The sequence below is a fragment of the Marinovum sp. E3 genome (genome assembly GCF_055755275.1).
Window position 1 is genome coordinate 285539 of record NZ_CM146908.1, and the last position, 110215, is coordinate 395753.

General features: G+C 66.2%; 110 protein-coding genes and 1 tRNA gene (2 of these 111 cut by a window edge). 59 read left to right on the forward strand and 52 right to left on the reverse strand.

What is annotated here, in order from left to right:
• Both AC0J5K_RS01380 and AC0J5K_RS01385 read right to left on the reverse strand, forming a co-directional pair.
• Positions 1 to 391: the beginning of a PRC-barrel domain-containing protein gene (locus AC0J5K_RS01380; protein WP_274565863.1), read on the reverse strand. The gene continues 632 nt to the left of window position 1, outside the view; only the first 391 of its 1023 coding nucleotides appear in the window; its start codon is at positions 389 to 391; its stop codon lies off the left edge, out of view.
• Between the two features lie 246 nt (positions 392 to 637).
• Positions 638 to 1222 carry an exopolysaccharide biosynthesis protein gene (locus AC0J5K_RS01385; RefSeq protein ID WP_170850545.1) on the reverse strand — a complete coding sequence of 195 codons (585 nt, stop codon included), beginning with the start codon at positions 1220 to 1222 and terminating at the stop codon, positions 638 to 640.
• Between the two features lie 174 nt (positions 1223 to 1396).
• Here AC0J5K_RS01385 and AC0J5K_RS01390 point away from each other — a divergent pair, with 174 nt between their 5' ends.
• Together AC0J5K_RS01390 and AC0J5K_RS01395 are read left to right on the forward strand one after the other, a co-directional pair.
• The gene (locus tag AC0J5K_RS01390) at positions 1397 to 1552 is read left to right on the forward strand and encodes a NepR family anti-sigma factor (RefSeq protein WP_148562802.1); all 156 of its coding nucleotides are present in this window, start codon (positions 1397 to 1399) and stop codon (positions 1550 to 1552) included.
• Between the two features lie 216 nt (positions 1553 to 1768).
• Complete coding sequence (locus tag AC0J5K_RS01395; RefSeq protein ID WP_048529304.1) at positions 1769 to 1939, forward strand: DUF1328 domain-containing protein; 171 nt, start codon at positions 1769 to 1771, stop codon at positions 1937 to 1939.
• 85 nt (positions 1940 to 2024) lie between these two features.
• Here the strand turns inward: AC0J5K_RS01395 and AC0J5K_RS01400 are convergent, their stop codons facing one another.
• Positions 2025 to 2843: a response regulator gene (locus AC0J5K_RS01400; RefSeq protein ID WP_274565862.1), complete on the reverse strand. Its 819-nt coding sequence runs from the start codon at positions 2841 to 2843 to the stop codon at positions 2025 to 2027.
• Positions 2844 to 2910: 67 nt separating this feature from the next.
• Between AC0J5K_RS01400 and AC0J5K_RS01405 the strand changes: the two genes are divergently transcribed.
• The 9 genes from AC0J5K_RS01405 to AC0J5K_RS01445 all read left to right on the forward strand — a co-directional run bounded on the left by AC0J5K_RS01405 (position 2911) and on the right by AC0J5K_RS01445 (position 14613).
• Positions 2911 to 3132, forward strand: coding sequence for a NepR family anti-sigma factor (locus AC0J5K_RS01405; RefSeq protein WP_244526496.1), 222 nt, complete (start codon positions 2911 to 2913; stop codon positions 3130 to 3132).
• 47 nt (positions 3133 to 3179) lie between these two features.
• Entirely contained in the window at positions 3180 to 3683 is a 504-nt protein-coding gene (locus AC0J5K_RS01410; RefSeq protein WP_048529308.1) for an RNA polymerase sigma factor, read from the forward strand.
• On the forward strand, positions 3680 to 5431 hold the full coding sequence (locus AC0J5K_RS01415) for a sensor histidine kinase (protein ID WP_274565861.1): 1752 nt from the start codon (positions 3680 to 3682) through the stop codon (positions 5429 to 5431). Before AC0J5K_RS01410 ends, AC0J5K_RS01415 begins: the two co-directional genes overlap by 4 nt.
• 85 nt (positions 5432 to 5516) lie before the next feature.
• The gene (locus AC0J5K_RS01420) at positions 5517 to 5702 is read left to right on the forward strand and encodes a PLDc N-terminal domain-containing protein (RefSeq protein WP_048529312.1); all 186 of its coding nucleotides are present in this window, start codon (positions 5517 to 5519) and stop codon (positions 5700 to 5702) included.
• 47 nt (positions 5703 to 5749) lie between these two features.
• On the forward strand, positions 5750 to 7156 hold the full coding sequence (locus AC0J5K_RS01425; RefSeq protein WP_274565860.1) for a dihydrolipoyl dehydrogenase: 1407 nt from the start codon (positions 5750 to 5752) through the stop codon (positions 7154 to 7156).
• A gap of 56 nt (positions 7157 to 7212) precedes the next feature.
• A complete protein-coding gene (locus AC0J5K_RS01430; protein WP_274565859.1) occupies positions 7213 to 9462 on the forward strand; it encodes an acyl-CoA dehydrogenase in 2250 nt (749 codons plus the stop codon).
• A complete protein-coding gene (locus AC0J5K_RS01435; RefSeq protein WP_274565858.1) occupies positions 9459 to 10742 on the forward strand; it encodes an acetyl-CoA C-acetyltransferase in 1284 nt (427 codons plus the stop codon). Before AC0J5K_RS01430 ends, AC0J5K_RS01435 begins: the two co-directional genes overlap by 4 nt.
• Positions 10742 to 12805 (forward strand): 3-hydroxyacyl-CoA dehydrogenase NAD-binding domain-containing protein, encoded by a 2064-nt coding sequence (locus tag AC0J5K_RS01440; RefSeq protein WP_274565857.1) that lies wholly within the window; start codon positions 10742 to 10744, stop codon positions 12803 to 12805. Before AC0J5K_RS01435 ends, AC0J5K_RS01440 begins: the two co-directional genes overlap by 1 nt.
• Positions 12805 to 14613, forward strand: a complete 1809-nt coding sequence (locus tag AC0J5K_RS01445; protein WP_274565856.1) for an acetyl-CoA hydrolase/transferase C-terminal domain-containing protein — start codon at positions 12805 to 12807, stop codon at positions 14611 to 14613. The genes AC0J5K_RS01440 and AC0J5K_RS01445 overlap by 1 nt, the downstream gene beginning before the upstream one ends.
• On the opposite strand, the gene AC0J5K_RS01450 is transcribed toward AC0J5K_RS01445, so the two are convergent.
• On the reverse strand, positions 14606 to 17083 hold the full coding sequence (locus tag AC0J5K_RS01450) for a vitamin K epoxide reductase family protein (RefSeq protein ID WP_274565855.1): 2478 nt from the start codon (positions 17081 to 17083) through the stop codon (positions 14606 to 14608). The two genes, AC0J5K_RS01445 and AC0J5K_RS01450, sit on opposite strands and share 8 nt — an antisense overlap.
• Positions 17084 to 17479: 396 nt before the next feature.
• Between AC0J5K_RS01450 and AC0J5K_RS01455 the strand changes: the two genes are divergently transcribed.
• The 3 genes from AC0J5K_RS01455 (at position 17480) to AC0J5K_RS01465 (ending at position 19615) form a co-directional block, all read left to right on the forward strand.
• Positions 17480 to 18379 (forward strand): MBL fold metallo-hydrolase, encoded by a 900-nt coding sequence (locus AC0J5K_RS01455; protein WP_074836916.1) that lies wholly within the window; start codon positions 17480 to 17482, stop codon positions 18377 to 18379.
• 16 nt (positions 18380 to 18395) lie between these two features.
• On the forward strand, positions 18396 to 18755 hold the full coding sequence (locus AC0J5K_RS01460) for a rhodanese-like domain-containing protein (RefSeq protein ID WP_048529324.1): 360 nt from the start codon (positions 18396 to 18398) through the stop codon (positions 18753 to 18755).
• Positions 18756 to 19108: 353 nt separating this feature from the next.
• Entirely contained in the window at positions 19109 to 19615 is a 507-nt protein-coding gene (locus AC0J5K_RS01465; RefSeq protein WP_274565854.1) for a sigma-70 family RNA polymerase sigma factor, read from the forward strand.
• Positions 19616 to 19620: 5 nt separating this feature from the next.
• On the opposite strand, the gene AC0J5K_RS01470 is transcribed toward AC0J5K_RS01465, so the two are convergent.
• From AC0J5K_RS01470 to AC0J5K_RS01485, 4 genes are all read right to left on the reverse strand, one after another.
• Positions 19621 to 19785, reverse strand: a complete 165-nt coding sequence (locus AC0J5K_RS01470) for a hypothetical protein (RefSeq protein WP_158499002.1) — start codon at positions 19783 to 19785, stop codon at positions 19621 to 19623.
• An 84-nt stretch (positions 19786 to 19869) separates the two neighbouring features.
• Positions 19870 to 20475 (reverse strand): superoxide dismutase family protein, encoded by a 606-nt coding sequence (locus AC0J5K_RS01475; RefSeq protein ID WP_274565853.1) that lies wholly within the window; start codon positions 20473 to 20475, stop codon positions 19870 to 19872.
• Entirely contained in the window at positions 20465 to 21016 is a 552-nt protein-coding gene (locus tag AC0J5K_RS01480) for a BON domain-containing protein (RefSeq protein ID WP_074836918.1), read from the reverse strand. Before AC0J5K_RS01480 ends, AC0J5K_RS01475 begins: the two co-directional genes overlap by 11 nt.
• A gap of 125 nt (positions 21017 to 21141) precedes the next feature.
• Complete coding sequence (locus tag AC0J5K_RS01485; RefSeq protein WP_274565852.1) at positions 21142 to 21489, reverse strand: hypothetical protein; 348 nt, start codon at positions 21487 to 21489, stop codon at positions 21142 to 21144.
• Between the two features lie 188 nt (positions 21490 to 21677).
• On the opposite strand from AC0J5K_RS01485, the gene AC0J5K_RS01490 reads away from it, so the two are divergent.
• Positions 21678 to 22727: an AI-2E family transporter gene (locus tag AC0J5K_RS01490; RefSeq protein ID WP_274565851.1), complete on the forward strand. Its 1050-nt coding sequence runs from the start codon at positions 21678 to 21680 to the stop codon at positions 22725 to 22727.
• Positions 22728 to 22730: 3 nt separating this feature from the next.
• Here AC0J5K_RS01490 and ligD read toward each other — a convergent pair whose 3' ends face one another.
• Positions 22731 to 25175 carry a DNA ligase D gene (gene ligD, locus AC0J5K_RS01495; protein ID WP_274565850.1) on the reverse strand — a complete coding sequence of 815 codons (2445 nt, stop codon included), beginning with the start codon at positions 25173 to 25175 and terminating at the stop codon, positions 22731 to 22733.
• On the reverse strand, positions 25176 to 26000 hold the full coding sequence (ku, locus tag AC0J5K_RS01500) for a non-homologous end joining protein Ku (protein ID WP_274565849.1): 825 nt from the start codon (positions 25998 to 26000) through the stop codon (positions 25176 to 25178).
• Positions 26001 to 26207: 207 nt separating this feature from the next.
• On the opposite strand from ku, the gene AC0J5K_RS01505 reads away from it, so the two are divergent.
• From AC0J5K_RS01505 to AC0J5K_RS01530, 6 genes are all read left to right on the forward strand, one after another.
• The gene (locus AC0J5K_RS01505; RefSeq protein WP_048529333.1) at positions 26208 to 27383 is read left to right on the forward strand and encodes a substrate-binding domain-containing protein; all 1176 of its coding nucleotides are present in this window, start codon (positions 26208 to 26210) and stop codon (positions 27381 to 27383) included.
• Positions 27384 to 27458: 75 nt separating this feature from the next.
• The gene (locus tag AC0J5K_RS01510; RefSeq protein ID WP_074836924.1) at positions 27459 to 28223 is read left to right on the forward strand and encodes an ABC transporter ATP-binding protein; all 765 of its coding nucleotides are present in this window, start codon (positions 27459 to 27461) and stop codon (positions 28221 to 28223) included.
• On the forward strand, positions 28216 to 28941 hold the full coding sequence (locus AC0J5K_RS01515) for an ABC transporter ATP-binding protein (protein ID WP_074836926.1): 726 nt from the start codon (positions 28216 to 28218) through the stop codon (positions 28939 to 28941). The genes AC0J5K_RS01510 and AC0J5K_RS01515 overlap by 8 nt, the downstream gene beginning before the upstream one ends.
• Positions 28938 to 29969 (forward strand): branched-chain amino acid ABC transporter permease, encoded by a 1032-nt coding sequence (locus AC0J5K_RS01520; protein ID WP_048529339.1) that lies wholly within the window; start codon positions 28938 to 28940, stop codon positions 29967 to 29969. Before AC0J5K_RS01515 ends, AC0J5K_RS01520 begins: the two co-directional genes overlap by 4 nt.
• Positions 29969 to 31021, forward strand: a complete 1053-nt coding sequence (locus AC0J5K_RS01525; RefSeq protein WP_074836928.1) for a branched-chain amino acid ABC transporter permease — start codon at positions 29969 to 29971, stop codon at positions 31019 to 31021. Before AC0J5K_RS01520 ends, AC0J5K_RS01525 begins: the two co-directional genes overlap by 1 nt.
• A complete protein-coding gene (locus tag AC0J5K_RS01530; RefSeq protein ID WP_274565848.1) occupies positions 31018 to 31782 on the forward strand; it encodes an alpha/beta fold hydrolase in 765 nt (254 codons plus the stop codon). Before AC0J5K_RS01525 ends, AC0J5K_RS01530 begins: the two co-directional genes overlap by 4 nt.
• Here the strand turns inward: AC0J5K_RS01530 and AC0J5K_RS01535 are convergent.
• The 4 genes from AC0J5K_RS01535 to AC0J5K_RS01550 are packed head-to-tail and all read right to left on the reverse strand — an operon-like array spanning position 31760 to position 34536.
• Positions 31760 to 32128, reverse strand: a complete 369-nt coding sequence (locus AC0J5K_RS01535; protein ID WP_274565847.1) for a hotdog family protein — start codon at positions 32126 to 32128, stop codon at positions 31760 to 31762. The genes AC0J5K_RS01530 and AC0J5K_RS01535 overlap by 23 nt on opposite strands.
• Positions 32125 to 32487 carry a MaoC/PaaZ C-terminal domain-containing protein gene (locus tag AC0J5K_RS01540; RefSeq protein WP_074836929.1) on the reverse strand — a complete coding sequence of 121 codons (363 nt, stop codon included), beginning with the start codon at positions 32485 to 32487 and terminating at the stop codon, positions 32125 to 32127. Before AC0J5K_RS01540 ends, AC0J5K_RS01535 begins: the two co-directional genes overlap by 4 nt.
• Positions 32474 to 33964 carry an AMP-binding protein gene (locus AC0J5K_RS01545; protein WP_244526498.1) on the reverse strand — a complete coding sequence of 497 codons (1491 nt, stop codon included), beginning with the start codon at positions 33962 to 33964 and terminating at the stop codon, positions 32474 to 32476. Before AC0J5K_RS01545 ends, AC0J5K_RS01540 begins: the two co-directional genes overlap by 14 nt.
• Positions 33961 to 34536, reverse strand: coding sequence for a TetR/AcrR family transcriptional regulator (locus tag AC0J5K_RS01550; protein ID WP_274565846.1), 576 nt, complete (start codon positions 34534 to 34536; stop codon positions 33961 to 33963). The genes AC0J5K_RS01545 and AC0J5K_RS01550 overlap by 4 nt, the downstream gene beginning before the upstream one ends.
• Before the next feature lie 124 nt (positions 34537 to 34660).
• Here AC0J5K_RS01550 and AC0J5K_RS01555 point away from each other — a divergent pair, with 124 nt between their 5' ends.
• Complete coding sequence (locus tag AC0J5K_RS01555) at positions 34661 to 34972, forward strand: ArsR/SmtB family transcription factor (RefSeq protein WP_074836933.1); 312 nt, start codon at positions 34661 to 34663, stop codon at positions 34970 to 34972.
• Positions 34965 to 35993 (forward strand): permease, encoded by a 1029-nt coding sequence (locus tag AC0J5K_RS01560; protein ID WP_074837030.1) that lies wholly within the window; start codon positions 34965 to 34967, stop codon positions 35991 to 35993. The genes AC0J5K_RS01555 and AC0J5K_RS01560 overlap by 8 nt, the downstream gene beginning before the upstream one ends.
• Before the next feature lie 26 nt (positions 35994 to 36019).
• Here AC0J5K_RS01560 and AC0J5K_RS01565 read toward each other — a convergent pair whose 3' ends face one another.
• The 6 genes from AC0J5K_RS01565 to AC0J5K_RS01590 form a co-directional block, all read right to left on the reverse strand.
• Positions 36020 to 37492 (reverse strand): phospholipase D-like domain-containing protein, encoded by a 1473-nt coding sequence (locus tag AC0J5K_RS01565; RefSeq protein WP_074836935.1) that lies wholly within the window; start codon positions 37490 to 37492, stop codon positions 36020 to 36022.
• A gap of 2 nt (positions 37493 to 37494) precedes the next feature.
• Entirely contained in the window at positions 37495 to 39042 is a 1548-nt protein-coding gene (murJ, locus tag AC0J5K_RS01570) for a murein biosynthesis integral membrane protein MurJ (protein WP_274565845.1), read from the reverse strand.
• Between the two features lie 216 nt (positions 39043 to 39258).
• Positions 39259 to 40374 (reverse strand): site-specific DNA-methyltransferase, encoded by a 1116-nt coding sequence (locus tag AC0J5K_RS01575; RefSeq protein ID WP_048529357.1) that lies wholly within the window; start codon positions 40372 to 40374, stop codon positions 39259 to 39261.
• Between the two features lie 89 nt (positions 40375 to 40463).
• Positions 40464 to 41096, reverse strand: coding sequence for a ribonuclease HII (locus tag AC0J5K_RS01580; protein WP_048529359.1), 633 nt, complete (start codon positions 41094 to 41096; stop codon positions 40464 to 40466).
• Between the two features lie 70 nt (positions 41097 to 41166).
• Positions 41167 to 42306, reverse strand: coding sequence for a Hint domain-containing protein (locus tag AC0J5K_RS01585; protein WP_274565844.1), 1140 nt, complete (start codon positions 42304 to 42306; stop codon positions 41167 to 41169).
• Positions 42307 to 42496: 190 nt separating this feature from the next.
• A complete protein-coding gene (locus tag AC0J5K_RS01590; protein ID WP_048529363.1) occupies positions 42497 to 42979 on the reverse strand; it encodes a hypothetical protein in 483 nt (160 codons plus the stop codon).
• A 196-nt stretch (positions 42980 to 43175) separates the two neighbouring features.
• Between AC0J5K_RS01590 and AC0J5K_RS01595 the strand changes: the two genes are divergently transcribed.
• The 6 genes from AC0J5K_RS01595 (at position 43176) to AC0J5K_RS01620 (ending at position 46897) form a co-directional block, all read left to right on the forward strand.
• Positions 43176 to 43415 carry a hypothetical protein gene (locus AC0J5K_RS01595; protein ID WP_274565843.1) on the forward strand — a complete coding sequence of 80 codons (240 nt, stop codon included), beginning with the start codon at positions 43176 to 43178 and terminating at the stop codon, positions 43413 to 43415.
• A gap of 61 nt (positions 43416 to 43476) precedes the next feature.
• Complete coding sequence (locus AC0J5K_RS01600; RefSeq protein ID WP_048529367.1) at positions 43477 to 44181, forward strand: histidine kinase; 705 nt, start codon at positions 43477 to 43479, stop codon at positions 44179 to 44181.
• Between the two features lie 147 nt (positions 44182 to 44328).
• On the forward strand, positions 44329 to 44613 hold the full coding sequence (locus AC0J5K_RS01605; protein ID WP_048529369.1) for a DUF2218 domain-containing protein: 285 nt from the start codon (positions 44329 to 44331) through the stop codon (positions 44611 to 44613).
• A 61-nt stretch (positions 44614 to 44674) separates the two neighbouring features.
• Positions 44675 to 45976, forward strand: a complete 1302-nt coding sequence (hisD, locus tag AC0J5K_RS01610) for a histidinol dehydrogenase (RefSeq protein ID WP_274565841.1) — start codon at positions 44675 to 44677, stop codon at positions 45974 to 45976.
• 3 nt (positions 45977 to 45979) lie between these two features.
• Positions 45980 to 46327, forward strand: a complete 348-nt coding sequence (gene arsC, locus AC0J5K_RS01615; RefSeq protein WP_473009735.1) for an arsenate reductase (glutaredoxin) — start codon at positions 45980 to 45982, stop codon at positions 46325 to 46327.
• A gap of 66 nt (positions 46328 to 46393) precedes the next feature.
• Complete coding sequence (locus tag AC0J5K_RS01620; protein WP_048529374.1) at positions 46394 to 46897, forward strand: DUF2937 family protein; 504 nt, start codon at positions 46394 to 46396, stop codon at positions 46895 to 46897.
• Here the strand turns inward: AC0J5K_RS01620 and AC0J5K_RS01625 are convergent.
• The 6 genes from AC0J5K_RS01625 to proS form a co-directional block, all read right to left on the reverse strand.
• Positions 46894 to 47262 (reverse strand): hypothetical protein, encoded by a 369-nt coding sequence (locus AC0J5K_RS01625; protein WP_274565840.1) that lies wholly within the window; start codon positions 47260 to 47262, stop codon positions 46894 to 46896. The two genes, AC0J5K_RS01620 and AC0J5K_RS01625, sit on opposite strands and share 4 nt — an antisense overlap.
• Before the next feature lie 43 nt (positions 47263 to 47305).
• The gene (locus tag AC0J5K_RS01630) at positions 47306 to 47890 is read right to left on the reverse strand and encodes a GNAT family N-acetyltransferase (protein ID WP_274565839.1); all 585 of its coding nucleotides are present in this window, start codon (positions 47888 to 47890) and stop codon (positions 47306 to 47308) included.
• Entirely contained in the window at positions 47887 to 48279 is a 393-nt protein-coding gene (locus tag AC0J5K_RS01635) for an arsenate-mycothiol transferase ArsC (protein WP_473009874.1), read from the reverse strand. The genes AC0J5K_RS01630 and AC0J5K_RS01635 overlap by 4 nt, the downstream gene beginning before the upstream one ends.
• Before the next feature lie 67 nt (positions 48280 to 48346).
• Positions 48347 to 48826, reverse strand: a complete 480-nt coding sequence (locus tag AC0J5K_RS01640) for a UPF0262 family protein (protein ID WP_048529377.1) — start codon at positions 48824 to 48826, stop codon at positions 48347 to 48349.
• A gap of 134 nt (positions 48827 to 48960) precedes the next feature.
• Positions 48961 to 49908, reverse strand: coding sequence for an AEC family transporter (locus AC0J5K_RS01645; RefSeq protein ID WP_048529379.1), 948 nt, complete (start codon positions 49906 to 49908; stop codon positions 48961 to 48963).
• Positions 49909 to 50009: 101 nt separating this feature from the next.
• A complete protein-coding gene (proS, locus tag AC0J5K_RS01650) occupies positions 50010 to 51350 on the reverse strand; it encodes a proline--tRNA ligase (RefSeq protein ID WP_074836952.1) in 1341 nt (446 codons plus the stop codon).
• A gap of 211 nt (positions 51351 to 51561) precedes the next feature.
• Between proS and AC0J5K_RS01655 the strand changes: the two genes are divergently transcribed.
• The 3 genes from AC0J5K_RS01655 (at position 51562) to AC0J5K_RS01665 (ending at position 55571) form a co-directional block, all read left to right on the forward strand.
• Positions 51562 to 52620 carry an AI-2E family transporter gene (locus tag AC0J5K_RS01655; protein WP_048529381.1) on the forward strand — a complete coding sequence of 353 codons (1059 nt, stop codon included), beginning with the start codon at positions 51562 to 51564 and terminating at the stop codon, positions 52618 to 52620.
• A 25-nt stretch (positions 52621 to 52645) separates the two neighbouring features.
• Positions 52646 to 53329: a P-loop NTPase family protein gene (locus AC0J5K_RS01660; RefSeq protein WP_048533645.1), complete on the forward strand. Its 684-nt coding sequence runs from the start codon at positions 52646 to 52648 to the stop codon at positions 53327 to 53329.
• A gap of 67 nt (positions 53330 to 53396) precedes the next feature.
• A complete protein-coding gene (locus tag AC0J5K_RS01665) occupies positions 53397 to 55571 on the forward strand; it encodes an RNA degradosome polyphosphate kinase (protein ID WP_274565837.1) in 2175 nt (724 codons plus the stop codon).
• A gap of 27 nt (positions 55572 to 55598) precedes the next feature.
• On the opposite strand, the gene arsB is transcribed toward AC0J5K_RS01665, so the two are convergent.
• Together arsB and AC0J5K_RS01675 are read right to left on the reverse strand one after the other, a co-directional pair.
• A complete protein-coding gene (gene arsB / locus AC0J5K_RS01670; protein WP_048529385.1) occupies positions 55599 to 56654 on the reverse strand; it encodes an ACR3 family arsenite efflux transporter in 1056 nt (351 codons plus the stop codon).
• A 149-nt stretch (positions 56655 to 56803) separates the two neighbouring features.
• On the reverse strand, positions 56804 to 58273 hold the full coding sequence (locus tag AC0J5K_RS01675; RefSeq protein ID WP_274565836.1) for an alanine/glycine:cation symporter family protein: 1470 nt from the start codon (positions 58271 to 58273) through the stop codon (positions 56804 to 56806).
• Between the two features lie 451 nt (positions 58274 to 58724).
• Between AC0J5K_RS01675 and AC0J5K_RS01680 the strand changes: the two genes are divergently transcribed.
• From AC0J5K_RS01680 to AC0J5K_RS01690, 3 genes are read left to right on the forward strand one after another with little or no spacing between them, the layout of a single operon-like run.
• Positions 58725 to 59021: an ElaB/YgaM/YqjD family protein gene (locus tag AC0J5K_RS01680; protein ID WP_048529388.1), complete on the forward strand. Its 297-nt coding sequence runs from the start codon at positions 58725 to 58727 to the stop codon at positions 59019 to 59021.
• A 17-nt stretch (positions 59022 to 59038) separates the two neighbouring features.
• The gene (locus AC0J5K_RS01685) at positions 59039 to 59476 is read left to right on the forward strand and encodes a hypothetical protein (protein WP_274565835.1); all 438 of its coding nucleotides are present in this window, start codon (positions 59039 to 59041) and stop codon (positions 59474 to 59476) included.
• A 47-nt stretch (positions 59477 to 59523) separates the two neighbouring features.
• Positions 59524 to 61068, forward strand: a complete 1545-nt coding sequence (locus AC0J5K_RS01690) for a Ppx/GppA family phosphatase (RefSeq protein ID WP_074837032.1) — start codon at positions 59524 to 59526, stop codon at positions 61066 to 61068.
• Between the two features lie 130 nt (positions 61069 to 61198).
• Here AC0J5K_RS01690 and AC0J5K_RS01695 read toward each other — a convergent pair whose 3' ends face one another.
• The 4 genes from AC0J5K_RS01695 to AC0J5K_RS01710 form a co-directional block, all read right to left on the reverse strand.
• The gene (locus tag AC0J5K_RS01695; RefSeq protein WP_274565834.1) at positions 61199 to 64225 is read right to left on the reverse strand and encodes a valine--tRNA ligase; all 3027 of its coding nucleotides are present in this window, start codon (positions 64223 to 64225) and stop codon (positions 61199 to 61201) included.
• Between the two features lie 72 nt (positions 64226 to 64297).
• Positions 64298 to 65023: a gamma-glutamyl-gamma-aminobutyrate hydrolase family protein gene (locus AC0J5K_RS01700; RefSeq protein WP_274565833.1), complete on the reverse strand. Its 726-nt coding sequence runs from the start codon at positions 65021 to 65023 to the stop codon at positions 64298 to 64300.
• Positions 65020 to 65994 (reverse strand): amidoligase family protein, encoded by a 975-nt coding sequence (locus AC0J5K_RS01705; protein ID WP_274565832.1) that lies wholly within the window; start codon positions 65992 to 65994, stop codon positions 65020 to 65022. The genes AC0J5K_RS01700 and AC0J5K_RS01705 overlap by 4 nt, the downstream gene beginning before the upstream one ends.
• A 55-nt stretch (positions 65995 to 66049) precedes the next feature.
• Positions 66050 to 67060, reverse strand: a complete 1011-nt coding sequence (locus AC0J5K_RS01710) for a ribose-phosphate pyrophosphokinase (protein ID WP_048529401.1) — start codon at positions 67058 to 67060, stop codon at positions 66050 to 66052.
• A 103-nt stretch (positions 67061 to 67163) separates the two neighbouring features.
• Here AC0J5K_RS01710 and AC0J5K_RS01715 point away from each other — a divergent pair, with 103 nt between their 5' ends.
• Positions 67164 to 67760: a 2-hydroxychromene-2-carboxylate isomerase gene (locus tag AC0J5K_RS01715; protein WP_074836964.1), complete on the forward strand. Its 597-nt coding sequence runs from the start codon at positions 67164 to 67166 to the stop codon at positions 67758 to 67760.
• 49 nt (positions 67761 to 67809) lie between these two features.
• On the opposite strand, the gene AC0J5K_RS01720 is transcribed toward AC0J5K_RS01715, so the two are convergent.
• Positions 67810 to 68280 (reverse strand): hypothetical protein, encoded by a 471-nt coding sequence (locus AC0J5K_RS01720; protein ID WP_274565831.1) that lies wholly within the window; start codon positions 68278 to 68280, stop codon positions 67810 to 67812.
• A 206-nt stretch (positions 68281 to 68486) separates the two neighbouring features.
• Positions 68487 to 69239: a DUF1013 domain-containing protein gene (locus AC0J5K_RS01725; protein ID WP_048529406.1), complete on the reverse strand. Its 753-nt coding sequence runs from the start codon at positions 69237 to 69239 to the stop codon at positions 68487 to 68489.
• 131 nt (positions 69240 to 69370) lie between these two features.
• Between AC0J5K_RS01725 and AC0J5K_RS01730 the strand changes: the two genes are divergently transcribed.
• The gene (locus AC0J5K_RS01730) at positions 69371 to 70006 is read left to right on the forward strand and encodes a ribonuclease T2 family protein (RefSeq protein ID WP_048529408.1); all 636 of its coding nucleotides are present in this window, start codon (positions 69371 to 69373) and stop codon (positions 70004 to 70006) included.
• A gap of 134 nt (positions 70007 to 70140) precedes the next feature.
• Here AC0J5K_RS01730 and rlmN read toward each other — a convergent pair whose 3' ends face one another.
• Both rlmN and AC0J5K_RS01740 read right to left on the reverse strand, forming a co-directional pair.
• Entirely contained in the window at positions 70141 to 71313 is a 1173-nt protein-coding gene (gene rlmN / locus AC0J5K_RS01735) for a dual-specificity RNA methyltransferase RlmN (protein WP_074836966.1), read from the reverse strand.
• Between the two features lie 122 nt (positions 71314 to 71435).
• Positions 71436 to 71969: an invasion associated locus B family protein gene (locus tag AC0J5K_RS01740; protein ID WP_048529411.1), complete on the reverse strand. Its 534-nt coding sequence runs from the start codon at positions 71967 to 71969 to the stop codon at positions 71436 to 71438.
• 178 nt (positions 71970 to 72147) lie between these two features.
• On the opposite strand from AC0J5K_RS01740, the gene AC0J5K_RS01745 reads away from it, so the two are divergent.
• From AC0J5K_RS01745 to AC0J5K_RS01755, 3 genes are read left to right on the forward strand one after another with little or no spacing between them, the layout of a single operon-like run.
• Positions 72148 to 73146: an asparaginase gene (locus AC0J5K_RS01745; protein ID WP_074836967.1), complete on the forward strand. Its 999-nt coding sequence runs from the start codon at positions 72148 to 72150 to the stop codon at positions 73144 to 73146.
• Positions 73146 to 73766 (forward strand): HAD family hydrolase, encoded by a 621-nt coding sequence (locus AC0J5K_RS01750; protein ID WP_074836968.1) that lies wholly within the window; start codon positions 73146 to 73148, stop codon positions 73764 to 73766. The genes AC0J5K_RS01745 and AC0J5K_RS01750 overlap by 1 nt, the downstream gene beginning before the upstream one ends.
• The gene (locus tag AC0J5K_RS01755) at positions 73763 to 74677 is read left to right on the forward strand and encodes an ornithine cyclodeaminase family protein (protein WP_274565830.1); all 915 of its coding nucleotides are present in this window, start codon (positions 73763 to 73765) and stop codon (positions 74675 to 74677) included. The genes AC0J5K_RS01750 and AC0J5K_RS01755 overlap by 4 nt, the downstream gene beginning before the upstream one ends.
• Before the next feature lie 22 nt (positions 74678 to 74699).
• Here AC0J5K_RS01755 and AC0J5K_RS01760 read toward each other — a convergent pair whose 3' ends face one another.
• Entirely contained in the window at positions 74700 to 75938 is a 1239-nt protein-coding gene (locus AC0J5K_RS01760) for an MFS transporter (RefSeq protein WP_274565829.1), read from the reverse strand.
• A 241-nt stretch (positions 75939 to 76179) separates the two neighbouring features.
• Here AC0J5K_RS01760 and zapE point away from each other — a divergent pair, with 241 nt between their 5' ends.
• Positions 76180 to 77250 (forward strand): cell division protein ZapE, encoded by a 1071-nt coding sequence (gene zapE, locus AC0J5K_RS01765; RefSeq protein WP_074837033.1) that lies wholly within the window; start codon positions 76180 to 76182, stop codon positions 77248 to 77250.
• A gap of 162 nt (positions 77251 to 77412) precedes the next feature.
• Here zapE and AC0J5K_RS01770 read toward each other — a convergent pair whose 3' ends face one another.
• Entirely contained in the window at positions 77413 to 78639 is a 1227-nt protein-coding gene (locus AC0J5K_RS01770) for an FAD-dependent monooxygenase (RefSeq protein ID WP_274565828.1), read from the reverse strand.
• Between the two features lie 77 nt (positions 78640 to 78716).
• On the opposite strand from AC0J5K_RS01770, the gene AC0J5K_RS01775 reads away from it, so the two are divergent.
• The 4 genes from AC0J5K_RS01775 to AC0J5K_RS01790 all read left to right on the forward strand — a co-directional run bounded on the left by AC0J5K_RS01775 (position 78717) and on the right by AC0J5K_RS01790 (position 85408).
• Complete coding sequence (locus tag AC0J5K_RS01775; protein ID WP_074836972.1) at positions 78717 to 80045, forward strand: amidase; 1329 nt, start codon at positions 78717 to 78719, stop codon at positions 80043 to 80045.
• Positions 80046 to 80286: 241 nt separating this feature from the next.
• Positions 80287 to 81483, forward strand: coding sequence for an aminotransferase class I/II-fold pyridoxal phosphate-dependent enzyme (locus AC0J5K_RS01780; protein ID WP_274565827.1), 1197 nt, complete (start codon positions 80287 to 80289; stop codon positions 81481 to 81483).
• 2 nt (positions 81484 to 81485) lie between these two features.
• Positions 81486 to 84650, forward strand: coding sequence for a DNA translocase FtsK (locus AC0J5K_RS01785; protein WP_074836974.1), 3165 nt, complete (start codon positions 81486 to 81488; stop codon positions 84648 to 84650).
• Positions 84651 to 84808: 158 nt separating this feature from the next.
• Positions 84809 to 85408: a LolA family protein gene (locus AC0J5K_RS01790; RefSeq protein ID WP_048529429.1), complete on the forward strand. Its 600-nt coding sequence runs from the start codon at positions 84809 to 84811 to the stop codon at positions 85406 to 85408.
• Between the two features lie 76 nt (positions 85409 to 85484).
• On the opposite strand, the gene AC0J5K_RS01795 is transcribed toward AC0J5K_RS01790, so the two are convergent.
• Positions 85485 to 86225: an N-formylglutamate amidohydrolase gene (locus tag AC0J5K_RS01795; protein ID WP_048529432.1), complete on the reverse strand. Its 741-nt coding sequence runs from the start codon at positions 86223 to 86225 to the stop codon at positions 85485 to 85487.
• A gap of 154 nt (positions 86226 to 86379) precedes the next feature.
• On the opposite strand from AC0J5K_RS01795, the gene pyk reads away from it, so the two are divergent.
• From pyk to pheS, 5 genes are all read left to right on the forward strand, one after another.
• On the forward strand, positions 86380 to 87825 hold the full coding sequence (pyk, locus tag AC0J5K_RS01800; RefSeq protein WP_048529434.1) for a pyruvate kinase: 1446 nt from the start codon (positions 86380 to 86382) through the stop codon (positions 87823 to 87825).
• Positions 87826 to 87855: 30 nt separating this feature from the next.
• Positions 87856 to 88077 carry a hypothetical protein gene (locus AC0J5K_RS01805; protein WP_048529436.1) on the forward strand — a complete coding sequence of 74 codons (222 nt, stop codon included), beginning with the start codon at positions 87856 to 87858 and terminating at the stop codon, positions 88075 to 88077.
• Positions 88078 to 88204: 127 nt separating this feature from the next.
• The gene (gene rpmI / locus AC0J5K_RS01810) at positions 88205 to 88405 is read left to right on the forward strand and encodes a 50S ribosomal protein L35 (protein WP_048529438.1); all 201 of its coding nucleotides are present in this window, start codon (positions 88205 to 88207) and stop codon (positions 88403 to 88405) included.
• 13 nt (positions 88406 to 88418) lie between these two features.
• Complete coding sequence (gene rplT, locus AC0J5K_RS01815; RefSeq protein ID WP_048529439.1) at positions 88419 to 88784, forward strand: 50S ribosomal protein L20; 366 nt, start codon at positions 88419 to 88421, stop codon at positions 88782 to 88784.
• Positions 88785 to 89086: 302 nt separating this feature from the next.
• A complete protein-coding gene (gene pheS, locus AC0J5K_RS01820; protein WP_074836978.1) occupies positions 89087 to 90160 on the forward strand; it encodes a phenylalanine--tRNA ligase subunit alpha in 1074 nt (357 codons plus the stop codon).
• Positions 90161 to 90213: 53 nt separating this feature from the next.
• Here the strand turns inward: pheS and AC0J5K_RS01825 are convergent, their stop codons facing one another.
• From AC0J5K_RS01825 to mbfA, 4 genes are all read right to left on the reverse strand, one after another.
• Entirely contained in the window at positions 90214 to 90663 is a 450-nt protein-coding gene (locus AC0J5K_RS01825; protein WP_274565826.1) for a YaiI/YqxD family protein, read from the reverse strand.
• 3 nt (positions 90664 to 90666) lie between these two features.
• Complete coding sequence (gene fghA, locus AC0J5K_RS01830; RefSeq protein ID WP_274565825.1) at positions 90667 to 91494, reverse strand: S-formylglutathione hydrolase; 828 nt, start codon at positions 91492 to 91494, stop codon at positions 90667 to 90669.
• A 73-nt stretch (positions 91495 to 91567) separates the two neighbouring features.
• Complete coding sequence (locus AC0J5K_RS01835) at positions 91568 to 92497, reverse strand: AEC family transporter (RefSeq protein ID WP_274565824.1); 930 nt, start codon at positions 92495 to 92497, stop codon at positions 91568 to 91570.
• Positions 92498 to 92642: 145 nt separating this feature from the next.
• The gene (mbfA, locus tag AC0J5K_RS01840) at positions 92643 to 93617 is read right to left on the reverse strand and encodes an iron exporter MbfA (RefSeq protein ID WP_074836982.1); all 975 of its coding nucleotides are present in this window, start codon (positions 93615 to 93617) and stop codon (positions 92643 to 92645) included.
• Between the two features lie 153 nt (positions 93618 to 93770).
• On the opposite strand from mbfA, the gene AC0J5K_RS01845 reads away from it, so the two are divergent.
• Positions 93771 to 94415: a TetR/AcrR family transcriptional regulator gene (locus AC0J5K_RS01845; protein WP_048529450.1), complete on the forward strand. Its 645-nt coding sequence runs from the start codon at positions 93771 to 93773 to the stop codon at positions 94413 to 94415.
• Positions 94416 to 94494: 79 nt separating this feature from the next.
• Here AC0J5K_RS01845 and AC0J5K_RS01850 read toward each other — a convergent pair whose 3' ends face one another.
• The gene (locus AC0J5K_RS01850; RefSeq protein ID WP_074836983.1) at positions 94495 to 95757 is read right to left on the reverse strand and encodes a glycosyltransferase; all 1263 of its coding nucleotides are present in this window, start codon (positions 95755 to 95757) and stop codon (positions 94495 to 94497) included.
• A 129-nt stretch (positions 95758 to 95886) separates the two neighbouring features.
• Between AC0J5K_RS01850 and AC0J5K_RS01855 the strand changes: the two genes are divergently transcribed.
• A complete protein-coding gene (locus AC0J5K_RS01855) occupies positions 95887 to 96174 on the forward strand; it encodes a DUF1330 domain-containing protein (RefSeq protein ID WP_048529454.1) in 288 nt (95 codons plus the stop codon).
• Positions 96175 to 96253: 79 nt separating this feature from the next.
• Here AC0J5K_RS01855 and ykgO read toward each other — a convergent pair whose 3' ends face one another.
• Positions 96254 to 96379 carry a type B 50S ribosomal protein L36 gene (gene ykgO, locus AC0J5K_RS01860; RefSeq protein ID WP_008562923.1) on the reverse strand — a complete coding sequence of 42 codons (126 nt, stop codon included), beginning with the start codon at positions 96377 to 96379 and terminating at the stop codon, positions 96254 to 96256.
• A 79-nt stretch (positions 96380 to 96458) separates the two neighbouring features.
• Positions 96459 to 96533, reverse strand: a tRNA-Val gene (locus AC0J5K_RS01865).
• 153 nt (positions 96534 to 96686) lie between these two features.
• Here AC0J5K_RS01865 and AC0J5K_RS01870 point away from each other — a divergent pair.
• A complete protein-coding gene (locus tag AC0J5K_RS01870) occupies positions 96687 to 97547 on the forward strand; it encodes an N-formylglutamate amidohydrolase (protein ID WP_074837034.1) in 861 nt (286 codons plus the stop codon).
• A gap of 63 nt (positions 97548 to 97610) precedes the next feature.
• Here AC0J5K_RS01870 and AC0J5K_RS01875 read toward each other — a convergent pair whose 3' ends face one another.
• On the reverse strand, positions 97611 to 98864 hold the full coding sequence (locus AC0J5K_RS01875; RefSeq protein WP_274565823.1) for a DNA polymerase IV: 1254 nt from the start codon (positions 98862 to 98864) through the stop codon (positions 97611 to 97613).
• 65 nt (positions 98865 to 98929) lie between these two features.
• Between AC0J5K_RS01875 and AC0J5K_RS01880 the strand changes: the two genes are divergently transcribed.
• The gene (locus AC0J5K_RS01880; protein ID WP_048529457.1) at positions 98930 to 99340 is read left to right on the forward strand and encodes an NUDIX hydrolase; all 411 of its coding nucleotides are present in this window, start codon (positions 98930 to 98932) and stop codon (positions 99338 to 99340) included.
• A gap of 46 nt (positions 99341 to 99386) precedes the next feature.
• Positions 99387 to 101045 (forward strand): FAD/NAD(P)-binding protein, encoded by a 1659-nt coding sequence (locus AC0J5K_RS01885; RefSeq protein WP_274565822.1) that lies wholly within the window; start codon positions 99387 to 99389, stop codon positions 101043 to 101045.
• 297 nt (positions 101046 to 101342) lie between these two features.
• On the opposite strand, the gene AC0J5K_RS01890 is transcribed toward AC0J5K_RS01885, so the two are convergent.
• The 5 genes from AC0J5K_RS01890 to hemC all read right to left on the reverse strand — a co-directional run bounded on the left by AC0J5K_RS01890 (position 101343) and on the right by hemC (position 106887).
• The gene (locus tag AC0J5K_RS01890; protein ID WP_274565821.1) at positions 101343 to 102932 is read right to left on the reverse strand and encodes an ATP-dependent DNA ligase; all 1590 of its coding nucleotides are present in this window, start codon (positions 102930 to 102932) and stop codon (positions 101343 to 101345) included.
• Positions 102929 to 103933, reverse strand: a complete 1005-nt coding sequence (locus tag AC0J5K_RS01895; protein WP_074836987.1) for a ligase-associated DNA damage response exonuclease — start codon at positions 103931 to 103933, stop codon at positions 102929 to 102931. Before AC0J5K_RS01895 ends, AC0J5K_RS01890 begins: the two co-directional genes overlap by 4 nt.
• A 151-nt stretch (positions 103934 to 104084) precedes the next feature.
• Positions 104085 to 105011, reverse strand: coding sequence for an electron transfer flavoprotein subunit alpha/FixB family protein (locus AC0J5K_RS01900; protein WP_074836988.1), 927 nt, complete (start codon positions 105009 to 105011; stop codon positions 104085 to 104087).
• Entirely contained in the window at positions 105012 to 105770 is a 759-nt protein-coding gene (locus AC0J5K_RS01905) for an electron transfer flavoprotein subunit beta/FixA family protein (RefSeq protein WP_048529466.1), read from the reverse strand. It abuts the gene before it with no gap.
• Between the two features lie 151 nt (positions 105771 to 105921).
• Entirely contained in the window at positions 105922 to 106887 is a 966-nt protein-coding gene (hemC, locus tag AC0J5K_RS01910) for a hydroxymethylbilane synthase (RefSeq protein WP_074836989.1), read from the reverse strand.
• A 99-nt stretch (positions 106888 to 106986) separates the two neighbouring features.
• On the opposite strand from hemC, the gene hemE reads away from it, so the two are divergent.
• The 4 genes from hemE to AC0J5K_RS01930 form a co-directional block, all read left to right on the forward strand.
• A complete protein-coding gene (hemE, locus tag AC0J5K_RS01915; protein ID WP_274565820.1) occupies positions 106987 to 108024 on the forward strand; it encodes a uroporphyrinogen decarboxylase in 1038 nt (345 codons plus the stop codon).
• 210 nt (positions 108025 to 108234) lie between these two features.
• Positions 108235 to 109176, forward strand: a complete 942-nt coding sequence (locus tag AC0J5K_RS01920; protein WP_074836991.1) for an ABC transporter ATP-binding protein — start codon at positions 108235 to 108237, stop codon at positions 109174 to 109176.
• Complete coding sequence (locus tag AC0J5K_RS01925; protein ID WP_048529474.1) at positions 109173 to 109934, forward strand: ABC transporter permease; 762 nt, start codon at positions 109173 to 109175, stop codon at positions 109932 to 109934. The genes AC0J5K_RS01920 and AC0J5K_RS01925 overlap by 4 nt, the downstream gene beginning before the upstream one ends.
• Before the next feature lie 152 nt (positions 109935 to 110086).
• Positions 110087 to 110215: the 5' end (the start) of a S49 family peptidase gene (locus tag AC0J5K_RS01930; protein WP_048529476.1), read on the forward strand. 669 nt of this gene lie beyond the right edge of the window; only the first 129 of its 798 coding nucleotides appear in the window; its start codon is at positions 110087 to 110089; the stop codon falls past the right edge of the window.

The window sequence follows — 110215 nt, forward strand, 5'->3', positions numbered from 1 at the left end:
GCGCGGCGACCGGGGCGTTCAGCACCAGGAAGAAGTCGGTTTCGTCCTCGGCCGTGGCATCATCCGAGACGAAGCGGACGGACCCCATGTCGACGGCGACACGGTTTTCGCCAATGCCAAGAAAACCGCCGATGTCGACGAGCACGGAGTCGATCTGGCCATCGCGGGTCAGCACGATGTCGTGGATTTCGCCGATGTCGTCCCAATCATCCTGAAGGCCGTCGACCGCGTCGGTGTCGGTCTCTGCGCGATACACGCGCATGCCGATGAAGTCGGAGGCATGGATTGCGTTCGGGTCTGCTTCGGTACGGAACATGCCGTCAGCATCCTGCGCCATGACCGCGCCGCTGGTCGCTGCAACAAGCGCAGTGGAAATCAAAAGCCGTTTCATGTCTAGGTCTCCTTGTTAACCCACAAATAGCGCTCATGCGCGCCTGTTGAGACAACGTGCGTCCAGCCTCCGGGTTCCCGCAGGCGCCTAAATCTTGCCGGAAATTTCGGCGGAAAAATGCCGAGACCCACGCACAACGGCTCCAGTTTTTATTGATTTTGTCCAGGCACTTGCCCTCGGGGCGCCGCAGGTTGCGGCATCGAGGTCCGGGGCAGGAATGTCTGCCCGGCTTCGGCCAGAGCACGCTCAGAGCAGCCGGCCACCGATCAGCCAGCCCAACCCGGCATAAGGCAGCAGGGCAAGCAGAAAAAACAGGCCGTCGCGGGTCAGCAGTGACAGTGCGAGAAAGCTCACCCCGATGGCGGCGACAGAGGAGGAAAACGGAATGAACTCGAGGAAGGGCATCATCATGCCGGACAGCAGGCTCAGTATCACGGGCAGGTAAATCAACGGCCGGTGAAACAGCACCGACAGTCGGTTGTGGCTGTGCCGGTCGATCCAGGAAATCACCGGCCGCGCCGACCGCAGGGCCTTGTCCAGGGATTTGCCGTCAACTGTCTGGCGCAACAGCCGACGTGGCAGCCAGACCTCCTCGACGCTCATGAGAAGCTGAAAGGAAATGATCGCAATCGCCACGCCGGCGACCATCGAAACGCCCGGAATACCCGACAGCGGCGTCGCGCAGAGCAGGGCGGGCACGAGCAGCAGGGGCACAAGGCTGCGATGGCCCACCGCATCGACGATTTCATCCACCGACACCTTGTCGCGATCGCTGACCGAGGAAATGCTGTCGGCCAATTCGCCGAGCGTTCTGGGCTGTTGTGATGTCAAGGACAGGTACCTCCTGCCTCGCCAACCGGATGTCTGTGGCATTGTTCCCGCTGTGGCAGGAAAGCCGCATCGGGGCAGCGCCCGGACCTGTGTCTATCCGCGATGGAACCGCAGGGCACCACCGATGGTTAAGCCCCCGAACCAGAATAGGAACAATGACCCGGACGTCCGAATATGCCTGAGAATGACAACAACACAGAGGATTGGGTGCAGAACCAGATCGACAGCAATCTCAAGCGGATCTATCGCCAACCCTCTGAGGGCAAATTGCCCGACCGCATGGCCCAGCTTCTGGACCAATTGCGGGAAAAAGAGGCCGCCCGAAGCTAAAGCGGCCGGCCCTGACAGGCCTTATCCGGTCAAGAACGCCCCGACCTTCCCGGCCTTGCCGGGGAGATGATGCCGCTTGGCCGCGCGCGGCGTTCATCCCCAAGAGCACATTTCAATCTGCCCACAGTCACTTAACTGTGCGGAATGTCCCGGAACCTACCGACTGGTTTGGTGGTTGATTATCCACTTGGTAAAGAGTGATGAAAGGAGGCGTCCATGTTGTATTGGGCACTCATCTTCCTGATCGTGGCGCTTGTTGCCGGTCTGCTGGGGTTTGGCGGCATCGCATCGGCCTCGGCCGGGATTGCGCAGATACTGTTTTTTGTTTTCCTCGTTCTCTTTCTCGTGGCGGTCGTGCTGCGCATCATGCGGGGGCGCGCACCCTGAGACGTGACGGCCAGAAGATCAACGAGATGCAAGATGTGAAAAAGGCGTCCCGATGGAAATCGGGGCGCCTTTGAAGTGCGAGGTATTATGCTTTCAACGTCTGGGTACTGGAGAAGAACATCGCCTGGCTGACGGCCGATTGCACCTGCTCCTCGGTATAGGGCTTGGCAATAAGGAAGGCGGGTTCTGGCCGTTCGCCCGTCAGAAGTCGCTCGGGGAAGGCGGTGATGAAGACCACCGGCACCTCGCCCAGCTCTGACAGGATGTGATTGACGGCATCGATCCCCGAGGAATTGTCGGCCAGCTGAATATCGGCCAGCACCATGTCGGGCCGGTCACGATGCGCCAGGGCGACGGCTTCGTCACGGGTGCGGGCATTGCCGGTCACCACATGGCCCATGCTTTCGACGATGGCCGAGATATCCATCGCGATGATCGCCTCATCCTCGATCACCAGGATGCGGCCGCGGATCGCGCCCGACATTTCCCTGCGCGCGATGACCACCAGATCGCCGGCTTCCTGTTCCGGCACGTCAAGGATGGCGGAGATTTCGGGGATGGTGAATCCCTCGATCGAATTCAGCAGCAGCGCCTCGCGGGTGTTGGCCGTCAGCCCTGACAGCCGCCACTGGGCGCGCGCCTCGGGCGAGCTTTCTTCGTCCAGCTCTTCCACCGGAGAGCCGGAGGAGGCCCAGATGCCATGAAAGGCCCTGAACAAAGCCACCTTGGGGTGTTGCGTGTCGCTCAGAACGCTGTCATCAGTCAGAAGCGCCTCGAGTGTCGCAGCGGCATAATGATCGCCCGTCTGCTGATTGCCGGTCAGCGCCCGTGCATAGCGGCGCAGGTAGGGCAACTCGGTCGCGATCTGTCCGGTCACATCAGTCTGTGTGTGGCTTTCAGTCATGTGGTCCTCGAAAAATTTGATGAGCTGGGAACAAAAACGCATAACTCGGTGTTAAGTTCCAGCCTAGGTGCGAAGAAGCATCCACGCGGCGTTGATTAACCTGAAGGGCATGATGGCAAACAACAGTAAGACAACCAAGCTTGATCGGCAAATCGATGAAAATCTTCGGCGGGTCTATTCCGATCTGTCCGAAGAGCCGCTGCCCGATCGTTTCTCACAGCTTCTTGAAAAACTGCGCCAGCAGGAAGAGGCGAAAACCGGCTCGCAGCAGCCCAAGGATGACGCGTGACCCAACCGAAAGACCCGAGAGACGAGCTCGTAGAGCATCTGCCTGCCATGCGGGCCTTTGCCATGAGTCTGACGCGCAACAGCGCGGCGGCGGACGATCTGGTGCAGGATGCCGTGGTCAAGGCCTGGTCGAATTTTGACAAGTTCAAGACCGGCACCAACCTGCGTGCCTGGCTGTTTACCATCCTGCGCAACACCTATTACTCGCTGTATCGCAAGCGCAAGCGCGAGGTCGAGGATCCCGATGGCATCATGGCCGGAAAGCTATCGGAAAAGCCCGCCCATGACGGTCATCTTGCGATGGCGGATTTCCGCGCCGCCTTTGCCAAGCTCAGCGATGAACAGCGCGAGGTGCTGGTGTTGGTGGGCGCCGAGGGCTTTTCCTACGAAGACGCCGCCGAAATGTGCGGCTGTGCCGTCGGCACCATCAAAAGCCGGACAAACCGCGCCCGCAAGCGGCTGGCCGAGCTGATGGAACTCGACGATGAGGAAGATTTCGAGATTACCGATGCGGCCACTCTGGCCGTCGTGACCGGGAAACCGGCTGCATGAGCGAAACCACCTCGGCGACCCGGCGCCGTTTGCACAGGCCGGGACTGGCGCTTCAGCTCGCGTTTGTTCTGAGCCTGGCAATCCTGCCGCTCGGGTTGATCTCGGTGTATCAGACCTACAAGCTCATCGAAGAGCGCCAGAGCCTGTCCGGCTCGGCGCTTCTGGAAGAGACCCAGCAGGCCGTCGCCGTGGCGCGCAACGTGATCAGCGCCGCCGCCAGCACAGCCGAGACCCTCAGCATCACCATCCCGGCGGTGCGCGACACCCAGGAAACCTGCGATGCGGTGCTGGCGCGGGTCGTGGCGCAGAACCGCGATTTCGTCTTCGCCGGCTATGTCGACAGCGAGCTTGGCCTCGTGTGCAATTCGGACAACAGTCTCGATGTCACCGGTCTCGACGCGCTCGAGGACGAGATCCTGCGCCCCGAGCCGGGGCTTTTCGTGCGGTCGTTCGGGTTCCTGGCCGGGCGCGCGACGCTCAACGTGACCGTGCCGGTGATGGAAGCCGGCGTCTTTCGCGGTGTGGCCTGGGTGTCGGTGCCGCTGGTCGATCTCAACGCCGCGCTCAAACGCGCCGCGCCTGACGTCGAGCTGGTGCTGTTTCAGCCCGGCGGCGATGTGCTGGCGACCGAAAACTTCACCGACGACCGGCGCAGCGTGCTGCCCAGCGACCGGGCGCTCGACACCATGGCGATGCGCGGCCGGCACACTTTTCGCGGCTACAACCGCGCCGGGGCTTTGCGCGACTTCGCGGTCGCGCCGATCGTCGAGGATGAGGTCTTTGTGATGGGCAGCTGGGCGCCGCGCCACCGGGGCCTGCTGGTGACCAGCTACGCCGAGACCTTGGCGCTCTATTTTCCGATCTTCATCTGGGTGATCGCCATCGCGGTGGCCTATGTCGGCGTCCACCGTCTGGTGATCCGGCACATCCGCCGGCTGCGGTCGTGGATGCGGCTCTATGCCCAGGGGCAGACCGATTTTGCCAATGCCCGGCTCGACAACCCGCCGCTCGAAGTGGAATACGTCGCCGAAGCTTTCCGCGCGATGACCGAACGGCTGGGCGAGCAGGACCGCCGCCGGCAAGAGGATCTCGAGGAAAAGACCGTGCTGCTGCGCGAGGTGCACCACCGGGTCAAGAACAACCTCCAGCTCATCGCCTCGATGATGAACATGCAGATCCGCGCTACGACCAACCCCGGCGCCAAGCACCTGCTGCGCCGGGTGCAGGACCGGGTGATGGCGCTTTCGGCGATCCACCGCTATCTCTACATGGCGCGCAAGCTGTCGATGGTGCGGGCCGACAAGCTGCTCGAGGACATCATCGAACAGCAGGTCGCGCTGGGTTCGCTCGAAGAGGCCGGCCACAGCATTGCGGTCTCGACCAAGCTCGACCCGGTTGAAATCACCCCCGATCAATCGGTGCCGCTGTCGCTGATGGTGGCCGAGGCGGCGATCAACGCGGTCAAGCATTGCGATGTCGACAAGGACACCGACGGCGCCTGGATCAACATCGCCTTGCAGGAGGCCAGCCCCGGCGTCATCGGTCTGAGCGTGGTGAATTCGCGGCTCAAGCCCGAAGGCGAGCCGTCCCGGCCCGAGGGCACCGGCCTCGGCTCGAAGCTGATCGAGACCTTCGTGATCCAGCTCAACGGCAAGCTCGAGACCGTCGAAGAGGACAACCGCTTCGAGCTGCATGTCACCTTTCCGCTGGCCTGGCCCAAGGAAGGCGACGACGACGATGACAACTGAGCCGCGAAATCTCTTCCCGTGAAGGGAACCTGTCGGCGGATCGCTGCGTTCGTCCGACAAGTGAATTCACGGGAAGGGACGCATCATGACAGAGATCACCGGAATTGGCGGGTTCATCCTGCTTGTGCTGGATGTCTGGGCCATCGTTTCGGTTGTCGGTTCGACGGCCTCGACCGGCAAGAAGGTGCTCTGGGTGCTGCTGATCCTGATCCTGCCGCTTCTGGGCTTTATCATCTGGCTGATCGCCGGCCCCAGATCGGCGCGCCCGTGACCAGGGCCCCGGCCGCGCCGGCCCGGCCGCTGAGAGAGTGAGGCAGCATGACGGATCTGCAATGTGACGTGGCAATCATCGGCGCTGGCACCGCCGGGCTGGCCGCGCAGCGCAGCGCCAGCAAGTTGGGCGCCAGCACTTTGCTGATCGACCCGGAGTTCAGGGGCACGACCTGCGCCGCGACCGGCTGCATGCCGTCGAAACTGCTGATCGCGGCCGGCGACGCGGCCCATGCGGTGCGCGACGCCGGGGCCTTCGGCATCGCGGCCAATCCCGAGGTGGACGGCCGCGCCGTGATGCGCCGGCTGAACAAGGTGCGCGCGCGGTTTGTCCAAGGCGTGAAGGACAGCATTTCCGACTTGCCGGAGGCGGTCAGGATCACGGCGCGGGCGCGGTTCGACGGACCCGACCGGCTCTTGCTCGACGATGGCCGCAGCTTGGCGGCCAAATCCGTGGTGATCGCCACTGGCGCTACGCCCGCGCTCCCCGAGCCTTTCCGCGCGGTGTCGGACAACATCCTCACCAACGAGACGATCTTCGACCTCGAAGACCTGCCACGGTCGGTTGCGGTGCTCGGCGCAGGGCCGATCGGCGTCGAACTGGCGCAGGCGCTGGGCCGCCTCGGGGTCGAGGTCGCGGTATTCGACATCGGCGACACCTTGGCCGGGATGCAGGACAGCCAGGTCGGCGAGACCCTGCGCGAGTTGCTGGCCGAAGAGCTGCCGCTGCATCTGAACACCGAAGCCGAGGTCGCGCCGGCCGACGATGGTGTCCGGCTGACATGGGATGGCCAGAGCCGCACCTTCGAGAAGCTGCTTCTGGCGGTGGGGCGTCCCCCCAATTTCGACGGGCTCGATCTCGGGAACGCCGGGATCGCGCTCGACGATCACGGCGCGCCGGAGTTCGACCGCCAGACCCTGCGCTGCGGCACGTCGTCGATCTTCATCGCCGGCGATGCCAACAGCGACCGGCCGCTGCTGCACGAGGCCGCGCATGAGGGCCATATCGCCGGCCGAAACGCCGCAAGCTGCCCCGACGTTGCGGAATTTTCCCGCATGGTGCCCTTTGCCCTGACCTTCACCCGTCCCGAGGCGGCCGAGGTCGGCACCATTCCCGACCCCGACGATGCCAGCTTTGTCGGCGCCTCCGCGCCCTATGACGACCAGGGCAAGGCGCGGGTCGAACATCGGCTCGGCGGGCTCTGCCGGCTCTATGCCCGGCATGCGGACGGCAAGCTCACCGGCGCCAGCCTCTGCGCGCCCGACGCCGGCCATCTGGCGCATATCTTCGCCTTGGCAATCGGCCGCGGGCTGACGGCGACCGACTTGCTGAACATGCCCTATTACCATCCGACACTCGAGGAAGGTTTGAAGTCGGCCCTGCGGACGCTCTGCAAGGAAACCGGGCAGGACCAGCCCAACACCCGCGAAGACGACGCCGTCCGGGGCCTCTGAGGCAGGAACCTTCGTCCACCTGAACGGTTGTCCCAGGCAAGGAGGGACAGTCGCGCATGTCAGATTTTCGCAAGACCAGGATCACCCGCCCCATCCACCGCCGGGCCAGGACGGCTCTGCCGCAGATGTCAGAGACCGAGGCGGAGGCGCTCAATGCCGGTGAGGTCTGGTGGGAAGCCGAGCTGTTCTCGGGCAATCCCGATTACGACAAGCTGCATGCGGTGGCTGAGCCCAGGCTCAGCGACGAAGAGCGCGCCTTTCTCGAGGGGCCCTGCGAAGAGCTTTGCGCGATGATCGACGACTGGGACATCAACCAGCGCGACGCCGATCTGCCGCCGGAGGTCTGGGAGTTCCTGCGCAAGCAGAAATTCTTTGGCATGATCATCGAGAAGAAACACGGCGGCCTCGGCTTTTCCGCCTACGCCCATTCCGAGGTGGTCCGCTATATCGCCACCCGCTCGGTTGCCGCGGCCGTCACCGTCATGGTGCCCAATTCGCTGGGCCCCGGCGAGCTGTTGCACATGTTCGGCACCGAGGCGCAGAAGGATCACTGGCTGCCGCGCCTCGCCGACGGTCGCGAGCTGCCCGCCTTTGGCCTGACCAGCGCCGAGGCCGGTTCCGACGCCTCCGCCATGCGCGACGAGGGCATTGTCGAGAAAGGCATGTGGCAGGGTGAAGAGGTGCTGGGCATCCGGCTCAACTGGTCCAAGCGCTATATCACCCTGTCGCCGAAGTGCACCGTTCTCGGGCTGGCCTTCAAGCTGCGTGATCCCCAGGGGCATCTGGGCGGCATGGAAGAGGTCGGCATCACCTGCGCGCTGGTGCCCGCCGATCTGCCCGGGGTCGAGACCGGGCGGCGCCATATTCCGTCCTCGACCATGTTCCTCAACGGGCCGACCACCGGCAAGGACGTCTTCGTCCCGCTCGATCACATCATCGGCGGCCAGGAATATGCCGGCCGCGGCTGGATGATGCTGATGTCGGCGCTGGCCGCGGGACGGGGCATTTCGTTGCCCTCGATGGGCTGTGCCGCGATCGGTTTTTCCGCCCATACCACCGGTGCCTATGCCCGTGTCCGCGAGCAGTTCAACCTGCCGATCGGCAAATTCGGCGGCATCCAGGCGCGACTGGCGCAGCTTGCCGCCGACGCCTACCTGATGGATGGCGCACGGCGACTGACCTGCGCCGGGCTGGACGAGGGCAGGGCGCTTTCGGTGATCTCGGCGATCATGAAGGCGCATGCGACCTTCCGCATGCGCGAGGCGGTGAACGATGCGATGGACGTGCATTCCGGCAAGGCGGTGATCGACGGGCCGACGAATTACCTGCTGCCGCTCTATCGCGCGGTGCCGATCGGCATCACCGTCGAAGGCGCCAATATCGTCACCCGCTCGCTGATCATCTTTGGCCAGGGCGCGATCCGGGCGCATCCGCATCTGCTGGATGAGATGCAGGCCTTGCAGATAGAAGACGAGGACGAGAGCCTCGAAGCCTTCGACAAGGCGTTCTGGTCGCATGTCGGCCATGCGCTGAAGACTGTCGGCCGCAGCCTGTCGCGCGCCTGGAGCGGCGGAAGGCTGGCCTCGGCCCCGCGCAAGGCCGGGGCCGCGACGCCGATCTATCGCCAGCTGTCGCGCTGGGCGGCGTCTTATGCGCTGGTGGCCGATCTCTGCTTTCTGACCCTGGGCGGCGAACTCAAGCGGCGCGAGATGATCTCGGCCCGGATGGGCGACATCCTGTCGGAAATGTACCTGCTCTCCGGGGCGCTCAAACGCTGGCAGGACGAGGGGCAGCAGAAGGCCGATCTGCCGGTGCTGGAATATGCCGCCGCGCGCAGCTTTGCCGGCATGCGTCGGGCGCTTGACGAGGTGCTGGCCAATCTGCCCGCCCGCTGGGCCGGCTGGCTTGGCCGTGCGCTCACCCTTCCCGGCGGCAGCGCACGCGGCCCCGACGACCGGCTGACGGTGCGCGTCGCCAATCTCCTGCTCGAACCCTCGGCGGCCCGTGACCGTATCACCGGGCGGCTGCATGGCGGTTGCGATCGCAATGGCGTCGGCGCGCTCAACGCCGCCTTTGCCGCCGTGATCGACGCTGCGCCGCTGATGAAGCGCCTGCGCGAAAGCGGCCACAGCCCCGACAGCGCGCTTGATGCCGGGATCATTTCCGAAGCCGACCGCACACGCATTTCAGATATGGAGGACAAGGTGTCTCAGACAATCGCCGTTGACGATTTCTCGCCCAAGGACCTCGCCAGCTATTACCCCGGGCTGGAGGCCAGCGACAGCGAAAGGATGGCCGCACAATGACCCGACCTGTCTATCTCGTCGATGGCGCCCGCACGCCCTTCCTCAAGGCCCGCGGCAAGCCCGGCCCCTTCACCCCGGTCGATCTCGCGGTGCAGGCCGGCCGGCCGCTGCTGGCGCGCCAGCCATTTGACCGCAAGAGCTTTGATCTCGTCATCCTCGGCTGTGTCAATGTCATCGCCGACGAGATGAACCCGGCCCGCGTTGCCGCCCTCCGGCTGGGGTTGGGCGACGCGATGGTGGCCTTTACCGTGCAGATCAATTGCGGCTCGGGCATGCAATCGATCGATACCGCCTTTCGCTACATCCGCGAGGGCAAACATGACATGATCCTCGCCGGCGGAACCGAGGCGCTGAGCCATGCGCCGCTGGTTCTGCGGCAGAGCGCGGTGGAATGGTTCGGCCAGATGTCGCAGGCCAAGGGGCCCATCGAGCAGGCCAAGGCGATGACCGGTCTGCGCCCCGAATTCTTCAAGCCCGTGGTCGGGCTGGAACGCGGGCTGACCGACCCGATCACCGATCTCAACATGGGTCAGACCGCGGAGGTGCTGGCGCATCGTTTCGGCATCACCCGCCAGACCGCCGACGCCTATGCGATGGAAAGCCACCACCGGCTGGCCCGGGCGCAGCGCGAAGGCTGGCTCGAGGACGAGGTCATGCCCGCCTTTACCCGCGACGGCGTGGCGCATGAACATGATGACGGCGTGCGGCCCGACAGCGACATGGAGGGGCTGGCCAAGCCCGGCCCGGCCTTCGAACGGCCGTATGGCAAGGTCACGGCGGGCAATTCCAGCCAGATCACCGATGGCGCCTCCTGGGTCATCGTCGCCTCGGAAGAGGCGGTCGAGAGACATGGGCTGACACCGCTGGCCCGCATCGTCGACAGCGAATGGGCGGCGCTCGACCCCTCGGCGATGGGGCTTGGGCCGGTGCTCTGTTCGACCGCGCTGGCGCGGCGGCACGACCTCGGCGCTCAAGATATCGACCTCTGGGAGCTGAACGAAGCCTTTGCGGCGCAGGTGCTGTCCTGCCTCGCGGCGTGGAAGGATGCGGAGTTCTGCCGCGAGGTGCTCGGGCTCGACGGCGCCTTCGGCGCGCCCGACCGCGACGATCTGAATATCGATGGCGGCGCGATCTCGCTGGGCCATCCCGTGGGCACCAGCGGCAACCGGATCGTGCTGCACCTTGCCAATGCCATGAAACGGCGCGGCGACACATCCGGCATCGCCACCGAATGCATCGGCGGCGGTCTGGGCGGCGCCATGTTGCTGGAGGCTGTGTGATGACCGGACCTGTGCTTTCCTTTCTCGGCGAAACCCATTGCGAGCTTGGCCCCGCTGCCGATGCCTCCGGGCACCCCTGGCGGCATGGCGAGGCCGACGGCATCCACTGGCTGGTGCTCGATTGCGAGGGCAGTTCGGTCAACACCGTCTCGGAGCAGGTGCTGACCGGGCTCGATGCCGCGCTGGATCAGATCGGCACGCCGCGGGCACTGGTGATCCGCTCGGCCAAGCCGGCGGGTTTTGCCGCCGGCGCGGATATCGACAGTTTCAACGACATGCGCGATCAGGGCGCGGCGGCGCTCCTGCAACAGGGCCATGCCGTGCTTGACCGGCTGAAGGCGCTGGACTGTCCGACCATCGCAATCGTCCACGGCGCGGCGCTGGGCGCGGGGTTCGAGATCGCGCTCGCCTGTGACCACCGGATTGCCATCGACGGCGCGAAATTCGGCTTTCCCGAGGTCAACCTCGGCCTGCATCCCGGGCTGGGCGGCAGTTTCCGCCTGACCCGGCTGATCGACCCGACCGAGGCGATGACGCTGATGCTCACCGGCAAGAGCGCGCATACCGCCAAGGCCGAGCGGCTTGGCATCGTCGACGCCGTGACCGAAGAGCGCCATGCCGCCGCCGCCGTCGCGGCCATCGCCGAGGGTGAGAACGACCGCCCCGAGCCGGGTCTGAAATCCCGCGCCTTCCGCATCGAAGCGGCGCGCAGCTATGCCGCCGGCCGGATGCGCAGCGAAACCGAGAAAAAGGCGCCACGGGCGCATTATCCAGCGCCCTATGCGCTGATCGACATCTGGGAGAAATACGGCGACGACCGTGACCGGATGCAAAAGGCCGAGATCGAGAGCTTCGCCGATCTGCTCGACAGCGAGACCTCGCGCAACCTGCGGCGGGTGTTCTTCCTGCGGCAACGGCTCAAGGCCGAGACGCGGGGCGCTGACGGCATTTCCCATGTGCATGTGATCGGCGCCGGCGCCATGGGCGCGGAAATCGCCGCCTGGGCCGCCATTCAGGGCAAGCAGGTGACCCTTGGCGACGTCAAGCTCGCGCCGCTGGGCCAGGCCGTGAAGGCCGCCGCCCAGACCTGCCGCGACAAGCACCTGAGCAGCGGCGAGACGCGCGACGCGCTCGACCGGCTGATGCCGGATCCGCGCGGCTACGGTCTGGCCCGGGCCGACCTGGTGATCGAGGCCGCGCCGGAGGATGCCGATCTGAAAGCCGGGATCTATCGCGACGTCGGCAAAAAGCTGAAAGACGGGGCCATCCTTGCCAGCAACACCTCGAGCCTGCGGCTCGAGACGCTCAAGGACGGTGTCGCCGATCCGACGCGCTTTGCCGGGCTGCATTTCTTCAACCCGGTGTCCAGGATGCAACTGGTCGAGGTGGTCCGCCTTGAGGCCACCGATGACGCCGTGCTGCGCCGTCTGGCGGCGTTCTGCGGTGCCATCGACCGGTTGCCGGTGCGGGTCGCCGATGCCCCCGGCTTTCTCGTCAATCGCGCGCTGACGCCTTATCTGATGGAGGCGATGGTGCTGATGGACGAAGGCATCGACAAGGAGGTGATCGACCGCGCCGCGCTCGATTTCGGCATGCCGATGGGGCCGGTGGCACTGGCCGATCAGGTCGGGTTGGACATCGGGCTGCATGTGGCGACAAGCCTGTCCGAGACCCTCGACAAGCCGATGCCGCCGATCAGCCAGCGCCTGCGCGACAAGGTCGAGGCGGGCGAGACCGGCAAGAAGGCGGGCAAGGGCTTTTACGACTGGTCCGATGGCACGCCGCATCCGCAGGCCGAGGACGCCCCGCCCGAGGATCTGACCGACCGGCTGATCCTGCCGATGCTCGATGCCTGCGTCGCCTGCCTGCGAAAGGGGGTGGCCCGCAGCGCCGACGAGGTGGATGGGGCGATGATCTTTGCCACCGGATTTGCGCCGTTCCGCGGCGGGCCGATGCACTATGCCCGCACCCGCGGCCACACCGAGATCGCCGACCGTCTCGACACCCTGGCCGAGCGTCACGGGCCGCGGTTTGCCCCCGACCGGGGCTGGCGTGAGATGTGATGCAGCGATTGCACGACGCCGAGGCCGCCGCCCGCGAGATCGTCGCCAGGACCGGCGGCGAGATCCGGCTGGCGCTGCCTCTGGGGCTGGGCAAGCCGGTGCGGCTGGTCAACGCGCTGGTCAAGCTGGCCTGTGACGACCCGTCGATCCGGCTGGCCATCTTCACCGCGCTGACACTGGAGCCGCCCGATCCCGGTTCGGGGATGAAGGCGCGGTTTCTGGGGCCGGCAAAGGACCGGCTGTTTGGCGCCTATCCGGCGCTGCTTTATGCCGAGCTGCTGCGCCGCGATGCGCTGCCCGACAATATCACGGTGAACGAATTCTTTCTGCTGGCCGGCCGCTGGCTCGGCGTGGCGCCGATGCAGCAGGCCTATATTTCGGCCAATTACACCCATGCCCGCGACGTGCTGATCGCGCAAGAGCCCAATGTACTGGCCCAGCTCGTATCGGAACAGGACGGTGCTTTCAGCCTGTCGGGCAATACCGATATTTCCGCCGATCTCTTTGCCATGCGCGCCGAGGGCAAGCTCGATTTCGTCGCCGTGGGCGAGGTGCACCCCGATCTGCCCTTCATGCAGGGGCCCGGCGCGGTGCTGACGCCGGAGGCCTTTCACCTCACCCTCGTGCCCGAACCTTACGAGCTGTTCTCGGCGGTCAAACGCCCGGTCGATGCGGCCGCCCATGCCATCGGCCTGCATGTGTCGCGGCTGATCGCCGATGGCGGCACCTTGCAGATCGGCATCGGCGCGATCGGCGATGCGGTGGCCCATGCGCTGCTTCTGCGCCACAGTGGCGCGGCGCCGCCAATCCAGCGCGCCGCGCCCTTCAATCTGCCTGCGCCCGGCGGCCCGTTCGAAGAGGGCCTGCACGGCGTGACCGAGATGCTGGTCGGCGGGTTGCTGGCGTTGTTCGAGGCGGGCGTCGTCCGGCGCGAAGTCGACGGCCATGCGATTGCCGCCGGCTTCTTTGTCGATACCCGCGATTTCTATCGCCGCCTGCGCGAGATGCCGCGCGAGGAACGTGCCCGCATTGCCATGACGCCGGTGAGTTTCACCAACGCGCTTTACGGCAACGAGGCCGAGAAGCGCACCGCACGGGTCAAGGCGCGCTTTGTCAACGGGGCGATGCAGGTCTCGGTGATGGGCGACGTGATGTCCGACACGGTGGAAAACGGCCAGGTGGTGAGCGGCGTCGGCGGCCAGTTCAACTTTGTCGAACAGGCCTTTGCGCTGCACGATGCGCGGTCGATCATCACCCTGCCGGCGACGCGCTGGTCCGAAGGCAAGCGTCACAGCAACATCCGCTGGTCGGTCGCCACCACCACCGTGCCGCGCCATATGCGCGATGTGGTGGTGACGGAATACGGCATCGCCGATCTGCGTGGCAGGTCGGATGCCGAAACCATTGCCGCGCTGATCGCCATCGCCGACAGCGCCTTTCAGGACGAATTGATCGACCGGGCGCAGAAGGCGGGCAAGTTGCCCAAGGGGTTCACCCTGCCGCAGAGCGCGCGCAACAATTGGCCCGAGGCCGTAGAGACTTGGCTCGCCCCGCATCGCGCCGAACTGCCCGATTTTCCCTTCGGCAGCGATTTCGACGAGATCGAGCGGCTGCTCTTGCCGGCGCTGGAAGAGCTGTCGCGCCACGCGCCGACGCTGCGCGGCAAGGCGCGGCTGCTGCGGGACGCGCTGCGCCTGCCGCCGCACCCGCGCGAGCAAGAGGCGCTGGCGCGGATGGGCTTTGACAGCCGCTATGCGGGGGGTGAGGCGCTCGCGCTCTCTGGCGCGTTGCGCCGGGTCGTTACCTGATCCAGGCGTTCATCGCGCCATAGTGCCCGCCAACCGGCCCGCGCGGCACGGTCAGCCCGATCAGCAGCAGCCCGGCGGCAAAGCAGGTCAGATAGGCCAGTACCGATCCGCCGGTGACCAGCGGTGCAAAGATCAGCACCACACCGATGATCACGTTCAGAAAGCGCGCCATCCGCACTACCGAGGCCAGCGAGGTCACCGACACGGTGAGCGCCAGCGCGCCGCAAATGTGCACGGCGGCGGCGACCGGGCTGTCCCAGGTCAGGTAGAGCGGCGACAGCATCAGCCAGAGCGCCACGCCAATCGAGGCCAGCAGCGACCACGGCAGGGTGATACCGCCGCTCAGCATGTCGCGCAGGATCACGCCGGGCTTGCGCTCGAAAGCCTGCCGGTCGATCTCGCCGGTGCCTTCGTCGGTGTCGCCGGTAAAGAACACCAGCAACCAGGGCCGCCCGGCGCGGTGGCGGCGGATCAGGAATTGCACCGTGGCGACGATCTCGTCGATGGCATAGGGGATTTGCAGCAGCATCGCGGCGGCCGCGATCAGCGCCAGCGTCGAATAGGTGCCGATCACGATCGGCTGGATCACGATAAAGAAGATCGATACCGCGCCCAGCGGCACGATCATCACGCCGAACAGCACCGTCAGCCAGGGCATGGTACGCCAGCGCCTCGCCGAGCCGATCACGCCGACGAGGATCTCGAGCGCATAGGTCAGCGCGCCGAGGCCGGCGTCGGGCACCGGCCAGGCCTCGGAGACCTCCGAGGTGATGATCTGCTCGGTGCCGTTCTTGTCGGGCAGGGTTCCGTCAAAGAACGGCTCCCAGACGCCATCAATGCTTTCGAGCTGATAGGCCGTCAGGTAGCGCGAGATCAGCAGGCCGACGACGGCCAGCAGGATCACCGGCAGCCGCTGAAACCAGTCCGAGGGCGAATAATCCCAGCCCTTGGGGATCACCGGCCCGGTCTGGGCGGCGGCAGGCGAGACGCCGGGCGCGGGCGGCAGGCCAAGCGCAAAGCCCACCGCCAGCATGCCGGTGAGCGTTGCATTGACATAGGCCGCCCCGTTTTCGGCCCAGAAGATCAGCGGCGCAAACATGATCCAGCAGCCTACGGCCGCGGCGGCAAACCGCGCGTGCGGCAATTGCCACGACATCGACAGCAGCGCGCAAAGGCTCAGCGCCAGCCCGGCCAGCACGTCGCTCCAGGCCAGCCAGCTTTCGCCGTAGCCCAGCAGCGGCGGCGAGGTCAGCAGCCACAGCCCCAGGCCGAAATTCGCCCAATGCGCCCAAAGGCTGTCGTGGTGGCGGGCACGGTATTCGCGTTCATGTGTGGCGCGCAGGTCTTCGGCCTCGGCATTGGCCTCTTCGGCCGAGCGCAGCCAGACCGGCGGCGTGATGCCATTGGCCTTGTACCAGCCCATCGGATCGTCCTGGAGCGCGGCCACGATATGGCGCAGCCCGTCGCGGATGCGGTGTTTCGGCTCCCAGTCCAGCAGCTCCTTGGCCTTGGAGATGTCGAGCGCGTAGTGATCCGACGACAGCTCGATCATGAAAGGCCGGATGAAAGGCTTCTCGCCTTCGTCGAGGGCATCGGGGATCGGCTCTTCCGCCGCCACCTCGGCCCGGGCGGCCACCCGGGCCACCGGCGCCGGGACGCGCAGGGTCTGCCAATCCTCCTCGCCGTGGATCAGCTGGCCGAGTTCCTCTTGCAGCTTGGCATAGCTCATCGCATCCGGCTCGCCCGCCAGCACAACTTCGAGGCCCTCGATCCGGTCGCGCCGGTCGATCGCGCTGGCAAAGAGCTCCAGCATGTCCTCGAGGTGGATAAACGCCTGCCCGGCTTGCAGATCGCCGGAATAGACATGCGATTTCAGATCCCGTTCATAGATCCGCGCGATTTGCTGGCTGAGCGTCGGCACCGCCGTCTTGTCATCATAAAGCCCGGCCATGTGCAAAAGCAGCACCGACATCTCCGGGTTGGTCCTGGGCGCGAGTTCGCGGATCACATCTTCGGTTTCGGCCTTGGATTTCGGATAGGCCCAGCCCGGTGCCAGCGGCGTGTCCTCGTTGATGCGCTCGCCGGGGTGGCCGGGCCGGTGCACCAGCATGGTGCCGGCATAGATGAAATGCGCCACATCCAGACCTTCGAGCCCCTTGAGAAGGTTGCGCGTGCCCTCGACGTTGACCTTGTCGTACATCGGGCTCTCGCGGCCGGAAAAGTCGAAATAGGCGGCGAGGTGGATCACCGCCGCCAGCGTGCCGCCGCTGGCCTCGCGCACCTGATCGAGCGCATGGGCAACCGAGGACTCATCGGTGATGTCGAGGCCGAAGATACGCCCGTCTTCGGCATTCTCCGGCAGGTCGACGCCAAGCACGGTGTAGCTGGCGGAAAGTTTCTCGCTGAGGGCGCGGCCGATGCGGCCCGCGGCACCGGTGATCAGAACTGTCGGTTTGTCTTGCGCTGTCACGTGTCACCCCTTGTCTCACTGTTTGGCCGGCAGTTTTGGCCGCGTGCCCAAAGCCGCCGGGGCACGCGCCTCTCGGGGTCCAACGCGAAGCCCGGCGCGCAGTTCCCGCCGACGGCCACGACACCAGGGAACCGGCGCGGCGCGCGGCGCGTTGGCCCGGTGAAAGGAGAGTGCCATGGACAGTCTGATGCTGATTTCAACGATCCTGACGGTCGCGCTCTTGACCGGCGCCGTCACGGTTCCGGCCGCCGTGCGCCAGTCCGGCCGCAAGTAAGACCGCCCGAGTGAAGATCGCCGGGAGACCACACCCGGAGAGCGCCACGGCAAAGGCAGGCCGCCGTGCGTCGGTCTCCGGGTTCCCTGTGTTCCAGCAACCCCGAGATTTCAGGAGGCCACATGACCTTTCAACACAAGATCAGCGCATCGCGCGGCAAGGGAAGCCCCGAGGTGATCGGCTTTCGTGAGCCCGACACCGGCAGTTGCCAATACATCTGCGTCGATCCTGCCACCGGCGCGGCCGCCGCAATCGACATTGTGCAGGAGTTCGATCCGGCAAACGCCAGCACACGTTTCGACAGCGCCGAATGGGTGCTGGCACAGGTCAAGGAGCGCGGCCTCGCGCTGGACTGGGTGCTCGACACCCATCCGCATGCCGATCACTTCATGGCGTCGCACTGGCTCGGAAACCGGACCGGCGGCACCACCGCGATCGGCGACAAGGTGCATGATGTCGCCGACATTTGGGCCGAGCTCTACAACCTGCGCGACGCCTTTCACCCCGAACGGGATTTCGGCCGGCTGTTCGCCGATGGCGAGCGGTTCAAGCTGGGCGAGCTCGAGGGGCGGGTGCTGCTGTCGACCGGCCATACCGCCGGCTCGGTCAGCTACGTGATCGGCGATGCGATCTTTGCGCATGACACCTTCATGCAGCCCGACGCCGGCACGGCACGCTGCGATTTTCCCGGCGGATCGGCCTCGGATCTCTATGACACGCTGATGCGCCTGCTGGATCATCCCGACGATCACCGCATCTTCATCGGCCATGATTATGGCACCGACACGCGTGATGACCCGGCCTGGGAAAGCACGGTCCGGGAGCAGCGCGACAGCAACATCCACATCGGCGGCGGGGTGTCGAAGGCCGCGTTCATCGAGACCCGCGAAGCGCGCGATGCCACGCTCGACCTGCCCGATCGCATGTTGCATGCGCTTCAGGTCAACCTGCGCGGTGGCCGACTTCCCAAGGCGGAAGACGACGGCAACGCCTATTTCAAGATTCCCGCAAACCGCCTTTGAGCCACAGGAGACCCGGATGTCAGAGATCGAGAACTGGAGCCCGCAAAGGGTGTTCGAGGCCCTCAATGCAGGCGAGATCGTGCTGATCGATGTTCGGACCCCGGCCGAATACATAATGGAACATGTCGAGGGCGCGCTGCTGATGCCGATGCCCTTCTTTCGCGCCGATGCCCTACCGACGCAGGACGGCAAGCGGATCGTGCTGCATTGCGGCTCGGGCAAGCGCAGCGGCAAGGTCGGCCAGGACGCGATGGCGTCGGGGATCACCCCGCTGGCCCATATGGAAGGCGGCTTCGGTGCCTGGAAATCGGCCGGTCTGCCGCATGTCGGAACCGATCTGGCCACGGGCGCGCCCAAGCGGATGGGCGGGGCCTGACCCCTCGCGCCGGTGCGGGCCCGGCCCGAGAATGAGGAACCTTTCGGGCCGGGCCGCGTTGGAATTGAAGAGGGTCGAAGGGCCGAAGCCTCAAGGGAGACAGTCAAGTGAACAATATCATTTATATCGTGGGTCTGGTCGTCATCGTTCTGGCTATCGTGGGTTTCGTTCTCTGAACCAGACGATGTGACGATGACGCAGGGGCGCGGGTCATCCCCGGCGCCATCAGGTGGCCAGGGGTCTGGCGCCTGAGCGTCATCCCACGTGTTGTTTGCAAGACCGCGTCAGACCTGCGCCGCCGCATCGTAGCGGCGGCAAGTGGCGGAGGGCTTGTGGTGTGTTTGAGGAAGGTCATGGGAGCCAAGGAAAACATTGTCGAGATGATCCCGGCTCTGCGGGCCTATGCGTGGGTCTTGACGCGTCGCCACGAAGACGTGGATGACCTGGTGCAGGACACGCTGGTCAAGGCGATCGACAATTTCGACAAATACCAGTCCGGGACCAATCTGCGGGCCTGGCTGATGACCATCATGCGCAACACCTTTCTCAACAACGTCAAGCGGGCGGCGCGGATGCAGACCGGCGCCGAAACCTGCATCTCGTCCTCGGTCTCTGTGCCGGCCACCCAGGAATGGACGGTGCGCGGCCACGAGATGATGGACAAGGTCGCCGAATTGCCGACCCATTACCGCGAAACGCTGATCCTGGTGGTGATGCTGGGCGAGAGTTACGAAACGGCGGCGCGGATCTGCGAGGTCGAGGTCGGCACCATCAAGAGTCGGGTCAACCGCGCGCGGCGGATGCTGATCGCGGCGCTCGAAGGCAATGAACCGGAAGGGGTCAAACCGCCCAGAGACTGACGGCGTCAGTCCGAGCTGTCGGCCTCGCGGTCGCGCAGCAGCTTTTGCAGCTCGCGCGCCAGTTCGACCAGACGCTCGGGCGTGTTTTCGGTCTGCAATTCCGCCAGTTTGCGACGCAATTCCGCGTCAAGCGCGGCCTCGGGCCCGGGCAGGTCTTCGCGTCGTGTCATCTTGGGCCCTTTGGCGGTGGCGAGGGTCGCAGGTTGGGTGTCTGCTAGCCGCGCCACCGCGTGCTTGTCAATTCACGGTATCTGTCAGTCGATCACCGCACAGGCCAGCCGTGCGCCGGCATCGCCGGAGGGCTGGCTCCGATAATCGTCGGCGCCGGCATGCAGCATCAGCGCCCGCCCCGAGATATTGTCACGGTCGCCACCGAGGATCACATAGGTATTCAGCACCTCGGCCCGCAGCGTGCCGTCGGCCGCGACCCATTGATTGGGCATGTCGCCGGAATGCGGCGCCTCTTCGGCCAGGAAACCGTGATTGGTCTCGGACACCGAGAAATGGCCGCCGGCGGAATTGAAGCCGTCTTCGGGATCGCAATCGCCGGTTTCATGGATGTGAAAGCCATGCCAGGTCTCTGGCGGCAAATCCCGCAAGTCGAGCGAGATCAGCACGCCATAGGAGGTGCCGGTCAAGGTCGCGGTGCCGATGTCCTTGCCCTCGGCCGAAATGAAAGAGACCTCTTGCTCGGCCGCGTCGGCCTCCTGGGCCGCCACCGGAATCGCCTGGCTGACGCAGAGTGCGCCAGCCAGGAGGAGCCCGCCTACGAAGGGCACAGCACGGGCGGGCTCACCTGCCGCCGCCGCCAAGGGACCGGCGGCGGTCGGATGGGAAAAATCGGTTGGATCAAGGCGCATGGTTCTGAATTCTCAGGTTGTTCTGGACATGGGTGACGCCGGAGACGCTGTCGCAGCAATCCTCGGCAAAACGCTTCGCCCGACGGGTGTCGACGGTGCCGCTCAACGTGACTTCGCGGTCGGCCACCGAAACCTCGATCTCCGAGGCGTCGACCCGGGGGTGATCGGTCAGCCGGTCGTTCACATCCTCTTCGATGCGGGCGTCAGACCGGACATAGCCCCTGGGGCCGCGACCGCGATGGTCGGCCTCGCGCCGGGCCTCGGCCGCGTCATCGCCGAACCACGAGGCGATCTCGTCGCCGGCCCTGTCCATGAAGTCGCGTTCTTGCCGGTCATCGGGCCGGCCGGAAAAGCGGCGCATCGATGGCATGTAGGGGGCGGCATAGAGTTCGGGGGCCATGGGGCCCATGCCGTACCACGGCGGCACCCACCAGCCCGGATCGCCCCGGCGATAGGGATCGCGATCCTCGCGGCGGGAATGGCTGCGTCGATACAGCTCCTCTCGCGCTTCTTGCTCGGTCATGTCGTCGTGTCTGGCCATAACTTCGCTCCTTTCGGCGTTTCATCCCGGCTTCGGGGCCGCACCGCCTGGCCGCAGGCCCCGACCGGGACGGGTTTCAAGGAAACATGTGGCGCTGGTCTTTGTTCCTGACCGGGCCGAGAATGTCAGAGCGGGATCAGCACAAGCGCGACGATCAGCCCGACCAGCAGCACCAGCCCCACGATCATCGCCGGCAGCCAGTGCTGGTGGGGCGACTGCCGTCGCCGCCGGGACGGGCGGTCGGTCTGCCCCTCGGCGCGGCCCAACTCCTGCGCCTGCGCCCGGCGCAGCTGCGCGCGGGTCGGCGGGTGGCCTGCCGCCTCGTCATCCGTGCCAAGCGGGGCGGCGGCGGGGTCGGGAAAGGCCACCTTGTCTCCGGCGCCGCCATGGTCGATCTTGTTGCGCAGGCGTGCGGCGCCCGCCCCCTCCGATCGCTTCGCTCTGTCGCTCTGCTTGTCGTCGGGGGATGTCATGCTGTGCCTTTGTCGTCGGTTGGGGGTCTGTTGACCCAACGTTCCAGTGCTTTGAATGTTCCGTCAGGCGGCACGGAACCGCCATGGGGCCGGGCGGGTTTGGTACGCAATATGCCTCAATTCGCCCTTCACTTCCCGCCCCGATGCGGTGCCGCCGCACCGGAAACTCGCCAGCCGGAGAGCTGCGCATGGCACTGAAATCGCGCCGCAGCGGGCCGGCGCAGGCCTTTCTCGTGGGCATCGGCCTGCTGGCGGTGATCGTCCTGGCCCTGGCGCTCTGGCAGGTCCGGTGGATCGTGTTGCTGGGTTTCGGCGCAATCCTCGCGGCCATATTGCTCAACGCCGCCGCATGGTGCCTGCGCCGCGTGCTGCCGATGGGCCAGGTGTCGGCCGTCATCCTCAGCGTGACCTTGCTGATCCTCGTCGGGGTCGCGGCCTTCATCCTGCTCGGCGCGCAGATCGTTTCGGGGCTGCTCGAGATCCAAACGCAGATCCCCGAGGTGATCCGCACAATCGACAGCTGGATCGACCTCGGCGACGTCGAATCCTGGATCGGTGCCCGGATGGACGAGCCGATGCAGATGGGGTCGGTCTTTTCCGGCCTGACCAGCGCGACATCGATCCTGATTGCCCTGGGCACCGGGATCGCGCTGGTGTTTGTCGGTGGCGTCTATCTTGCGCTGAACCCGGAAGGATATCGCGACGGCGCCCTGGCCCTGGCCCCCGCCCATCTTCGGCCGCGCCTGCGACAGACGATGGCGGCCTTGGTGCGCGCGCTGCGAGCCTGGCTGGTCGGGCAACTGGTGGCGATGTTCGCAGTTTTCGGGATGACGACCGTCGGGCTCTGGCTGCTGGGGGTGTCGACGCCGATCGCGTTGGGCGCGATTGCCGGCCTGCTGGAATTCGTGCCCTATGTCGGCCCGCTGACCAGCGCGGTGCCCGCGGTGGCGGTGGGCATCATGGACGGTCCGACAACGGCGCTCTGGGTGATCCTGCTTTATTTCGCAGTGCAGCAGATCGAAGGCGCATTGCTGATCCCGCTGATCCAGCGCGAGGCCGTCGACCTACCGCCGGCCATCACCGTGTTCTCGATCGTGGGGCTCGGCGTGCTGCTTGGCCCGCTCGGGGTGATCCTGGCGGCGCCGCTCACAGTTGTGGGCGTGGTGCTCGCGCGCGAGCTCTGGTGCCCCTGGATGGCCGCGCGCGGGGTAGAGGAGGCGTCCGAGGCGGCGGAGTGAGCCTCAGTCCTCCTCCGCCCAGGCATTGAGCTTGTCGATCACGCCATCGCTCAGCGATTGCAGATCGTCCTGAAGCGCCACGGCGGGGCAGGGCCGGTCCATGCGCCGCGCCATGTCGCCCAGCGAAAAGGCTTTCGCGCTCTTCAGCTCTGCCAGCTCGTCCCATGTCACCGGAACGGCCACGGGCGCGCCCTGGCGCGCGCGCAGCGAATAGGGGGCGATGGCGGTCGCGCCGCGTTCGTTGCGCAGCCAGTCGATGAAGATCCGGCCCTTGCGCTTGGATTTCGACATCGTGGCGGTGTAGCGGTCGGGCGCCTTTTCGGCCATCACATGGGCAAAGGTCTTGGCAAAGAGCTTGACCGTGTCCCAGCCCCGGCTGCGTCGCAACGGCAGCCAGACATGCACGCCCTTGCCACCGGTGACGATTGCCCCCGAGGCCAGCCCGAGCCGATGCAGCCGGTCGCGCACCTCGAAGGCGGCGTCGCGCACCGCGTCCCAGCCCAGCCCCTCGTCGGGGTCGAGGTCGAAGACCAGCCGGTCGGGCCGGTCAAGCCGGTCGGTGCGCGCGCCCCAGACGTGGAATTCCACCGTGCCCATCTGGGCCGCGGCAACAAGGCTCTCGGGGCGGGTGGCGTAAAGGTAATCCTCGGCCTTGCCGTCGCTTTCCTCGATCTCGATGCGCGCCACCGCCGGTGGCATCGAGCCGCCGTGTTTCTGAAAGAAACAGGCGTCCTCCAGCCCGCCGGGGCAGCGGTAGAGCGACAGCGGCCGGTGCGACATCAGCGCCATCATCCGCTTGCCGACGCGGGCGTAATGCCGCGCGATGTCGAGCTTGCTGCATCCGGCCTCGGGAAAGACCTGCCGGTCGGGGCTGGTGATGGTCTGGTTCAGGACAATTGTCTCCACGTCACTCTCCTTTCCGGTCTCGAGCTGCACCTCGTCGGCCACCTTGTCCTCTCGCAGGCCCAGATAGCTGCCGTGACGGACAAGGCCGTCGCCGGTGAACTCGGTGAATTCGACCTCGGCTACCAGCGCCGGGGTGACCCATTTGGCGGCCCGGGCGACCTCGCTCGGCACGTCGTCAAAGGGGGGCGTCTTGCGCGGCTTCATGGCCTGTTCCAGCCGCTCGAAATCCCGTTCGGCAAAACCGGTGCCGACGCGGCCGCGATAGCGCAGCCTGCCGTCCTGGTTGGAGCCGATTAGCAGAGAGGCAAAGGGCCGGCCGGGCTTGTCCGAAGGGCTGTAGCCGCCGATCACGAATTCCTGCCGGCGCGAACATTTGATCTTGCGCCAGGCCTTGGTGCGGCTGCCACAATAGGGCGCGTCGCGGCGTTTCGAGACAATGCCCTCGGCGCCACCTTCGCAAGCCTGCCGGAACACCTCGGGGCCATGGCCGACGACGTGTTCGCTCATCCTCAGCGCGCCGTGTTTCGGCAGGCCCGAGAACAGTTCGGCCAGCGCCTCGCGGCGTTCGTCCTGCGGCCGGCCGGTCAGACCCGTGCCATCGCGCGACAGCAGGTCGAAGGCAATGAAGATCAGCGGCCCGCCTTCCGACAACGTTCGTTGCAGCGAGGAAAAGGCAGAGCCTTCGATCCGCGCCGCCATCACCTCGCCGTCGATCAGCGCCGAGTCGCAGGGCAGGGGGCCAAAGGCCTCGGCGAGCGCCCCGTAGCGGTCGGTCCAGTCCTTGCCGGAGCGGGTGAAGAACCGGGTGCCGCACTTGCCCAACGCGGCCAGCGTGCGATAGCCGTCAAGCTTGATTTCGTGCAGCCAGTCGTCGCCCTCGGGCGCGGCCTTGTAGAGCGTGGCGAGCTGCACATCGCGAAATTTCGGGGCCTCGGCCGTGCGTTTGCGCGCGGCCGGGCGTTCGACGCCATCGGCGATGTCCTCCATGCTGCGTCCGGTGGTGACAGAGGTCGTGAAGTCGCGGGTCAGCGCGTCGGGGTCGTCTTCGGTCAGCTCGTCGCGCTCCTTGATCAGCAGCCAGTTCTCGCGGTTTTCCTTGCCGCGCATCCGCACCAGAGCCCAGCCGCCCTGCATCCGTTCGCCCTCAAGGGTGAATTTCAGTTTGCCCGCTTCGAGCCCCGCATCCACGTCGCCCTCCGGCGTCCAGGTGCCGGTGTCCCAGAGCATGACGGTGCCGCCGCCATATTCGCCCTTTGGAATGGTGCCCTCGAAACCGGCGTAATCCAGCGGGTGATCCTCGGTGCGGACCGCAAGGCGTTTTTCGCCCGGGTCGGGGCTCGGCCCCCTGGTCACCGCCCAGCTCAGCAGCACGCCCTGCCATTCCAGCCGGAAATCATAATGCAGCCGGCTGGCGTCATGTTTCTGCACCACGAAGCCGGGCTTGCCATCGGCGCGACCGGCATTACCGCCCCTGGGCTCGCTGGTGCGGGAGAAATCGCGTTTGCAGATGTAATCGGAGAGTTTGTCGGGGGTCTCGGCCATCTAGGATGCTTTCTTCTTGCGGTTGCGTCCTTTCTTTTCGGCAGAGTCGAGGCTTTCTTTCAGCGCCGCCATCAAGTCGACGACATTCTCGCCCGGGCTTTCCGCCTCGTTGCTGGTGCTGACCCGCGGCGTCTTCTTGTTCTTCTTCTTGGCCTCCAGCAGATCGCGCAGCGCCTCGGCGTAGCTGTCGGAATAGCTCGAGGCGTCGAACGGCGCGGTCTTGCGGTCGATCAGCGAGGTCGCGACCTCGAGCAGCTCCTTGTCGGCCTTGGCATCCTCGATCTGGCCGAACATCGGCTCGGCCTCGCGAAGCTCATCGGCATAATGCAGCGTTTCCAACAGGATGCCGTCGCCACAGGGGCGTACGGCGGCGAGGTATTCTTTGCCGCGCATGGTCAGCTGGCCCAGCCCGGCCTTGCCGCTCTGGCGCAGCGCGTCGCGGACCACGCGATAGGCCTCTTGCGCCAGTTCGTCCGAGGGGACCAGGTAATAGGGTTTGTCGAAATAGATCGGCGGGATCTCGGCCATCTCGACGAATTGCACCAGTTCGAGCGTTTTCTTGGTCTCAAGCTTGATCGCGTCGAGCTCGTCCGGCTCGATCAGGATGTATTCATCGTCATCCACCTCATAGCCCTTGACGATCTCGTCCCGGTCCACCGGGCCGATGCCCGGCACCGATTTTTCATAACGGATGCGCTTGCCCGAGGGTTTGTGGATCTGGCGAAACGAGATCTTCGCGGCGCTGCGGGTGGCGGAATAAAGCTCGACCGGGATCGAGACGAGCGACAGGCGAAGCTGGCCTTTCCAGAGCGCGCGGGGGGCCATGATTCACGGCCACCTTGCGGGGGCGGGGCTGGAAGAATGCGCTTGGGTCATGGGCCGGCTCCTTTTTCTGTCCAACCGCGCGCCGCCGCGATTGTTCCGAAAGGCCCGGCCGGCGCCCGTCGTCATGGCGGCGCCGCCTTTTCATTGACATGAAGCATGATTCATGTCTCATATTTGAGCATTGAAATTCCTTGGGAGGAGTTCGGAATGAAACGTTTGTTTACGGCCGGGGTCGCGGCGCTGCTCTGTGCCGGCGCCGCCTCGGCGGAAATTCGCATTGCCCATGTCTATGGCAAGACCGGCCCTTTCGAGGCCTATGCCAAACAAAGCCACGATGGCCTGATGCTGGGGCTGGAATATGCCACCGACGGCAGTATGGAGATCGACGGCGAGCCGATCGTGGTGATCGAGAAGGACACCCAGCTGAAACCCGATCTCGGCAAGGCGCTGCTGGCCGAGGCCTATGGTGACGACGACGCCCATATCGCAGTGGGGCCGGTCAGCTCGGGCGTCGCGCTGGCGATGCTGCCGGTGGCCGAGGAATATGAACGCCTGCTGATCGTCGAGCCGGCGGTGGCCGATTCGATCACCGGCGAGAACTGGAACCGCTATGTCTTTCGCACCGGGCGCAATTCGTCCCAGGATGCGATCTCCAACGCCGTCGCCCTGGGCGGCGAAGGGGTGACGATTGCCACGCTGGCGCAGGATTACGCCTTTGGCCGCGACGGCATTGCCGCCTTCCGCGAGGCGCTGGACGGCACCGGCGCCAGCATCGCGCATGAGGAATACGTGCCCACGGACACCACCGATTTCACCGCTGCGGCCGAGCGGATCTTTACCGCGATGAAGGACATCGAGGGCGAGAAGCGGCTGTTCATCATCTGGGCCGGCGGCGGCAACCCGATGAGCAAGATCCAGGCGATGGACCCGTCGCGTTTCGGCATCGAGATCGCTACCGGCGGCAATATCCTCGCCGCGCTCACCGCCTACAAGGAACTTCCCGGCATGGAGGGGGCGACCTATTATTACTACGAGATCCCCCAGAACCCGGTGAACGACTGGCTGGTCAAGGAGCATATGGCCCGGTTCGACAGCCCGCCGGATTTCTTCACGGCCGGCGGCATGGCGGCAGGCATCGCCGTGGTCGAGGCGATCCGCAAGGCCGGAGGCGCCGAGGACACCGAGGCGCTGATCGCGGCGATGGAAGGCATGGAATTTGAGACGCCCAAGGGCATGATGCGGTTCCGGCCCGAGGATCATCAGGCGCTGCAATCCATGTACCACTTCCGCACCGAGGTGCAGGAGGACAAGGATTACGGCGTGCCGGTGCTCGTGCGCGAGATCGGCATCGACGAAATGGACATTCCGGTCCGCAATCAGTGACACCTTGGGGCGGGTGGGTCGCAAACCCACCCGCCGCCCTCCGATGCAGGGTGGGTTGCAATCCACCGTTCCGCCATGACCCAACCGCTTCTCGAATCCCGCGATCTCACCGTGCGCTTTGGCGGCCATGTTGCCGTTGACGCGGTAAGTTGCGCCTTCGCCGCCGGTGAGCTGACTGCCATCGTTGGGCCGAATGGCGCCGGCAAGACCACTTATTTCAACCTGATTTCCGGCCAGATCGCCGCCAGTGCCGGCCAGGTGCTGCTGCGGGGCGAGGACATCACCCGCCAGTCGGTCGCGCGGCGCTGTGCCGGGGGGCTGGGGCGGGCGTTTCAGCTCACCAACCTGTTTCCCGACCTGACCACGCTGGAAAACGTCCGGCTGGTGATCCAGGCGCGCCGCGCCAAGGGCTTCAACCTGCTGTCGATGGCTGCCTCCGATAACGACTTGCGCGACGCGGCGCTGGCGGTGCTCGAGCGGGTGCGCATGACCGCGCTGCGCGACACCAGGGTTTCGGAACTCAGCCACGGCAATCAGCGCAAGCTCGAGGTGGCGATGCTGATCGCGCTCGATCCGGCGGTCTACATGTTCGACGAACCCACCGCCGGGATGAGCGCCGACGAGGCGCCGGTGGTGCTTGATCTGATCGCCGGGCTCAAGGCCGAGCGCGACCGCACCATCCTGCTGGTCGAACACAAGATGGACGTCATCCGCACGCTGGCCGACCGTATCATCGTGCTGCACAACGGCGCCCTGGCCGCCGATGGGCCGCCGGGCGAGGTGATGGCGATGGAGGTGGTGCAGGAGGCCTATATGGGAAAGGATCTCGCCCTTGTCTGACCCCATCCTCTCGCTCTCGGGCGTCTGTACCGACATCGCCCAGTACCACATCCTGCAAGGCGTCGATCTCGAGGTCGGGCGCGGCGGCGTCACCATGCTTCTGGGCCGCAATGGCGTCGGCAAGACCACGACGCTGCGCACCGTCATCGGCCATTGGCAGGCCCGCGCCGGCAGCATCCGCTTTGACGGCCAGGAGATCACCCGCATGCCGACGCCGGACCGTGCCCGCGCCGGCATCGGTTTCGTGCCCGAGGACATGGGCATCTTTTCCGGCCTCACGGTCGAGGAGAACATGACCCTCGCCGCCGCCTCCGGGCCGCTGGATACGGCCCGGCGCGACTGGCTGTTCTCGGTCTTTCCGCCGCTCAGAACCTTCTGGCGCTCGGCCGCCGGCACGCTCTCGGGCGGGCAGAAACAGATGCTGTCGATTGCCCGCGCCATGGCCGAGGAGCGCCGGCTCTACCTGATCGACGAACCCACCAAGGGCCTCGCCCCGGCGATCATCTCGACCATGGTCGGCGCGCTGCGCGAGCTGAAATCGCAGGGCGCCTCGATCCTGATGGTCGAACAGAACTTTGCCGTCGCCAAGGCGCTGGGCGACCAGGTGGCGGTGATGGAAGACGGCTGTATCATCTGGACCGGCGCGATGGCCGACCTGGCCGCCGACGCCGCGTTGCAGGAGCGGCTGATGGGCCTGAGCATGGAGGTGGAGGCATGAGCGTCGCGCCCGATCACAGCCCGACCTTTGCCCGCACCTCGCTTGCCGAGCGGCTGAGCAGGGCGGCGCCCTATCTGTTGGTCCCCGTGCTTGTCGTGCTGGGCTTTCTTGCCATTGGCGCGCCGTCGTCCTGGCTGACGCTGACCGTCTCGGGCCTCGCCATGGGCATGATGATCTTTGTCATGGCCTCGGGGCTGACGCTGGTCTTTGGCCTGATGGACGTGATCAACTTCGGCCATGGCGCCTTTATCTCGGTGGGGGCCTTCGTCGGCATCTCGGTTCTGCTGGCCTTGGGCAGTTGGACCGGCGCGCCGTCGCTGGCGCTCAACGTCGCGGCGGTGATGCTGGCGGTGGTGGCGGCGATGATCGTCACCGGCGCGCTGGGCTGGGCCTTCGAGCGGGTCATCGTGCGCCCCGTCTATGGCGCGCATCTCAAGCAGATCCTCGTCACCGTCGGCGGGCTGATCGTGATCGAGCAGCTGATCCATGTGGTCTGGGGGCCGGACGAGATCTTTCTTACCCGCCCCGAGACGCTGAAAGGCGCCTTTACCTTCGCCGGGGCCGCGATCGAGAAATACCGCCTGCTGGCGGTTGTTGTCGGCCTCGTGCTCTTTGTCGCCATGCGGCTGGTCTTCACGCGCACCAAGATCGGGCTGATCGTCCGCGCCGGCGTGCAGAACGGCGAGATGGTCGAGGCGCTGGGCTACCGGTTGCGGCTGGTCTTCATCGGGGTCTTCATCGCCGGATCGGCGCTGGCCGGCCTCGGCGGCGTGATGTGGGGGCTCTATCAGGAGGTGATCACCGCCGGCATGGGCGAGGAGATGATGATCCTGGTCTTCATCGTGGTGATCATCGGCGGGCTGGGCTCGATCGAGGGCGCTTTCATCGGCGCGCTGCTGGTCGGGCTGTTGCAGAATTATATCGCCTTTCTCGAACCCAAGCTGGCGCTGATTTCCAACATCGGGCTGATGACGGCGATCCTGATGTGGCGGCCGCAGGGGATGATGCCGGTGGTGGAGGCCAAGTGATGCTGACCAGACTGCTCTCCGGCGACCGGCCCCGGTCGCTTGTCCTCACCGTGATCCTGCTGGCGATCCTCGGGGCGCTGGCCTTTGCGCCCTTCCTCTTTCCCGGCGTGCGCTCGCTGGAAACGGCGGCGCGGATCTGCATCTTTATCGTGCTGGTGGCCTCATATGACCTGCTCCTGGGCTACACCGGCATCGTCAGTTTTGCCCATACGATGTTCTTTGGTCTCGGGGCCTATGGCGTTGCGCTGGCTTCGGACGCGATGGGCCGGGGCTGGGGCGCCCTGGCGGTCGGCACGGTGGCCGGCGCGCTGGCGGCGGCTGTGCTGGCGGCGGTGATCGGCATGTTCTCGTTGCGGGTGCGGGCGATCTTCTTTGCCATGATCACCCTGGCTGTGGCCTCGGCGGTGGCGGTGCTGGTCAGCCAGCTCTCGGCGATCACCGGCGGCGAGGACGGGCTGAACTATTCCATCCCGCGCGAATTGACACCGGCCTTTCGGCTGGGCGAGGTCATGGGCGTCAGGATCAACGGCAAGCTGCTGAACTACTACCTGGTGTTCACCTGCTGCCTCGTGCTCTTTCTGGTTCTGCTGCGCGTGGTCAACTCTCCTTTCGGCCGGGTGTTGCAGGCGATTCGCGAGAACGAGTTCCGGGCCGAGGCGATCGGCTATCGTGTGGTCTACTACCGCATCATCGCCACCTGCCTGTCTGCTTCGGTGGCGGCGCTGGCGGGGAGCCTGTTTGCGATCTGGCTGCGCTATGTCGGGCCGGATACCACGCTGTCCTTCACCATCATGCTCGACATCCTGCTGATGGTGGTGATTGGCGGCATGGGCACGATCTATGGCGCGGTGATCGGGGCGGCGATCTTCGTGCTGGCGCAGAACTACCTGCAAACTCTGATGGGATCGGCCGCCGAGGCCACCGCCGGCCTGCCGCTGGTGCCCGACCTGCTCAACCCCGACCGCTGGCTGCTGTGGTTGGGCGTGCTGTTCATCCTCAGCGTTTATTTCTTTCCGACCGGCATTGTCGGCCGCCTGCGGACCGGCCGTTGAGCGGCAGACGTCCGCTGATCCTGCTGCATGGCTGGACCATGTGTGGCGCGATCTTCGACGATCTCGCCGCGCGGCTGGGCGATGTGGCGCAGTGCCATGCGCCCGACCTGCCCGGCCATGGCGCGGCGGCGGACCGCCCGGCGACGCTCGACGCCTGCGCCGCGCTGGTCGCCGAGCAGGTGGCCGCAGCCCGGGCTCCGCCGGTGCTCTTGGGCTGGTCGATGGGGGCGGCAGCAGCCTGGCGCTATATCGCGCGGGAGGGCTGTGGCGCGCTCGCCGGGCTGGTCACGGTGGACATGAGCCCGCGCCTGCGCCCGGCGGCGGATTGGTGCCACGGGCTGAAGCGGCAGAGCGCCGAGGACATTATGCGGGCGACCGCACGCATCCGGCAGGACTGGCCCGCCGCGACCGGCAGCATCGCCGCCAACATGTTCGCCACGCCGGCCGGTGCGCCGGGGCTGGCGCCACAGCAGGCGCGGCGGCTGATCCTGTCGCAGGACGCGGCGGCGATGCAGGCGCTCTGGGAAGATTTGCTGACGCTCGACGAACGCGCCACGATTGCCGGGATCGATCGGCCTTATCTGGTCTGTTCCGGGGCGCAAAGCCGGGTCTACCCGGCCTCGGCCGCCACCTGGCTGGCGCAGGCCGCGCCGCAGGCCCGGCACCAGGTCTTTACCCGTTCCGGCCATTCGCCGCATCTGGAAGAGCCGGCGGCGATGAGTGACGCCCTGCGCCGCTTTATCCGCGCGCTGCCGGCGTGACGTCCCGCGCCTTGACCAGCGCACGGCCTTCGCAGATCACCTGACCGCCGGCATCGGTGCAGCGCGCCCAGAGATCGACGAGGTGTTTCTCGGGCCGCAACCGGGTGATCTCGACCGTCGCCGTCAACTCGGTCTCCGGCGCGGCCCGGCCGGTAAAGTGCAGCTCCTGCTTGAGGTAATTCGTTCCCGCGCCCGGCAGGTCGACCCCGAGCAGATGGGAAAACAGCGCCGCGATCAGCGGTTCGGGCACATGCGCCGTGGGCGCGGCCCCGGCCAGCGCGGCAAAATCTGCCAGATCGGCGGCGGTATAGCTGCGCCTGAGCTCGGCCCTGTCCCCGACCTTCATGCCGCGATCTCCGTTTCGCCCAGAAGCACCTCGGCGCCGTCCTCGGCCCGCACCGCGCGCAGTTCGAGCCGCCCGGCCTGCGTTTCGCGTACCGTGAGATGCAGCCGCTCGCCGACAAAGGCCGGATTGGGAAACATCATCGTCTGGCGGAGCTGCCGCGCCTCGGGACGCGCCTGACGGATCAGCCCCCAGAACCTGGCATAGATCAGCATGCCATGGCTCACCGTGCGGCCGAAGGAGGTGCGGGCGGAAAACGCCGGATCGACGTGGATCGGGTTGTCATCGCCCGAGACCCGGGCGAAGGCGTCAAAGTCGGCTTGCGTCGGGCACCAGTCGGCGGAGAGATCAATCGGCGGCATCGCGTGCCCTCAGTTCGGATTTGCGCACCTTGCCGGCGGCGGTGCGGGGAAAGTCCTCGACCAGATGCAGCCGCGTCGGCACCTTGTAGCCGGCGAGTCGCGCGCGGCACCAGGGCCGCAGCGCCTGCGGATCGAGCCGCGTGCCCGGCCGGGCGATGACAAAGCCTTCGCCGACCTCGCCCCATTTTGCATCCGGCACGCCCACCACCGCAGCCTCGAGCACGTCCGGGTGGCTGTGCAGCACCCTCTCGACCTCGGCCGGATAGACGTTTTCGCCGCCCGAGACATACATGTCCTTGATCCGGTCGACGATGAAGTAATAGCCCTCGCCATCGCGCCGCCCGATGTCGCCCGAGCGCAGCCAGCCGTCCTCGGTAAAGGTCGCGCGGGTGGCCTCGGGGTTGTCGAAGTAACCGGGGGTGATGTTCGGCCCGCGCATCTCGATTTCGCCTTCGCCGGGCTGGCCATCGGGCACGCCTGCCAGCCGCACGTCGGTCAGCATCTGGGCATGGCCGACCGAGCCGATCTTGTCAGAGGCGCGGGCGGCGTCCATCAGAAAGACCGTGGGGCCGGTCTCGGTCATGCCGAAACCGTTGAGCACCTTGCAGCCGCGCGCGGCAAAGAAGCGGATCAGCGGCTCGCCCAGCGGCGCGCCGCCGCAGCCGCAGCGCAGGGTTGTCCAGTCGATCCGCTCGACGTCCGGCAAGAGCGAAAAGGCCTGAAAGATCGCCGGCACTCCAAAGAACTGCGTCACCTGGCCGGCGCGGATCAGGGCCAGGATCGTCTCGGGTTCGAACCGGGGCAGCACGGTGGAATGACCGCCGTTGAGAAACAGCGGCAGGGTGTAGAGATTGATCCCGGCGGTATGAAACAGCGGCAGGAAGTTGACCGAGGTGTCGGCGCCGGTCAGTGCCACCGCCTGACCGATGTTGACCGCATTGGCCCAGGCCATGCGCGGCGTCTGGATCACCGCCTTGGGCCGGCCGGTGGTGCCGGAGGTGAATAGCAGATACCAGGGCCGCTCGGCCGGGATCGGCGCGTTGCGGGGCGGGGCCGGGCTGGCCATCCAATCCGCCAGATCGTCGAAGGAAAAGACCGCAAGGCCGGTGTCTCTGGCGAGATCGGCCGCCAGACCGGCATGCGGCGCGTCGTGGATCAGGGCGCGCGGGCGCACCGGCGCCAGGGTTTCGAGCAGTTCCGGCACCGGCTGGCGCCAGTTCAGCGGGCAGAGAATGATGCCGGTTTTCTGACAGGCAAAGAGCAGCACAAAGAACTCGACCCGGTTGAGGCAGAGCAGCGCCAGCCGGTCGCCTTCGTTCATTCCATGGTGCAGAAGCGCGGCGGCGACCGCGTCGGCGGCGCGGTTGATGTCGGCAAAGCCCCAGACCCGGCCGCTGGCGGCATCGGTGAACCCCGGCGCCTCGGGCGTGATCTCGGCCCGCTTGTGCGCCATGTCGGGCAGGGCGTCCGGGCTCACGGCACCAGCCCCTCGCTGATCATCCGGAAGGTTTCCTCGACCACCCGGTCGATGTCGGGCTTGTCCTCCCAGAGCACGAAACGTTCGCCCAGCGTCTTGGAAATGCCCATCAGGGCCCAGGCGCGGATCTCGGCGTCGCCTTCGGTGATCTCGCCTGCCGCCTGCGCCCGCCGCAGCTGCGCGGCATAGGCCCTCGCGAAGCTGGTGAAGTAATTGCGATAGGCCTCGGGGTCGACAAACCGCGCCTCTTCGACAATGCGGTAGAGCGCCGGGCGGTCGGCCACGAAGCTGAGAAAGGCGTGCAGGCCAGCGCGTTCCGCAGCAAGCCGGTCGGGCGCCTCGGTGACCGCCTCGGCCACCATGGCGCGGGTCAGCCGGCCCATTTCCAGCACCAGCTCGCGGAAGATCTCTTCCTTGCTCCTGAAGTAGATGTAGAACGTGCCAAGCGCGGTTTCGGCCTCGCGCGTGATGTCGGCGATCGAGGCCATGGAAAAGCCCTTGTCACCGATCACCACCTCGGCGGCATGCAAGAGCTGGGCCCGGCGTTCAAGCCCGCGTTTGGTTTTTGGCAATCCCTGCGTCATGACGCAATATGAATACTGATTCATGTTTCAAATTCAAGAAAATTCGCGGCTTGGCTTGACCTTCGCCAAAATACCCACAAAACTAGTTATATCGAATCGAAGGGAGTGCAACATGGAGTGGCACGACGCCGCGGCAGGCTTTGCCGCAATGGGATCGGAGGCGCGTTTGCAGGTTCTGCGGGTGCTGATCCGCGCGGGCCAGGCGGGGCTGACGGTGGGCGCGCTTCAGGACCGCACCGGCATGGCACCGTCGACGCTGGCGCATCACCTGAAATTTCTGGCCGGGGCCGGGTTGATCGGGCAGGCGCGCGACGGGCGGACGGTGCTCAACCACGCCGATTTCGATCGGCTGCGCGATCTGGCGGATTTCATCCTCAAGGAATGCTGTGCCGATGTGGCGGGCGCGGCGGCCAACGATGGTTGAGCTGACCCAGAGCCCGCGGCGCGATGCCTGGCGCCATCTGAGGACGCCCTGGACGCTGGTGGCGGTGATCCCGCTGATCGTGGCGCTGCTTGATCCCGGGCAGGCGCTGCCTGTGGTGCGCTTTGCCCTGGCGGCCTTGGCCGGCACGTTGCCCTTCATCCTCGTTGCGGTGCTGATGATCGCCTGTCTGAAAGCCTCGGGCGCCGAAGCGCTGATTGCCCGCGCCTTCGACGGCCGCGAGGGGCGGGCCATCGTCATGGCCGCGCTTTTCGGCGGGCTGGCGCCCTTCTGCTCGTGCGAGGTGATCCCCTTCATCGCCGGGTTGCTGGCGCTCGGCGCGCCACTGGCGGCGGTCATGGCCTTCTGGCTGTCCTCGCCGCTGATCGATCCGCCGACGCTGCTGATCACAGCCGCGGCGCTGGGCTGGCCCTTTGCCATCGGCAAGGCGGTGGCGGCGGTGGCGCTGGGCCTCGCCGGCGGCTTCGCGGTGCGAGCGTTGACCGGGGCGGGGGTCTTTTCCGACGTTCTGCGGCGGCGCCGCACATCGGGTGGTTGCGGTTGCGGGCCCGATCCGCTGGCCGGCCGTCCGGTCTGGCGCTTCTGGACCGAGCGGCCCCGGCGCCGGGTGTTTCGCGACCAGGCGGCCGAGAACCTTATGTTCCTGCTCAAATGGCTGGCGTTTGCCTATATGCTCGAGGCGCTGCTGGTGACCTATGTGCCGGCCGAGGTGATTGGCGGGATCGTCGGCGGCGAAGGGGCGGGGCCGGTGGTGATCGCGGCGCTGGTGGGCATGCCGGCCTATCTCAACGCCTATGTCGCGCCGCCGCTGCTGGCGGGGCTGACCGATCAGGGGATGACCGCAGGCGCGGCGATGGCCTTCATGATCGCCGGTTCGGTCAGTTCGATCCCGGCGATGACGGCGGTCTGGTCGCTGGTGCGCCCGCGGGTGTTTTTCACCTATCTCGGGCTCGGGGTCGCCGGGGCGATCCTGTCGGGGCTGGCCTTCGGCGCCTTGATCTGACAGCGGCCCGGTTGCGCGGCCGCGCCTCAGAACATGTCGTCGGGCAGGATCGGCAGCAGACGCGAAAAGCGGCGAACCTTTTCCAGCGGATAGGGCAGCGCGAAGCCCTGGCGCCGCTCGGGCGGCAAGGCGGCGTTGCGCTCGGCCAGCTTGCGCCAGGTGGCGGCGCGGGTGATGTCGGCCTCGGTTTCGCCCAGCCAGATCCGGGCGAGCGACCGGCGCAGCTCCGTGATGATGCTTTCGGTATCGAAGCGGATCGAGGCCTCGGTGTCCCAACGCAGCGAGCGGCCATTGAGATTGGCGGAGCCGACGATGCCGGTGTGATCGTCGGCCAGCATGACCTTGGAATGCACATAGACCGGCCCGGCGCCGTGAATGGCCGGGCTGTCCTTGGGCGCCGGTCGGGGCTGTGCCGGGGCGATCACGGCGCAGCGCGTGCCATAGGCGCCCTGGAGTTGCTGAAGCGCGCGGGTCTGAAGTGCGTGGGCATGGCGGGCATCCCAGCCGGAATCGCCGTCAAAGAGCACACGTTCCGCAAAGGGCGGAAGGATCATGATCAGGTCGAGCTCCGGTCTTTCGCCGGCATCGATGAGCGCCTTGATCACCGGGCGGTGGCGCAGGAACTGGGTCTCGATGTAAAGACTGTCGCGGGCCGTATCGATCGCGCGCAGCACCGCCTCTTCGGTCTCGCGCACATCGGGGCGGGGGCCAAGCCGGCCGATGCCGGGGCAGGGCGTCGAAAGCGTGCGCAGCAGGTCGAGCCGGCCGTCGTTCTTGCGCGCGGGCACGGCGGGCAGTTTGGTGGCCTTGCGGCCGTCCGGGCTCTTGCCGCAGATCAGCGAACGGTTCCAGCAGTCAGTGAAATGCCGGTGCAGGCTGGTGCAGAAATCGCCCTCGACCTGCATCGAAACGTCATGCCAGGTCTCTTCCGGCGGGCGGTCATGGCCGGGCGTGTCGAACCGGCGTTCGTTGATGTCGAGCCCGCCGACGACCGCCTTGTTGCCGTCGGCGACGATGAATTTCTGGTGGATGGTCACAGGACGCAATTGGGCCAGCCCCTGAAGCGCCGCGCGTTCCACCGGTGTCAGGCTCGCCTTGTCCTCTTCGCGCAGCTCGGCCACCCGCTGGTGCAATGTGCTGCGCATGATCATGCGCCAGAGCCAGCCGGCCGCCTGGCCATGCGGCGCACAGAGCACCTGGACGTCGCCGTCGACGGCGGCGTGAATGCGGTTCGCCGAGGCCCAGGCGAGGCGGTGCAGATCCGGGGTGAAGAACGGATCGAAATCGGCCAGAAGCACCCGCAGCCTGACGCCGCGCGCCGCCGTCTCGGCCAGCAGATCGGCCCAGGTCTCGAGCCCGCGGGCGCGGGCACCCTCGCCTCGAAGCCGGGTCTCCGGATCAAAGATCCGAAACGACATGCAGAGCGTCTCCTGCGCCTCTTCCGCCAGCTGTTCCATCGCCGGAAACCCTTGGGAGGCGGTGATCAGCGGGCGTAACATGGTCAGGCTCTCCTGCGGCGCAAGGCGCCGGTGACGTCTCGGTAGGTGAAGGCGCCCAAGAGCTGTCCGAAGGCGAAGTAGCTCAGGCTGCCCAGCATGATGAGTGCCGCAAGGGCGGGGTAGCGGATATAGTCCATCGTCAGGTAGCGCCCCAGTGCCGCATTCAAGCCCCAGAGCAACAGCCCCATGGCAAGTGACGCGAGGACAATGCGCCAGATGCGGCGGCGGAAGCGGGCATCAAAGCGCACCGTTTCGCCGAACCTGCGGCTGCCCAGCGCCAGCATCGCCACCATCGCCCAGCCGGCGACCGATGTTGCCACCGCCGGCGCGAGCCAGCCGATCACGAAGGACAGCCCGATCGCCACCACGGCGTTGATCACCATCGACCAGACGGCATAGCGGAACGGGCTCCTGGTGTCCTCGCGGGCGAAAAAGATCGGTTGCAGCAGCTTTTGCAGGATAAAGGCCGGCAGCCCCAACGCATAGATCGCCACCGCCACGGCAATCGCCGCGCTGTCGTCCGGGCCGGTGGCGCCGCGTTCGAACAGCACCGAGACCAGCGGCAGCGGAATCACCACCAGCGCCACGGCGCAGGGCAGCGAGATGATGAAGGCAAATTCGCTGGCCCGTGACAGCGCATCGCGGGCACCGGCGCCATCGCCGGATTTCAGCCGCCGGGACAGGTCGGGCAGGAGGACGATGCCGGCGGCGATGCCGACCACGCCGAGCGGAAGCTGATAGAGCCGGTCGGCGGCGTAAAGCCAGCCCACCGCATTCTCGAAGTTCGAGGCAACCTGCTGGCCGACCAGCAGGTTGACCTGCATCACCCCGCCCGCCAGCGCCGCCGGAAGCGCCACCACGGCAAGGTGTTTCATGTCGGGGGTGAGGCGGGGCCAGCGCCAGTCGAGCCGATAGCCGGCCTGACGCACCGCCCACCAGACCAGCGCCAACTGGGCAATGCCAGAAAACGGGATCGTCCAGATCAGCACCTCGGCGACCGGCCCGCCCAGCAAAGCCGCGAGGCCCATGGCCAGGATCACGAAGAGATTGAGCAAAGAGGGCGCGGCGGCGGCGGCGGCGAAATGGCCCGCGGCATTGAGCATGCCGGAAAACAGCGCCGCCAGCGAGATGAAGAGCACATAGGGAAAGACCACCCGGCCAAAGCTTACCGTGAGGTCGAAGCGCTCGGTGCCGGCAAAGCCCTCGGCGGTGGCCCAGACCAGCGCCGGCATGAAGACCAGCGACAGGCCGGTCAGGCAGAGCAGAACGAAGGCCAGCCCCGAAGCCGCCTCGGAGGCGAACCCTTCGGGGTCTTCCGCCGCCTCGACCCGCTTGGAAAACATCGGCACGAAGGCAGCGTTGAAGGCGCCCTCGGCAAAGAACCGGCGGAACATGTTGGGCAGCCGGAAGGCGGCGACAAAGGCGTCCATGACCGGGCCGGGACCGATCAGCCCGAGAATCATCACCTCGCGGATGACCCCCAGAACGCGGCTCAGCAAGGTCCATATCCCGACGGTGAAGATGCCGGAGATCAGGCGGATCGGTTTCATGATGGGCTCGGGCCTCGTGGCTGGGCTGACGGGACAGGGCGGAAAGGGGCTGGCTCCGGCTTATCCGATTGGCCAACGCGGCGGAAGGGGGCGGGTTCCTGTGGCAATGAGCGCCGGTCGGCAAGCACGAAAAAACCCCGCCGGTGACGGCGGGGCCAGGTGGATGCCGTCACGAGGACAGGCACCGGCGGTATCTTGGTCTTCTGGAGGGAAACCTCAGTTCGGGCGGTGGCCCATTTCGGCGCGAATCTGCTGCCGGAACACGTCGATCGGCACCGATTTGCCATCGCGCTTGATGTGCCAGTAGGTCCAGCCATTGCACGAGGGCGCGCCTTCCAGCGCCGCGCCGACCTGGTGGATCGAGCCACGGACATCGCCGCCCACCAGCGTGCCATCGGCACGCACCTTGGCCTTGTGACGCTTGTTCATCGAATAGAGCTCTTCGCCCGGGCGCAGCATGCCGCGCTCGACCAGCTGGCCGAAAGGCACGCGCGGCGCGGCGCGTTTCGAGGCGGTGACCTCCAGCGCCTCGCGTTCGAACCGGCGGACCTTGGCCAGCCGGGCCTCGGCAACCTTGCGATAGGCCTCCTCGCGCTCGATGCCGATGAAGTCGCGGCCCAGCATCTTGGCCACCGCGCCGGTGGTGCCGGTGCCAAAGAACGGGTCGAGCACCACGTCGCCCGGGTTGGTCGAGCCGACCAGAACCCGGTGCAGCAGCGACTGCGGCTTCTGCGTCGGATGGGCCTTTTCGCCGCTCTCGTCCTTGAGCCGCTCACCGCCATTGCAGATCGGCAGCACCCAGTCCGAACGCATCTGGATGCCTTCGTTCAACGATTTCAGCGCCTCGTAGTTGAAGGTGTACTTTGCGCCCTCTTCCTTGGACGCCCAGATCATCGTCTCATGGGCGTTGGTGAAGCGCTTGCCGCGGAAATTCGGCATCGGGTTGGATTTGCGCCAGACCACGTCGTTGAGAATCCAGAAACCCGCGTTCTGCATCGCCGCGCCGACGCGGAAGATGTTGTGATAGGAGCCGATCACCCAGATCGCCCCGTTGGGTTTGAGCAGGCGCCGCGCGGCGGAAAGCCATTCCTGGGTGAACCGATCATAGGCGGCGAAGGACGCAAACTGATCCCAGTGGTCGTCGACCGCGTCGACGCGGGAATTGTCGGGCCGGTGCAGCTCGCCCTTGAGTTGCAGGTTATAGGGGGGATCCGCAAAGATCAGATCGACAGAATTCTCGGGCAGGCTCCGCATCACCTCGATGCAGTCGCCAGCAAGAATCGTGTTGAGTGGGAGCGTAACCGCCCCCTTTGCCTTGGTTTTTGTCTTCATTTTCTGCCTCTGTCCCCGGTGCGTTATCGCACTCGTTGGTTGCCGACAGGATGAGTCAAAGCTGATTCGCGGTCAATTTCTTTTTTGAATCAAGGGGTTGGGTTTTTCGCTTGATACAAGATATTGTGGACCGGTTTGAAGGAACGTCTATGGTGTGGGGTCACACCAAGGCTTGTCAGAGCGGCCTTGTGCGATTTCGTCGGATAACCCGCATTGGTTTCCCAACCGTATCCCGGAAAGTGTTGCGCCAAATCCCGCATGACATAATCCCGCCTGATTTTCGCCACAATTGAGGCCGCCGCGATCGACACCGAGCGGCTGTCGCCCTTGACCACCGCGCGCGCCGGGAGCGTCAGCCCGCGGGGCAGGAGATTGCCGTCGATCAGCAGGAAATCCGGCGGCTCCGGCAGCGCCGCCACGGCGCGCAGCATGGCGATGTGACTGGCGCGCAAGATGTTGTGGCTGTCGATCTCGGCGACGCTGGCGGTGCCCAGTCCGATCTGCGCGCAGCCTTCCAGCTCGGTCACCAGCGCGCTGCGCCTTGTTTCGCACAACACCTTGGAATCATTGAGACCCAGCGGCACACGCACCGGATCGAGCATGACCGCTGCGGCCATCACCGGCCCGGCCAGAGGCCCGCGGCCGACCTCGTCCACCCCGGCGATTCGCAGGAAGCCCTCGGCGCGGGCGGCGTTTTCGAAACTCATGTCAGGCTGTGTCATGGTCTTCCACTGGCGCGGAATCCGTCGGGGCGCAAGTGCCAGAAGGGCCGCGGCCCGATTCTGGCCGAACTCAGCCGCGCCGGCGGGTGGTTTCGGCCACCCGCGGCTCGCGCAGAAGGTCGCGATCCCAGTCGGCCAGGGTGGCGCCGCGGGCCTTGCGCCCCGCTGTCCACTCCGAAACAAGGCAACGCGTGCGCCGGACCGTCAGGCAGTCGCGCGCTGGCGGGCCGTTCAGCACCGGGCCGACTGCGCCGGCAAAGGCCTGCACGACCGCCCGCCGCTCCTGCGGGGCGAGCGTGGCCAGCACCATCGGCCCGAGCAGCACCGATTCGGAGAGGCAGCCATTGGCGGTGACGATGCCGTGCCGGGCGCAGGCGAAATGATGCCAGCGGATCCGGCGTTTGCCGCACATCGGGCGGATGCCGGGCAGCCCGGTGAGCGCCTTGGCCGGGGCCAGCGCCTCGCGGATCGGCAGGCCGGCCAGTTGCCTGCGCCCGCCGACCAGCAGGCGGTGCTGCGGCGATACGGTGAGATCCTGCGCCGGCCGGTCGGGACCAAGCGCGCCGGCGGCGATCAGCACCGGTGTGGAATCCTCTGCCGGGTGCGCCAGCGCCCGATCCTCGCTATGGCACCAGAGGATACGCGCCGGCCCGTGATCCAGCGTGCTGACCAGGTCGCCCACCGCAAGCTCTTCGATGCGGCGGCGGCCCCGGGGCGTGTCGATCCGCGTGCCTTCGGCATAACAGACGGTCTGCGCATAGGTGGCGCTGCCGATGAGGTTGCCGCCGGTCGGGCGATAATATCCGCCGGGCTCCAGCGGCACGTCGGACTGGAATGCCCAGACGTCCTGATCGATCCCGTTCTGCGAAAACACGGTGAGCGTGAAGGGATCGCCGATCGGGGTGCCGCTGGCGTCATATTGCTGCATGGTGATCAGCGATTCCGCCGCGACACCGGTGCCGCTGGCGATCAGGGTACCACCATCGATGATCGTGTGTTTTGAGGTCTGGTCATCCTCGAGCACGGTGGTATCGCGGCTGACATCTTCGAGCGTCACGGTCTCGGGCGTGCCGCCGGCAAAGACAAAGACCGTTCCGCGAGGGATATCCGAGAGGTTGAGGATTGCACTGCCGACCGGCAGCGAGGTGCCCGCACTGGTGACAACGGTCATCAGATTGGCGTCATAGACCTCGAGTGCCTGTGTGACCATCGGTTCGCCCTGTGTCCTACCGTCCTTGCAGGTGCAGGCATGACAGGAATTGGTTGCGGAAAGGTTGCCGCCGGCGCAGCCGGTGCCGGAAACGGACCGGGGCGCCCCCTAAGGAGCGCCCCGGCGCGGTGCAGGTCGCAGGGGCTTTGTCCTGCACCTTGGCCCGATCGCGTGCGACCATGACCGGGCTTTATCGACGTCCGGCGACCCGGTATCCGCGGTTGCGGAGACAGCGCGGGTGATAGCCCACGCGGGTGACCTTGTGGCCGTTGCGCCAGACCCGCACCTGCATCCGGCAGGCGCGCGGCAGCCAGTCGGCCTGGCTGTAATTGCGTTGCAGGCAGCGGTTGCCGAACATGCGGACCGGGCCCTGGTGGGTTCGGATGCGCCTCAGGCAATAGCCGGGCAGCGGCGCGCGGCCCCGTTTGAAGCCACGGTCCTTGTCGCCGCGATGCGAGTACCCGCGGTTGGTGTAGCCCCGGTCAGTGTCGCGATTGTCACGATAGACATTGGCGCTTCCGCCTCTGGAGAACTCGTTGAGCAGCAGGATCGTCCCGGCGCCGGCAATGAACCGGTTGAGGTTGTGCCTGTGGTCGGCAGCGGCGGGGGCGGCGGACAGGCTGGTCAGGGCCAGGGCGGCGGCCACCAGGCTGGGTATGACTTTACGCGACATCGGAATTTCCTTTCTACGGCACCTCTTCGTTTCATCAGGGTCCGCATCGGGGGATGACCGGCATCGGACCAGCGATGATAAAAGCTTGGGGTCGAGCCGGCCAGAGAGGCAATAACAGGGGGCTGTTATCGGATAACGCCCCGTGAAAACCCCTGTTGTTATTGAAAAACACCGCCAAAGCGCGCAGCTTGGAGAGATGAGGAAAACCCTTGCTTCTATCGCCCTTGCGGCCACTGTCGGCCTGACGCCCGCCTGGGCCGGCGCCGCCTGCCTGGCCGAGTACAAGGCCAAGCGCGACAACCCGCTCGAGCTGGTCTATGACATCACCCCGATCCGCGGCGCCTGCACGCGAGAGAACGCCGAGGCGCAATTGCAGGCCCAACTCGCCGAACAGGGGCGGACGCTGCTCAAGGTGCTCTCGGTGCGGCAGGAGTGAGGCCGGTTGACGCCGGGCGCGGCTTCATGCGTCATGTCGCGGCCAGGATCCGGAGACAGATTTGATCGAGACCGACACCACCGCCGCAGAGCTGCGCCGTTCGGGAAGCCGGCTGGTGCAATGGGGCATCGGCGCCGTGGTGGCGATTCTGGCGCTGGCGGCGGTTTTCCTGTTCATGACCCTGCCGGATGCCAATGCCTTCAACGCCCGGGTCGAGCGCATCTTTGTCGAGAACGACGCGCTGACCAGCGCGGCCGAGATCAAGCTGCTGGAGATCCTCGCGCTGTCCGGCACCGCTTTTTCCGAAACTCTGACGTCGTATCGCATGGTGATCTTTGTGCTGCTGGTCTTTGCCGCCAGCCTGTTGATCGCCACCCTGGTGTTTCTGGTGATGCTGGTCACGCTCAACCGGCGCATGGCGCAGATCGAGCATTCCGGCATCCAGGTCTCATCGCTGCTGATCAGCCGCGATGAAAAGACCGTCTATCTCAACAACATGGGCTTCCGGCTGACCGATGCCGCGATCGAGACGCTGTGCGTTCTGGCCGAGGCGCGGATGGATGAAGAGGTGCTGACCGGAGCGCAGATCGAGGCGATGATTTCCGGCCGCTCGGAGGCCGATTGCGAAGAGGCGGCCGGTGCCACGCGAATCAAGCGCCTGCGTGACGGGCTGGGCAATCAGCTGGTCAGCGCGCTGCTGGTCAAGAACATCGCCCGGCGCGGCTATGTGCTGTCGGTGGGCAAGGAAGTAATCCGGGTGCTGTGAGGCGGAGGACCGGGAATAATCTGACCCGGTTCCGGGGCCGCCTGAGACAAACCGCGAGGCCCCGGCGCGCGGGCCGCGGCGGGGATGGCTTGAAACCTGCGGGTCGCCACGCTACATGATCCTTATTGAAATTGTCAGGATATGCCCATGCCCCAGACCGGCACCTTTGAGACCCCCAATGCCTCGAAATACCTCCAGCAGCTCTGCAAGCACTTTGCCCACAAGGTGCCGGCCAGCTTCGACACCACTCGCGGCGCGATCGAATTTCCCTTTGGCGAGGTGCGCCTGAGTGCCGACGACGCCGAGCTGCGCATCGAGATTCCCGGCTCTGACGAGGATACCCGCGAACGCGGCCGCAACGTGATCGACCGCCATCTCGAACGCTTTGCCTTCCGCGAGGCGTTCACCCACATGAACTGGCAGCCGGTCTGACCCCGGCTTGAGCCTTTCCCCCCGGCGGTCTATGTCTCGCGGGAGCCATCAGGAGCCCGCCATGCCCGTCTTTCTGTCGACCTCAGCGCCCGATTTCGAGGCCAAGTTCCGCGCCCTGCTGAGCGCCAAGCGTGAAGACAGCCCCGATGTCGACGATACCGTCGCCAGGATCATCGCCGACGTCCGGCGCCGGGGCGACCGGGCGGTGGTCGAGCTGACCGAGCGCTTTGACCGGCTGACGCTCGACCCCGCGGGCATGGCCTTTACCGCAGAGGAGATCGCGGCGCAGTGCGCCAAGGTGCCCGACGCCGAGCGTCAGGCGCTGGAAACCGCCGCCGAGCGGATCCGCGCCTATCACGTGCGCCAATTGCCCGACGATCAGCAATGGACCGATCCCGAGGGCGCCACGCTCGGCTGGCGCTGGACCGCCGTCTCGGCGGCGGGCCTCTATGTGCCCGGCGGGCTGGCCTCTTATCCCTCTTCGGTGCTGATGAACGCGATCCCGGCCAAGGTCGCCGGTGTCGACCGGCTGGCGATCACCGTGCCGACGCCGGATGGCGTGGTGAACCCGCTGGTTCTGCTGGCCGCGCGGATCGCCGGGGTCGACGAGGTCTATCGCATCGGCGGTGCCCAGGCGATTGCCGCGCTGGCCTATGGCACCGAGACCATTGCCCCGGTCGACAAGATCACCGGCCCCGGCAATGCCTTTGTCGCTGCCGCCAAGCGCCGGGTCTTCGGCAAGGTGGGCATCGACATGATCGCCGGCCCCTCCGAGATTCTGGTGATCGCCGACCGCGACAACGACCCCGACTGGATCGCGCTCGACCTGATGAGCCAGGCCGAGCACGACGAGAGCGCGCAATCGCTGCTGATCACCGATGACGCGGAGTTCGGCCGTGCGGTGGCCGAGGCAGTGGAAAAACGCCTCGAAACGCTGGAGCGCCGCGCCATTGCCGGCGCCAGCTGGCGCGACTTCGGCGCCGTGATCACCGTTGCCGACCTCGACGAAGCCGCCGAGCTGTCGGACCGCATCGCGCCTGAACACCTCGAGCTTTGCGTCGCCGACCCGGAGGCGCTGAGCGGGAAAATCCGCCACGCCGGCGCGATCTTTCTCGGCCAGTGGACGCCCGAGGCGATCGGCGATTACGTCGGCGGCCCGAACCACGTGCTGCCCACCGCCCGTTCGGCGCGGTTTTCCTCAGGGCTATCGGTGCTCGATTTCATGAAGCGCACCACCCTGTCAAAGATGTCGCCCGACGCCCTGCGCGCCTTTGGCCCGGCGGCCGAGGTGCTGGCGAAATCCGAGAGCCTTGAGGCGCATGGTCTCTCGGTCACCGCGCGGCTGCGCAAGCTGAACGGATAAGCCATGGCGATTGTCATCTTTCACAATCCCAATTGCTCCAAGTCCCGCGCCACGCTTGATCTGATCCGCGCCGCCGGACAGGAGCCGACCGTGGTGCGCTACCTCGGGACCGGCTGGACCCGGCCGCAGCTTCAGGCGCTGTTCGCAGTGGCCGATCTGCGCCCGCGTGACGCCCTGCGCAGCGCTCGCGGCCCGGCCCGGGAGCTGGGCCTGCTCGATGAGGGCACCAGCGACGAGACGATCCTCGACGCCATGGTGGCCCATCCCGAGCTGGTCGAACGGCCGCTGGTGTGCAGCCCGAAAGGCGTGCGCCTCTGCCGTCCGCCCGAGCGGGTGCGCGACCTGCTGTAAGCCGGGCTTGATCGGGCGCGATGGCGCGCCTTATGGTTGGGCCGAGCAGAACCGACAGGACAGGCCATGTTTGCAAAAGCCCTGAGTCTCGCGGGGGGGATCGCCGGCGCGGTGGGCCTGTCGCAATTCCCCGAATTCTCGCAGCAATATGCCCAGCGGCTGGGCGGCGCGGTGGACGAATTGGCGCGCGTGGTGGAAGACTTCGATGCGGATGCTTCCGACGTCGGGCTGAACCGCGACGAGGCGCTGTCGCAGCTCTCGCGCGGCGGATCGCTGGCACGGGCGCGGGCCGCGACAATGGCGGCGACCATTGCGCGGCATCAGAAGCTTTCGGCGGATCTGGCTGCGCTCGAGGGCGCCGGGCCCTTCACCCGCGCCTATTTCGCCACGCGGATGACCGACAGCGGCATCGCCGAACGCGCCTGGCAGGCGTACAAACCGGCGGTGCCCACCACCTTCGAGGGCGTCACCTTTGCCGGTGTCGGCTATCTGACCGGGCTTCTGCTGGTCGGTGCGGCGCTGTCGGTGCTGCGGCGGCTGTTCCGCCGCCGGCGCCTGGTCACGACCTAAAGCTCGATCTCGGTGTCGCCGGTCACCGGCGCGTCAAGCATCTCTTGCGGGGTCTTGCGGCGGATGATGATGTCGCCGTTGGGCAGAATCTCGGGCGGGTGATAGGCGCTCCAGTCCTCGACCTCGGCCATCAGATCCCGCAGCGCCGGGCCCATTTCGCGGACAAAGCTGCGCAGGTTGGGCTCGATCTCGCGGGCGAAGCCCTCGAGCTCGCGCAGCGTCGGTTCCATTTCGTCCATCAGCCCGCGAAAGAACAGCTTGGCGCCTTCTTCCATCAGGTTGTAATTGTCCTCCGACTCCTCCTGCGCGGCGGCCGGCAGGGCGAGACAGGTGGCAAGCATGGTGGCGGTGGCGATCTGTTTCATGATGCGGCTTTCATCGCTGCAAATGTCGTATGACATATAGGGCTCAGAGCGCGCGCATCCAGACCTGCAAGGGTTTTTCGGTGGCCTCGGGCCGATCGATATCCTGCCATTCCAGCCAGGCCTCGGCCCCCGCCACGGGCGCATAACCACGCTTGCGCCAGAAGCCGTCGAGCGGGCGATACCCCGCCGGCCGCAGGGGGTGATCGTCGGGCCGGCGCACGGCGCAGAACAGCGCGTGGTCAAAGCCCTGTGCCCGGGCAAAGCGCTCGCGCCGGTCAAAAAAGGCATGGCCGATGCCGCGGCCGCGATACGCGGGCAGCAATACGCTCTCGGCGCAATAGAAGATGCGCGCCAGGGGCACCGGCAGGGCGGCGGCCACCGCCCGGAATTCCTCGGCGTGGTCCTCCAGCGGCGTGCCGGTGGCGGCGCCGATCAGCCGCGTGCCGTCAAAGGCGCCGACAAGGATCGCGCGGTCCGAGTTGCGGTAACTCTCGAGATAAGCGGCCTCGTAGGCCGGATCGCCGTCATAGAGATAGGGCCAGTCGCGAAACACGGCGATGCGCAGCCGGGCCACATCGTCGAGCGCCGCATCCAACGCCGCGCCGGTCAGTACCCGCAGCTGCGTCATGCTCTGACCGAGCCCCAATCGGCCTTGAGCTGGTTGACGATCTGATCGCGGGTCTGGCGATAGGCGGCGAGCTTGGCTTCGCGTGTGTCGCCCTGGGCGGTCGGGTCCATGATCGGCCAGTAATCCACCGTCAGATGGAAAAACCGGGTCAGCTCCAGCGCCCGGTGCTGGCTGGCGGGCGAGAGCGCGACCACCAGATCGAAAGAGGACAGCGCCTCGCCCATCTGCTCCAGCTCGTCAAAGCTGCGCGAGCGGTGGCGGTCGAGTTCCACCCCGATTTCCTGGCAGACGGCGATGGCAAATCCGTCGATCTCCAGATCGTTGCGCACGCCGACCGACTGCACATAGGTCTGGAGCCCGTAGAATTTCTTCATGATGCCCTCGGCCATCGGTGAGCGGACGGCGTTGTGATCGCAGCAGAAGAGGATGGATTGCGGCAGCGGGCGCGTCACCAGGTCAGGCCCCGAAGTGCAGGACACAGATCAGCGTGAACAGCCGGCGCGCGGTGTCATTGTCGAGCTCGGCCTTGCCCTCGAGCCTTTCCTGAAGGATGCGCGCGCCTTCGTTGTGGATGCCCCGGCGGGCCATGTCGATGGTTTCGATTTGGCTGGCGGGCAGCTTCTTGACCGCATCGAAGTAGCTTTTGCAGATGTGGAAGTAATCCTTGACCACCTGCCGGAAAGGGCTGAGCGACAGGTGAAATTCTGCCGCCTTCTGATGATCCTCGGTGTTCAGGTCGAAGACCAGCCGCTTGTCGCGGATGCAGAGCGTCAGCCGGTAGGGCCCGGGCGGGACCGCCGCGCCCTCGCGGGCGGGCAGGGCAAAGGAGTTCTGCTCCATCAGATCGAAGAGCGCCACCTTGCGTTCCTGTTCGACCTCCGGGGTGGGGGGCGGCAGGTTGGCGTCGTCCAGGTCAATCGCGATGATACGGCTCATGAGACTTGGCCTTGGCTGGGAAGGGTATCAGAGGCGTAGCGGATCGGCGGGGGCGGGGCAATGCGGTGGGTCGACACCGGGGTCCGTGGTGTTGCAGGCGGGGTGCAGTGCGGCCCGGCGCCGTTCCTCGCGCATCAGGGCAGCGCGATGGCCAGCATCGCGCTGATGGTGAGAAATGACAGGGCGGTCATCACCAGCATCGCCAGGGAGGCATTGCGGTCGTCACCATACCGTTGTGCCAGGATCGGATAGATGGCCATCGCCGGCGTTGCGGCCAAGATCACCGCAGCCGATGCCAGCAGAGGATCGCTCACGCGCTGACCCAGTGCCGCCATGAGGAGCAGGCCCAGGGCCACCGCCGCCGGATGGCCGAGCAACTTGCCCGCCACGACGTGAAACACCGATGCCCTCGCCGTGCGCAGGCGCAGCGCGGCCACCGAACCGCCGATCACCGCCAGCGAGACCGCGGCACTGGCGGAGGCGAGGATGTCGATCGGGCGATCGATCAGCACCGGCAGGGTGATGCCCGATGCCGAGATCGCCAACCCCAGCACCAGGGCAATGAGGATGGGATTGCGCGCCAGCCTTGCGGCGATCTTCCGCACCAGTCTGCCGCCCGTCAGATCACCGCCCGCCGCCCGTTCGGCCATCACAAGGACAAGCGGGATCATGACAAGGTTTTCGACGATCATGTTCAGGGCAAGCGCCGTCGCCGCCACCTCTGGCAGCGCCATCAGAAGGATGGGATAGCCGATGAAGCCGCTGTTGGCGCAGGACATCCCCATCGCGGCGAAGGTGCTTTGCCGCACCGTTCCACCGGTGACGCGCCGCGTCCAGAGATAGCCCAGCGCAAACACCGCCAGCGAACCGAACAACACCGCGCCGAGGTAGCCCAGGTTGGCGATCTCGCCCAAGGGGCGGGTCGAGACAGCGCGCAGGATCAGCGCGGGCAAGGCGAGGTTGATCACGAACTTGCCCAGCGCGTCCATATCGGTCGAGGTGAAAACGCCAAGCCGGACCGACAGAAACCCGATGCCGATCAGCACGAAGATCACGCCGGTAATGGCCAAGATATCAAGCATAGGGGCCTCTACCCTGCAAGCTGCGCAGCGGTCGCGTCAGTGGTCGGAAGGTCTCAGGAACCGCGAGGCGCCGGGATGCGGCGCCTCACTGTTCGTCGTGCTCAGACGGCGCCGGCGTAAATCGCCGCGATGCGCTTGACCGCCTCTTCGGGGGGCAGGTCCTCGCTTTCGCCGGTGCGGCGCGAGGTCAGTTCCACCACGCCGTTCTTGAGCCCGCGCGGTCCGACGGTGATCCGCCAGGGCAGGCCGATCAGGTCCATCGTGGCGAATTTCGCCCCGGCGCGTTCCTTGCGGTCGTCGTAGAGCGGGTCGAGACCCAGCGCCTTGAGCGAGGCGTAAAGCGCCTCGCAGGCGGCGTCGGCCTCACCGTCGCCCTGCTTGAGGTTGACGATGCCGCAGTGGAACGGCGTCACGCCCTCGGGCCAGATGATGCCCTTGTCGTCGTGGCTGGCCTCGATGATCGCGCCCAGGAGGCGCGAGACGCCGATGCCGTGGCTGCCCATGTGCACCGGCACCTTGGTGCCGGCGTCATCGGTGACGGTCGCGCCCATGGCATCGGAATACTTGGTGCCGAAATAGAAGATCTGGCCGACCTCGATGCCGCGCGCGGTGCGGCGGCGCGCTTCGGGCACCTGGTTGAAAAGCGCCTCGTCATGGGTCTCGTCGGTGCGGGCATAGCGCGAGGTGAACTCCTCGAGCACCGCCTGACAGGCGGCGTGATCGTCGAAATCGATCTCGCGGTCACCGAATTTCAGATCGGTGATCTCGCTGTCGTAAAACACCTCCGACTCGCCAGTCTCGGCCAGCACCAGGAATTCATGGGTGTCGTCGCCACCGATCGGACCGGAGTCGGCGCGCATCGGGATGGCTTGCAGGCCCATGCGTTCATAGGTGCGCAGATAGCTCACCAGGTGGCGGTTGTAGGCATGCAGCGCGTCTTCCTTGGTGAGGTCGAAGTTGTAGCCGTCTTTCATCAGGAACTCGCGGCCGCGCATCACGCCGAACCGCGGGCGGATCTCGTCACGGAACTTCCATTGGATCTGATAGAGCGTCAGCGGCAGATCCTTGTAGCTGCCGACATGGGCGCGGAAGATGTCGGTGATCAGCTCTTCGGCGGTGGGGGTAAAGAGAATGTCGCGGTCGTGCCGGTCGCGGATGCGCAGCATCTCTTCGCCGTAATCGTCATAACGCCCGCTTTCACGCCAGAGCTCGGCCGACTGGATCGTCGGCATCAGCATGGCGATATGGCCGGCGCGGGCCTGTTCCTCGTGGATGATCTGCTCGATCTTGCGCAGCACCTTGAAGCCCAGCGGCAGCCAGGAATAAATCCCGGCGCTGGCCTGCTTGATCATGCCGGCCCGCAGCATCAGCCGGTGGCTGACGATCTGCGCCTCGGCGGGGTTTTCCTTGAGGACGGGAAGAAAGTAGCGGGAGAGACGCATCGCGTGACCTTTGGCAATCCGGGGTTGGCAGCGGTTTTGAGCCATGGGCGCAGCGATGGCAAGGGGCAGGGGCCCCGCACCGCCCATTCCCCCGCAATCTGCTGGCGCAAGCGGCGTTTTCCCCGTGCCGCACCGCTTCGCGCCCGCCCCGTCGCTCTTGCAACCCTCTTCGCGACGGGCGATGTATCGATAAACTAAAGGGGAAGCCCACATGGCCCTGCCGGTACGGGAACAATTCAAATATTGGGGCGTCGCGGCGGTGGTTTTTTCCGTCGTGCTCTGGTTTCTGGGCGATGTGCTCCTGCCCTTCGTGCTCGGGGGGGCGATTGCCTATCTGCTCGATCCGGTGGCCGACCGGCTGGAGCGGGCCGGGCTGAGCCGGGCGGCCTCGGTCGCGGTCATTACGGTACTGGCGTTGGTGGTCTTTGTGCTGCTCTCGCTGCTGGTGGTGCCGACGCTGGTGCGGCAGGCGGCGGATCTGGTCAATATCGCGCCCCAGCTCTTTACCAATCTCAAGGATTTCCTGGTCTCGCGCTTTCCCGATCTGGTGGATTCCGAATCCGCCGTCAGGCAGTCGCTGGTCTCGATCGGTGAGCGGGTGCAGGAATATGGCGGCAAGTTCTTGGAAACAGTACTGTCTTCCGCCGCCTCGATCATCAACGTGGTGCTGCTCTTTGTCATCGTGCCGGTTGTCTCGGTCTATCTGCTGGTCGATTGGGATCGCATGGTTGCCCGGATCGACGATCTGCTGCCGCGCGATCATGCGCCGGTGATCCGTCAACTGGCGCGTGATATCGACAGGACGCTGGCCAGTTTCATCCGTGGCATGGGGATGGTCTGCCTGATCCTCGGCACCTATTACGCCGTGGCGCTGATGCTGGCGGGGCTGCAATTCGGGCTGATCGTGGGCTTCATTGCCGGGCTGATCACCTTCATCCCCTACGTCGGCGCCTTGGTCGGCGGGGCGCTCGCCGTGGGGCTGGCGCTGTTCCAATTTTGGGGGGATTGGTTGCAAATTGCCGCGGTTGCGCTAATTTTTGTTGTAGGCCAAGTAATTGAGGGCAATTTCCTGACGCCCAAGCTGGTAGGCGACTCGGTGGGATTACACCCGGTCTGGCTCCTCCTGGCGCTAAGCGTTTTCGGGTCGCTGTTCGGATTCGTAGGTATGCTGGTTGCGGTGCCGGTCGCGGCGGCGCTGGGCGTGATTGCCAGGTTCGCCACACGGCAGTATCTTGACAGCCGATTGTACCGGGGGGTGTCTGATGACTAGGCCTTTGGATCACGAGGCATTTTTGATGACGCGACAACTGAAGTTCGATCTGACGGCGCGGCCTGCGCTGGGACGCGAGGATTTTTACGTCTCGCCGGCCAATGCCGTGGCGCTGAGCATGATCGACGCCTGGCGCGACTGGCCCAACCGCAAGCTGGTGCTCAAGGGCGCGCATGGCAGCGGCAAGACCCATCTGGCACATGTCTGGGCCGAGATGTCGGGCGCGCGCATCATCCGCGCCGTCGACCTGCCCGACGTCAATGTCGCCGAACTGGCGCAGGCGCCGCTCTGCATCGAGGATGCCGAGAGCGCGGCCGGCAACGAGGACGCCGAGGCGCATATGTTCCACCTGCACAATCTGGTGCTGGCCGAGGGGCATGCGCTGCTTCTGACCACCACGCTCGAGCCGGCCTATTGGTCGCTCGAACTGCCCGATCTCAAGAGCCGGGTGCAGGGCACGCAGGTGATCTCGCTCAACCCGCCCGATGACGAGCTTTTGGGGGCGGTCTTGGGCAAGCTGTTCGCCGACCGCCAAATCAGCCCCAACCCCGATGTGATCCCCTATCTCGTGCGCCACGCGCCGCGGTCTTTCGACGTCGCGCGCAAGATCGTGGCGACGCTCGACGACATGGCGATGGGCACCGGCAAGCCGATGAGCCGCGAAATGGCGCGCCGCGCCGTCGCTGGGCTGAACGACAGCGAAGAATGATTGCCGGGCGCCTCAAGAGGTTGAATTAAGGCTGGAAGCGCCGCGTGATCTGCCCGATGATCCCGCCATGACACAAGCCGATTTTCTCAATTCCGATTTTCCCGAGTCCATGGCCCTGACCGAAGACGCCCTTGATGGGCCGGGCCGTTTCGTCAACCGCGAGATGAGCTGGCTGGGCTTCAACTGGCGCGTGCTGGAAGAGGCCGGCAATCCGCGCGTGCCGCTGCTGGAGCGGCTGCGCTTCCTGTCGATCTCGGCTGCCAATCTCGATGAATTCTTCACCGTTCGGGTCGCAGGCCTGCGGGAACTTGAAAAGGAGGGCCATACCGCGCCCTCGCATGACGGGCTGACCCCGGCACAGCAGCTGGTGCAGATCCGCGAGGATGCCCGCCGGCTGATGGCGTCGCAACAGGAGACCTGGGCCGCGCTGCGCCGCGAAATGGAGGGTCAGGGGATCGAGATCGTCGACCGTGTCGATCTCAAGTTCTCCGACAAGCAGCACCTTGATACCGTGTTCCTGCGGCAGGTCTTTCCGATCCTGTCGCCGCTGGCGATCGATCCGGCGCATCCCTTTCCCTTCATTCCCAACACCGGCTACAGCCTCGCGCTCGAGTTGGAGCGGGTTTCCGATGGCCGGGTGCTCAAGGCGCTGCTGCCGATCCCGCATCAGACCGATCGGTTTGTCAGCCTGCCGTCACCCGATGGCACACACCGCTTCCTGCCGCTGGAGCAGCTTCTGCTGCTGCACACCGAGAGCCTGTTTCCCGGTTACCGGCTCAAGGCGCATTTCCTCTTCCGGGTGCTGCGCGACAGCGATCTCGAGGTCGAGGACGAGGCCGAAGACCTGGTGCGCGAATTCGAGGTGGCGCTGAAGCGCCGCCGTCGCGGCGAGGTGGTGCGGCTCACCGTGTCGCGCGGGGCGCCGCAACGGCTGCTCGATGTGGTCAAACGCGAGCTGCATGTGCATGACGACGAGATCATCGAGCTCGACGGTATGTTGGGGGTCGCCGACCTGCGCGAGCTGGTGCTCGACAGCCGGCCGGACCTGCTCTGGCCATCGTTCACGCCCCGCGTGCCGGAACGGGTGCAGGACCACGATGGCGACATGTTCGCCGCGATCCGCCGGAAGGACATGCTGCTGCATCATCCCTACGAGACCTTCGACATGGTGGTGCGCTTTCTGCAACAGGCGGCGCGCGATCCCGACGTCGTGGCGATCAAGCAGACGCTCTATCGCACCTCGAAGAATTCGCCCATCGTCGGGGCGCTCTGCGAGGCCGCCGAGGACGGCAAATCGGTCACCGCGCTGGTCGAACTCAAGGCGCGCTTTGACGAGGCCGCCAATATCCGCCAGTCGCGGCGGCTGGAACGGTCGGGCGCGCATGTGGTCTATGGCTTTCTCGAATGGAAGACCCACGCCAAGATCTCCACCGTGGTGCGGCGCGAGGGCAAGGATCTGGTGACCTATACCCATTACGGCACCGGCAATTACCACCCGATCACCGCCCGCATCTACACCGATCTCAGCTTCTTCACCTGCGACACCGATCTTGGCCTCGATGCCACCAAGGTGTTCAATTACGTTTCGGGCTACGCAAGGCCGCTCGACCTGCGCAACATCTCGATCTCGCCGCATGACATGAAGACCGACCTGCTGGCGATGATCGAGGCCGAGGCGGCGCATGCGCGTCAGGGCAAGCCGGCGGCGATCTGGGCCAAGATGAATTCGGTGATCGAGCCCGATATCATCGACGCGCTTTATGCCGCCAGCCAGGCGGGTGTGAAGATCAGCCTTGTGATCCGGGGGATCTGCGGGCTGAAGCCCGGGGTGGCCGGTCTGAGCGAGAACATTAGGGTCAAGAGCATCGTCGGCCGGTTCCTCGAGCATTCACGCATTGTCTGTTTCGGCAATGGCGGCGGGCTGCCGTCCGAGAAAAGCCGCGTGTTCCTGTCTTCGGCCGACTGGATGGGCCGCAATCTCAACCGTCGGATCGAGACGCTGGTGGAAGCGAAGAACCCCACCGTCAAGGCGCAGATCACCGAACAGATCATGGCCGCCAACCTCGCGGACGTGGCGCAGAGCTGGGTGATGCGACCGGACGGGACGTTTCACCGCCCGGTTCTGTCGGAGGGCGAATTTGCCTTCAATTGCCACCGGTTCTTCATGGAAAACCCGTCGCTTTCCGGTCGCGGTTCCGCCGGGGCGTCGGATGTGCCGGTGCTGACCCATACCGAGGACTGAGGGCGTACGGCAGCTTTTCCGCTCCGCCTACCCCGGAAACCAGTGCCGCGTCCGGTTCGCCACGGCCACCAGCGACAGCATCACCGGCACTTCCACCAGCACGCCGACCACCGTCGCCAGCGCCGCGCCGGAACCAAGGCCAAACAGGCTGATCGCCACCGCCACCGAAAGCTCGAAGAAATTCGAGGTGGCGATCATCGCGCAGGGCGCGGCGACGTTGAACGGCAGCTTCCAGGCAATCGCCGCGCCATAAGCAATGACAAAGATGCCGTAGGTCTGGATCAGCAGCGGCACCGCGATCATCGCGATCACCAGCGGCCGGTCGAGGATGACGTGGCCCTGAAAGCCAAAGAGCAGCACCACCGTCAGAAGCAGCCCGATCACCGATCCCGGCTTGACCCGTGCCTTGAACGCCTCGACCGCCGCCTCGCCGCCGCGCCGTACCAGGGCCTGCCGGGTCAGCATGCCGGCCGCCAGCGGGATCACCACGTAAAGCCCGACCGACAGCAGCAGCGTCTCCCAGGGCACCGGGATGTCGGTGACGCCCAGCAGCACGGCGACGATCGGGGCATAGGCAAAGATCATCACCACGTCGTTCAGGCTCACCTGCACCAGCGTATAGGTCGGATCGCCCCGGGTGAGTTCCGACCAGACAAAGACCATCGCGGTACAGGGCGCCGCCCCCAGAAGGATCACCCCGGCAAGATAGGCCTGGGCATCCTCGGGCGGGATCAGCCCGGCAAAGACATAGTGAAAGAACAGCACGCCAAGCCCGGCCATGGTGAAGGGCTTGATCAGCCAGTTCACCACCAGCGTCACCACCAGCCCCTTGGGCCGGTCGCCGATCTGGCCCAGGGCGCCGAAATCGACGCCGACCATCATCGGATAGACCATCGCCCAGATCAGCACCGCGATCACCAGATTGACCCGCGCAACCTCGGCCGCCGCCAGAAGCTGGAACAGGCCGGGCACAAGGCTGCCCAGCGCCAGCCCCGCGCCAAGCGCCAGCGCGACCCAGAGAGAGAGCCATTTCTCGAAGCTGCCGATGGGGGAGGTGGCGGGCGCGGTCTCGGAGGCGGTCATGTCGGTCTCGCGGTTTTTGGAAAGACAGGGGACTTGTCCGAAGCCGGGAGCGATTTGTCAAATTTGTCATGCGGTGTCATGCGGTCACCGCATGGCAGGTATGAAAAGGCCGGCGCAGGTCCGCCCGCGCCGGCCCGGATCGCATCGGGTTATTCCGCCGGGGCGGGCCGGGAGCCGGCCGGCGCCGCCTGCGCGGCGGGGGCGTCCGGCCAGGCGCTCGGATCGGTGTCGAGATCGGGGAACTTCGCCGGGTCGAAGACCGGCTTGACGATGCCCTGTTTCAACTGGTCGCGGAAATCGGTGATAATCCGCAGCGCCACCGGAAACAGCATCATCAGCGCCATCAGGTTGACCACCGCCAGAATGCCCATCATCGGATCCGAGAAGGCAAAGACCGCCGTCGCCCCGGGCGCCACCGCGCCGAGAAAGACGATGGCCACGATCGCCGCCCGCAGCACATGCACCGCCATCGGATTGCCGGTCATGAAGGTCAGGGCGTTTTCGCCGAGGTAGTAATTGTACATGATCGACGAAAAGGCAAAGAGCAGGATCGCGAAGGTCAGGAAATACTGCGACCAGGCGCCCACATGATCGACCAGCGACTGCTGGGTCAGCGCCACGCCGTCAACGCTTTCCGCGCCGGGCTGATAGACATCGCTGAGCAGGATCACGAAGGCGGTGCAGGAGCAGATGATCATCGTGTCGATAAAGACCGACAGGCTCTGTACGATGCCCTGGCTCACCGGGTGCTTGACATAGGCCGTGGCCGCCACGTTCGGGGCCGAGCCCAGGCCGGCCTCGTTCGAGAACAGCCCGCGCCGCAAACCCTGGGCCAGCGCGGCGCCCATGCCGCCCGCCACCGCCTCGCGGAAGCCGAGCGCATTGGCGACGATGTCCCAGATCACCGCCGGCAGGCTGGTGATGTTGAGCACGATGACGATCAGCGCCATGGCGATATAGCTCAATGCCATGATCGGGATGATCACGTCGGCGGCCTTGGCGATGCGGTGAATGCCGCCATAGATGATGAAGCCGGTGAAGATGGCCAGCGCGATGCCGGTGTACATCCGCGGAATTTCCATGCTGTCGAGCGCAGCGCCAGCCACGGTGTTGCCCTGGAACGCGTTGAAGCCAAAGGCGAAAGAGGCAATCAGGCAGACCGCATAAACCACCGCCAGCCAGCGGTATTGCACGCCCAGGCCATACAGGATAGTGCGCGCCGGACCGCCACGGTAATTGCCCTCGGGCGTTGTGCGTTTGTAAAGCTGGGCGAGCGAGGATTCGATCAGCGAGGTGCACATGCCGACCAGTGCGATCATCCACATCCAGAACACCGCGCCCGGCCCCCCGAGCGAGATCGCCACGGCGACGCCGGCGATATTGCCGCCGCCGACCCGGCCGCCGACCGAAACGAAAAGCGCCTCACGTGCGCTGATCTTGGAGGGATCGGAAGATTCGTCGTCGCCGGTCAGAACGCCGAACATCCGGCGGAAGAAGCGGAACTGGATAAAACCGCTGGCGATGGTGAAAAATCCGCCAAAGACCACCAGAATGGGAACCAGAGCCCAGCCCCAGGTCAAGTCATTGATCAAATTGAATAGTGGATCGAAAAATGCCATTGCAAGGCTCCTTGTAGCACTGCGATTCCTGCAAGCTATCAGGTGCATCTCTGCGGCGTCACCCTAGAAATCATTTCCCGCTAAAAGCGAAAACTCCTGTCTGGCCCGGGCCTTGCCGCCGGCCGACAACCAAGAGGCCCCTGCCTGTTCTGCAAAACCGCAGGCGCCGGGCTGGCCCGCCTTGACCGGTTCGGGCGCCGGCCTACCTCCGCAGCAAGGAGATGACTGCCCCGAGTGGCGCGGATATGCGCGGTCAGGCGTGACGAGGTCTGATCGCCGGGGAACCCGGCGTGTGTCTGGGCGGTTATCCTGGCGCCGGCGCTGCCTGCCTTTCGGGGCACGGGGCCGATGCAAAGCTCAGCTAGGGGACGGCCAGCCGGGCCCACCCCGAACCACAGGATCACAGGGGCGGTGCCAATCACGGTGCCGCACTTTTGCAGCGGAGAAAGACATGGCCACCAAGGAAGAACTCGAACAGCAACTCGAAGTCGCGCGCCGCGACATCGAAACTCTCGCCACCATGGCGGGCGGCACCGTGCGCGAGCAGGTGCAATCCGGCGTCGACCGCGCCGGCACCGAGATCGAGCATCTCTCGGCCGAGGCGCGGGCGCTCTATGATCAGGCTCGCAATGAAGGCGCGCGGATGCGGCAGATGACCGAAGAGCACATCCGCTCCAACCCGCTGGCGACGGTCGGACTGGCCTTTGCAGCCGGGGTCATCCTGTCGGGGCTTCTGGGGCGGAAATGAGCCTCGGGGGCGGGTTGATGCATCTGGTGACGGAGTTCCTGGCGCTCAAGTCCCGCAGGATCATCCGGCAAGCTGCCCTGGGGCTGGCGGCCGGGTTGCTGGTGGTGGCATTTCTCGGGATCACCCTGACCTTTGCCTGCATCGGTCTCTTTCTGGCGCTTGAGCCGAGCCTCGGTGGCCCCGGCGCGGCCTTGGTCGTGGCCGGGATCTCGCTGGTGCTGGCGCTGGTGATCCTGCTGGCGATCTTCGTGGCGATGCGCCGTCGCCGCCCGCGCCGGCGGCCCGGGCCGGTGCCCGCGACCCCGGCGGCGGGCCCTCCGCCGGCCCCCGGAGCACCGCCGCAGACGCCCGGATCGACACCCGGCAGGCGCAGCGTTCCGGTTGCCGCGGCGTCAGGTTTTCTGACCGGGTTTCTGACCGGCCGAGCGACAGAGAAAACCCCGCCCCGGCGTTGACCGCAGCCCGCATGCTGGGCCATATGGGGAAAACGCCGGGGAATATCATGGACGTATCACGCGAAGGTTCCGGTCAGGATCACGGGCCTTTCGGCCGCGCCCTGTTCGACGATCCCAGCGCCCGCCGCCTGGCGCGCGTCGGGGTGGTCGATATCGGGTCGAACTCGGTCCGGTTGGTGGTGTTTGACGGCGCCGCGCGTTCACCGGCGTATTTCTACAACGAAAAGATCATGTGCGGGCTGGGCGCCGGCATGGCGGAATCGGGGGCGCTGAACCCCGAAGGCCGCCGTCGGGCGCTTTCGGCTCTGCGCCGGTTCCAGTATCTCGCCCGCGGCATGGATCTGCCGCCGCTGACCGCCGTCGCCACCGCCGCGGTGCGCGATGCGCAGGACGGGCCGGATTTCTGCGACCAGGTGCTGCGCGAAACCGGGCTGAAAATCCATGTCATCGACGGCGAGGAAGAGGCGCGGCTGTCGGCGCAGGGGGTGCTGCTGGGCTGGCCGGGCTCTTACGGGCTGGTCTGCGATATCGGCGGCTCGTCGATGGAACTGGCCGAGATCAACGATGGCGTTGTCGGCAAGCGGGTGACATCGCCGCTCGGGCCGCTGAAGCTGCGCGACGTCAAGGGCGGTGCCAAGGGCCGCAAGGCGCAGATCAAGTCGGTGATGGAAGACCTGCACACCCGCATGGGGCCGCAGTCGAACCGGCTGTTCCTTGTCGGCGGCTCGTGGCGCGCGATTGCCCGGATCGACATGGAGCGGCGCGGCTATCCGCTGCATGTGCAGCACGAATACCGCATGACCACCAGCGCGGTACGCGAGACGGCGAAATACATCGCCGGCTGGGATCTGGAGGAACTGCGCAGCCTTTGCGGCCTTTCGTCGTCGCGGATGGCGCTGGTGCCCTATGCGGTCGAGGTGCTGAAACGGCTGGTGCAGACCTTCCGCCCCAAGGATATCGCGGTGTCGAGCTATGGCATCCGCGAGGGGCTGCTTTATGAGCAGATGCCGCAGCAGCTGCGCGACCGCGATCCGCTGATCGAGGCGTGTCTCTTTGCCGAGGCCAAGGATGCGCGGCTGCCGGGCTTTGGCCGCGATCTCTATGAATTCATCCTGCCGCTCTTTGCCAATGCCAAACCGGCCAAGCTGCGGCTGGTGCAGGCTGCCTGCCTGTTGCATGACGTGAGCTGGCGGGCGCATCCCGACTATCGCGCCGAGACCTGTTTCGACAATGCCACCCGCGCCAACCTGGGCGGGCTCAGCCACTGGGAACGGGTGTTCCTGGGGCTGGCGCTGCTGCACCGTTACAAGAACAAGCGTTCCGGCACCCGGTTCGAGGATCTGTTTCCCATTCTCGAGGAGAAAGAGCAGCGCGAGGCCGAGATTCTCGGCAAGGCGATGCGGTTCGGGGCGATGCTCTGGATGTCGGAGGGCGGCCACATCGGCGAGCTGGGCTGGCGGCCCAAGAAACGGGTGCTGAGCCTGCGGCTGTCCGAGGGTGCCTGGCCGCTCTACGGCGAAGTGGCGGAGGCGCGCTTCCTGTCGCTGGCCAGCTCGCTCGACGCCACCATCGACGTGCAATTGACGGGCTGACGGGCGAAAAGGGCGGGCAAGCTGGCGGTGAGGCCCAGGATCAGGTCCGGGGCGGTTTGGCGCGGGACGCGATGCCGCCCCGAAGCCAGGGAGCGAGCGACCGTCCGCCCCCTGTTTCGCAATTCCTCGCTCAGAGCTCGCTCAACCGGGCGAGCGCATCCTTGAGCTTGGCTTCTTCCTCTTCGCGGGCGGCAAGGTTGGCGCGGGTTTCCTCGACCACCTCGTCCGGCGCGCTCTGCGCGAATTTCGGGTTGTTCAGCCGGCCGCGCAGCCCGCCGAGCTCCTTGGCGAGCTTGCCGAGGGTCTTTTCCAGCCGCGCCCTTTCAGCATCGACATCGATGATCTCGGCCAGGGGCAGGCCAAAGGTGGCGCCGCTGACCGGCAGGGTGGCGCAGCCCTTGGGGAAGCCTTCGACGGCGCTCAGACTGTCGATCCGCGCCAGGCGTTTGATCAGCGTGTCGTTGCGCGCCCAGGCGTCGCGGGCGAGGTTGTCCATCTCGGTCACCAGCATCGGCACATGCAGGCCGGCCGGCACATGCATCTGGGCGCGGACCGAGCGGGTGGTCTCGATCACCTCGATCACCCAGTTCATCTCGCGGTCGGCCTCGGGGTCGATAAGGCCGCTGCCATAGGTCGGCCAGTCGGCATGTACCAGCATCTTCTGCCGCTCGGCCAGGGTGCCCCAGAGCTCTTCGGTGATGAAGGGCATGATTGGATGCAGCAGGATCAGGCATTGGTCGATGACCCAGCCCATGACCTTCTGCGTCTCGGCCTTGGTCGCGTCGTCCCCGTCAAGCAGCAGCGGCTTGGAGAATTCGACGTACCAGTCGCAGACCTTGCCCCAAACAAAGGCATAAAGCGCCTGGGCGGCGTCGTTGAAGCGGAAGTCTTCGAGCGCCTGATCCACTACCTCGCGGACCCGGGCGGTCTCGCCGATAATCCACTTGTTGACCATGGCCGAAGCTTCAGGGACCACCCCGTCCGAGCCGGTGGCGTCGTTCATCTCGGCAAAGCGGGCGGCGTTCCAGAGCTTGGTGCCAAAGTTGCGGTAGCCGGCGATCCTTTGCATGTCGAGCTTGAGCACGCCGCCGAGCGAGGCCATGGCGGCATTGGTGAAACGCAGGGCATCGGCGCCATATTCCTCGACGATGTCCAGCGGATCGACCACGTTGCCGGTGCTCTTCGACATCTTCTTGCCCTTGGCGTCGCGCACCAGGCCGTGCAGGTAGACGGTGTCGAAGGGGATTTCATCCACCACGGCGAGCTGCATCATCATCATCCGGGCGACCCAGAAGAAGATGATGTCCTGGCCGGTGATCAGCGTCGAGGTCGGGAAGTATTTGCGCAGCGCCTCGGTGTCCTCGGGCCAGCCCAGGGTGCCGATCGGCCAGAGGCCCGACGAGAACCAGGTGTCGAGCACGTCCGGGTCGCGGAACACCGGGATCGCCTGCGGCCGGTGGCGCTGGTCGACGCCGGTCAGGTCGGGATCGGTGCGAATGGTCTCGGCCAGCAGGTCGACGGCGGCTTTCTCGTCCTCGACCAGGAGGAATTCGGCGTCGTCGCCAAAGGTCGCGTGCATCTGCGCCAGCGCCTCTTCCTCGGTGGCGGCGCAGAAAGAGCGCCATTTGTCGCCGAGGCCCGGGGTGTGCCAGACAGGGATCTGGTGCCCCCACCAGAGCTGGCGCGAGATGCACCAGGGCTCGATGTTCTCGAGCCAGTTGAAATAGGTCTTTTCGCCGCTTTCAGGCAGGATCCTGACGGTGCCATCGCGCACCGCGTCGAGCGCCGGGCCAACGATCTTGGCGGTGTCAACGAACCATTGGTCGGTCAGCATCGGCTCGATCACCACTTTCGAGCGGTCGCCGAAGGGCTGCATGATCGGTTTGTTCTCGACATAGGGCATCATGCCGCCGTCGAAACAGGTCTCGCCATCCTCGTTCGGCGGGGCCGGGACCATGACCGCGAGGCCTTCCTCGGTGATCTGTTGCACCACCCGCTTGCGCGCCTCGAACCGGTCCAGCCCGCGCAGATCGTCCGGCACCAGGTTGATGGCATCGGCCTCGGATTCGCTCAGCGTGCGGTCGCCGGTGGCAACCTCGATGGCAATCTCTGACGCCTCCTCGTAGGGGTCGCCGTCGTCGCGCATCCGCCCCCGGGTGTCCATCAAGCGGTACATCGGGATATGCCCGCGTTTCGCCACCTGGTAGTCGTTGAAATCATGCGCGCCGGTGATCTTGACCGCGCCCGAGCCGAAATCGGGATCGGGGTATTCGTCGGTGATGATCGGGATCAGCCGGCGGTGCTCTTTCGGCCCGACGGGGATTTCGCAGAGCTTGCCGACGATCGGCGCATACCGCGCGTCCGACGGGTGCACCGCGACCGCACCGTCACCCAGCATGGTTTCCGGCCGGGTGGTGGCGATCGAGATATAGTCGCGGGTCTCGCGCAGGGTGACGTTGCCGTCTTCGTCCTTCTCGACGTATTCATAGGTCTCGCCGCCGGCCAGCGGATACTTGAAGTGCCACATGTGGCCCGGGGTCTCGATGTTCTCGACCTCGAGGTCCGAGATCGCGGTCTCGAAATGCGGATCCCAGTTGACCAGCCGCTTGCCTCGATAGATCAGCCCCTTGTCGTACATGTCGACAAAGACCTTGATCACCGCGTCGTGGAAATTGCCCTCTTCGCCCTTGGGCGCATTCGGCGCGCCCGACATGGTAAAGGCCGCGCGGTCCCAGTCGCAGGAGGCGCCGAGGCGCTTCAACTGCTGGAAGATGGTGTTGCCCGAGGTCTTCTTCCACTTCCAGATCTCGGCGGTGAAATCCTCGCGGTCCCAGTCGCGGCGCGGCGGCTTGCCTTCCTCGGCGAGCTTGCGTTCCACCACCATCTGCGTGGCGATGCCGGCGTGGTCGGTGCCGGGCTGCCAGAGCGTGTCATAGCCCTGCATGCGCTTCCAGCGGATCAGGATGTCCTGCAAGGTGTTGTTGAAGGCATGGCCCATGTGCAGCACGCCGGTAACATTCGGCGGCGGGATCATGATCGCATAGGTCGAGGCGCCGTCCTTGGCGTTGGCCCCGGCGCGGAAGGCGCCGATCTTTTCCCAAGCCTCGTAGATCCGCGTTTCGGCGGAGTTCGCGTCGAATGTCTTGTCCAGTGCCATGGGGCTTCTTCCGCTGTCGTATTGGGTCCGGCTCGGTCTAGCGAATGTGCGAGCGAAGGTGAAGCCGGTAAGCTACTCGGTGACCATCTCGACCTCGCGCCGCACGTCCTCGATCTGGCCGCGATGCTCGTGACGCGCGCGGGCGGCGGTGACCAGGGCGCGAAAAATCGCCCGCTGCCTTCGGGCGTAGAACAGGTGTTCGGGGTGCCATTGCACGCCAAGCGCGAAGGGATCGGCGATGCGCTCGACCGCCTGCACCATGCCGCCGAGATCGCGGGCGGCCACTTGCAGCCCTGCGCCCAGGGTGTCCACCGCCTGCGAATGCAGGGCGTTGATCTGCATCGGTTTCAGGCCCGAGACCCCGGCCAGCCGGGTCTCGGCGCAGATTTTCACCGTCTTGCGCGGCAGGATGGTCCAGACCCGTTTGGAGGCGGTATAGACGCCATAGGCGTCCTGATGCAGCGTACCGCCAAGCGCCACGTTCAGCATTTGCGAGCCGCGGCAGATGCCGAGCACCGGTTTGTCATGCTCGAACGCCGCGCAGACCAGCCGTCGCTCCAGCGCGTCGCGGTCCGGGTCGAGCCGGGCCGACGTGACCAGCCGGCCGCCGTAGAGGTCGGGCGAGATATCGTCGCCGCCGCCGATGATGATGCCGTCGACCCTGTCGATATCGGCATCGCGGCCGGCCACCCAACGGGTCGCCCGGCCGCCCGCCAGCCACACGTTGAGCGCGACCAGAGGAAAGATCCGCCATCCCGAGCGGCGCGAGGTGGTCACTCCGATCAGCGGTCGGTTCATGCAATCGGCTCCTCGGCCAGACCGGCGCCGATCAGCAGGTCGCCGCAGCGCTGCGCCCAGGTGCGGCGCGACAGGGTGACCGGCCCGTGCGCCGCCTGCCAGACCCGACCCATGGCGGCCAGCAGGCGCGGGTCTTCGGCCAGCCTTTCGACCAGCAGCCAGCGCTGCCATTCGGTCAGCAGCGACCAGTCGGGTTCGTCGATGCGACAATCGGGCAACCGGAAATGAAAGGTGGGCCGGGCCGAGGTGGCTTCGGTCTGGACGCTGGCCAGGTGGTCGGGGGCGAGATGCTTGAACAGCGGAAGCATGTCGAGCCCGCGATTCCGGGTCGGATTGTGTTGGACATAGAGATCGACCAGCTCGGCGAGCGGCGCGTTCTCGGGGAGCGCCAGAAGCGCGCGCACGAAGGTCGTGGGGTAGGGCGCGGTGAACGGCAGGATGCGGCGGGTGTCGTCGATCGGCATGGCGGCGCGCAGCCAGTCTTCGAGCAGGGCATAGGCGGTCAGCGGGCGGCGGATGTCCTCCATGCTGTCCGAGGCGATCTGAACGTTGAAATGCACGCCAAAGCCCAGCACCAGCCCGGCGCTGCTGCCGCGCGCGCCGCCATCGCGCAGGTGCGGCAGAAGCCTGTTGAGCCGGGCCAGCCCGTCAAGATCGAGCGGTTCGGTGACGATTTCGACCGGGATGATATCGCGGCCCAGGGCCATCGCCGCGTCGCGCAGCGCGCTTTTCTCGGATTTGCGCAGCGAGGTGTCGAGATAGATATCGAGCGCGCCGACCGGGCTGTCTTCCAGTTTCCAGGACGGGCCGCTGCCCCGGGCGAGCGTGCCGCCAAAGGCCTGTTGCGCGATCTTTGCCACCCGCGCCTCGGACAGTCCGCCCAACTCGATCTCGACCCCGACACGGCGGGGGCTGCCATCGGCGGCATCGGCGCGGGGCAGGGGGGCAAAGGCGGGTGTCGCGTCACTCATGCCAGAAAGCTTAGTGCCCCGGCGCGAAAAGGAAACGACGACCCGCGGTTCCGGCTCAGAGAATGCCTTCGTAGATCGGCTCCAGCGTCTCGTGATCGAACAGCGACGAAACCGAAGTGCCGTTCCAGATGTTCAGGATCGCCTGGGCAAACACCGGGGCCGTGGGGACGATGCGGATGTTCTTGGTCTTTTTCACCGCCTCGGTGGCCTCGATGGAATCGGTGATGACCAGCGATTTCATCACCGATTTCGAAATCCGCTCGACCGCCGGGCCGGACAGGACGCCGTGCGAGATATAGGAATGCACCTCGGTGGCACCGGCCTCGATCAGCACTTCGGCGGCCTTGCACAGCGTGCCGGCGGTGTCGCAGATGTCATCGACGATGATGCATTTCTTGCCTTTGACGTCGCCGATCACCGTCATTTCGGCCACTTCGCCGGCCTTTTCGCGGCGCTTGTCGACAATCGACAGCGGCGCGTTGATCCGCTTGGCCAGTTCCCGGGCGCGGGCCACGCCGCCGACGTCGGGCGAGACCACCATGATGTCGTTGAGCTTGCCCTTGAACTGGTTCTTGATGTCCAGCGCAAAGACCGGGCTGGCATAGAGGTTGTCGACGGGAATGTCGAAGAAGCCCTGGATCTGGGCGGCGTGCAGGTCCATCGTCAGAACCCGCTCGATGCCGGCCTCGACGATCATGTTGGCCACCAGCTTGGCACTGATCGGGGTGCGGGCCTTGGACCGGCGGTCCTGGCGGGCATAGCCGAAATAGGGGATCACGGCGGTGATCCGCGCCGCCGACGACCGCTTCAGCGCATCGGCCATGATCAGGAGTTCCATCAGGTTGTCATTCGCCGGGTTCGATGTCGGCTGGATGATAAACATGTCTTCGCCGCGCACGTTTTCGTAGACTTCGACGTAAACTTCCTGATCATTGAACCGCTCGACGCGGGCATTCACCAGATCGACATTGATGCCGCGATGCATCGACATCCGGCGGGCGATCGAGCGGGCCAGTGGCAAATTGGCGTTGCCGGACATGAGTTTAGGTTCGACGAGCTGCGGCATGTGAGTGAGATCCCGGGCAAGAAAAGTAAAGGATTCGTGACGTTGACTTCGCTTAGCACGCGGTTACGGTCCGCAAAACCCAACTGTCAGGGGACAGCGCGACATGACACAAATTGACTACTATCTGGCGACAATCTCGCCTTTCACCTATCTCGCCGGCACCGAGCTCGAGGCGATCGCCGCCCGCCATGGCGCCAGCATCACCTACCGGCCGTTCGATATCATGGCCTGTTTCGCCCGCACCGGCGGCACCCCGCCCAAGGACCGCCACCCCAATCGGCAGGTCTACCGTTTGCAGGACATGGAGCGCCGCGCCAAGCGGTTGGGCAAGCCGCTCAACCTCAAGCCGGCGCATTTTCCCACCAACATGGCGCCGTCATCTTATGCGCTGATCGCGGCGCAGAATGCCGGTGGCGGCGATCTGGGGGCGCTGGCGCACAGCTTCCCCCGCGCGGTCTGGGCCGAGGATCGCGATATCGCGCAGGATGACGTCATCCGCGACCTTCTGGAACAGGCGGGCTTTGATCCGGGGCTGGCCGACAGCGGGCTGCTGACCGGTGCCGAGACCTATGCCGCCAACCTCGAGGCGGCAATCGAGGCCGGGGTCTTCGGCTCGCCCTTCTACGTGGTGGGCGAGCAGCGGTTCTGGGGGCAGGACCGGCTCGAGGATCTCGACCTGCACCTCGCCGGCAAGCTCTAGCCGGGGCGGGCGCCTGCCGGACCTGTCCGGGCAGGCGCCGTTTTCCGGTTCAGGCCGTCTCGGGCACGTTGCTGCGGGCTCGGGCGAGCCATTGCCAGACCAGCCCGATGAACAGCGCCATGCCGACGTGACCGACAAAGGACGATTGCGTGTAGGCGCCGAACCCCATCATGAAGCTGCGCCCCATCGCCGGCGCGAGGATGCCCTGCGCCACGAACCAGAGCAGGACCCCGGCGCCGAGACCGGCGGCCGCATGGCCGACGCCAGAGAGCCGCTTGACCGCCCAGACCGTGGCAGCAAATCCGAACACTCCGATCAGCACATGCACGGCAAAGGCCGCCGCATAAGGCACCTGCACCCCGCTGGCCATCCGCGTCAGGCCGATGACCAGATTGGCCGGTTCAAGCTGCACGCCGAAGAGCGAAGGCGATATCAGCCAGGCATAAGCCTCGAAGCTGAGTTCGCCGGCAAGCCCGGCTAGGGCAAGATGTGTCGCGGTGCTGGTGATCTTCTTGGTCATGGTGTCCCTTGTCTGTCCTGATCCTGTGATCCTGCCGGGCCCGTCCGGGGCGCCGGTCAGTGACAGATGTGCGGGTGTCCGCCGCGCCACCAGAGGCCAGGGCGGCCGCTTGCGGTGACGTTATCAACCGTGATGACCGCCGGGCAAAGAAAGACCCCGGCAGATGGGCTGCCGGGGTCTTGTCTGAGCGGATTGTCTGAGCGGGCTCAGGGCTGTTCGTCTTCGTCGTCATCTCCGCCGGGCAGGTTGAAGAAGCTGTCGGCATCGCGGATGTCGCGGTTGTCCTCTTCCTCGTCGTCGTCACTGTCGGACAACGAAAAGGTTTCCAGCCCCTCGATGGCGGTCGGCATGCGCGGCTCGGGCGCCATTTCAAGGCTCTGCTCGGTCGAGAGCAGCTTGCGGCGCTCGTCGTCCGACATCGCCTCGCCTTCGGCGGCGCGTTTCTTGGCCGCCTTCTGCACGGCGGCGTCAAGCTCGGTCTGCTTGCAGAGCCCCAGCGCCACCGGATCGATCGGCTGCATGTTGGCGATGTTCCAGTGGGTGCGCTCGCGGATCGACTGGATCGTCGGCTTGGTGGTGCCCACCAGCTTGGCGATCTGGCTGTCGGCCAGCTCGGGGTGGAATTTCACCAGCCAGAGGATCGAGTTCGGCCGGTCCTGACGCTTCGAAAGCGGCGTGTAGCGCGGGCCCCGGCGCTTGTCCTCGTCGTGGGCTGCGGGATTGAACTTGAGCTTCAGCTTGGCCAGCGGGTTGGCCTCGGCCTTGTCGATGTCGGCCTGGGTCAGCTGGTTGTTGGCAATCGGGTCGAAGCCCTTGACACCGGCGGCGACATCGCCGTCGGCGATGCCCTGAACCTCGAGCTCATGCATGCCGGTGAAATCGGCGATCTGCTTGAAGGTCAGCGTGGTGTTGTCCACCAGCCAGACGGCGGTTGCCTTGGGGTGCAGCAGTTTGGCCATGCGGCGGTCTCCTTGAAAACAAAACTCTCCCGTCGCCTGGATTGGGCTGTCCCGGTCTCTGCCGGAACGGTTTCCATTGTCGGGGAACTTCGGAGGCTTATAGTGCCGCAAACCGCGAAAGGGAAGTAAAAATGCGTGTGATTGCTCTGTGCGCGGTGCTCTGCCTGCCGCTGATGGCCCGGGCCGATGGCGAGAAAGCCGGCGATTTCGACTATTGGGTGCTGGCGCTGAGCTGGTCGCCGAACTGGTGCGAGATCGAGGGCGATGCCAAGGGGTCTGAGCAATGTGATCCGCGTCACGACTTTGGCTGGACGTTGCATGGTCTCTGGCCACAGTACCAGCGCGGCTGGCCGGCCTATTGCCCGACGGCCGAGCGCCCGCCATCGCGGGCGATGACCCGCGACATGAGCGATATCATGGGCACGGCCGGGCTCGCCTGGCACCAGTGGAAGAAACACGGCAGCTGTTCAGGGCTCTCGGCGGCGGGCTATTTCGAGGCCTCGCGTGCGGCTTACGAGGCGGTGGTGCGGCCGGAGGTGTTTCGCAAACTCGACCGCCCTGTGCGGCTGCCGGCGGCGGTGGTGGAGGAGGCCTTTCTCAAGGACAACCCGGCGCTCGAAGCAGACGGGATCACCGTGACCTGCCGCGACGGGCGTATCCAGGAAGCGCGGATCTGCCTGTCGCTGGAGATGGAGCCGGTGCCCTGCGGGCGCGACGTGGTGCGCGATTGCACCTTGCAGGATGCGCTGTTTGCGCCGGTGCGGTAGCGATTGCAGGGCTGGGTGGGGCGGCGCGCCTGTCAGGCGCGCGTGGCGTGTGATCGCTGAACCCCCGCCCCGGGCCTGAACCGGGGCCTCGCCGGCCGCCAGGAGGTCCCGGGTCAGGCCCGGGACGGTTGCGCTCAGAGGCCGGTTTCCGCCGCGATCTCCTTGCGCGACTTGCGCGCTCGTTCGGTGGCGGATTTCAGCTGGCCGCAGGCCGCCATGATGTCTTCGCCCCGCGGTGTGCGGATCGGGCTGGCATAGCCGGCCTTGTGCACGATATCGGCGAATTTCTCGATCCGCTCCCAGTCCGAGCGCTCGTAGGGCGAGCCGGGCCATTCGTTGAACGGGATCAGGTTGATCTTGGCCGGAATGCCCTGGATCAGCTTGACGAGCCGGCGGGCGTCGGCATCGCTGTCGTTCACGCCTTTCAGCATGACATATTCAAAGGTGATCCGCTCGGAGTTCGACAGACGCGGATAGTCGCGCAGCGCGCCCAGCAGCTCTTCGATGTTCCAGCGCTTGTTGATCGGCACCAGCTTGTTGCGGGTCTCGTCGGTGGTGGCGTGGAAGCTGACCGCCAGCAGGCAGCCGATCTCCTCGGCCGTGCGCGCGATCTCGGGCACCACGCCGGAGGTCGAGAGCGTGATGCGACGGCGCGAGAGCTGGATGCCCTCGGCGTCCATGGCGATTTTCATCGCGTCGCGCACGTTCTCGAAATTGTAGAGCGGCTCGCCCATGCCCATCAGCACGATGTTGCTCAGCAGCCGCGTTTCGTTCTTGGGTGCGCCCTTTTCCGGCCATTCCCCCAGGTCGTCACGCGCCAGCATGACCTGGCCGATGATCTCGCCGGCGGTCAGGTTGCGCACCAGTTTCTGGGTGCCGGTGTGACAGAAGGAGCAGGTCAGCGTGCAACCCACCTGGCTGGAAATGCAGAGCGTCCCGCGATCGGCCTCGGGGATATAGACCACCTCGACCTCGTGGCCGCCGGCAATCCGCACCAGGTATTTCCGGGTGCCGTCGGCGCTGACGTTCTTTGACACCAGTTTGGGCACATCGATGCTGAAATGCTCTGCCAGCTCAGCGCGGTAGGCCTTCGACAGATTGGTCATGGCGTCGAAGTCGCGCACGCCCCACTGGTAGATCCACTGCCAGATCTGGCCCACGCGCATCTTTGCCTGCTTCTCGGGCGTGCCGATCGCCAGCAGCGCGTCGCGCATGGCGTCACGGGTCAGGCCAACGAGGTTGGTCTTGCCGCCTTCGGGCAGCTTGCGGGGGATGGTCATCACATCCTGGGTGATCGGCGCGGTCATGTCAGCGGCTCATTTTCCGAAAGAAGTGCCCCACATATAGGATTCGGGCGCGGAATCAAAAGGATTCCCGCCCCTTTGCGACAAGTCGCCCACCAAAGCGCCCCGGTCAGGGCGCAGGCCGATCAGCCGGCGCAGCGGTTTTCGGCATCCTCGATCATCGCGGTGAACCCCAGAAGCGAGAAGGTGTCCTTGGTGACCGTCCCGCGCGACGAGCGTGCGGTCAGCACCGCCGCCGAGCCCCGCTTCATCGCCGTCACGATCTTGGCATCGTCGCTCGGCGACGCCGCCCAGGCCCATTCACCCTCGGTGAACATCTCGAACTCGGTGCCGTCGATATCGACGGTTACCGTCGAACCGCTGGCAAAGGGATAGCCGCCGGTAAAGGTGATCTGCGGCGTGTTCACCCCGGCCTCGGGACGGAAGAAGGCAAACAACAGGATATCGCCCCGCCGCACCGCCACCACCCGGCCGTCGCGGGTGTTCACCGTTTCCTTGGGCCGTGTCACCGCCCAGCATTCCTTGGGATCGTCCTCGGTGAAGACGCTCCAATCCGTCTGGGCCGCGACGCGATTGGTGCTTTCCTGCTGCGCTGCCACGGCCGTTGCCGCCGCCAGTGCGATCACGGCGGCCATGCTGCGGGCAAAGGGAAGAATCATATGTCCAGCCTCCAAGCTGTCCTAGCCTCAACTACAATAACAAGGCCGCGCTGCCCCGTGATTTTGCTTCGGGTTTGCCACGCGGCCGTTTTCTTCTCGACAAAAGCACATTAGCGTCAAAGGTGCGACGGGCGAAAGGCCCGTTGGCAGAAAATCGCCAATATTTGAACGGTGTTTGATGACCCCAAATCCCCATGCCGCCGCTGTCCCGCTGGTCGAAATACGACGCGGTCCCTTCCTTGAAAGCCTGCATCACGGGCATGCCGTGATCTGTGATGCCGGCGGCGAGATCACCGAGGCCTGGGGCGACCCCGAGGCGGTGATCCTGCCGCGCTCCTCGATCAAGATGATCCAGGCGCTGCCGCTCCTGAGCAGTGGCGCCGGGGACGATCTCGACAGCCGCCGGCTGGCGCTGGTCTGTGCCAGCCACGATGGCGCCGCGATCCACACCGACCTCGCCAGGGCCTGGCTCGAGAGCCTGGGGTTGGGCGAGGACGACCTGCGCTGCGGCCCGCAATGGCCCGACGACCGGCCGGCGCAGGCCGAGCTGATCAAGGCCGATGCGCGGCCCTGCCAGGTGCACAACAATTGTTCCGGCAAGCATTGCGGCTTCCTGATGCTCAACAAGCATCTCGGCGGCGGTCCCGAATACGTCCTGCCCGATCACCCGGTTCAGCGCGCCGTTCTGGCAGCCTATGAGGAGGTCACCGGCGAGACCAGCCCGGGCTATGGTATCGACGGCTGTTCGGCGCCGAATTTCGCCGCCTCGTTGCAGGGCGTCGCCCGCGCCATGGCCTGGTTTGCCAGCGCCCATCAGCGCAGTGACACCCAGAGCCGGGCCGCCGCCCGGCTGGTGTCGGCGATGCATGAGCACCCCGAGCTGGTGGCCGGCGAAACCCGCGCCTGCACCGAGCTGATGCGCGCCATGGACGGCGTGGCGATCAAGACCGGCGCCGATGGCGTCTATACCGCGATCCTGCCGCGGCAGGGCCTCGGCATTGCGCTCAAGATCGCCGATGGCGCTACCCGCGCCAGCGAGGCGATGATGGCGCAGCTGCTGATCCGGTTGGGCGTGCTCGATCCGGCGCATCCGGCCGCGCTGCGCCGCGTCAACCACGTGATCAAGAGCCGCCGCGGTATCGAGGCCGGGGTGATCCAGACCGTGGAGGGCGTCTGATGCCGGTCGAGGCCGTCGTTTTCGACATTGGCAACGTGCTGATCGAGTGGAACCCCGAGCGTTTCTTCGATGCGCGGCTCGGGGCCGAGCGGCGCAGGCAGCTGTTTTCCGAGGTGCCGCTCCTGGCGATGAACGACGAGGTCGACAGGGGCGTCGATTTCGCTGCCTCGGTTTCGGCGCTGGCGGCGGATCATCCCGGCTGGGCCGAGGATATCGCCTGTTGGCATGACAACTGGATCGAGATGGCCAGCCCCGCCATCGACCGGTCTGTGCGGCTGCTGCGGGCGCTGCGGGCGCGGGGCGTGCCGGTGTTTGCCCTGTCGAATTTCGGCCGCGCGACCTTTGACATCGCCTGCGCCCATTACCCGTTCCTGACCGAGTTCGATCAGCGCTACATCTCGGGCCATATCGGCGCGATCAAGCCCGAGCCGCGCATCTACGAGCTGCTCGAGAGCACCTGTGGCGTGGCACCGGCCGGGCTGCTCTTTGTCGACGACCGGGCCGACAATATCGCCATGGCGCAATCGCGCGGTTGGCAGGTGCATCACTTCGAGGGTGTGGAGGGCTGGGCCGACCGGCTGGTGGCCGAGGGACTGTTGGAAAAAGAGGAGGCGGAATGAGCATTCCTATCATCGGATTCGACGAGGGCGAGGCGCGGCTTGACTGGCTGCGACTGACCGAGGCGCTGGCGGCGGGCCACAGGCTGCCCGAGGCCGAGATCGGCGACACCTTCCTGCGGCGCGGCGGCGATACGCTTCTGAGCCGCGCCGCCTGGATCGACGGGCTGGGCGCATTGGTCAAGACGGCGACGATCCACCCCGGCAATACCGAGGCCGGTCTGCCCACGATCAACGGTGCGGTCAGCCTGTTCGACGACCGCACCGGGGTACTCAAGGCGATGGTGGATTTCCACCTTGTGACCAAATGGAAGACCGCCGGGGATTCGCTGCTCGGCGCCCTGCGGCTGGCGCGCAAAGATGCGCGCAACGTGCTGATCGTCGGCGCGGGCACGGTGGCGCGCTCGTTGTTCGAGGCCTTTGGCGCCGGGTTTCCGGATGCCCGCTTCACGGTCTGGAACCGCACCCGCGCCAAGGCCGAGGCGCTGGCGGCCGACTGCCCCGGCATGGCGGTGGCCGGGGAACTCGAGGCGGCGGTGCGGGCGGCGGACATCGTGGTCTCTGCCACCATGGCCACCGAGCCGGTGATCCGTGGTGACTGGTTGCAGCCGGGCCAGCACCTCAACCTGATCGGCGCCTACCGTGCCGACATGCGCGAGGTCGATGACGCGGCGCTGCAACGCGGGCGGGTCTTTGTCGACAGTTTCGACACCACCATCGGGCATATCGGCGAGATCGCGATTCCGCTGAAGTCAGGGGCGATTGCCCGAAAGGACCTGTTGGCCGATTTCTATCAGCCCGAAGCGATGACCCGGCAGCGCGAGGACGAGATCACCGTGTTCAAGAACGGCGGTGGCGCGCATCTCGACCTGATGACGGCGCAGCATATCCTCGATCAATGGTCCGACGGCTAGGGGTGCAGCGCGCGGCCTGCGCTCAGGCCGCGACCGGCAGCGGCCGGTTTTCCTTGACCGGCAGATGCACCACCGCCGAAAACGCCCCGACACCGACGCCGATCCACCAGACCATGGTGTAATCGCCGTAAAGGTCATACATCCGGCCGCCCAGCCAGACGCCGAGGAAACTGCCGAGCTGGTGGCTGAAAAAGACGATGCCGTAAAGCGTGCCCATGTAGCGCAGCCCGTAGAGATGCGCGATCAGCCCCGAGGTCAGCGGCACCGTCGCCAGCCAAAGCGCGCCCATGGAAACCGAAAACAGCAGCACCGTCGCCGGGGTGATCGGAAACATGATGAAGGCCGCCGCAACGATTGTCCGGGCGGCATAGATGCCGGCCAGCAGGTATTTCTTGGAGTAGCGCTTGCCGAGGTAGCCGGCGGCCAGAGTGCCGGCGATATTGGCCAGACCGATCAGCGAAATCGCCCAGGCCCCCAGCGCCGACGTGGTGGTGATGCCGATATTGTACAACACGCCGCCGGGCAGGACGGGGCGGCTCATCTCGGTCACCAGCGCCGGAAAATGCGCGGTGACAAAAGCCAGCTGATACCCACAGGAGAAAAAGCCGAGGAAGATCAGCGTATAAGACGGATCGCGAAAGGCCCGGCCCAGGATCGCGCCCATGCTTTCCTCGAGCTCGAGCTTGCTGACGGGCTGCGATGCGCGCATCAGGGGCAGCGCCAGCAGCGCGGCGAGGATCACCACCGCGAAGACCAGAAAGACGCTCTGCCAGGACATCAGCCCCAGCAGGTATTCCGCCACCGGCGCGCCAAAGACCTGCCCGGCGCTGCCCGCCGCGGTGGCAATGGCAAGGCTCATCGAGCGATTCTCGTCTGAACTGGCCCGGCCCACCACCGCGAGGATCACGCCGAACCCGGTGCCGGCGATGCCGAAGCCCACCAGCACCTCGAGCAGCTGATGCGCTTCCGGCGTCACCGCCAGCGACGACAGCACCAGCCCGGCCGCATACATCACCCCGCCCAGCACGATCGCCACCCGGTCGCCCAGCCGCTCGCCGACCATGCCGAACAGCGGCTGGCCGATGCCCCAGGCCAGGTTCTGGATGGCGATGGCCAGCGAAAACTCGGCCCTGAGCCAGCCGAATTCCTCGGCAATCGGGATCTGAAAGACGCCAAAGCTCGCCCGGATGGCAAAGCTCAGCAACATGATGAAGCACCCGACAATCAGGACGGGCGTGAAAAGCGGCGTGCGGGCCTGCATGGCGGCCTCCGTCAGAGAAACGCCGGCGACATTAGCTGATCTGAACGGCCGGTCAATTCAGCAATTGTGATGGATACAATTCAGCCCCGGAATGCACCCGGGGCGATCGCGCCCCGAGCCTGATCCGGGCCTCGCCCTCTGCGCGGTCCGGGAGGTTCCGGCACGGGGGCCGGAACGGGGCCGCGGGGGGGCCGGTATGCGCGCTCTGGGCAAGGCCGGTCCCGCGCGTTATGTGCATCTCATGATGACGATACAGGACATTTATGCCGCCCGGGTGGTCGCAGGGACGCTGGAGCCGGACGACGCCCAACAGGCCGTGCTGGCGGAATTCGAACGCATCCGCGCCGGCCTGGCCCAGCCGGTCAAGCGCGGGCTGTTTCGCAAGGCGCCGGAGCCGCCCAGGGGGCTCTATCTCTGGGGCGGGGTCGGGCGCGGCAAATCGATGCTCATGGATCTCTTTGTCGAAGCGCTTCAGGCGCAGGACATTGCCGTCCGCCGGGTGCATTTCCACGCCTTCATGCAGGAGATTCACAAGGGCATGCACGCCGCCCGGCAATCCGGTGCCAAGGATGCGCTGGCGCCGGTGGCCAAACAGGTGGCCGAAGGGCTGCGCTGCCTCGCCTTCGACGAGATGCAGATCACCGATATCACCGACGCCATGGTGGTGGGCCGGTTGTTCGAATTCCTGTTCGCCGCCGGCGTGGTGGTGGTGACCACCTCGAACCGGGTGCCGGACGATCTCTACAAGGACGGGCTGAACCGCCAGCTCTTTCTGCCATTCATCGAGATCATCAAGCAGAACCTCGAGGTCTGGGAGTTGGTCAGCCCGCGCGACTACCGGCAGGACCGCCTGTCGGGCGCGCAGGTCTATTTCACCCCCGCCGACGACCGCGCCCGGCGTGAGATCGAGCAGGTCTGGGAGCACCTGACCGGCGGGCAGGGGGCGCCGCTGACCCTGGTGGTCAACAAGCGCCAGGTCGAGATCCCGGCGTTTCACAACGGCGTGGCGCGGGCAAGCTTCTATGACCTCTGCGGCCGGCCGCTGGGGCCGGCGGATTACCTGGCGCTGGCCGAGGCGGCGCGGGTGCTGATCCTCGAGAACATCCCGCAGCTTGGCCGCAGCAATTTCAACGAGGCGAAACGCTTCGTGACGCTGGTGGACGCGCTGTACGAGGCGCGGGTCAAGCTGGTGGCCAGCGCCGCGGCGGCGCCGGAATTCCTCTACCTCGAGGGCTCGGGCGCCTTCGAGTTCGAGCGCACCGCTTCGCGACTTCGGGAGATGCAGGACGCCGATTGGGGCCGCGAGGCCTGAGGCCGCGCGTCTGGCGTTTGCTGATTTTCTTGGAACGCGAGGCCCCGGCGCGGGGCCGGGGCGGGGAGAGCGCTTTTGTCACCTCCCGCGTCCCGGCCGCCGCGCCGGGACCCCGGTCCGGTTTGGCCAGACCCCTGCCGGCGCGGGGCTGGCGCGGGGGCGCTACAGCGGCTTGCCCTGCATCAGACGTGGCACATCGCCGGTCAGCCCGGCGGCCTCGCGGATGAAGCCGCGGCGCAGGGAAGGGACCGCGTTGACCAGTCCCAGGCCGATGTCACGGGTGGCGCGAAAAATCGGGTTGTCGTTGGAAAACAGGCGGTTGAAGACATCGGTCGCACTGGCCAGCGTGGTGATGTCGAAGCGGCGCCATGCGGCGTAGCGGTCGAGCACCAGCGGACTGGCGATGTCTTCGCCGCGCCGGGCGGCCAAGGTCAGCACTTCGGCCAGGGCGGCGATGTCGCGGAAGCCGGCGTTCAGCCCCTGTCCGGCAATCGGATGCAGGCCGTGGGCGGCATCGCCGACAAGCGCGAGGCGCGGCGCGGTGAGCGCATCGGCCAGCGACAGGCGCAGCGGATAGGAAAACCGCGCGCCGGCAAGGGATATCTCACCCAGGAAATCGCCGAAGCGGGGCCGCAGGATCTCGAGATAATCCGCGTCGGAAAGCGCGTTGATGGCTGCCGCCTGTTCATGGCTCTCGCTCCAGACGATCGAGCTGCGATTGCCGGTCAGCGGCAGGATGGCCAGCGGTCCGGCGGGCATGAAGAACTGATGCGCGCAGCCATCGTGCGGGCGGGCATGGCCGATGGCACAGACCAGCGCGGTCTGGCCGTAGTCGTGTTCGGTGCGGGTGATGCCGGCGCGCCGGGCGGTGCCCGAGGCGCGGCCGTCGCAACCGATCAGCAGCCGTCCGGTGAGGGTGCGGCCCGAGGCCAGCGTGACGCCGGCGCGCCGGCTGTCGGTCTCCTGCGCGGTGACGGTTTCGCCCGGCAGATGGGTGATCGCGGGTTCATCTGCCATGGCGTCCAGCAGGCGGCGGCGCAGGTGGCGGTCTTCGACCATGAAGCCCATCGGGCCTTCCTCGATCTCGTGATGGTCGAAATGCAGCACGAAGGGCGACGGCCCTTCGCCGGCGCGGCCGTCCGAGACCTTGATGTCGTGCATCGGCTGCGCTTCCGGGGCGAGCCTGTCCCAGAGCCCCAGCGCCTCCAGCATCCGCTGCGAGGCCAGCGCCAGCGCGTAGGAGCGGCCGTCGAAATTGTCGGCGCGCCGGGCCTGGGCCGATTGCGCGTCGATCACGGTGGCGGAAAACCCGGATCGGGCCGCTGCCAGCGCCAGAAGCGGACCATTGAGCCCGCCGCCGACGATCAGGATATCGCTGTCATAGGTCATGGCGCGAATATGACCCGCGCGGCGGGATTGTCCATGCGTGTCAACGCCGCTACCGTCCGGGCAAAAGGAGGCGCGACATGCAGGACTGGCTTTGGATGACGGCGGCGGAGCTGGGACGCGGCATCGGTGCGGGCGAGATCGACCCCGAGGCGCTGACCGAGGCCTATCTGGCGGCAATCGCCGCCCATGAGCATGGCGCCAGCACCTATGCCCGTCTGACCGAAACCCGCGCCAGGGCCGAAGCCGCGGCGGCGGCCGCGCGCGCCCGCACGGGGCAGCGACTGTCGCTGCTCGACGGGGTTCCGGTGTCGTGGAAGGATCTCTTTGACACTGCCGGCGTGGCCACCGAATCCGGCAGCGCGCTGCTCGAAGGGCGGGTGCCGGTGCGGGATGCCGAGGTCTTGCGCACGGCCGGCGCCGCCGGTCTGGTCTGTCTCGGCAAGACCCATATGAGCGAATTCGCCTTTTCCGGCCTCGGGTTGAACCCGATCACCGCCACCCCGCCCTGCGTCAATGGCGAGGGCGCGGTTCCGGGCGGCTCGTCCTCGGGCGCGGCGACCTCGGTGGCCTATGGGCTCGCCGCCGGGGCGATCGGCTCCGACACTGGCGGGTCGGTGCGCATTCCGGCGGCCTGGAACGATCTGGTCGGCCTCAAGACGACCCATGGCCGGATCTCGACCGACGGCGTGGTGCCGCTGGTGCCCTCCTTCGACAGCGTCGGCCCGCTGGCGCGCACGGTCGAGGATGCGGCGCTGTTGCTGGCCGCGCTCGAAGGGCGCAAGCCGGTCGATTTGCGCGGCGCGTCGCTCGCGGGGCGGCGCTTCGCGGTGCTCGAAACGGTGGCGATGGACGGGCTGCGCGAGGCCCCGCGCGCGGCATTCCTGAGCGCCATCGACCGGCTGCGCGCTGCCGGCGCGCGGGTCGAGGCTCTCGCGGTGCCGGAAGTGGCCGAGGCGATGGCGCTCTCGGGCATCCTCTACACGCCCGAGGCCTACGGCACCTGGGGCGAGGTGATCGAGGCCGCGCCCGAGAAAATGTTCGCGCCGATCTTGGAGCGGTTCCGCGGCGGCGCCGAGGCCCGGGCCAGCGCGCTGATCGTGGCGGGGAACGTCCTGAAGCGCTGCAAGGCGGCTTATTTCGCGGCCACGGCCGGATATGACGCCGTGCTGATGCCGACGGCGGCCAACCTGCCCCCGGATCACGAGCGGCTGTTGAGCGATGCCGAGTATTATGTGACCGAGAACCTGCTGACCCTGCGCAACACCCGGATCGGCAACCTGATGGGCGGCTGCGGGATGAGCCTGCCGACCGGGGTGCCGTCCTGTGGCATGCAGATGCTTGCGCCGCCGATGACCGAGGCGAGGCTGTTGCGGCTGGCCGCGGCGGCGGAACGGGCCCTGGGGTAGGGGCGGCGGCGGGTTTGCACCCCGCCGCGCTCCGCCGGACAGCGGCCGGCCTGCAATCCGCCGCGGCCACGGCCGCCCGGCGCGCCGGAAAACCGCCGCTGCGGGGCGGAATTGGCGCAAATGCCACAAACCCTTACCGGATCGTGTCTTTTTCTGGACGGCGGCGGGGCACTGCCTTATCCTTGGGCGCAAACGGGGCGACAACGACCCCGGCACCCGAGGCAGAAAAAGCAGTAACCCCATGTTCCCCGAACGGTTCTCGAACCTTCCGGCCTATGCGTTCCCGCGTCTGCGGGCACTTCTTGATCCTCATGCACCGGCTCCGGCGCATGCGCAGGATGTGCTGCACATGACCATTGGCGAGCCGCAGCATGAATTTCCCGCCTTCGTCGGCGCGGTGCTGGCCGATAATCTGGCCGGATTCGGCAAGTACCCCCCGAACGACGGCACGCCCGAGCTGCGCGCCGCCATCGCCGATTGGGCGCGGCGGCGGTATGGCGTCACGCTTGACGCCGAGACCCAGGTGATGCCGCTTAATGGCTCGCGCGAAGGGCTCTACAACGCTGCCATGGCGCTCTGTCCCGAGCAGAAGAACGGCCAGCGGCCGGTCGTGCTGACGCCGAACCCGTTTTACCAGGTCTACATGATCGCGGCGATTTCGGTGGCGGCCGAGCCGGTCTTTGTGCCGGCGACCGCGGCGACCGGCCATCTGCCGGATTACGCCGGCCTGCCCGAAGAGGTGCTGAACCGCACCGCCATGGCCTATATCTGTTCGCCGGCCAATCCGCAGGGCGCGATTGCCAGCGCCGAGTACTGGCGCACGTTGATCGGGCTGGCGGAGCGATACGATTTCCGCATCGTCGCCGATGAATGTTATTCCGAGATCTACCGCGATGCGCCGCCCACCGGCGTGCTGGAAATCGCCGCCGAACTCGGCGCCGACCCGGAGCGGATCATCCTGATCAACTCGCTCTCCAAGCGGTCGAACCTGCCGGGGCTGCGCTCGGGCTTCATCGCCGGCGGTCCGCAGAGCATTGCGCGGGTCAAGCAGCTCCGGGCCTATTCCGGTGCGCCGCTGCCGCTGCCGCTGCAACGGGTGAGCGAATGGGTCTGGGCCGACGAGGCGCATGTGGTAGAGAACCGCGCGCTCTATCAGGCGAAATACGCCGTGGCGGACGAGGTGTTTGCCGGGGTCGCGGGTTATGCCGGGCCGGAGGCGGGCTTTTTCCTCTGGCTGCCGGTGGATGACGGCGAAGCGGCCGCAGTGAAGGCGTGGCAGGAAACGGCGGTGCGGGTCTTGCCCGGCGCCTATCTGTCGCGCGATGTTTCCGGGGCGAATCCGGGACAGGGATACATACGGGTCGCCATGGTGGCCCCAATAGACGACATGCGCCGCGGGCTCACGCGCCTGCGCGACTGTCTGTACGAGGTGAGGTGAGAATGGCTTTTCAGGCACGGGGACGCGATCCGCTACTCGACAGCAACACGCAAGCCGCGGTTGAAAAACGTGGCAAGGAGCTTTTCGGCATCGCGCTGATTCTTGTGGGTCTGGCGGCGGCCGCGATGATCTATTCCTACACCCCCGAAGACCCGTCCTGGATGTCGGCCACCGATGCGCCGGTGCAGAACTGGATGGGCCGCGCCGGGGCCTCGATTGCCGCGCCGCTGTTCATGATCGTCGGCTGGGGCAGCTGGGGGGTCGCGGTGGCCTTCCTCGCCTGGGGTGTGCGCTTTGCCCTGCACCTGGGTTCCGACCGGGCGACCGGCCGCGCCGTCTTTGTGCCGATCGCCATCGCGCTGGCGGCGGTCTATGCCGCGACGTTGGTGCCGGGGCCGGACTGGACCCATGCCTTCGGCCTTGGCGGGCTGTTCGGCGATACCGTTCTGGGCTCGGTGCTGACGGCGATGCCGGTGGGCTCGTCGCTGGTGGTCAAGCTGGCCTCGCTGATCATGGGGGTCGCGATCCTTGCCGTCGGCGCCTTTGTGCTGGGCTTTACCGTGCCGGAACTCAAGAGCATCGGCCGGTTCCTTCTGGTCGGCATGATCATGGTCTATGTCACGGTGCTCAAACTTCTGGGCCGGGGCGCCCATGGTGCGGTGAGTGCGGCCCAGACGCTTCAGGCCCGTCAGGCCGAGCGCCGCGCGCAACGCGCCGAAGAGCGGCGCGAGGCCGAGGAATGGGCCGCGCAGCAGGCCGTCGCGGCCGAGGCCGTGCAGAGCTATGTGCCGCCGGTGCCCGAGGAAGTGCCGGCCCAGAGCCCGCCGGAAAAGCCCGGCCTGCTGGCGCGCATGCCCTCGCTGATCCGCCGGACCGAGAGTGCGCCCGAAGAGATGCCCTCGCCGGAGCTGATCGAGAACGATGGTCCGCTGATCGAGCCCGACATGCCCGGCGAAGACCGGATCAAGGCCAAGATCACCTCGGTCATCAAGGACCGGGTGCGGCGCAACCCGGCGATCCAGGTCGAGGCGGTCGCGCCGCTGACCAAGGGCCGCGGCCGGGGCCCCGATCCGCTGATCTTCCGCAATGTGCCGCCGACGGGTGCCGAAAAGACCGAGCCGCCGCTGACCGCGCCCGCCGCCGCGATGCCGGCCGAACCGCCGCTGACGGCCGCTGCCGCGCCGGCCGCCGCGAGGCCCGCCGAACCGCCATTGACCGCACCGGCTGCACCGCGGGCGGCGCCCTCCGATCCGGCGCACCCGGCGCAGGCGCAGCCCGTACAGACGCAGCCCGCGCAGCCACAACCTGCCCAGGCCCAGGCCACCAAGACCCAGACGGCCCCGACACGCCCCCCGCAGGCACAGGCCTCCCCCTCCCCTGCCGTGCTCAGGGGCGGCATGGGCGCGCCCGAAGACTTCCCGGAGGATGAAGAACCGCGCAATATCTTCGTCGAGGACAGCTCCGGCTTTGTCACCCCGGACGAGGACGAATGGGCCGTCACCGCACCCACTCCGACGCAGGCGCCGGCCCGCGTCACCCCGGCCGAGCCCAAGAAGGTGGTGCAGCAATCAATGCGCAAGCCAACGCCGATGTCGCGCCGGGCGAGAGCCGAGGCGCAGCCCGAACTGGGCTTTGACCCAGCGGATGCGGAATACGAACTGCCGCCGCTGGCGCTTCTGGGCGATCCGGCGCTGATCGAACGGCACGTGCTCTCCGACGAGGCGCTCGAGGAAAATGCGCGGATGCTGGAATCGGTGCTCGACGACTATGGCGTCAAGGGCGAGATCGTTTCGGTCCGCCCCGGCCCGGTGGTCACCATGTACGAGCTCGAGCCGGCGCCGGGCCTCAAGGCCAGCCGGGTGATCGGCCTGGCCGACGATATCGCGCGCTCGATGTCGGCGCTTTCGGCGCGGGTCTCGACCGTGCCGGGCCGCTCGGTGATCGGCATCGAACTTCCCAACGAAAAGCGCGAGATGGTGTCGTTCCGCGAGATCCTCTCGGGCCGCGACTATGGCGACGGCAACCGCACCCTGCCGTTGGCGCTGGGCAAGGACATCGGCGGCGATCCGATTGTCGCCAACCTCGCCAAGATGCCGCACCTGCTGATCGCGGGTACGACGGGTTCGGGCAAATCGGTGGCGATCAACACGATGATCCTGTCGCTGCTCTACAAGCTGACGCCGGATGACCTTCGGCTGGTGATGATCGATCCCAAGATGCTGGAACTCTCGGTCTATGACGGCATTCCGCACCTGCTGTCGCCGGTGGTGACGGATCCCAAGAAGGCCGTGGTGGCGCTGAAATGGGTGGTGGGCGAGATGGAAGAGCGCTATCGCAAGATGTCCAAGATGGGCGTGCGCAACATCGACGGCTACAATTCCCGGGTTTCCGATGCGCTGAACAAGGGCGAGATGTTCTCGCGCACGGTGCAGACCGGCTTTGACGACGAGACCGGCGAACCGGTGTTCGAGACCGAGGAATTCGCCCCCGAAAAGATGCCCTTCATCGTCGTCATCGTCGACGAGATGGCCGACCTGATGATGGTGGCCGGCAAGGAGATCGAGGCCTGCATCCAGCGTCTGGCGCAGATGGCACGGGCGAGCGGCATTCACCTGATCATGGCTACCCAGCGGCCTTCGGTCGATGTCATCACCGGCACCATCAAGGCCAACTTCCCGACGCGGATTTCCTTCCAGGTGACCTCCAAGATCGACAGCCGCACGATCCTGGGCGAGCAGGGCGCCGAGCAGCTTCTGGGGATGGGCGACATGCTCTACATGGCCGGCGGCGCCAAGATCACCCGCTGTCACGGGCCGTTCTGTTCCGATGAAGAGGTCGAGGAGATCGTCAATCACCTCAAGGCATTCGGTCCGCCGGCCTATGTCTCGGGGGTGGTCCAGGGGCCGGACGACGACAAAGCCGACAATATCGACGCGGTTCTGGGCCTCAACACCGGCGGCAACACCAATGGCGAGGATGCGCTCTATGATCAGGCGGTGGCGATCGTGATCAAGGACCGCAAATGCTCGACCTCCTACATCCAGCGAAAACTTGCCATCGGCTACAACAAGGCGGCCCGGCTGGTGGAACAGATGGAGGACGAGGGGGTTGTCTCCGCGGCCAATCACGTGGGCAAGCGCGAGATCCTGGTGCCGGAGCAGGCCTGATCCCGGCCGCTGTCTCACGGCATGGTGAGCGTTGATCCGTCCGTCGCGTCTGGCGCGCGCCGGGCGGGGGCTTACATGAGAGGTCAGAGGGCGTGATATCGCATATCATCGCGGTTTCGCCCATTGTGACGGCAGAAAAACCAGTGAGACCTATCCACATGCATGCACTCAAGACCCTCTTTCTCGCCCTCGGCGTGACCATGGCCGCCCTGCCGGCCGCCGCCGAGAAACTGTCGCTGGGGCAGATCTCGGCCTATCTCAACGAGTTGCAGCAGGCCAAGGGCGACTTCACCCAGATCAATGATGACGGCTCGATCTCGACCGGCACGATCTCGCTGCGGCGGCCGGGCATGGCGCGGTTCGACTACAACCCGCCGGCCAAGGCGCTGGTGCTGGCCTCCGGCGGCGAGGTGGCGATCTTCGACAAGAAGGTCGGCAGCGCGCCCGAACGCTATCCGCTGGGCGACACGCCGCTGAGCATCATCCTCGCCAAATCCGTCGATCTGTCGCGGTCGGGCATGGTGACCTCGCATACCTATGACGGCACTTCGACGGTGGTGCGCGCGCGCGACCCCAAGCGCCCCGAGATCGGCACCATCGATCTGGTGTTCACCGGCAATCCGGTCGAGCTGCGGCAATGGGTGATCCGCGATGACAGCGGCGGCGAGACCACGGTCATCTTGGGCGAACTGGACAAGAACGCCCGGCTGCCGCACACGGATTTTTCGATCATCCGGGCGATCGAAAGCCTGAACTGAGGCACCGGGCAGGGGCGGGGCAGCCTGTGGCTGCCCGCTTGGTGTCCGGGTTCCGGCGGCCGCCAGAGCGGCGTCCTTACAATCCCGTCTTGCGCAGAACCTCCGACAGGATCGGTGCCAGGCGTTCCGCCCAAGCGCGCTGCGTGGCCGCTTCGGCGATCAGGTCGTTGCGGATCTCGATCAGCACGTTGGGCAGCCCCATGGCGAGCGCATGCCGCTCGATGCTGTCGCCCGGCAGATGGCCGGAATAGGGCACGTTGCCCTCGACGCAGAGGTCGGGTTCCTGTTGCAACCGTGCGATCAGCGGCTGCGCCAGCCGGGTGTCATGGGCATGCAGGATGCCGAGATGCCAGGGCCGCGGCGCGCGGGCCTGGAGCTGCGGCGTGAAACTGTGCACGGCACAGATCGCAGTGTCGGGCCGGCGCGAGGCGAGACGGTAGTATTCGGCGTGATAAGGCCGGTGATAGGCGTCGAGGCGGCGTTCACATTCGGCGGCATCGGCATGGCGGTTGGCGGGAATGATCGTGCCGTCATACAGCTTCATCAGCAGCGTCGGATCGTCCTCGCCACGATTCGGATCGATCACCAGCCGCGAGAAATTGGCAAAAAGCGCCGGGGAATCGAGCAGTTCGCCGAGATGCCGGCTGACCCCGAGCGCGCCCGGATCAAAGGCGATGTGGCGGCGCATGTCTTCGCGCGCCAGACCCAGATCACCGCCGTTCACGGCCTCCGGCACGGTATTTGTCGCGTGATCGCAGGTAATCAGCCAGCGGCCCGGCCGATCTGCGCCTTCTGTCCAATAGGGGTGGAAGCTCATGTCATCCCTTCGTAATGTGGCCGGGGGAATATGTACCGCGCCTGTCGCTTGCCTGCGAGGCCGAAGTGGTGCATAGAGCGGGTGAAGAGCGTTAGCGATAACATCGCCAGACTTGCGCGGTGTGTCCGACAAATACGAAAGGGCCTGATGCGCCATGAAACGCGACCGTAAAGTTAAGATCGTTGCCACACTTGGACCCGCGTCCAACGATTACGACATGATCCGCAAGCTGCACGAGGCCGGCGCGGATGTGTTCCGGCTCAACATGAGCCACGGATCGCACGAAGAGATTGCCGAGCGGCACAAGATCATCCGCCAGGTGGAAAAGGACCTCGACAGCCCGATTGCCATCCTGGCCGACCTTCAGGGCCCGAAGCTGCGCGTCGGCACCTTTGGCGACGGTCCGCAGGATCTTCAGGAAGGTGCGAGCTTCCGGCTCGACCTCGACAAGACGCCGGGCGACATCAACCGTGTCTGCCTGCCGCACAAGGAAATCTTTGCCGCCCTCGAGCCGGGCGCGCATCTGCTTGTCAATGACGGCAAGATCCGCCTCAAGGTGGACAACTGCGGCGCCGATTTCGCCAATTGCACCGTAATCACCGGCGGCGTGATCTCGGACCGCAAGGGCGTGAACGTGCCCGACGTGGTGCTGCCGCTGGCGGCGCTGTCGGAAAAGGACCGCAAGGACCTCGAATTCGTGGCCGAGCTGGGCGTGGACTGGATGGCGCTGAGTTTCGTGCAGCGCCCCAAGGACGTCTGGGAGGCACGCGAGCTGATCAACGGCCGCGCCGCGGTGCTCTCGAAGATCGAAAAACCCGCCGCCGTCACCAACTTCGACGAAATTCTCGACGCCTCTGACGGTATCATGGTCGCCCGTGGCGACCTTGGCGTCGAACTGCCGGTGCAGAACGTGCCGCCGATCCAGAAACGCCTGGTGCGCAAATGCCGCGCCGCCGCCAAACCGGTGATCGTCGCGACCCAGATGCTGGAAAGCATGATCGAGAGCCCGATGCCGACCCGCGCCGAGGTGTCCGACGTGTCGAATGCGATCTACGAGGGCGCCGACGCGGTGATGCTGAGCGCCGAGAGCGCCGCTGGTGACTATCCGGTCGAGGCGGTCACCACGATGGACAATGTCGCCATCGAGGTCGAGAACGATCCGAACTACACCGACATCATCGAGGCCAGCCGCAGGGCCGAGCGTCATTCCGTGGCCGACGGCATCGTCGCCGCCGCACGCGAGATTGCTGAGACCACCGAGATCAAGGCGATCTGCTGCTTCACCTCCTCGGGTACCACCGCCTCGCTGGTGGCACGCGAACGGCCCCGGGTGCCGATCATCGCGATGACCAACCGGCGCAGCACCGCCCGCGTCATGGCGCTGACCTGGGGCTGCTACTGCGTGGTGACCGGCGATCTCGAACGCTTCAAGCAGGCGGTGGTCAATGCCGCCCGCGCGGCCCGCGCCAGCGGCATCGCCAGCGAAGGCGACCAGATCGTGGTGACCGCCGGCGTGCCCTTCAACGTGCCGGGAACCACCAACATCCTGCGTGTCGCGCCCTGCGATGAACGTTTGATTTACAGCACTGACCCGGAGTAACCTTTCCCGGGTTCAATCGGGAAACGTTTGATGGATTCAGACCTGGCTCTGGTCATCGGGATCGTGGTGACCGTTCTGGCGCTGCCCGCGATCATTTCAGCTGTCAGCGATGGCCGCGCCCCCCGGGCCGCGGCCATTGCCGTTCTGGTGGGCGGCGGGCTCATCGTCTTTGCGGTCACCAGCCATCCCGGCGGCTACCGGATGGACGATCTGCCCGAGGTCTTCTACCGCGTGGTCGGCCGTTTCGTCTGATCCCGTCCCCTCGCGCATTTGCTCTTGGCATTTCGGGCAAGCCGCTCTATACGGCGCTTTCCATCGCGCGGCCGGCCTGAGTGGCATGCCGAGTCGCGCGCATAGTTCCGACTTAGAGGAGACCGAAATGCCCAAGATGAAGACAAAATCGAGCTGCAAGAAGCGGTTCAAGGTGACGGCGAAAGGCAAGATCAAAGCCGGCCAGGCGGGCAAGCGCCACGGCATGATCAAGCGCAGCACCAAATTCATCCGCGATGCCCGTGGCACGCAGGTTCTGTCGAAGGCTGATGAGCAGATCATCAAGCCGATGATGCCCTATTCGCGCTAAGGAGACCTGACACATGGCACGCGTTAAAGGTGGGACCGTTACCCACGCCCGTCACAAGAAAGTCACCAAGGCGGCGAAAGGCTATTACGGCCGTCGCAAGAACACCTTCAAGGTGGCCCGCCAGGCCGTCGACAAGGCCAACCAATACGCCACGCGCGACCGCAAGGCGCGCAAGCGCTCGTTCCGCGCGCTGTGGATTCAGCGGATCAACGCCGCCGTCCGCGCGCATGACGAGAGCCTGACCTATTCGCGCTTCATCAACGGCCTGACGCTGGCCGGGATCGAAGTGGACCGCAAGGTTCTGGCCGATCTGGCGGTGCACGAGCCCGAGGCGTTCAACGCCATCGTCGACCAGGCGAAAGGCGCCCTGCCGGCCTGAGGCCCGCAGCAGCCGTGAATTCGAAAGGCCGCTCCTCGGGGGGCGGCCTTTTGCGTTCGGCGCCGGTTTTCGCCACGCCTGCGCGTGTCGACGGTGGCGGGCTTCGCCCGCAGTTTTTTAAGTGGGGGCTTTGCCCGCAGTTTGTCAGGAGGGGGGGCTTTGCCCCCCGGGCTTCCAGCCCTCCCCCCAGGAATATTTGTGGCCAGAAGAAGGACTGGCGGCGCGCCGGCGCTGACGGCTTGCGCAGGCCCGCGGGGGCGGGTAGGTGAGGCGCAACGCCGAACTGAACCGAGGGCCCTGCGATGGATGACCTGCGCGACAAGTATATTCAGCTGATTGCCGATGCCGGCGAGGAAGCCGCGCTCGAGGCGCTGCGGGTGCAGGCCGTGGGCAAGAAGGGCGAGATCAGCCTGAAGATGCGCGAGCTGGGCAAGATGACGCCGGAAGAGCGGCAGGTCATGGGGCCGAAGCTCAATGCGCTGAAGGACGAGATCAATTCGGCGCTCTCGGCGCGCAAGGCCTCGCTGGCCGATGCGGCGCTGGAAGAGCGGCTGCGTGGCGAATGGCTTGACGTGACATTGCCGGCCAACGGCCGCCGTCAGGGCAGCATCCACCCGATCAGCCAGGTGCGTGAAGAGGTGACGGCGATCTTTGGCGAGATGGGCTTTTCGGTCGCCGAGGGGCCGCAGATCGACAGTGACTGGTACAATTTCGATGCGTTGAACATCCCCTCGCATCACCCGGCGCGGGCCGAGATGGACACCTTCTACATGCACCGCGCCGAGGGCGACGCGCGTCCGCCGCATGTGCTGCGCACCCATACCTCGCCGGTGCAGATCCGCTCGATGGAGAAACAGGGCGCGCCGATCCGCATCATCGCGCCGGGCCGGGTGTACCGCGCCGATTACGACCAGACCCATACGCCGATGTTCCACCAGGTCGAGGGCCTGGCGATCGACCGCGAGATCTCGATGGCGCAGCTGAAATGGACGCTGGAGGAATTCCTGCGGGCGTTCTTCGAGGTCGAGGGAGTGGAGTTGCGCTTCCGCGCCTCGCATTTCCCCTTCACCGAACCTTCGGCCGAGGTCGATATCCGCTGCTCCTGGGAGGGCGGTCAGCTCAAGGTGGGCGAGGGTGACGACTGGCTCGAGATCCTCGGCTCGGGCATGGTGCATCCCAAGGTGCTTGCGGCGGGGGGCATCGATCCGGACGCCTGGCAGGGCTTTGCCTTCGGCATCGGCATCGACCGGATCGCCATGCTGAAATACGGCATCCCCGATCTGCGCGCCTTCTTTGACAGCGATCTGCGCTGGCTGCGGCATTACGGGTTCGGCGCCTTGCAACAGCCGAACCTGCATGGCGGGTTGAGCGGCTAAGCGGGCATTCTCTCCGCGCCCCGGGCTTGATCCGGGGCGTGTCGTGCCCGCAATCAGCGCCGCGTGGCGGCCCGGACGGCACGCTCCAAAGCATCGAGAAACCGCGAGCGGTCGGATTTGGAGAACGCCTTGCCGCCGCCCTGGCGGAACGGGTCTGCGGCGCGCAGATCGGTCATCAGGTCGCGCATCGCCAGTTGCTGGCCGATATTGGCCGGGGTGAAGGCCTCGCCATTGTGGCGCAGCACCTGGGCCCCGGCCGCGACACATTTGGCCGCCAGGGGAATGTCGCCGGTGATCACCACATCACCGGGGCCGGCGCGCTCGGCGATCCACATGTCGGCCACATCCGGCCCGTCGGGCACGATCACCATCTCGACCAGCGGGTTCTGCGACAGCCGCAGCCCGCCGTTGGACACCAGATACATCTGCATCCGGTGCCGCGTGGCGACCTTTTCGGCCTCGGGTTTGACCGGGCAGGCATCGGCGTCGACGTAGATCGCCACGGTTCAGGCCCAGAGCGCGTCGGCGTGAAAGGCGATATGTTCTTCGATGAAGCTCGCAACGAAGAAATAGCTGTGGTCATAGCCCTTCTGCATGCGCAGGCTGTGCGCCACGCGTTTCTCGGCCATGGCCTGGGCCAGGGCTTCGGTCCGGAGCAGGTCGCCGAACTGGTCGTCGGTGCCGGTGTCGATCAACACCGGGATGTCGATCCCGTCCTGGCGCATAAGCCGGGCGGCGTCGTGGGCCTCCCAATCCGCATCCGCGCCGAGATAGGCGGTGAACTGCTTGCGGCCCCAGTCGCTGTCGGAGGGGTTGCAGATCGGTGAAAAGGCCGAGACGCTGGAAAAGCGGCCGGGGGTCTTCATCGCCAGGGTCAGCGCGCCATGGCCGCCCATGGAATGGCCCATGATCGACTGCCGCGCCGCGTCCAGCGGGAAATTGGCAGAGAGCAGGCCGGGCAGCTCGTCCGCGATATAGCTTTGCATGCGGAAATGCGGGGCCCAGGGGGCTTCGGTGGCATCGATGTAGAAGCCGGCGCCCTGGCCCAGATCATAGGCCGCGTCATCGGCCACCGCCGTGCCGCGCGGCGAGGTGTCGGGAAACACCATGGCGAGACCGTGTTCGGCGCACCAGGCTTGGGCGCCGGCCTTGGTCATGGCGTTTTTATGGGTGCAGGTCAGGCCCGAAAGATACCAGATCAGCGGCACCGGCCCGTCCTGCGCCTGCGGCGGCAGGTAGAGGCCGAAGGTCATGTCGCATTGGCAGGCCTCGGAGGCATGGGTGGCAACGATCTGGCGACCGTCGAAGGCGCGGTTTTCTGCGGTGATGTCCATGGGATCCCTTTGATGTGAGTGCGATGGGAGATGTGCCTGTCGGGCCGGAGAAGACGCGTTGGACGGCGCGAGGTCAAGCGCCCGAGATCCAGGCGATGACATAGGGCAGCGTCAGGATCGAGGCGGCGGTGGAAAACAGGATCGCCGCCGAGACGCGGTGCGGCGCCACACGGTAATGCTGGGCGAGGATGTAGACATTGCCGGCCACCGGTAAGGCTGCTGCCGCAACCACCACCGTGGCGATGAAGGGATCGAGCGGGAACAGGAGCAGCACCGCCAGCGCAACCGCCGCCGGATGCAGCACCAGCTTGCAGAAGCTCAGGTAGCCCGCGATGGTGACCCGCTCGGCCGATTTCGAAGCCAGCGAGGCGCCGATGGCAAACAGCGCGCCGGGTGTGGCGGCGCCGCCGAGGATGACGACAAATTCGTTGACCGGGGTGGGCAGAGGGGTGCCCAGCGCCGCCCAGCTCAGCCCCAGCACCATCGAGACGATCATCGGATTCTTGAGCAGACCCATCCCGACGGTGCCGAGCACGCCCAGCGACATGCGGCCGTCGCGCGCGCCGGTGATCAGGATCACGATCAGCGAGGAGAACACGATCAGGTCGACCGCCAGCACCAGCATCACCGGGCCGATGACCTGTTCGCCGAAGAGCACCACGAACATCGGCACCCCGAGAAAGCCGGTGTTGCCGATCACCGCGCATTGCGCCTCGATCGCGGTCTGTTCGATGCCGATGCCGCGCGCCAGCCCGATGGCGGTGGCCAGCAGATAGACCGCCAGGCTGCCGACCAGATAGCCCAGCACCAGCTGGCTGTCCCAGATTTCGGCCAACGACAGGTTGGCGGAGTAGCGGAAGATCATCGCCGACAGGGCGAAGTAGAAGATGAACTTGGTGAGATAGGCGGCCGCTTCCTCGGTAAAGAACCGGGTCCGCCCGGCGCCGTAGCCCAGCGCGATGATCGCAAAAAACGGCAGGGTCTTGAGGAAGATGGCCAGCATGGGCCAAGGGGTATCATCTCGGGCGGCGGGGTCAATTTGAAAGGCGGGCCTGCCGCGTTTCGGCAGGCCCGTCCCGGACCCGTCAGAGCAAGGCTCGCGGTTGGTGGGGCGCGGGGCCCCGGATCGGGGTCCGGGGCGGGGTGGGCTAGCCCGAGCCGATCAGCACGCCGGCGGCAAAGACCAGCGCGCCGCCCAGCACCACCTGAAAGGCTGCCCGCAGCATCGGGGTTTCCATGAAACGGTTCTGAATCCAGGCGATGGCCCAGAGCTCGACAAAGACCACCAGGATGGCAACCGTGGTCGCGGTCCAGAAATCCGGGATCAGATAGGGCAGGGCATGGCCCAGCCCGCCAAGGGTGGTCATCACGCCCGAGGCGATGCCGCGTTTGACCGGCGAGCCGCGGCCCGAAAGCTGGCCGTCGTCCGAGGCGGCCTCGGTGAACCCCATGGAAATGCCCGCCCCGACCGAAGCGGCGAGGCCGACGAGGAAGGTGGTCCAGGTGTCCTGGGTGGCAAAGGCGGTGGCAAAGATCGGTGCCAGCGTCGAGACCGAGCCATCCATCAGCCCGGCTAACCCGGGCTGCACCCAGGTCAGCAGAAAACGCCGCTTGGCGGTGGTGGTCTCGCCGGCCGCGCTGGCGCTGTCGAGGTGGCGTTCGCTGAGCTGTTCGGCGCTGAGCTGGTGGTCCGCCTCGGCCGCCGCCAGATCGCCCAGCAGCCTGCGGGTGGCTGCGTCGCCGGTGCGCTTGGCGGCGGCGAGGTAGAAGCGCTCGGCCTCCTGTTCCATCGCCGCGGCCTCTTCGCGGATGCGCTCCAGCCCGAGGTTCTCGACCAGCCAGACCGGGCGGCGGGCGTGATAGCCGGCCACATGCTCGCGCCGGATCAGCGGGATGACCTCGCCGAACCGGGCGCGATGCGCCGCGATCAGTTGCTGGCGGTGGGTGTCCTCTTCGGCCGCCATGCCGTCGAACACCCGGGCGGTGTCCGGGTAATCTTGGCGCAGCCGTTCGGCATACATCCGGTAGATCCGCGCATCGTCTTCCTCTGACGAGATCGCCAGGGCAAGGATGTCCTGCTCGGACAGGTCGGAGAAACGGCGTCTTTGGGTGATGAATCGCATCGGCTTGTCCAGTTTAGAATAGTTCTAAACATAAGGAAGCTGCCCGGCTTGGCAAGCCCTTGCCGGGGCGGGCAGCTCTGGGTCGGCGCGGCCCGCCCGTGCTTGAAACTGAACTGTCTGGTCTATAGCTATGAGGAAACGGGGAGAGGCGAGATGAGCTCAGATGCCAGGCTGGTGGACGGCGCAGAGATGCCGCAGGTGCGCCGGGGCCGTAAATTCGATCAGGTGCTGGCCGGGGCCCGCGACGTCTTTCTCGCGCATGGGTTCGAAGGCGCCTCCGTGGACGATATCGCCCGGGCGGCCGGGGTGTCGAAGGCCACGCTCTACAGCTATTTTCCCGACAAGCGGTTGCTGTTTTCCGAGGTGGCATCCTGCGAATGCTGCCGTCAGGCCGATCACGCGCTGACGGTGATCGATGCCGAGGCGCCGCCGCGCGAGGTGCTGGAAAAATGCGGCCGGCAGTTCCTCGGCTTCATCCTGTCCGAGTTCGGCCAGTCGATCTTTCGCATCTGCGTGGCCGAGGCCGACCGGTTCCCCGATCTGGGCCGGCAGTTCTACAACTCCGGCCCCGCCGTGATGCATTGCGCGGTGCGGGATTACTTGCAGGCGGCGGCAGCGCGCGGCGATCTTAGGATCGAGGATTTCGACCTGGCGGCCGATCAGTTTGCCGAATTGTGCAAGGCCGATCTCTGGACGCGGATGATCTTCAACGTCGCCACGCGGTTCGAACCGGAAGAGATCGACCGGGTGATCCGGGGGGCGGTCGATACCTTCATGGCACGTTACGGAGTGGTTTGACCCCGTCATGCGGTCGCCGTGCCCGGGCCTCGGGTGTTGCGGTCTCGCCGGAGAGCGGGCTGGCGCCCGGCGCGCCCGCTCAGACCAGCGGCGGGCGCGGGGCGAGCTGCGTCAGCCCGTCGACCCAGGCCAGTTGCCGCGGCAGGCAGGTGGATTTCAGGTCGTACTCCGCCACCACCTTGGCCCGCGCCGCGGCCCGCAGATGTGCCCGCAGCGCGGGATCGTCGAGCAGGGTGCACACCTGATCGACCAGCGCCTCGCGGTCGAAGAAATCCACCAGAAGCCCGGTTTCGCCGTTGCTCAGCACCTCGCGCACCGGTTCGGTGTCGCTGGCCACGATCGGCGCGCCGGCGCTCATCGCCTCGAGCAGGGACCAGCTCAGCACGAAGGGGTAGGTCAGGTAGACATGCGCCCGGCTGACCCGCATGAACGACAGGAACGTGTCGTAAGGCACCCGGCCGAGGAAATGCACCCGCGCCCAATCGGCATCGGGGATCTGGCCGCGCACCTCGTCGATGAACACCTGTTTCCAGGTCTGGCCATCGGGCGCCTTGGCGCCATAACTCACCTGGTCGCCGCCGATCAGCACCACCTGCGCCCGCGGCCGCCGCCGCAAGAGCTCGGGCAGGGCGCGCATGAAGACGTGATAGCCGCGGTAGGGCTCGAGATTGCGGTTGATGAAGGTGATGACCTCATCCTCCGGCGTCACCTCGCTGCCGTCCGGCAGGGCCAGGCGCGCGGTGTCGTCGGCGGTGACCTGGGCGGTGTCGATGCCATCGTGCACCACGGTGATCCGCTGGCGCATCTCGGGCGGGAAAGTGTCGGCCTGAAAGGCGGTCGGGCTGATTCCGGCATCGCCGATTTCGAAATGCAGCCGGTTGTTGAGGTTCTTCATGCGCAGACGCAGCGCGTCGGCCTCCGGCGCGCTGCCGGTAAACTCCGGGTCGAAGCCGACAAAGGGGTAATCGGCGGTGTGGTAGAGCTCGCAATAGAGGCCAAGCCGGGCCTCGGGCCAGACATCCTTGAGAAACAGGCTCTCGCCCCAGCCGTAATGGGCGAGGATCACATCCGGCGTGAAGCCGCGTTCCCGGAGCGCGCGGGCGGCGCGGTAGCAGGACTGGCCGCGGATGAACTTGGTTTCGAAATCGACCAGCCAAGGATGCAGCCCCCGGGCGGGTTTGCCCTGGTACTTGTAGGGCAGGATGGTGACACCCAGCCACTTGGTCACCTTGTCCACCTTGGGGGTGAGCGCGACCACCTGATCGCCACGCGCCGCCAGCGCCGGAGCGAGATGCTTGTACTGGCCGGGGAAATTCTGGTGAATCAGGAGGTACTTGGTCACTGGGATCACTGCTCTGGATTTTTGCTGTGACTATGGGACAGAACCGGGCGGCGCTCAACTGCTGCCACGCCGGACCGGTCATGCTATGATCGCGGCAGCCATCGCAACAGGTCGAAAAGGAGCAGCAGCATGCCCAAGGGCTATCTCATTGCGCATATCCGCGTGCAGGACAAGGCGGCCTTCGAGGAGTTTAAGGCGCTCTCGGGACCGGCAATCGAGGCGCATGGCGGCAAGGTGCTGGTGCGCAACCCGGCGCCGGACCACCGCGAAGGCGCGGCCGAGGGGCTGGCCGTCGTGATCGAGTTCGAAAGCCTCGCGGCGGCGCAGGCGTTCTACGACTCAGAAGCTTATGGCGCGGCGCGCGCGGTTCGCGAAACCTGTGCCGAGACCGACCTCGTTCTGGCGGAGGGTCTGTAGCCCCCGAGAACCGCCAGCGGCGAATCGAAAAGGCCGCGCGAACTCTCGCACGGCCTTCCGAATTCGTCGCTGTCAGCGCTCAGCCCTGACGGGCCTTGAACCGCCGCTGCGTCTTGTTGATCACATAGACGCGGCCTTTGCGGCGCACAACGCGGCAATCGCGGTGGCGATTCTTGAGCGAACGGAGCGAGTTCTTGACTTTCATGTCCGTCTCTCCTTCTACGCGGCGCGTGGCGTGCGCCTTGGTTGCGGTCTGCCTTGTCCCGGGGGACAGGGCGGTGAAATGGTGGGCGATACTGGGATCGAACCAGTGACCCCTTCGATGTCAACGAAGTGCTCTACCGCTGAGCTAATCGCCCGGAAAACCCGAACCGGCCAGGAGCCCCAAATGAATGGGGCGCGGAACCCCGCGCCAGTGGCCGGTTCTATAAAAGGGAACGGTGGGGGGATCAAGGGCTTTTGCTAGGGAAAAAAAAGGGACTATGATCCAAGCACATCCGAGGGAGGGCTTCGTGCCGAAATTCGCCTTTCACCTGACCCGGCCGGAGCGTCCCGCCACACCGGTTGTTTTCGCGTCGCCGCATTCCGGACGGGATTATCCCTGGTCGTTCCTGCGGCGCACGGTGCTCGACGAACATGTGATCCGAACCTCCGAAGATGCCTATGTAGACAGGCTTTTCGAATGCGCCCCGCAGTTTGGCGCGGCCTTTCTCAGGGCCGGCGCACCACGCGCCTTCATCGATCTGAACCGCTCGGCCGACGAGCTTGACCCGGCGCTGATCGAGGGCGCGCGCAAGCCCGGGCACAATCCGCGGGTGACCTCGGGCCTGGGCGTGATTCCCCGTGTCGTGGCCGGCGGCCGGTCGATCTATCGCGGCAAGCTGTCGCTCTCCGAGGCGGAAATGCGAATCGAAAAGTACTGGCGGCCCTATCACGGCCAGTTGCAGCAGCTTCTGACCGAGGCGCATGACCGGTTCGGCGAGGCGATTCTCGTCGATTGCCATTCGATGCCGCATGAGGCGCTCGATCCCATCGCCCGGTCCGGGGCGCGGCGGCCCGAGGTCGTCATCGGCGACCGGTTCGGCGCCTCGGCCAGCGCGGCGGTGGTCGACCGGATCGAGACCGCCTTTCTTAATGCCGGGCTCTGCGTGGTGCGCAATGCGCCCTTTGCCGGAGCCTATATCACCCAGCATTACGGCCGCCCGTCGCGGCGCCAGCATGCGGTGCAGATCGAGATCGACCGGTCGATCTACATGAACGAACATGCGATCCGGCCGAATGCCAATTTCCAGGCATTTCGCAAGGTGCTGCGCGGTGTCGTGTCCGAGATCGCCACCATCGGCGGTCAGGACATGCCGATGGCGGCGGAGTAGCGGCCGCCGGGGCGCACCCGTCCCGGACCGGGTCCGGGACCTCTGGGCGGCCGGGTCTGCCGGCTAGCGCAGGGCGCGGCCCTTGAGAATCGCATCCGGCCCGAAGCGGGCGCGAATCGCATCCGTCGCCCGTTCGGCGCCGGCGCGGCGCGCGGCATTGGGATCGAGCAGGTCGGCCGAACGATCGGCCTCGGCAGCCGGCACCAGATGCGACAGGCCGCAGCCGATCAGCCGATAGGGCCCCTTGTCGCCCACCGCATCGAACAGCCCGCGCGCGCAGCGATAGATCGTGTCGGCCATCTGCGTCGCGTCGCGCAGCGACTGCCGGCGCGAGAGGGTCTGGAAATTCGCCTGTTTCAGCTTCAGCGTCACCACCAGCCCGGCCTTGTCCTTGGCCTTAGCGCGGTCTGCCACCTTTTCGGCCATGCGCCAGAGGTGCCCGTCGAGCAGATCGGGGTCGGAGGTGTCCTCGCCAAAGGTGGTTTCGTTCGAGATCGACTTGACCGGCGCATGGGCCGAGACCCGCCGCCGGTCCTGCCCGCGCGCCAGGTGCCACAACCGGGTGCCCATCGAGCCGAAACGTGCCGTCAGATCGCGTTCGTCCCAGCGCCGCAGATCGTCGAAGCTGCGGATGCCGGCACGCTCCAGCGCCTCCTGCGTCGCCTGACCGACGCCCCAGATCATCCGCACCGGCTTGCCGGCAAGGAAACTCTCGGTCTCGGCCTGGCCGATCACCGAAAAGCCGTGCGGCTTGTCGAGATCGCTGGCGATCTTGGCAAGAAACTTGTTGTGTGACAGGCCGATCGAGCCGGTCACGCCCAGCTCGTGCCGCATCCGCCGCACCAGCCGGGCCAGCATCACCGCCGGCGGATGGCCATGCAGCCGCGCGGTGCCGGTGAGGTCGAGAAAGGCCTCGTCGAGCGACAGCGGCTCCACCACCGGCGTCAGCTCGTCCATCATCGCCCGGATGGCGCGCGAGACCTCGACATAAGCGCTCATCCGCGGTTTGATCACCACCGCGTCGGGGCAGAGCTTGAGCGCCTTGAACATCGGCATTGCCGAGCGCACGCCGCGGATTCGCGCTACATAGCAGGCGGTCGAGACCACGCCGCGCCGGCCGCCGCCGATGATCACCGGCTTGTGTGCCAGCGTGGGATCGTCGCGTTTTTCGACACTGGCGTAAAAGGCATCGCAATCCATATGGGCGATGCTCAGCGCCATAAGTTCCTTGTGCGCCACCACGCGCCGCGACCGGCACGCCGGACAGGCGGTGCCGCTGTCGAATTCGTGAAGGCAGTCGCGGCAAAGGGTGGGCATTTGGAGGACTCGGGCAAAAGGCACACTATATATACGGAACGCGGCCCATCAGAGCGAGAGGCAGTATGGAGAATTCGCAATTTGCAGGTACCAAGCTGGCGCTGTTCATCGGCGGCAAGCTGCTGGTGATCCGGCGCGACAACGATCCGGATATCCCCTGGCCCAACCACCTGGATCTGCCGGGCGGCGGGCGCGAATGCGGCGAATCCGCTGCCGATTGCGTGCTGCGCGAAACCCACGAAGAGGTGGGGCTGCGGCTGGACCGCAAGCAGCTTGTCTATGAAAGCGCCTATGACCGGCCGATCGGGCCGATGGTGTTCTTTGCCGCCCATCTGCCGCAAGATACCGTGGCCGACATCGTCTTTGGCAACGAAGGCCAGGGCTGGATGCTGATGTCGCCGGAGGATTACGCCAATCACCCCGAAGCGGTTCCGCATTTCCGCGAACAGATCACGAAGTACCTGGGAAGCCGGTAGCGGGGCGCGGGCAGACGATGCCTTCAACCGGAACGGAGAGGACGAGATGCCATCAGAGCGCGGCGCGCGGCGCATAGCGATCATCGGCATGGGCCCACGCGGGCTGGGCGCGCTCGAAGCGCTGGCGGCGCGCTGGCCGGGCGCGGGCGACCGGCTCTGCGTCGATGTCTTCGAGCCGCGGGCGGATCCGGGCGCGGGGCCGAATTTCGCGCCCGACGAGGCGCCGGTCTGCCTGCTCAACACCCCGTTGCGCGCTCTCGACATTCCGCCGCCGGAGGTTTCGCGCGTCGGACGGTTCGACATGCAGTTCGACGCGCCGCTCGATCCCGACAGTTTCCCCACCCGGGCAGAGATCGGCGGTTATCTCACCGCGCGGTTCGCCGATCTCCATGCGCTCGACCGAATGGCGGTGACGCTGGTGCCGGCCCGGATCGAGGCCCTGCGCCCGCTGGCGGGTGGCTGGGAGCTGCGCTCTGACCGGGGCTGGCACGGGCCCTATGCCGCGGTGCTGCTCACCCCCGGTCAGCCCTCGGTGGAGCCGGACCGGCAATGGGCGCAGTGGCAGGGCCATGCCACCCGCGGTCAGGGCGCGGTGGCGCAGGCCTATCCGGCACGGCAGCTGATCGCTGCGGCACAGGGCTGGCGTGGCTGCACCGTGGCGATCCGCGGCATGGGGCTGTCGGCGATCGACGTGCTGCGGGGGCTGACCGTGGCGCAGGGCGGGGCATTCTTTGACGGGCAATACCTGCCGTCGGGGCGCGAGCCGGCGCGCATCCTGCCCTTTTCGCTCGATGGTCTGCCGCCCTTTCCCAAGCCCGAGACCGGCGCGCTGGATCGGCGGTTTGCCCCCAGGCTGGCCGAGACGCGGATTTTCGATGACGCCATGGCCGAGGCCGCCCAGTCGGCACCCTACACCGCCCGGCGGCTGATCAACGCGGCGCTGATCGCCCCGGTGACGCGCATCCTGCGCGACGCCGATGACGAAGACGGCGCCGCGCAGGTGGCGGATTGGCTCGAATGCGAATGGGATGCGCCCGGCACGCAGGAGACCGCCGGCCCGGTCGACACCCTGCGCCAGGGCATTGCCATGGCCGAGGGCAGTCGCACGCCGTCGGTGGGCTATACCGTGGGCCAGGTCTGGCGGCACTGGCAGAACCGCCTGCGCGCCGGGTTCAACCCGGCCCGCCCGCCGGCCGAGACGGCGGCGTTGATCGTCGGGTTCGACGAGGGGCTGAAACGCTATTCCTATGGCCCGCCGGTGGCTTCGGCGCGGGAATGGCTGGCGCTGGCGGATGCCGGGCTGGTGGACATGCGACTGTCGGCCGATCCGGCGATCGCGCTGATCGAGACCGGCTGGGAAATGACCGCCGGCGAGGCCGAGGCGCAGGTCGACCTGATGATCGACGCGGTGCTGCCCGACCCGGACATCGCGATCGTCTCGGCGCCGCTGATCCGGTCCCTGTGTGCCGCCGGGCGGCTGGTGCCGGTGGCCGAGGGGCTGGGCGCGCAGACCCTCGCCGATGGCACCGTGGTCGGCCGCGACGGGGCGCCGCAAGCGGGACTTTATCTGCTGGGGCGGCTGTCGCTCGGCAGCGTGATCGCGGCGGATTCGCTGCACGATTGCCTTGGCGCGGCGGCGGATCGCTGGGCGGAGGGGGTGATGGCGCGGCTGCTGTCCCAGGCGTTGGACGAGGCGGGACCTTGACAGCGCACGCACATCGCGCCCCGGCCCCCGCGCCGGGGCCCCTTCGCTCGGGGATCGCGGGGTCCCGGGTCAGGCCCGGGACGGGGTGGTTTGGTGGCCGGTCGGCTCAGCCGCAATGCGCCAGCATTTCGTTGAGGTCAGTCGGGGGGTTGTCCTCCGCGACCGGCTTGCCCCTGCGCCCGCGCAACCAGCGCGCCAGATACATCGCGCGCCGGCCCCCGCGCCGGGGCCTCTTCGCGGGCGGGCCGCGGGGGCCCGGGTCATGCCCGGGACGGGGTGGTTTGGAGGCCGGTCGGCTCAGCCGTAAAGCGCCAGCATTTCGTTGAGGTCGGCCAGGGTGTTGGCCTCCGCGACCGGCTTGTCCCTGCGCCAGCGCAGCATGCGCGGAAAGCGCAGTGCGACGCCGGATTTGTGGCGCGACGAGGCCTGTATCCCTTCGAAGGCAATCTCGAAGACATGGGCCGGCGTGACCTGCCGGACCGGGCCGAACCGCTGTAATGTGTTGCGCCGCACCCAGGCGGTGATCTCGCGGAACTCGGCATCGGTGAGGCCGGAATAGGCCTTGGCGAAGGGCACCAGATCGTCGCCGTGCCAGACCGCGAAGGTGAAATCGGTGAACAGGTTGGCGCGCCGGCCGCTGCCCGATTGCGCATAGATCATCACCGCGTCGACGGTCAGCGGATCGACCTTCCATTTCCACCAGTCGCCGCGCCTGCGGCCGGCCAGATAGGGGCTGGCGCGGCGCTTGATCATCAGGCCCTCGACATTGTGGCTGCGGCTCTCGTGCCGGACCGCGGCCAGCGCCGCCCAACTGTCAAAGGCGACTTCCCGCGACAGCCGCAGGGGCGCGTCGGGAGGCACTTCGGCCAGAACAGCTTCGAGCCGGGCCCGGCGCGCGTCGAACGGCTCCTGTCGCAGATCCGCCCCCCCGGCTTCGAGCAGATCGTAGGCCATGAAGATCACTGGTGCCTCGCGCAGCGCCTTGGCCGAGACCTTCTTCAGCCCGATGCGTTTCTGCAAGGCGTTGAACCCCAGTGGCGCACCTTCGGCAAAGGCCAGGATCTCGCCGTCCATCACCGTGCCGTCGGGCAGGAAATCGGCGAGCTGCGCCAGCTCCGGGAAGCGGTCGGTCATCAGTTCTTCGCCCCGCGACCAGATGTGATGCGCGCCGCCGCGCCGGATGAACTGGCCCCGGATGCCATCCCATTTGCGTTCGGCGTGCCACTCGGCGGGGGCGCCCAGATCGGCCGGGTTTTCCACCGGATGGGCGAGGTAGAACGGATAGGGGCGCGAAAGATCGGCTGTCGGGTCATCGGCCTCGATCAGCGCTTCCCAGCTGGTGGTTTCCGGCGTCCAGTTGCCCATCAGCTTGTGGGTCAGCACCGCCGCGTCCTGACCGGTGGAGATGGCCAGCGCGCGGGTCATCAGCCGGGCGCTGACACCCATGCGAAAGCCGCCGGTCAGCAGCTTGTTGAACAAGAACCGCTCTTGCGTGGCAAGGCTGTCCCAGGCGGCGATGACGGCGGATTTGCGCGCCGCCTCGTCGAGCGTCGCCAGCGCCTTGACCGTGGCGATCCAGTGGCTGAGGCTTTGGTCGCGCGGTTCGCGGGGGGCGGGCAGGACGAGGCTGATGGTCTCGGCCAGATCGCCGACCACGTGATAACTGTCTTCGAAGAGCCATTCGGGCAACCCCGCCACCTCGGCCGCCCATTGGCGCAGCCGGGTTGCGGTGACGGCGCGTTTCGGCCGGCGGCCGGTAAAGAGCGCGATGGTCCAGAGCCGATCCTGTGGCGTGGCGCGGCCCAGGTAATCGGCCAGCGCCGCGAGTTTGACATTGGTCTTGGTGCTTTCGTCGATGCGGGCGAAGAGGGCGGCGAAATCCTTCATGTCGCGTCCTCGCCATCGTCGCCGCTGTAATCGGTCGAGACGACATGGGCGTCATGGCCCTGTTCGCAGAGCCAGCGCTGAAATGCCGAAGTGTAGCCGTGGGTGACAAAGACCTTCTCGGCCCCGGTCGCCTTGATCGCGGCGTTCAACCCCGCCCAATCGGCATGGTCGGAGACCACGAAACCGCGATCGATGCCGCGCCGCCGGCGCACGCCGCGCAGCGTCATCCAGCCCGAGGCAAAGGCGGTGGCGGCCCCGGGGAAGCGACGTGCCCAATTCTGCGTCGTGCTGCCCGGCGTGGCGATGATCAGCGCGCCGGGATGGCTCTTGGCCGAGACGTCCTCGGTGATCGGTTGCGTCCCGGGCAGGGTGATCCCCTGGGCACGCAGTACCGCGTTGGTGTTTTCCACCGCGGTCACGGTCAAGAGCGGGCCGATCCCGGCGTCCACCGTCCGCATCAGCCGCTGCGCCTTGCCCAGCGCATAGGCGCCAAGGATCGAGGCCCGCCCCTCGGCCGCATTGGCGGCCCACCACCCGTTGATCTGTTGCGCGAGCTGTTCCTGTGGGGTCCATTTGAAGATCGGCAGGCCAAAGGTGCATTCCGAGATGAAAGCATGGCAGCGCACCGGTTCGAAGGCCTCTGAGAGCCCATCATCGACGGTCTTGTAATCGCCCGAGGCAACCCAGACCTCGCCGGCAACCGCGACGCGGATCTGCGCCGAGCCGGGCACATGGCCGGCCGGGTGAAAGGAGACGTCTGCATCGCCGATCCGCCGGGTCTCTCCATAGGCGATGGTCTCGATCCGGGCGTCATCGCCCAGCCGGTGGCGCAGCACCGGGGCTGTGCCTTCGGTCGCCAGGTAACGGCCTATCCCGGGGCGGGCGTGGTCGGAATGACCGTGGGTGATCAGCGCGCGCGCCACCGGGCGCCAGGGGTCGATGTAGAAATCGCCCGCCGGGCAATAGATGCCCCTGTCGGTGAAGGTGAGAACGCCGGCCATGCCCCTTGTTATAGGACGGCAGGCCGGGCGGCAAAGACGGCAGTGGCCCGTGTGACGGGGGGCGGGGGCATCGCCGCGCCGAAACGAAGAAGGCCCGCCCTTTCGGGCGGGCCTTCGGAAGGTGCGGGGTGGGTTTTCAACCCACCCCGCCTCACAGTTTCTCGGTCAGCTCGGGCACCGCGGTAAAGAGATCCGCCACCAGGCCATAGTCGGCCACCTGAAAGATCGGCGCCTCCTCGTCCTTGTTGATCGCGACGATGACCTTCGAATCCTTCATCCCTGCAAGGTGCTGGATTGCGCCAGAGATGCCGACGGCAATATAGAGGTCCGGCGCCACGACCTTGCCGGTCTGGCCAACCTGCCAGTCGTTCGGCGCAAAGCCCGAATCGACCGCCGCACGCGAGGCGCCGACCGCCGCGCCGAGCTTGTCCGCCAGGGCTTCGATGATCTTGAAGTCCTCTTCCGAACCGACGCCGCGGCCGCCCGAGACAACCACGCCCGCCGAGGTCAGCTCCGGCCGGTCGCTCTCGGCCAGCTTGTCCTCGACCCACTCGGACAGGCCCGGATTCTCGGCCGCGCCGATGGTTTCGACCGGGGCGGCCGCCTGGTCGCCCGCCGCGTCGAAGGTCGAGGTGCGGATCGAGACCACCTTCTTGGCGTCCGAGGATTTTACCGTCTGCACCGCATTGCCGGCATAGATCGGGCGCTCGAAGGTGGCACCGTCGATCACCCCCGAGACATCCGAGATCACCATGACGTCGAGCAGTGCCGCCACGCGGGGCAGCACGTTTTTCGCATCGGTCGTGGCCGGGGCAACGATATGTTCATAGGTGTCGGCCAGGCTGACGATCAGCGCGGCGGTGGATTCCGCCAGCCGGTGGCCCAGCGAGGCATCCTCGGCCACCAGAACCTTGGCGACACCCGCGATCTTCGCGGCCTCATCACCTGCGGCGGCGGCATGGCCACCGGCGCAGAGCACATGCACGTCGCCCAGCTGGGCCACCGCGTTCACCGCCTTGGCGGTGGCGTCGAGGCTCAGCTCGCCATCATTGACTTCGGCAAGAAGGAGTACAGCCATTTAAACAGCCCCCGCAGCTTTGAGTTTCGCGATCAGCTCGTCGACCGAACCGACCATTTCGCCGGCGGCGCGCGCCGGCGGCTCTTCGGTCTTGAGCACTTCGAGCCGCGGGCTCACATCGACGCCGTAATCCTCGGGGGTCTTTTCCTCGAGCGGTTTCTTCTTGGCCTTCATGATGTTGGGCAACGAGGCATAGCGCGGTTCATTGAGGCGCAGGTCCACGGTGACCACGGCCGGCATCTTGACGCTGATCGTCTGAAGGCCGCCGTCGACCTCGCGGGTGACCTTGGCGGTCTCGCCCTCGATATCGACCTCGGAGGCGAAGGTCGCCTGGCTCCAGCCAAGCAGCGCGGCGGTCATCTGGCCGGTTGCGTTCATGTCGTTGTCGATCGCCTGCTTGCCGCAGAGCACGAGGCCGGGGGCCTCTTCCTCGACGATTTTCGCCAGGATCTTGGCCACGGCCAGCGGCTCGATGTCCTTGTGCACGTCATCGGCGGCCACCACCAGGATCGCGCGGTCGGCGCCCATCGCCAGCGCGGTGCGCAGGGTTTCCTGCGCCTGCTTGACGCCAATGGACACGGCGACGATTTCCTCGGCCTTGCCGGCCTCTTTCAGGCGGATCGCCTCTTCCACGGCGATCTCGTCGAAGGGATTCATCGACATCTTGACATTGGCCAGATCGACACCGCTGCCGTCCGCTTTGACACGAACTTTCACGTTGTAGTCGATCACGCGTTTGACGGGTACGAGGACCTTCATCTGCGCAACTCTCCTATTGGTTTTCGCCCCTTGCGGGCCGAGTCAGAACTTCTTGTCCGGGGTTGTTGATAAAGGCTGGTTTCCGGCGGCAACAGGCCAAAATCGTCACGCTAGCGCTAAAGGACGCCGCGTTTACGCGAAACTCCGACGCCTATGCGCTCCGCCAATCGAAGAAACCGGGGCCCGCGCGCTCCAGCAGACGGCGGCCCATGTCGCGGCCCAGCGCCGCGCCATCGGCGATCGGCGCCTCGCCCGCATCGGTCAGCGTCTCGGAGCCGTCGGGCCGCAGGATCTCGCCGCGCAGGCGCAACGTGCCCCCCGAAAGCTCGGCCAGCCCGGCTATCGGTGTTTCGCAGGAGCCATCGAGCGCAGCGAGAAAGGCGCGTTCGGCGGCAAGCCGCTGGGCGGTCTCGCGGTGATGGATCGGCTCGAGCAGGGCGGCGGTGGCCGTGTCATCGGCGCGCCGTTCGATGCCGATGGCGCCCTGGGCCACGGCGGGCAGCATGTCTTCGGGGGCAATCGGATAGGCCGGCACCTCGGCCAGCATGCCCAGCCGGGTCAGCCCGGCCATGGCGAGAAAGGTGCAGGAGGCGACGCCCTCCTCGAGCTTGCGCAGCCGGGTCTGGACGTTGCCGCGAAACTGCACCACCTCGAGATCGGGACGGCGGTTGAGCAGCTGCGCCCGGCGCCGCAGCGACGAGGTGCCCACCACCGCGCCGCGAGGCAGATCGGCGATGCCGCCGAGGCGGGGCGAGATAAAGGCATCACGCACATCCTCACGCGGGAGATAACAGTCGAGCACAAGGCCCTCGGGCTGGTCGACCGGCATGTCCTTCATCGAATGCACCGCGATGTCGATGGCGCCGGAAAGCAGGGCCGCCTCGATCTCCTTGGTGAACAGCCCCTTGCCGCCCAGCTCCTTGAGCGGTGTATCACTGGCGATCAGCGCCCGGTCGTCGCCGGTGGTCTTGATCACCACGATGGCAAATGCCGCCTCGGGCAGGGCGAAGGCGGCGCAGATGCGGGCGCGGGTTTCATGCGCCTGGGCCAGCGCCAGCGGCGAGCCACGGGTGCCGATTTTCAGCGGCGCGTCGGGGGAGGGGAGGGCATGCGTCATGCGCCGATGTCTAGCTGCGGGCCCGGGGCGTGGCAAGCGGCTGGCTTGACATCGCTGTCCGAGCGAGAGACCAACCCCGGAACCAAAGCGGAGACCGGCATGACCCAAGCGAACAAGACCATCCTGCGCGCGCTGGCGGGCGAGACCCTGCCGGTGCCGCCGATCTGGATGATGCGTCAGGCCGGCCGCTACCTGCCGGAATACCGCGCGACACGGGCCCAGGCGGGCGATTTCCTGTCGCTGTGCTACAATCCCGAGCTGGCCGCCGAGGTGACCTTGCAGCCGATCCGGCGCTACGGGTTCGACGCCGCGATCCTCTTTGCCGATATCCTTCTGGTGCCGCAGGCGCTGGGCGCCGATCTGTGGTTTGTCACCGGCGAGGGGCCGCGGCTGTCGACGATCACAGAACAGCGGCAGTTCGACGCGCTGAAACCGGCCTCGGACATCCACGACACCCTGGCGCCGATCTATGAGACGGTGCGCCTCCTGTCGCGCGAGCTGCCTTCGGAGACCACGCTGATCGGCTTTGCCGGCGCGCCCTGGACGGTGGCGACCTATATGATCGCCGGGCGCGGCACGCCCGATCAGGGCCCGGCGCATGCGCTGAAAGACGAAAACCGCGCGCTCTTCGAGGCGCTGCTGGATCGGATCACCGAGGCCACGATTCACTATCTCTCGGCGCAAATCGAAGCAGGGGCCGAGGTGGTGAAATTGTTCGACAGCTGGGCCGGCTCGCTCAAGGGGGCGGATTTTGACCGCTATGCGCTGGCCCCGGCCAAGCGGATCATCGCGGCGCTGAAGCAAAAGCATCCGGGCATTCCGGTGATCGCCTTTCCGCGTGAGGCGGGCGAGAAATACGTCGGCTTCCATCAGGCGACCGGCGCCGATTGCGTGGCGCTCGACAATTCCGTCGATGCGGCCTGGGCGGCTGCGCATGTGCAGGTGGATGGCTGCGTTCAGGGCAACCTCGCCTCGTCGCATATGGTCACCGGCGGCCAGGCCCTGGTTGCGGAGACCCGCGCCATTGTCGAAGCCTTTCGCGGCGGGCCGCATATCTTCAATCTCGGCCACGGGATCACCCCGGATGCGGACCCGGAGAACGTGGCGTTGATGATCGAGACGGTGCGCGGAATGTAAGGCGCGCGCCCCGGACCTGATCCGGCCCCCCCTTGGCCCAAGAGGTCCCGGATCGGGGTCCGGGACGCGGAGCGCTTTGGGGGACGTGCTTCAAGTTGGCGCCGCGCCGTCTTATGTGCGTCACCGCACAAGCGGCTCTGCGCCGCGAATTGCATATTGCACCGTCACACATGACCATTAGATTGCCGCTGCGCGCGCAAGGAGGCTCCGATGACGACGATCGTGGAAATCGACGACCTGAAGAAAGTGTATGACGGCGGCTTCGAAGCGCTCAAGGGGGTGTCTCTCGATATCCGCGAGGGCGAGATCCTGGCGCTGCTGGGGCCGAACGGCGCCGGCAAGACGACGCTGATCTCGACCGTTTGCGGCATCACCAATGCCACCTCGGGCAGCGTGCGCGTCGGCGGGCATGACATCGTCACCGACTTTCGCGCCGCGCGCGCGATGATCGGCCTGGTGCCGCAGGAAATCTCGCTCGAACCTTTCGAGACGGTGATCCGGGCGGTGCGTTATTCACGCGGGCTGTTCGGTTGCAAGCGCGACGACGCCCATATCGAAAAGGTGCTGCGCGACCTGTCGCTCTGGGACAAGCGCAATGCCAAGACCATGGAGCTCTCCGGCGGCATGAAACGCCGGGTGCTGATTGCCAAGGCGCTGAGCCACCAGCCCCGGGTGCTGTTTCTCGACGAGCCCACCGCCGGGGTCGATGTCGAGCTGCGCCGCGACATGTGGAAGGTGGTGGCCGAGCTCAAGGCCTCGGGCGTGACCATCATCCTGACCACCCACTACATCGAGGAGGCCGAGGCCATCGCCGATCGGGTGGGGGTGATCGCCAAGGGCGAACTGCTGCTGATCGAGGAAAAGACGGCGCTGATGGCGCGGATGGGGCGCAAGACGCTTGACATCGAGCTGACCGATCCGGTCGAAACCATTCCGGCGAGCCTGTCGGGCTATGAGCTGGAGATCGTCCAGGACGGCGCCGCGCTGCGCTACAGCTATGACACCAACGCCGACCGCACCGGCATCACCAAGCTGCTGTCCGACCTGTCCGGGGCCGGGTTGCAGATGAGCGACCTGCAAACCCGGCAGTCCAGTCTGGAAGAGATTTTCGTCGACCTTGTGGCCGACAACGGCAAGGAGGAAGCGGCATGAACCTGCGCGCGGTCGGAGCCATCTACAAGGTTGAAATGGCGCGGTTCTTCCGCACTCTGGCGCAGAGCTTCATCTCGCCGGTCATTTCCACCTCGCTCTATTTCGTGGTCTTCGGCACCGCCATCGGCAGCCGCATCGATCAGGTAGAAGGCATCAGCTATGGCGCCTTCATCGTGCCGGGGCTGATCATGCTCACGGTGATGACCCAGGGAATCTCGAACGCCTCTTTCGGCATCTATTTCCCGAAATTCATCGGCACCTTCTACGAGTTGCTTTCGGCGCCGATCAACTTTCTCGAGATCGTGGTGGGCTTTGCCGGGGCGGCGGCGACCAAGGCGCTGTTCATCGGGTTGGTGATCCTGGCCACCTCGGCCTTCTTTGTCGATCTCACGATCCTGCACCCGATGGCGATGCTGGCTTTTCTGGTACTGACCTGCATTTCGTTTTCGCTCTTCGGTTTCATCATCGGCATCTGGGCCAGAAACTTCGAGCAATTGCAGCTTATCCCGCTGCTGGTGGTGACGCCGCTGGTCTTCCTCGGGGGGTCGTTTTATTCGATCTCGATGCTGCCGCCGTTCTGGCAGGGGGTGTCCTTCTTCAATCCGGTGGTCTATCTGATTTCGGGCTTCCGCTGGGCCTTTTTCGGCACGTCAGACGTGCCCATCGGGCTGAGCCTGCTGGCGATCGCCGGCTTCACCACGCTCTGCCTTGCCATCGTCTGGTGGATCTTTCGCACCGGCTGGCGCATCCGGACCTGACCGGGTGCCCTGGGCAGGTGGTGGCCGTGCTGCCGGGAACGGACGCCCGGGGTCTGTGTGACGCAAGGATATGCCCGGGGTTTTCGCACCCGCTGAAGAGATTGCACAGATGAACCTTGTTTATCGGTGCCCGGCCTTCTAGATCCCTCGTCATGAAACGCTGGCTTCCCTTTGTGAAATCCGGGCCCACCGTGGCCGTCCTGCGGCTCAACGGCGCGATTGGCCTCGGGGGGCGCATGGCGCTCAGCGATACTTCGCTGGCGCCGCTGATCGAAAAGGTC

Excerpts from the sequence above, each read along its gene's own strand:
- AC0J5K_RS01390 (WP_148562802.1), top strand. The coding sequence starts at position 1,397 with ATGCCTGAGAATGACAACAACACAGAGGATTGGGTGCAGAACCAGATC.
- AC0J5K_RS01395 (WP_048529304.1), top strand. The coding sequence starts at position 1,769 with ATGTTGTATTGGGCACTCATCTTCCTGATCGTGGCGCTTGTTGCCGGT.
- AC0J5K_RS01400 (WP_274565862.1), bottom strand. The coding sequence starts at position 2,843 with ATGACTGAAAGCCACACACAGACTGATGTGACCGGACAGATCGCGACC.
- AC0J5K_RS01410 (WP_048529308.1), top strand. The coding sequence starts at position 3,180 with ATGCGGGCCTTTGCCATGAGTCTGACGCGCAACAGCGCGGCGGCGGAC.
- AC0J5K_RS01415 (WP_274565861.1), top strand. The coding sequence starts at position 3,680 with ATGAGCGAAACCACCTCGGCGACCCGGCGCCGTTTGCACAGGCCGGGA.
- AC0J5K_RS01420 (WP_048529312.1), top strand. The coding sequence starts at position 5,517 with ATGACAGAGATCACCGGAATTGGCGGGTTCATCCTGCTTGTGCTGGAT.
- AC0J5K_RS01425 (WP_274565860.1), top strand. The coding sequence starts at position 5,750 with ATGACGGATCTGCAATGTGACGTGGCAATCATCGGCGCTGGCACCGCC.
- AC0J5K_RS01430 (WP_274565859.1), top strand. The coding sequence starts at position 7,213 with ATGTCAGATTTTCGCAAGACCAGGATCACCCGCCCCATCCACCGCCGG.
- AC0J5K_RS01435 (WP_274565858.1), top strand. The coding sequence starts at position 9,459 with ATGACCCGACCTGTCTATCTCGTCGATGGCGCCCGCACGCCCTTCCTC.
- AC0J5K_RS01440 (WP_274565857.1), top strand. The coding sequence starts at position 10,742 with ATGACCGGACCTGTGCTTTCCTTTCTCGGCGAAACCCATTGCGAGCTT.
- AC0J5K_RS01445 (WP_274565856.1), top strand. The coding sequence starts at position 12,805 with ATGCAGCGATTGCACGACGCCGAGGCCGCCGCCCGCGAGATCGTCGCC.
- AC0J5K_RS01455 (WP_074836916.1), top strand. The coding sequence starts at position 17,480 with ATGACCTTTCAACACAAGATCAGCGCATCGCGCGGCAAGGGAAGCCCC.
- AC0J5K_RS01460 (WP_048529324.1), top strand. The coding sequence starts at position 18,396 with ATGTCAGAGATCGAGAACTGGAGCCCGCAAAGGGTGTTCGAGGCCCTC.
- AC0J5K_RS01465 (WP_274565854.1), top strand. The coding sequence starts at position 19,109 with ATGGGAGCCAAGGAAAACATTGTCGAGATGATCCCGGCTCTGCGGGCC.
- AC0J5K_RS01470 (WP_158499002.1), bottom strand. The coding sequence starts at position 19,785 with ATGACACGACGCGAAGACCTGCCCGGGCCCGAGGCCGCGCTTGACGCG.
- AC0J5K_RS01475 (WP_274565853.1), bottom strand. The coding sequence starts at position 20,475 with ATGCGCCTTGATCCAACCGATTTTTCCCATCCGACCGCCGCCGGTCCC.
- AC0J5K_RS01480 (WP_074836918.1), bottom strand. The coding sequence starts at position 21,016 with ATGGCCAGACACGACGACATGACCGAGCAAGAAGCGCGAGAGGAGCTG.
- AC0J5K_RS01485 (WP_274565852.1), bottom strand. The coding sequence starts at position 21,489 with ATGACATCCCCCGACGACAAGCAGAGCGACAGAGCGAAGCGATCGGAG.
- AC0J5K_RS01490 (WP_274565851.1), top strand. The coding sequence starts at position 21,678 with ATGGCACTGAAATCGCGCCGCAGCGGGCCGGCGCAGGCCTTTCTCGTG.
- ligD (WP_274565850.1), bottom strand. The coding sequence starts at position 25,175 with ATGGCCGAGACCCCCGACAAACTCTCCGATTACATCTGCAAACGCGAT.
- ku (WP_274565849.1), bottom strand. The coding sequence starts at position 26,000 with ATGGCCCCCCGCGCGCTCTGGAAAGGCCAGCTTCGCCTGTCGCTCGTC.
- AC0J5K_RS01505 (WP_048529333.1), top strand. The coding sequence starts at position 26,208 with ATGAAACGTTTGTTTACGGCCGGGGTCGCGGCGCTGCTCTGTGCCGGC.
- AC0J5K_RS01510 (WP_074836924.1), top strand. The coding sequence starts at position 27,459 with ATGACCCAACCGCTTCTCGAATCCCGCGATCTCACCGTGCGCTTTGGC.
- AC0J5K_RS01520 (WP_048529339.1), top strand. The coding sequence starts at position 28,938 with ATGAGCGTCGCGCCCGATCACAGCCCGACCTTTGCCCGCACCTCGCTT.
- AC0J5K_RS01525 (WP_074836928.1), top strand. The coding sequence starts at position 29,969 with ATGCTGACCAGACTGCTCTCCGGCGACCGGCCCCGGTCGCTTGTCCTC.
- AC0J5K_RS01535 (WP_274565847.1), bottom strand. The coding sequence starts at position 32,128 with ATGAAGGTCGGGGACAGGGCCGAGCTCAGGCGCAGCTATACCGCCGCC.
- AC0J5K_RS01540 (WP_074836929.1), bottom strand. The coding sequence starts at position 32,487 with ATGCCGCCGATTGATCTCTCCGCCGACTGGTGCCCGACGCAAGCCGAC.
- AC0J5K_RS01555 (WP_074836933.1), top strand. The coding sequence starts at position 34,661 with ATGGAGTGGCACGACGCCGCGGCAGGCTTTGCCGCAATGGGATCGGAG.
- AC0J5K_RS01560 (WP_074837030.1), top strand. The coding sequence starts at position 34,965 with ATGGTTGAGCTGACCCAGAGCCCGCGGCGCGATGCCTGGCGCCATCTG.
- AC0J5K_RS01565 (WP_074836935.1), bottom strand. The coding sequence starts at position 37,492 with ATGTTACGCCCGCTGATCACCGCCTCCCAAGGGTTTCCGGCGATGGAA.
- murJ (WP_274565845.1), bottom strand. The coding sequence starts at position 39,042 with ATGAAACCGATCCGCCTGATCTCCGGCATCTTCACCGTCGGGATATGG.
- AC0J5K_RS01575 (WP_048529357.1), bottom strand. The coding sequence starts at position 40,374 with ATGAAGACAAAAACCAAGGCAAAGGGGGCGGTTACGCTCCCACTCAAC.
- AC0J5K_RS01580 (WP_048529359.1), bottom strand. The coding sequence starts at position 41,096 with ATGACACAGCCTGACATGAGTTTCGAAAACGCCGCCCGCGCCGAGGGC.
- AC0J5K_RS01585 (WP_274565844.1), bottom strand. The coding sequence starts at position 42,306 with ATGGTCACACAGGCACTCGAGGTCTATGACGCCAATCTGATGACCGTT.
- AC0J5K_RS01590 (WP_048529363.1), bottom strand. The coding sequence starts at position 42,979 with ATGTCGCGTAAAGTCATACCCAGCCTGGTGGCCGCCGCCCTGGCCCTG.
- AC0J5K_RS01595 (WP_274565843.1), top strand. The coding sequence starts at position 43,176 with ATGAGGAAAACCCTTGCTTCTATCGCCCTTGCGGCCACTGTCGGCCTG.
- AC0J5K_RS01605 (WP_048529369.1), top strand. The coding sequence starts at position 44,329 with ATGCCCCAGACCGGCACCTTTGAGACCCCCAATGCCTCGAAATACCTC.
- hisD (WP_274565841.1), top strand. The coding sequence starts at position 44,675 with ATGCCCGTCTTTCTGTCGACCTCAGCGCCCGATTTCGAGGCCAAGTTC.
- arsC (WP_473009735.1), top strand. The coding sequence starts at position 45,980 with ATGGCGATTGTCATCTTTCACAATCCCAATTGCTCCAAGTCCCGCGCC.
- AC0J5K_RS01620 (WP_048529374.1), top strand. The coding sequence starts at position 46,394 with ATGTTTGCAAAAGCCCTGAGTCTCGCGGGGGGGATCGCCGGCGCGGTG.
- AC0J5K_RS01625 (WP_274565840.1), bottom strand. The coding sequence starts at position 47,262 with ATGAAACAGATCGCCACCGCCACCATGCTTGCCACCTGTCTCGCCCTG.
- AC0J5K_RS01630 (WP_274565839.1), bottom strand. The coding sequence starts at position 47,890 with ATGACGCAGCTGCGGGTACTGACCGGCGCGGCGTTGGATGCGGCGCTC.
- AC0J5K_RS01635 (WP_473009874.1), bottom strand. The coding sequence starts at position 48,279 with ATGGCCGAGGGCATCATGAAGAAATTCTACGGGCTCCAGACCTATGTG.
- AC0J5K_RS01640 (WP_048529377.1), bottom strand. The coding sequence starts at position 48,826 with ATGAGCCGTATCATCGCGATTGACCTGGACGACGCCAACCTGCCGCCC.
- AC0J5K_RS01645 (WP_048529379.1), bottom strand. The coding sequence starts at position 49,908 with ATGCTTGATATCTTGGCCATTACCGGCGTGATCTTCGTGCTGATCGGC.
- proS (WP_074836952.1), bottom strand. The coding sequence starts at position 51,350 with ATGCGTCTCTCCCGCTACTTTCTTCCCGTCCTCAAGGAAAACCCCGCC.
- AC0J5K_RS01655 (WP_048529381.1), top strand. The coding sequence starts at position 51,562 with ATGGCCCTGCCGGTACGGGAACAATTCAAATATTGGGGCGTCGCGGCG.
- AC0J5K_RS01660 (WP_048533645.1), top strand. The coding sequence starts at position 52,646 with ATGACGCGACAACTGAAGTTCGATCTGACGGCGCGGCCTGCGCTGGGA.
- AC0J5K_RS01665 (WP_274565837.1), top strand. The coding sequence starts at position 53,397 with ATGACACAAGCCGATTTTCTCAATTCCGATTTTCCCGAGTCCATGGCC.
- arsB (WP_048529385.1), bottom strand. The coding sequence starts at position 56,654 with ATGACCGCCTCCGAGACCGCGCCCGCCACCTCCCCCATCGGCAGCTTC.
- AC0J5K_RS01675 (WP_274565836.1), bottom strand. The coding sequence starts at position 58,273 with ATGGCATTTTTCGATCCACTATTCAATTTGATCAATGACTTGACCTGG.
- AC0J5K_RS01680 (WP_048529388.1), top strand. The coding sequence starts at position 58,725 with ATGGCCACCAAGGAAGAACTCGAACAGCAACTCGAAGTCGCGCGCCGC.
- AC0J5K_RS01685 (WP_274565835.1), top strand. The coding sequence starts at position 59,039 with ATGCATCTGGTGACGGAGTTCCTGGCGCTCAAGTCCCGCAGGATCATC.
- AC0J5K_RS01690 (WP_074837032.1), top strand. The coding sequence starts at position 59,524 with ATGGACGTATCACGCGAAGGTTCCGGTCAGGATCACGGGCCTTTCGGC.
- AC0J5K_RS01695 (WP_274565834.1), bottom strand. The coding sequence starts at position 64,225 with ATGGCACTGGACAAGACATTCGACGCGAACTCCGCCGAAACGCGGATC.
- AC0J5K_RS01700 (WP_274565833.1), bottom strand. The coding sequence starts at position 65,023 with ATGAACCGACCGCTGATCGGAGTGACCACCTCGCGCCGCTCGGGATGG.
- AC0J5K_RS01705 (WP_274565832.1), bottom strand. The coding sequence starts at position 65,994 with ATGAGTGACGCGACACCCGCCTTTGCCCCCCTGCCCCGCGCCGATGCC.
- AC0J5K_RS01710 (WP_048529401.1), bottom strand. The coding sequence starts at position 67,060 with ATGCCGCAGCTCGTCGAACCTAAACTCATGTCCGGCAACGCCAATTTG.
- AC0J5K_RS01715 (WP_074836964.1), top strand. The coding sequence starts at position 67,164 with ATGACACAAATTGACTACTATCTGGCGACAATCTCGCCTTTCACCTAT.
- AC0J5K_RS01720 (WP_274565831.1), bottom strand. The coding sequence starts at position 68,280 with ATGACCAAGAAGATCACCAGCACCGCGACACATCTTGCCCTAGCCGGG.
- AC0J5K_RS01725 (WP_048529406.1), bottom strand. The coding sequence starts at position 69,239 with ATGGCCAAACTGCTGCACCCCAAGGCAACCGCCGTCTGGCTGGTGGAC.
- AC0J5K_RS01730 (WP_048529408.1), top strand. The coding sequence starts at position 69,371 with ATGCGTGTGATTGCTCTGTGCGCGGTGCTCTGCCTGCCGCTGATGGCC.
- rlmN (WP_074836966.1), bottom strand. The coding sequence starts at position 71,313 with ATGACCGCGCCGATCACCCAGGATGTGATGACCATCCCCCGCAAGCTG.
- AC0J5K_RS01740 (WP_048529411.1), bottom strand. The coding sequence starts at position 71,969 with ATGATTCTTCCCTTTGCCCGCAGCATGGCCGCCGTGATCGCACTGGCG.
- AC0J5K_RS01745 (WP_074836967.1), top strand. The coding sequence starts at position 72,148 with ATGACCCCAAATCCCCATGCCGCCGCTGTCCCGCTGGTCGAAATACGA.
- AC0J5K_RS01750 (WP_074836968.1), top strand. The coding sequence starts at position 73,146 with ATGCCGGTCGAGGCCGTCGTTTTCGACATTGGCAACGTGCTGATCGAG.
- AC0J5K_RS01755 (WP_274565830.1), top strand. The coding sequence starts at position 73,763 with ATGAGCATTCCTATCATCGGATTCGACGAGGGCGAGGCGCGGCTTGAC.
- AC0J5K_RS01760 (WP_274565829.1), bottom strand. The coding sequence starts at position 75,938 with ATGCAGGCCCGCACGCCGCTTTTCACGCCCGTCCTGATTGTCGGGTGC.
- zapE (WP_074837033.1), top strand. The coding sequence starts at position 76,180 with ATGATGACGATACAGGACATTTATGCCGCCCGGGTGGTCGCAGGGACG.
- AC0J5K_RS01770 (WP_274565828.1), bottom strand. The coding sequence starts at position 78,639 with ATGACCTATGACAGCGATATCCTGATCGTCGGCGGCGGGCTCAATGGT.
- AC0J5K_RS01775 (WP_074836972.1), top strand. The coding sequence starts at position 78,717 with ATGCAGGACTGGCTTTGGATGACGGCGGCGGAGCTGGGACGCGGCATC.
- AC0J5K_RS01780 (WP_274565827.1), top strand. The coding sequence starts at position 80,287 with ATGTTCCCCGAACGGTTCTCGAACCTTCCGGCCTATGCGTTCCCGCGT.
- AC0J5K_RS01785 (WP_074836974.1), top strand. The coding sequence starts at position 81,486 with ATGGCTTTTCAGGCACGGGGACGCGATCCGCTACTCGACAGCAACACG.
- AC0J5K_RS01790 (WP_048529429.1), top strand. The coding sequence starts at position 84,809 with ATGCATGCACTCAAGACCCTCTTTCTCGCCCTCGGCGTGACCATGGCC.
- AC0J5K_RS01795 (WP_048529432.1), bottom strand. The coding sequence starts at position 86,225 with ATGAGCTTCCACCCCTATTGGACAGAAGGCGCAGATCGGCCGGGCCGC.
- pyk (WP_048529434.1), top strand. The coding sequence starts at position 86,380 with ATGAAACGCGACCGTAAAGTTAAGATCGTTGCCACACTTGGACCCGCG.
- AC0J5K_RS01805 (WP_048529436.1), top strand. The coding sequence starts at position 87,856 with ATGGATTCAGACCTGGCTCTGGTCATCGGGATCGTGGTGACCGTTCTG.
- rpmI (WP_048529438.1), top strand. The coding sequence starts at position 88,205 with ATGCCCAAGATGAAGACAAAATCGAGCTGCAAGAAGCGGTTCAAGGTG.
- rplT (WP_048529439.1), top strand. The coding sequence starts at position 88,419 with ATGGCACGCGTTAAAGGTGGGACCGTTACCCACGCCCGTCACAAGAAA.
- pheS (WP_074836978.1), top strand. The coding sequence starts at position 89,087 with ATGGATGACCTGCGCGACAAGTATATTCAGCTGATTGCCGATGCCGGC.
- fghA (WP_274565825.1), bottom strand. The coding sequence starts at position 91,494 with ATGGACATCACCGCAGAAAACCGCGCCTTCGACGGTCGCCAGATCGTT.
- AC0J5K_RS01835 (WP_274565824.1), bottom strand. The coding sequence starts at position 92,497 with ATGCTGGCCATCTTCCTCAAGACCCTGCCGTTTTTTGCGATCATCGCG.
- mbfA (WP_074836982.1), bottom strand. The coding sequence starts at position 93,617 with ATGCGATTCATCACCCAAAGACGCCGTTTCTCCGACCTGTCCGAGCAG.
- AC0J5K_RS01845 (WP_048529450.1), top strand. The coding sequence starts at position 93,771 with ATGAGCTCAGATGCCAGGCTGGTGGACGGCGCAGAGATGCCGCAGGTG.
- AC0J5K_RS01855 (WP_048529454.1), top strand. The coding sequence starts at position 95,887 with ATGCCCAAGGGCTATCTCATTGCGCATATCCGCGTGCAGGACAAGGCG.
- ykgO (WP_008562923.1), bottom strand. The coding sequence starts at position 96,379 with ATGAAAGTCAAGAACTCGCTCCGTTCGCTCAAGAATCGCCACCGCGAT.
- AC0J5K_RS01875 (WP_274565823.1), bottom strand. The coding sequence starts at position 98,864 with ATGCCCACCCTTTGCCGCGACTGCCTTCACGAATTCGACAGCGGCACC.
- AC0J5K_RS01880 (WP_048529457.1), top strand. The coding sequence starts at position 98,930 with ATGGAGAATTCGCAATTTGCAGGTACCAAGCTGGCGCTGTTCATCGGC.
- AC0J5K_RS01885 (WP_274565822.1), top strand. The coding sequence starts at position 99,387 with ATGCCATCAGAGCGCGGCGCGCGGCGCATAGCGATCATCGGCATGGGC.
- AC0J5K_RS01890 (WP_274565821.1), bottom strand. The coding sequence starts at position 102,932 with ATGAAGGATTTCGCCGCCCTCTTCGCCCGCATCGACGAAAGCACCAAG.
- AC0J5K_RS01895 (WP_074836987.1), bottom strand. The coding sequence starts at position 103,933 with ATGGCCGGCGTTCTCACCTTCACCGACAGGGGCATCTATTGCCCGGCG.
- AC0J5K_RS01900 (WP_074836988.1), bottom strand. The coding sequence starts at position 105,011 with ATGGCTGTACTCCTTCTTGCCGAAGTCAATGATGGCGAGCTGAGCCTC.
- AC0J5K_RS01905 (WP_048529466.1), bottom strand. The coding sequence starts at position 105,770 with ATGAAGGTCCTCGTACCCGTCAAACGCGTGATCGACTACAACGTGAAA.
- hemC (WP_074836989.1), bottom strand. The coding sequence starts at position 106,887 with ATGACGCATGCCCTCCCCTCCCCCGACGCGCCGCTGAAAATCGGCACC.
- hemE (WP_274565820.1), top strand. The coding sequence starts at position 106,987 with ATGACCCAAGCGAACAAGACCATCCTGCGCGCGCTGGCGGGCGAGACC.
- AC0J5K_RS01920 (WP_074836991.1), top strand. The coding sequence starts at position 108,235 with ATGACGACGATCGTGGAAATCGACGACCTGAAGAAAGTGTATGACGGC.
- AC0J5K_RS01925 (WP_048529474.1), top strand. The coding sequence starts at position 109,173 with ATGAACCTGCGCGCGGTCGGAGCCATCTACAAGGTTGAAATGGCGCGG.